The 84,934-nt window shown below is 71.7% G+C and carries 77 protein-coding genes, 2 pseudogenes and 1 riboswitch; of the genes and pseudogenes, 46 read left to right on the top strand and 33 right to left on the bottom strand.

Features of this window, described 5'->3' with window-relative positions:
- The first annotated feature begins 321 nt into the window (after positions 1-321).
- From QSK30_RS25615 to QSK30_RS25580, 8 genes and pseudogenes are all read left to right on the top strand, one after another.
- Positions 322-963: a hypothetical protein gene (locus QSK30_RS25615; RefSeq protein ID WP_285506496.1), complete on the top strand. Its 642-nt coding sequence runs from the start codon at positions 322-324 to the stop codon at positions 961-963.
- Between the two features lie 67 nt (positions 964-1,030).
- Positions 1,031-1,759, top strand: coding sequence for an Abi-alpha family protein (locus QSK30_RS25610; protein WP_285506493.1), 729 nt, complete (start codon positions 1,031-1,033; stop codon positions 1,757-1,759).
- The gene (locus tag QSK30_RS25605; RefSeq protein WP_285506492.1) at positions 1,756-3,000 is read left to right on the top strand and encodes a DUF445 domain-containing protein; all 1,245 of its coding nucleotides are present in this window, start codon (positions 1,756-1,758) and stop codon (positions 2,998-3,000) included. The genes QSK30_RS25610 and QSK30_RS25605 overlap by 4 nt, the downstream gene beginning before the upstream one ends.
- 22 nt (positions 3,001-3,022) lie before the next feature.
- Positions 3,023-4,051 carry an L-glyceraldehyde 3-phosphate reductase gene (gene mgrA, locus QSK30_RS25600; RefSeq protein ID WP_285506491.1) on the top strand — a complete coding sequence of 343 codons (1,029 nt, stop codon included), beginning with the start codon at positions 3,023-3,025 and terminating at the stop codon, positions 4,049-4,051.
- A 132-nt stretch (positions 4,052-4,183) separates the two neighbouring features.
- Positions 4,184-4,696, top strand: a complete 513-nt coding sequence (gene ectA / locus QSK30_RS25595; RefSeq protein WP_285506490.1) for a diaminobutyrate acetyltransferase — start codon at positions 4,184-4,186, stop codon at positions 4,694-4,696.
- A gap of 26 nt (positions 4,697-4,722) precedes the next feature.
- Positions 4,723-5,974 (top strand): annotated as a pseudogene (ectB, locus tag QSK30_RS25590) (diaminobutyrate--2-oxoglutarate transaminase).
- Positions 5,975-6,084: 110 nt separating this feature from the next.
- Positions 6,085-6,471, top strand: coding sequence for an ectoine synthase (locus QSK30_RS25585; protein WP_285506489.1), 387 nt, complete (start codon positions 6,085-6,087; stop codon positions 6,469-6,471).
- A gap of 171 nt (positions 6,472-6,642) precedes the next feature.
- A complete protein-coding gene (locus QSK30_RS25580) occupies positions 6,643-7,455 on the top strand; it encodes a phytanoyl-CoA dioxygenase family protein (RefSeq protein ID WP_352231618.1) in 813 nt (270 codons plus the stop codon).
- Between the two features lie 185 nt (positions 7,456-7,640).
- On the opposite strand, the gene QSK30_RS25575 is transcribed toward QSK30_RS25580, so the two are convergent.
- Together QSK30_RS25575 and QSK30_RS25570 are read right to left on the bottom strand one after the other, a co-directional pair.
- On the bottom strand, positions 7,641-8,030 hold the full coding sequence (locus QSK30_RS25575) for an Imm1 family immunity protein (protein WP_285506488.1): 390 nt from the start codon (positions 8,028-8,030) through the stop codon (positions 7,641-7,643).
- A 41-nt stretch (positions 8,031-8,071) separates the two neighbouring features.
- Entirely contained in the window at positions 8,072-8,521 is a 450-nt protein-coding gene (locus QSK30_RS25570; RefSeq protein ID WP_285506487.1) for a DddA-like double-stranded DNA deaminase toxin, read from the bottom strand.
- 745 nt (positions 8,522-9,266) lie between these two features.
- Between QSK30_RS25570 and QSK30_RS25565 the strand changes: the two genes are divergently transcribed.
- The gene (locus QSK30_RS25565; RefSeq protein ID WP_285506486.1) at positions 9,267-12,062 is read left to right on the top strand and encodes an AfsR/SARP family transcriptional regulator; all 2,796 of its coding nucleotides are present in this window, start codon (positions 9,267-9,269) and stop codon (positions 12,060-12,062) included.
- Between the two features lie 152 nt (positions 12,063-12,214).
- Here the strand turns inward: QSK30_RS25565 and QSK30_RS25560 are convergent, their stop codons facing one another.
- A complete protein-coding gene (locus QSK30_RS25560) occupies positions 12,215-13,033 on the bottom strand; it encodes an SGNH/GDSL hydrolase family protein (RefSeq protein WP_285506485.1) in 819 nt (272 codons plus the stop codon).
- A 187-nt stretch (positions 13,034-13,220) separates the two neighbouring features.
- Here QSK30_RS25560 and QSK30_RS25555 point away from each other — a divergent pair, with 187 nt between their 5' ends.
- Entirely contained in the window at positions 13,221-13,862 is a 642-nt protein-coding gene (locus QSK30_RS25555) for a DUF3159 domain-containing protein (protein ID WP_285506484.1), read from the top strand.
- A gap of 111 nt (positions 13,863-13,973) precedes the next feature.
- Here QSK30_RS25555 and QSK30_RS25550 read toward each other — a convergent pair whose 3' ends face one another.
- From QSK30_RS25550 to QSK30_RS25540, 3 genes are all read right to left on the bottom strand, one after another.
- Positions 13,974-14,879 (bottom strand): N-acetylglucosamine kinase, encoded by a 906-nt coding sequence (locus tag QSK30_RS25550; protein ID WP_285506483.1) that lies wholly within the window; start codon positions 14,877-14,879, stop codon positions 13,974-13,976.
- Positions 14,876-15,409 carry a winged helix-turn-helix transcriptional regulator gene (locus QSK30_RS25545; protein ID WP_285506482.1) on the bottom strand — a complete coding sequence of 178 codons (534 nt, stop codon included), beginning with the start codon at positions 15,407-15,409 and terminating at the stop codon, positions 14,876-14,878. The genes QSK30_RS25550 and QSK30_RS25545 overlap by 4 nt, the downstream gene beginning before the upstream one ends.
- 64 nt (positions 15,410-15,473) lie before the next feature.
- A complete protein-coding gene (locus tag QSK30_RS25540; RefSeq protein WP_285506480.1) occupies positions 15,474-16,514 on the bottom strand; it encodes an SIS domain-containing protein in 1,041 nt (346 codons plus the stop codon).
- A 166-nt stretch (positions 16,515-16,680) separates the two neighbouring features.
- Between QSK30_RS25540 and QSK30_RS25535 the strand changes: the two genes are divergently transcribed.
- Both QSK30_RS25535 and QSK30_RS25530 read left to right on the top strand, forming a co-directional pair.
- On the top strand, positions 16,681-17,436 hold the full coding sequence (locus tag QSK30_RS25535; protein ID WP_285506479.1) for a GntR family transcriptional regulator: 756 nt from the start codon (positions 16,681-16,683) through the stop codon (positions 17,434-17,436).
- Between the two features lie 9 nt (positions 17,437-17,445).
- Positions 17,446-18,981 carry an MFS transporter gene (locus QSK30_RS25530; RefSeq protein ID WP_285506477.1) on the top strand — a complete coding sequence of 512 codons (1,536 nt, stop codon included), beginning with the start codon at positions 17,446-17,448 and terminating at the stop codon, positions 18,979-18,981.
- Positions 18,982-19,573: 592 nt separating this feature from the next.
- Here QSK30_RS25530 and QSK30_RS25525 read toward each other — a convergent pair.
- Positions 19,574-20,530, bottom strand: coding sequence for a threonine ammonia-lyase (locus QSK30_RS25525; RefSeq protein ID WP_285506501.1), 957 nt, complete (start codon positions 20,528-20,530; stop codon positions 19,574-19,576).
- Positions 20,531-20,662: 132 nt separating this feature from the next.
- Here QSK30_RS25525 and QSK30_RS25520 point away from each other — a divergent pair, with 132 nt between their 5' ends.
- Positions 20,663-21,370, top strand: coding sequence for a hypothetical protein (locus QSK30_RS25520; RefSeq protein ID WP_285506475.1), 708 nt, complete (start codon positions 20,663-20,665; stop codon positions 21,368-21,370).
- Positions 21,371-21,384: 14 nt separating this feature from the next.
- Here QSK30_RS25520 and thiE read toward each other — a convergent pair whose 3' ends face one another.
- A complete protein-coding gene (thiE, locus tag QSK30_RS25515; RefSeq protein WP_285506473.1) occupies positions 21,385-22,053 on the bottom strand; it encodes a thiamine phosphate synthase in 669 nt (222 codons plus the stop codon).
- Positions 22,054-22,086: 33 nt separating this feature from the next.
- Positions 22,087-22,194, top strand: a riboswitch (TPP riboswitch).
- Between thiE and thiO the strand changes: the two genes are divergently transcribed.
- From thiO to QSK30_RS25495, 4 genes are all read left to right on the top strand, one after another.
- Positions 22,188-23,339, top strand: coding sequence for a glycine oxidase ThiO (gene thiO / locus QSK30_RS25510; protein ID WP_285506471.1), 1,152 nt, complete (start codon positions 22,188-22,190; stop codon positions 23,337-23,339). Its footprint overlaps the riboswitch before it by 7 nt.
- Positions 23,336-23,536 (top strand): sulfur carrier protein ThiS, encoded by a 201-nt coding sequence (thiS, locus tag QSK30_RS25505; RefSeq protein ID WP_285506470.1) that lies wholly within the window; start codon positions 23,336-23,338, stop codon positions 23,534-23,536. The genes thiO and thiS overlap by 4 nt, the downstream gene beginning before the upstream one ends.
- A 2-nt stretch (positions 23,537-23,538) precedes the next feature.
- Positions 23,539-24,294, top strand: a complete 756-nt coding sequence (locus tag QSK30_RS25500) for a thiazole synthase (RefSeq protein WP_285506468.1) — start codon at positions 23,539-23,541, stop codon at positions 24,292-24,294.
- Positions 24,295-24,338: 44 nt separating this feature from the next.
- On the top strand, positions 24,339-24,776 hold the full coding sequence (locus tag QSK30_RS25495; RefSeq protein ID WP_285506466.1) for a MarR family winged helix-turn-helix transcriptional regulator: 438 nt from the start codon (positions 24,339-24,341) through the stop codon (positions 24,774-24,776).
- Positions 24,777-24,810: 34 nt separating this feature from the next.
- Here the strand turns inward: QSK30_RS25495 and thiD are convergent, their stop codons facing one another.
- Positions 24,811-25,650, bottom strand: a complete 840-nt coding sequence (gene thiD, locus QSK30_RS25490) for a bifunctional hydroxymethylpyrimidine kinase/phosphomethylpyrimidine kinase (protein ID WP_285506464.1) — start codon at positions 25,648-25,650, stop codon at positions 24,811-24,813.
- Between the two features lie 18 nt (positions 25,651-25,668).
- Positions 25,669-27,321, bottom strand: a complete 1,653-nt coding sequence (gene thiC, locus QSK30_RS25485) for a phosphomethylpyrimidine synthase ThiC (RefSeq protein ID WP_285506462.1) — start codon at positions 27,319-27,321, stop codon at positions 25,669-25,671.
- Between the two features lie 193 nt (positions 27,322-27,514).
- Between thiC and QSK30_RS25480 the strand changes: the two genes are divergently transcribed.
- On the top strand, positions 27,515-28,123 hold the full coding sequence (locus tag QSK30_RS25480; protein WP_285506460.1) for a hypothetical protein: 609 nt from the start codon (positions 27,515-27,517) through the stop codon (positions 28,121-28,123).
- Positions 28,124-28,226: 103 nt separating this feature from the next.
- Here the strand turns inward: QSK30_RS25480 and QSK30_RS25475 are convergent, their stop codons facing one another.
- Positions 28,227-28,829: a LysE family translocator gene (locus tag QSK30_RS25475; RefSeq protein ID WP_285506459.1), complete on the bottom strand. Its 603-nt coding sequence runs from the start codon at positions 28,827-28,829 to the stop codon at positions 28,227-28,229.
- Positions 28,830-28,894: 65 nt separating this feature from the next.
- Positions 28,895-29,464, bottom strand: coding sequence for a peptide deformylase (locus QSK30_RS25470; RefSeq protein ID WP_285506457.1), 570 nt, complete (start codon positions 29,462-29,464; stop codon positions 28,895-28,897).
- Between the two features lie 150 nt (positions 29,465-29,614).
- Between QSK30_RS25470 and QSK30_RS25465 the strand changes: the two genes are divergently transcribed.
- From QSK30_RS25465 to QSK30_RS25455, 3 genes are all read left to right on the top strand, one after another.
- Entirely contained in the window at positions 29,615-29,941 is a 327-nt protein-coding gene (locus QSK30_RS25465; RefSeq protein ID WP_285506455.1) for a DUF3263 domain-containing protein, read from the top strand.
- Entirely contained in the window at positions 29,938-30,612 is a 675-nt protein-coding gene (locus tag QSK30_RS25460; protein WP_285506453.1) for a LytR C-terminal domain-containing protein, read from the top strand. The genes QSK30_RS25465 and QSK30_RS25460 overlap by 4 nt, the downstream gene beginning before the upstream one ends.
- Positions 30,613-30,789: 177 nt before the next feature.
- A complete protein-coding gene (locus tag QSK30_RS25455; protein ID WP_285506451.1) occupies positions 30,790-31,938 on the top strand; it encodes a type I restriction endonuclease in 1,149 nt (382 codons plus the stop codon).
- Between the two features lie 97 nt (positions 31,939-32,035).
- Here QSK30_RS25455 and QSK30_RS25450 read toward each other — a convergent pair whose 3' ends face one another.
- From QSK30_RS25450 to moeA, 5 genes are all read right to left on the bottom strand, one after another.
- A complete protein-coding gene (locus QSK30_RS25450; protein ID WP_285506449.1) occupies positions 32,036-34,294 on the bottom strand; it encodes an AAA family ATPase in 2,259 nt (752 codons plus the stop codon).
- Positions 34,295-34,348: 54 nt separating this feature from the next.
- A complete protein-coding gene (pssA, locus tag QSK30_RS25445; protein ID WP_285506447.1) occupies positions 34,349-35,341 on the bottom strand; it encodes a CDP-diacylglycerol--serine O-phosphatidyltransferase in 993 nt (330 codons plus the stop codon).
- Between the two features lie 3 nt (positions 35,342-35,344).
- On the bottom strand, positions 35,345-36,067 hold the full coding sequence (locus QSK30_RS25440) for a phosphatidylserine decarboxylase (RefSeq protein WP_285506446.1): 723 nt from the start codon (positions 36,065-36,067) through the stop codon (positions 35,345-35,347).
- 220 nt (positions 36,068-36,287) lie between these two features.
- Positions 36,288-36,569: a GlsB/YeaQ/YmgE family stress response membrane protein gene (locus QSK30_RS25435; RefSeq protein ID WP_285506444.1), complete on the bottom strand. Its 282-nt coding sequence runs from the start codon at positions 36,567-36,569 to the stop codon at positions 36,288-36,290.
- A gap of 16 nt (positions 36,570-36,585) precedes the next feature.
- Positions 36,586-37,797 (bottom strand): molybdopterin molybdotransferase MoeA, encoded by a 1,212-nt coding sequence (gene moeA / locus QSK30_RS25430; protein ID WP_502871886.1) that lies wholly within the window; start codon positions 37,795-37,797, stop codon positions 36,586-36,588.
- A 75-nt stretch (positions 37,798-37,872) separates the two neighbouring features.
- Here moeA and QSK30_RS25425 point away from each other — a divergent pair, with 75 nt between their 5' ends.
- The 3 genes from QSK30_RS25425 to QSK30_RS25415 all read left to right on the top strand — a co-directional run bounded on the left by QSK30_RS25425 (position 37,873) and on the right by QSK30_RS25415 (position 43,375).
- The gene (locus tag QSK30_RS25425; protein WP_285506442.1) at positions 37,873-39,123 is read left to right on the top strand and encodes a serine/threonine-protein kinase; all 1,251 of its coding nucleotides are present in this window, start codon (positions 37,873-37,875) and stop codon (positions 39,121-39,123) included.
- Positions 39,124-39,294: 171 nt separating this feature from the next.
- A complete protein-coding gene (groL, locus tag QSK30_RS25420; RefSeq protein WP_285506440.1) occupies positions 39,295-40,920 on the top strand; it encodes a chaperonin GroEL in 1,626 nt (541 codons plus the stop codon).
- 178 nt (positions 40,921-41,098) lie between these two features.
- Entirely contained in the window at positions 41,099-43,375 is a 2,277-nt protein-coding gene (locus QSK30_RS25415) for a HelD family protein (protein WP_285506438.1), read from the top strand.
- Here QSK30_RS25415 and QSK30_RS25410 read toward each other — a convergent pair.
- From QSK30_RS25410 to QSK30_RS25385, 6 genes are all read right to left on the bottom strand, one after another.
- Complete coding sequence (locus QSK30_RS25410; RefSeq protein ID WP_285506497.1) at positions 43,353-43,829, bottom strand: carboxypeptidase regulatory-like domain-containing protein; 477 nt, start codon at positions 43,827-43,829, stop codon at positions 43,353-43,355. The two genes, QSK30_RS25415 and QSK30_RS25410, sit on opposite strands and share 23 nt — an antisense overlap.
- 5 nt (positions 43,830-43,834) lie before the next feature.
- Positions 43,835-44,440 carry an RNA polymerase sigma factor gene (locus QSK30_RS25405; RefSeq protein WP_285506437.1) on the bottom strand — a complete coding sequence of 202 codons (606 nt, stop codon included), beginning with the start codon at positions 44,438-44,440 and terminating at the stop codon, positions 43,835-43,837.
- A 134-nt stretch (positions 44,441-44,574) separates the two neighbouring features.
- A complete protein-coding gene (locus tag QSK30_RS25400; RefSeq protein WP_285506436.1) occupies positions 44,575-44,898 on the bottom strand; it encodes a protease inhibitor I42 family protein in 324 nt (107 codons plus the stop codon).
- 90 nt (positions 44,899-44,988) lie between these two features.
- Positions 44,989-45,216, bottom strand: coding sequence for a hypothetical protein (locus QSK30_RS25395; RefSeq protein ID WP_285506435.1), 228 nt, complete (start codon positions 45,214-45,216; stop codon positions 44,989-44,991).
- Positions 45,217-45,313: 97 nt separating this feature from the next.
- On the bottom strand, positions 45,314-45,613 hold the full coding sequence (locus QSK30_RS25390) for a hypothetical protein (protein ID WP_285506434.1): 300 nt from the start codon (positions 45,611-45,613) through the stop codon (positions 45,314-45,316).
- A 59-nt stretch (positions 45,614-45,672) separates the two neighbouring features.
- The gene (locus QSK30_RS25385; protein ID WP_285506433.1) at positions 45,673-45,894 is read right to left on the bottom strand and encodes a PspC domain-containing protein; all 222 of its coding nucleotides are present in this window, start codon (positions 45,892-45,894) and stop codon (positions 45,673-45,675) included.
- A gap of 129 nt (positions 45,895-46,023) precedes the next feature.
- Here QSK30_RS25385 and QSK30_RS25380 point away from each other — a divergent pair, with 129 nt between their 5' ends.
- Positions 46,024-46,899, top strand: coding sequence for an AAA family ATPase (locus tag QSK30_RS25380; RefSeq protein ID WP_285506432.1), 876 nt, complete (start codon positions 46,024-46,026; stop codon positions 46,897-46,899).
- A 564-nt stretch (positions 46,900-47,463) separates the two neighbouring features.
- The gene (locus tag QSK30_RS25375) at positions 47,464-47,841 is read left to right on the top strand and encodes a hypothetical protein (RefSeq protein ID WP_285506430.1); all 378 of its coding nucleotides are present in this window, start codon (positions 47,464-47,466) and stop codon (positions 47,839-47,841) included.
- A 47-nt stretch (positions 47,842-47,888) separates the two neighbouring features.
- On the opposite strand, the gene QSK30_RS25370 is transcribed toward QSK30_RS25375, so the two are convergent.
- Entirely contained in the window at positions 47,889-49,223 is a 1,335-nt protein-coding gene (locus QSK30_RS25370) for a M1 family metallopeptidase (RefSeq protein WP_285506429.1), read from the bottom strand.
- 50 nt (positions 49,224-49,273) lie between these two features.
- The gene (locus tag QSK30_RS25365; RefSeq protein ID WP_285506428.1) at positions 49,274-53,182 is read right to left on the bottom strand and encodes a Pls/PosA family non-ribosomal peptide synthetase; all 3,909 of its coding nucleotides are present in this window, start codon (positions 53,180-53,182) and stop codon (positions 49,274-49,276) included.
- A 280-nt stretch (positions 53,183-53,462) separates the two neighbouring features.
- Here QSK30_RS25365 and QSK30_RS25360 point away from each other — a divergent pair, with 280 nt between their 5' ends.
- Positions 53,463-53,762, top strand: a complete 300-nt coding sequence (locus QSK30_RS25360) for a PadR family transcriptional regulator (protein WP_285506427.1) — start codon at positions 53,463-53,465, stop codon at positions 53,760-53,762.
- 83 nt (positions 53,763-53,845) lie between these two features.
- Here QSK30_RS25360 and QSK30_RS25355 read toward each other — a convergent pair whose 3' ends face one another.
- Positions 53,846-54,508: a Crp/Fnr family transcriptional regulator gene (locus QSK30_RS25355; protein WP_285506426.1), complete on the bottom strand. Its 663-nt coding sequence runs from the start codon at positions 54,506-54,508 to the stop codon at positions 53,846-53,848.
- 297 nt (positions 54,509-54,805) lie between these two features.
- Between QSK30_RS25355 and QSK30_RS25350 the strand changes: the two genes are divergently transcribed.
- The 8 genes from QSK30_RS25350 (at position 54,806) to QSK30_RS25315 (ending at position 64,307) form a co-directional block, all read left to right on the top strand.
- Positions 54,806-55,912, top strand: coding sequence for a vWA domain-containing protein (locus tag QSK30_RS25350; protein ID WP_285506424.1), 1,107 nt, complete (start codon positions 54,806-54,808; stop codon positions 55,910-55,912).
- Positions 55,905-57,017 carry an XdhC family protein gene (locus QSK30_RS25345; RefSeq protein ID WP_285506423.1) on the top strand — a complete coding sequence of 371 codons (1,113 nt, stop codon included), beginning with the start codon at positions 55,905-55,907 and terminating at the stop codon, positions 57,015-57,017. The genes QSK30_RS25350 and QSK30_RS25345 overlap by 8 nt, the downstream gene beginning before the upstream one ends.
- 190 nt (positions 57,018-57,207) lie before the next feature.
- Positions 57,208-57,732: a (2Fe-2S)-binding protein gene (locus QSK30_RS25340; protein ID WP_285506420.1), complete on the top strand. Its 525-nt coding sequence runs from the start codon at positions 57,208-57,210 to the stop codon at positions 57,730-57,732.
- Positions 57,732-60,167, top strand: a complete 2,436-nt coding sequence (locus QSK30_RS25335; protein ID WP_285506418.1) for a xanthine dehydrogenase family protein molybdopterin-binding subunit — start codon at positions 57,732-57,734, stop codon at positions 60,165-60,167. Before QSK30_RS25340 ends, QSK30_RS25335 begins: the two co-directional genes overlap by 1 nt.
- Entirely contained in the window at positions 60,164-61,018 is an 855-nt protein-coding gene (locus QSK30_RS25330; RefSeq protein ID WP_285506417.1) for an FAD binding domain-containing protein, read from the top strand. The genes QSK30_RS25335 and QSK30_RS25330 overlap by 4 nt, the downstream gene beginning before the upstream one ends.
- An 11-nt stretch (positions 61,019-61,029) precedes the next feature.
- The gene (locus QSK30_RS25325; RefSeq protein ID WP_285506415.1) at positions 61,030-61,704 is read left to right on the top strand and encodes an SRPBCC family protein; all 675 of its coding nucleotides are present in this window, start codon (positions 61,030-61,032) and stop codon (positions 61,702-61,704) included.
- A 516-nt stretch (positions 61,705-62,220) separates the two neighbouring features.
- On the top strand, positions 62,221-63,159 hold the full coding sequence (locus QSK30_RS25320; protein ID WP_285506413.1) for a ribose-phosphate diphosphokinase: 939 nt from the start codon (positions 62,221-62,223) through the stop codon (positions 63,157-63,159).
- On the top strand, positions 63,156-64,307 hold the full coding sequence (locus tag QSK30_RS25315) for a CapA family protein (RefSeq protein WP_285506412.1): 1,152 nt from the start codon (positions 63,156-63,158) through the stop codon (positions 64,305-64,307). Before QSK30_RS25320 ends, QSK30_RS25315 begins: the two co-directional genes overlap by 4 nt.
- Positions 64,308-64,700: 393 nt before the next feature.
- Here the strand turns inward: QSK30_RS25315 and QSK30_RS25310 are convergent, their stop codons facing one another.
- On the bottom strand, positions 64,701-65,648 hold the full coding sequence (locus QSK30_RS25310) for an o-succinylbenzoate synthase (protein WP_285506410.1): 948 nt from the start codon (positions 65,646-65,648) through the stop codon (positions 64,701-64,703).
- A 37-nt stretch (positions 65,649-65,685) separates the two neighbouring features.
- Between QSK30_RS25310 and ybiA the strand changes: the two genes are divergently transcribed.
- Together ybiA and QSK30_RS25300 are read left to right on the top strand one after the other, a co-directional pair.
- A complete protein-coding gene (gene ybiA / locus QSK30_RS25305) occupies positions 65,686-66,228 on the top strand; it encodes a riboflavin biosynthesis intermediates N-glycosidase (RefSeq protein WP_285506409.1) in 543 nt (180 codons plus the stop codon).
- A gap of 29 nt (positions 66,229-66,257) precedes the next feature.
- On the top strand, positions 66,258-67,067 hold the full coding sequence (locus QSK30_RS25300; protein ID WP_285506408.1) for a serine hydrolase domain-containing protein: 810 nt from the start codon (positions 66,258-66,260) through the stop codon (positions 67,065-67,067).
- Positions 67,068-67,099: 32 nt separating this feature from the next.
- Here the strand turns inward: QSK30_RS25300 and QSK30_RS25295 are convergent, their stop codons facing one another.
- Positions 67,100-67,252, bottom strand: coding sequence for a hypothetical protein (locus QSK30_RS25295; protein ID WP_285506406.1), 153 nt, complete (start codon positions 67,250-67,252; stop codon positions 67,100-67,102).
- Positions 67,253-67,288: 36 nt separating this feature from the next.
- Positions 67,289-68,944, bottom strand: a complete 1,656-nt coding sequence (locus QSK30_RS25290) for a DNA repair helicase XPB (RefSeq protein WP_285506404.1) — start codon at positions 68,942-68,944, stop codon at positions 67,289-67,291.
- Between the two features lie 167 nt (positions 68,945-69,111).
- Here QSK30_RS25290 and QSK30_RS25285 point away from each other — a divergent pair, with 167 nt between their 5' ends.
- Both QSK30_RS25285 and QSK30_RS25280 read left to right on the top strand, forming a co-directional pair.
- Positions 69,112-69,813: an LppU/SCO3897 family protein gene (locus QSK30_RS25285; RefSeq protein WP_285506402.1), complete on the top strand. Its 702-nt coding sequence runs from the start codon at positions 69,112-69,114 to the stop codon at positions 69,811-69,813.
- 162 nt (positions 69,814-69,975) lie between these two features.
- A complete protein-coding gene (locus QSK30_RS25280; protein WP_285506401.1) occupies positions 69,976-70,737 on the top strand; it encodes an LppU/SCO3897 family protein in 762 nt (253 codons plus the stop codon).
- A gap of 63 nt (positions 70,738-70,800) precedes the next feature.
- Here QSK30_RS25280 and QSK30_RS25275 read toward each other — a convergent pair whose 3' ends face one another.
- The 4 genes from QSK30_RS25275 to QSK30_RS25260 are packed head-to-tail and all read right to left on the bottom strand — an operon-like array spanning position 70,801 to position 74,240.
- Positions 70,801-71,589, bottom strand: a complete 789-nt coding sequence (locus QSK30_RS25275) for an ABC transporter ATP-binding protein (RefSeq protein WP_285506399.1) — start codon at positions 71,587-71,589, stop codon at positions 70,801-70,803.
- 21 nt (positions 71,590-71,610) lie between these two features.
- Positions 71,611-72,393: an ABC transporter permease gene (locus tag QSK30_RS25270; protein WP_285506397.1), complete on the bottom strand. Its 783-nt coding sequence runs from the start codon at positions 72,391-72,393 to the stop codon at positions 71,611-71,613.
- Positions 72,390-73,169, bottom strand: a complete 780-nt coding sequence (locus tag QSK30_RS25265; RefSeq protein ID WP_285506396.1) for an ABC transporter permease — start codon at positions 73,167-73,169, stop codon at positions 72,390-72,392. Before QSK30_RS25265 ends, QSK30_RS25270 begins: the two co-directional genes overlap by 4 nt.
- Positions 73,170-73,211: 42 nt before the next feature.
- A complete protein-coding gene (locus QSK30_RS25260) occupies positions 73,212-74,240 on the bottom strand; it encodes an ABC transporter substrate-binding protein (RefSeq protein WP_285506394.1) in 1,029 nt (342 codons plus the stop codon).
- Positions 74,241-74,882: 642 nt separating this feature from the next.
- Here QSK30_RS25260 and QSK30_RS25255 point away from each other — a divergent pair.
- From QSK30_RS25255 to QSK30_RS25225, 7 genes and pseudogenes are all read left to right on the top strand, one after another.
- A complete protein-coding gene (locus QSK30_RS25255; RefSeq protein WP_285506392.1) occupies positions 74,883-77,861 on the top strand; it encodes a sensor histidine kinase in 2,979 nt (992 codons plus the stop codon).
- On the top strand, positions 77,858-78,286 hold the full coding sequence (locus QSK30_RS25250; protein WP_285506390.1) for a roadblock/LC7 domain-containing protein: 429 nt from the start codon (positions 77,858-77,860) through the stop codon (positions 78,284-78,286). The genes QSK30_RS25255 and QSK30_RS25250 overlap by 4 nt, the downstream gene beginning before the upstream one ends.
- Positions 78,287-78,316: 30 nt before the next feature.
- On the top strand, positions 78,317-79,027 hold the full coding sequence (locus QSK30_RS25245) for a DUF742 domain-containing protein (protein ID WP_285506387.1): 711 nt from the start codon (positions 78,317-78,319) through the stop codon (positions 79,025-79,027).
- A complete protein-coding gene (locus tag QSK30_RS25240) occupies positions 79,008-79,613 on the top strand; it encodes a GTP-binding protein (RefSeq protein ID WP_285506385.1) in 606 nt (201 codons plus the stop codon). The genes QSK30_RS25245 and QSK30_RS25240 overlap by 20 nt, the downstream gene beginning before the upstream one ends.
- Positions 79,614-79,852: 239 nt before the next feature.
- The gene (locus QSK30_RS25235) at positions 79,853-81,715 is read left to right on the top strand and encodes a hypothetical protein (protein WP_285506384.1); all 1,863 of its coding nucleotides are present in this window, start codon (positions 79,853-79,855) and stop codon (positions 81,713-81,715) included.
- 6 nt (positions 81,716-81,721) lie between these two features.
- Positions 81,722-84,502 (top strand): ATP-binding protein, encoded by a 2,781-nt coding sequence (locus QSK30_RS25230; protein ID WP_285506383.1) that lies wholly within the window; start codon positions 81,722-81,724, stop codon positions 84,500-84,502.
- A gap of 103 nt (positions 84,503-84,605) precedes the next feature.
- A pseudogene (locus QSK30_RS25225) lies at positions 84,606-84,934 on the top strand (hypothetical protein); the annotation flags it as partial.

Below are 84,934 nucleotides of genomic sequence, written 5' to 3'. Positions count from 1 at the left end.
GGGGCCCCTAGAGCACCGCGGTGGTGAAAAAAGGGCGGGTGAAGGGCATCCCCACCACACGGCAAGTTTAGCGGTACTCTCCCCCCACACGAAGCGAGTCCACTGAATCGAGCACATCCGTAACGGGCGTTGCGTTCCGTAGGGCTTGAGATTTAAGGATTGTGTCGGCTTGCGCTGGTTTGGGCTTGAGTTCAGAGATTGTGTCGGCTTGCGCAGGTGGGGCTTGGGTTCTAGGGCTCGGGCCGTGAGGTCCAGAGCCAAGGCACTCCAATGGGTGACAATCGAAGCAGAATCCGTTCTCCCGCACTAAGTTCCAACAGCATGTCCGCCTTCGACGACCTGCTCCGCCGAGCCCAAGCCGATCTAGCGGGCCACCTTCTCGTCACCCTGCGCGCGCACCTGCAGGCGCAGTCCAGGGACTGGCTCATCGACCAGTTGCTGGCTGAGGCCGCTGCCAAGCTCGGCACCGTGCCCACGCAGCGGCAGCCCGGCTATCACCCCAAGCCGTTGCCGCTGGATGAGCGGACCCTGGCCGAGCACACCGCTCACCTCGGGGCCTGGGACACCAGTGCCTGCCTGGTCAGTCCTCCGCAACCCGGTGGTCCCATGATCACTGCTCGGCAGCGGACCGCTCAGGGTGAGGATCTGCTCTCGCTGGCCAAGGACATGCTCTACGCGATCCTGTTCGGTGGTCCCGAGCAGGGGGTCACCCTCAACCGGGCCCACCGCGAGGTCCTCACCCTCACCCTGCCCGCCCACAAGGCGTCCGTTTTCGCCTTCGTCCGGCACACCCCGGACGCCGGGATGGGGGACGTGCACCTGCGGATCGAGTTCGGTGAGGTGTCCAGTGAGATCGTCGGGGACGCCGTCGTGGCGGCGCTGCGGGTGATCAACCGGCTGGAGATCAACGAAGAGGTGCTCTACGCCCGGATGGCCGACCTGGAGCAGAGCACGCTCATCTGAGGCCGCGTGACCTGCGCATACGCCGCTCGTTGTGATACACCAGAGATCCCGGCGATGGAGGGCAGGCATGGACGACCAGCGGCGCGCCCTGCCCCCGGCGCAGGGTGACGACCTGGTCGACCGCGCGGGCCGGACGCTGGGCAGGCTCTATCGCGGGAGCTGGCAGTTCGTCCGCAGGCTGCCCGGTGGTGAGGTGGCCCACCGGGTCGAGCAAGCGTTTGCGACCGAGGTGGCCAAGCCTGAGACGCCGCTGACCGCCGACGACAGCCCGGTCCGTGAGCCGCTTCGCGCGGCGATGGCGGCGCTGCTGGACCGGTCGGTCACCGACAGCCGGGACGCCGCTCGTGACCACTACTTCGCCGCCGTCCTGCGCCAGCTGCTCCCGGATGAGGCCCGGATCGTCTCCGCGCTCTCCGACGGCAGTCCGTACCCGCTGATCCACCTCGCCGCCCGGACCGCGCTCGGTGGGGTCCAGCGGCTCGTGCTGGAGAACGCCTCCACGGTCGGTCGGGACGCCGGGGTCGCCCAGCCCGGTCTGGTGCCGCTCTACGTCACCCGGCTGCTGCACTTCGGGCTGGTCGAGGTCGGTGACGAGGAGCCGGGGCTGAGCGTGCGCTACGAGCTGCTGATGACCGACGACCGGGTCCGGGCCGCCGAGGCCGGGGTGCGCGGTCAGGGCAGGCTCGGGCCCCGGGTGGTCCGGCTCAGCCTGCGGATCTCCGAGCTGGGGGCCCAGTTCTGGGCCGCCTGCGACCCGAGCGCGCGCACGGCGCTGCCGCCGGGGGCGGCTGGATGACCGGGTTCGGTGAGATCGTCGCCGACTTCGGCGTCAACTGGCCGGTCTACCTGTCCATGCCGCTCATCGCCGCGCTGATCGGCTGGGTGACCAAGCTGGTGGCCATCCGGATGATGTTCCGGCCGCTGGAGTTCGTCGGGCGCAGGCCGTTCTTCGGCTGGCAGGGGATCGTGCCCCGGCGGGCCGCGCGGATGGCCGCGATCGCCTGCGACACGATGACCGACCGGCTGATCAGCGCGGGCGAGGTGCTCGGGCGGCTCGATCCCCAGCGGGTGGTCAAGGAGATCGAGCAACCGCTGCTCGAGGGTGCCGAGGAGATCGCCGCCGAGATCGCCCGGGAGTACCAGCCGGGGCTGTGGGAGACGCTGCCCGAGCCGGTCCGCCGGGCGGTCGTCAGCCGGGTGCGCGCCGCCGCGCCGGGGGTGGTGGCCTCGCTGCTGGAGCAGGTGCGCGACGACGTCGACGCGATGTTCGACCTCAAGGGCATGGTCGTGGCGAACCTGGTCCGGGACAAGGCGCTGCTCAACCGGATCTTCCAGGAGGCCGGGCGCAAGGAGTTCGAATTCATCGTCCGGTCCGGGATCGTCTTCGGCTTCCTCATCGGCCTGGTCCAGATGGTGGCCTGGGCGGCGCTGAAGAACCCCTGGGTGATGCCCGTCTTCGGCGGCCTGACCGGCTGGTTCACCGACTGGCTGGCGCTGAAGATGATCTTCAACCCGAAGCAGCCGACCCGCTACCTCGGGCTGTTCACCTGGCAGGGCCTGTTCCTGCGCAGGCGCCGCGAGGTCGCCGCCGACTACGGCGCGCTGATCGCCCGGGAGATCATCACCCCGCACAACGTGATCGAGGCGGTGCTGCACGGGCCGCTGTCCGACCGGCTGTTCGCGATGGTCGCGCAGCAGGTGCAGGACGAGGTCGACAAGTACGCCGGCGCCGCCCGGCCGCTCGTGGTGCTCGCCGTGGGCAGCGCCAAGTACCGCCGGGTCAAGCACGCGGTGGCCGAGAAGGTCGTCGAGCGGCTGCCCGAGGCGCTGTCCTACATCGAGGACTACGCCGAGGACGCGATGGACATCCGCAACACCCTGGTGCGCAAGATGCAGGAGCTCACCGAGGAGGAGTTCGAGGCGCTGATCCGGCCCGCCTTCGAGCAGGACGAGTGGATCCTGATCACCGTCGGCGCCGTGCTCGGCTTCGCGGTCGGCGAGCTGCAGGTGCTGCTGGTGGAGAATCTGGCCAGGTGAACCGACCACAAGGGATGGGTGCATGACCTACCTCGCCGCCGAGACCCGCTACGACGACACGGCCTACCGCAGGTGCGGGCGCAGTGGCCTGAAGCTGCCGCCGGTCTCCCTCGGGCTCTGGCACAACTTCGGCGACGACCGGCCGTACGAGACCGGTCGGGCCATCCTGCGCCGCGCGTTCGACCTGGGCGTGACGCACTTCGACCTGGCCAACAACTACGGCCCGCCCTACGGCACCGCCGAGCGCAACTTCGGCCGCGCGCTGGCCACCGACCTCAAGCCCTACCGCGACGAGCTGGTCATCTCCACCAAGGCGGGCTGGGACATGTGGCCGGGCCCGTACGGCGACCACGGCTCCCGCAAGTACCTGCTGTCCTCTTTGGACCAGTCACTCGGCCGCATGGGTCTGGACTACGTGGACATCTTCTACTCGCACCGCTTCGACCCGGACACGCCGCTGGAGGAGACCATCGGCGCGCTGATCACCGCGGTGCAGCAGGGGAAGGCGCTCTACGTCGGCGTCTCGTCCTACTCGCCCGTCGCCACCCGCCAGGCCGCCGAGATCCTGCGCGGCGCCGGTGTCCCGCTGCTGATCCACCAGCCGTCCTACTCGCTGTTCAACCGCTGGATCGAGGGCGGCCTGCTCGACGCCCTGGGCGAGCTGGGCGCCGGGTGCATCGCGTTCTCCCCGCTCGGGCAGGGACTCCTCACCGACCGCTACCTAGACGGTGTCCCGGACGGCTCCCGGGCCAGCCGCGACTCGTCGCTGTCGCGGGACACGCTGACCGAGGCCAACCTCGCGCGGGTGCGCGGTCTCAACGAGATCGCCCGCGAGCGCGGGCAGTCGTTGGCGCAGCTGGCGATCGCCTGGGTGCTGCGCGACGAGCGGGTCACCTCGGCGCTGATCGGCGCCAGCTCGGTCGCGCAGCTGGAGGCGAACCTGGCCGCCCTCGACGCGCCGCCGTTCACCGACGACGAGCTCGCCGCCATCGACCAGCACGCGGTGGACGTCGGGATCGACCTCTGGGAGTCCTCCCGCACCGCCGGATAACACGCCGCCGGTGCGGAGGACAACCGCGCTGTTGTCCTCCTCGCCGGTGATCCGGTGAAACCCCAGGTGATCCGCTTGTCGGGAATCCGCTCATCCCGAGCGGTCCGGAGCTGCCTGTTACGTTTCCCGAGTATGTCCGGGGAAACGCAAGACCTCACCATCACCGAACCGTCCACAGCGGACGGTTCCGAGCTGTGGCGGATCGCCCGCGACTCGCGGGCGCTCGACCTCAACTCCTCTTACGCATACCTGCTCTGGTGCCGCGACTTCGCGGCCACCTCGTTGGTGGCCAAGGAGAACGGCCGCGTGGTCGGCTTCGTGATCGGCTTCATCCGGCCGAGCGAACCGGACACCGCCGTGGTCTGGCAGATCGCCGTCGACGCCGCCCAGCGCGGCCGCGGCGTCGCGGCCCGCCTGCTCGACGAGCTGCTCACCCGGCTCGGCGCGCGCGGGATCGGCAACCTCGAGACCACCATCACCCCGGACAACACCGCTTCCGTCGCGCTGTTCAGCGCACTGGCCCGGCGCTGGGGCGCCGAACTGCGGCGGGACCGGCTGTTCGCCACGACGCACTTCCCGGACGAGCACGCCGCCGAGGACCTGTTCCGGATCGGCCCGTTCGCCGGTGTCGCCGTTCCAGCCTGACTTTCCCCTGGGGAGGGTATTTCCCGATGAGTGTCTTCGAGACCGTCGAGTCCGAGGTCCGCAGCTACTGCCGCGGCTGGCCGGTCACCTTCGACCGCGCCGTGGGCAGCCACGTCTACGACGAGACCGGTAAGTCCTATGTGGACTTCTTCGCCGGCGCGGGCGCGTTGAACTACGGGCACAACAACCCGGTGCTCAAGCGGGCCGTGCTCGACTACATCGAGCGCGACGGCATCACCCACGCGCTGGACATGGGCACGGTGGCCAAACGCGACTTCCTGCAAGCGTTCCAGGACATCGTGCTCGCGCCGCGCGCGCTGGACTACAAGGTGATGTTCCCCGGCCCGGCGGGCGCCAACGCCGTGGAGGCAGCGCTCAAACTCGCCCGCAAGGTGACCGGCCGCGAGTCGGTCGTCAACTTCACCAACGCCTTCCACGGCATGACCCTGGGCGCCCTGTCGGTCACCGGCAACTCGATGAAACGCGGCGGCGCGGGCATCCCGCTGGTGCACGCCACCCCGATGCCCTACGACAACTACCTCGACGGCCAGACCCCGGACTTCCTCTGGTTCGAGCGCCTGCTGGCCGACAGCGGCAGCGGCCTCAACGAGCCCGCCGCGGTGATCGTGGAGACGGTGCAGGGCGAGGGCGGCATCAACGCCGCCCGGGCGGAGTGGCTGCGCGCGCTCGCCGAGCTGTGCACCCGGCACGGGATCCTGCTGATCGTCGACGACGTGCAGATGGGCTGCGGCCGCACCGGCCCGTTCTTCAGCTTCGAGGTCGCGGGCATCACCCCGGACATCGTCTGCCTGTCCAAGTCCATCGGCGCGTTCGGCCTGCCGATGGCGCTCACCCTGCTGCGGCCCGAGCTCGACGTGTGGGAGCCGGGGGAGCACAACGGGACGTTCCGCGGCATCAGCCCGGCGTTCGTCGCCGCCACCGCGGCCCTGCGCGCCTACTGGACCGACGACGACCTGGAGAAGAACACCCTCGTCAAGGGCGAGCAGGTGGAGCGGGTCCTGGTGGGGCTCGCCGAGCGGCACCCGGCGGTGGACCTGCGGCCCAAGGGCCGGGGCCTGGCCCGCGGCCTGCGCTTCCCCGACGGCGACACCGCAGGCGCGGTCTGCCAGGCCGCCTTTGAGCGCGGACTGCTGATGGACCTCGGGCCCCGACGGCGAGGTCGCCAAGGTGATGCCCCCGCTGACCATCACCCCGGACGAGCTCGACCACGGCCTCGCCATCCTCACTGACGCCGTGGCCACCACCCTGCCCCGCTGAGCCGTTTGTTCACACGTCCCTTTGTTCACCCATCCTCTTGTTCACACGTAGAATTGTTCAACAATCCTACGTGTGAACTATGGAACAGTTCACCAACGGGAGGATCGACCATGATTGTCCGAACCCTGGCCGAGATCACCGACACCGACCGCGACGTGCGGGCCGAGAACTGGCGCAGCAAGCGCATCGTCCTCGCCAACGACGGTGTGGGGTTCTCGGTGCACGAGACCACGCTGTACCCGGGCGCGGTCAACGACTTCTGGTACGCCAATCACATCGAGGCCGTCTTCGTCGTCGAGGGCGAGGGCGAACTGCTCGACAAGGAAACCGGCCAGACCCACCAACTCGGCCCCGGCTCGCTCTACCTGCTCGACGGCCACGAGCACCACCAGCTCCGCCCGCGCACCGAGATGCGCACGGTCTGCGTGTTCAACCCGCCGGTCACCGGCCGCGAGACCCACGACGAGAACGGCGTCTACCCCCTGCTGACCGACTGACGCCCGCCCGGTACCCGCCCCCGCTCACCACCCGACTCAGCCGACTCGACCGACTCGACCGACTCGACCGACGAGGAGTCCCATGAGCAGCACCGATACCCGGATCGAGGACCGCTACCGCACCCGAACCGCCGAACCGCTCGACCCGGTCGGACGCCCCCACCCCACCGTCTGGGGCGCGACGCGGGGTCCGATCGACCCGGCCACCCTGGCCGCCCACGACGCCCGCGGCTACTCCGCCTACGACGCCCTGCTGAGCCCCGCCGAGGTGGCCGCATTCCGCGTCGAGCTCGACCGGCTCGCCCACGACGACGACGTCCGACGCGACGAGCGCACCGTCGTCGAGAAGGACTCGGCCAAGGTCCGCTCGATCTTCGAGGTGCACCGCACCAGCGCGCTGTTCGCCGAGCTGGTCCGCGACCCCCGGGTGCTCGACCGCGGGCCCGGCAGGTGCTCGGCTCCGAGGTCTACGTCCACCAGAGCCGGGTCAACTACCTGCCCGGCTTCCGAGGAAGGGGTTTCTACTGGCACTCCGACTTCGAGACCTGGCACGCCGAGGACGGGATGCCCACCCCGCGCGCGGTGAGCATGTCGATCGCGCTCACCGCCAACCACCCGTTCAACGGCGGCCTGATGGTCATACCCGGTTCGCACCGGACCTTCGTGCCCTGCGTCGGCGAGACGCCGGTGGACCACTACCGGGCATCGCTCAGGGAGCAGGAGATCGGCGTCCCCGGCCAGGCCCACCTGACCCGGCTCGCCGTCGAGCACGGCATCGACCAGTTCACCGGCACCGCGGGCTCGGCCCTGCTCTTCGACGCCAACCTCATGCACGGCTCCGGCAACAACATCACCCCTTTCCCGCGCTCGAACATCTTCGTCGTGTTCAACAGCGTCGAGAACACCCTGGTGGAGCCCTACGCGGCACCCGCGCCACGACCGGACTTCATCGCCGCCCGGTGGTTCGCGCGGCTAAGCAGGTGATCCGGGAGTGATCATGTGTGACCGTTCTGTTATCGTCTGGTGGCGCTCGGCGAGGTGTTGATCGGCTGCAGGTCGGGGGTTTCCCGGGGTTGGGACCCGATGTGCTGTGGATCAACTGCCGCTGAGTCGGGCCCCGCGCCCACCGAGTCGGGATCGGTCGGGACGCGGGGCCACCTCGACCTTCGTCACAAGGACTGGGACATCGGCGACGCCGCTTCCCTCCACTCCACGCGAGTCGGCTTCATCCGGGTGTCGAGGAATTCTGTCAGTGTGGAGTAGACGATTTCCACTGGCACTTCCGCGTACGGCGGGACGCCGCTCTCGTGGAACCCGGCGAGGTAGTACGACAGCCATTCGGTGTTCTTGCCGAGCGCGGGGACGTAGCGGCCGCTGTGGTCGTTCCAACGCAGTATTCCCACGGAGTTGTTGATGCCGAAGGTCAGGATCTCCTGCGTCTTGGATCGACCGTCGAACGCCTCTTCGGTGAGGTGCCACATCCACGGTATCTCGACACCGGCGCTGTTCAGGGCACGCACCTCGGCCACCAGGTCGCTGTCCGGCCGCAGGGTGTTCATCGCGATGTGTGCTCGATGAAGAATGGGTGGGTCTGGCTCGCTCACCGAACTGCCTTTCCTTCATAGGTGCGCCGGAAGGGATTTCCTCGAGCGTCTGTTCCGAGCACTGTCATGCTTCGGCCGATGGGTATGAAGTCAGGGAGGTAGTCGTCGCACCCGGCCGGATCGTACTTCTCCGATCCGCACGGAGCGTGATTCAAGATCACTTGTGCGTGGGTGCCGCGGCCCTCGACCAGGATGACGGCCGCCTTCATCTCCACGTGGTTGCTGACATCGTCAGCCTGCCACAGTTCCAGGTCGAAACTGCGCCGTGCCGCCCGTTGTGCCCACACATCCCCGCGTGCCGGGGTGATCGAGCCGATCGGCTTGCCGTCGATCTGGATGAATGCCTCAAGCCGAGCGTTTCCCCGGCCCCGCCGCACTCGGGGCGGTAGATCGTCCGCGTCCGGGAATGCCTCCGGCGGATAGCGGTCACCGTGTGGGTTGGCCACCCAACTGGGATCGGTGGCTGTGTCGACCGAGTCGGGCTCGCCGAGCCGGGTGCGTCATCGAGCGCATTCCCGCGGACCGGGGCGGCCTGTCCCTGTCGTCCGCCGTGGTGGTCGGCCGCAGCTCTGATCGTTCGCTCGACCTCGCTGATGGCGTTGTCCAGTTCCGCCAGCCGGTTGATCGCCCCTTCGACCGCTCGGGCCGCGGCGTGGTGGGACATCGTGCCGTGGAGCAGTGCCTCCACGGTGATGCGCGCCTGGTCGAGCCACTGCGACCACGGGGTGAGCAGGTCCCGCGCGGCTGCGACGCTGTCCGCGACCGCTCGGAGTTCGGTCGCCGTCTCGGCGATGGACACAAGGCGACCCTAGGGGCCGCGTCGCCGTGGACCGTGGATCCGCGCCGGGTGGTTCGCGCCGCTAAGCAGGTGATCCGGGAGTGATCATGTGTGACCGTTCTGTTATCGTCTGGTGGCGCTCGGCGAGGTGTTGATCGGCTGCAGGTCGGGGGTTTCCCGGGGTTGGGACCCGATGTGCTGTGGATCAACTGCCGCTGAGTCGGGCCCCGCGCCCACCGAGTCGGGATCGGTTGGGACGCGGGGCCCATTCGTGTCCGGGGTGCCCGTACGGGTTACGCCATCCGGTTGACGAGCGGACTATCCGTGTCCCTGTCCGTCGTTTCGCCCTAGGTTGGTCGGCGGGAGCGATGGCGCGGGTTCGGGGGAACCCGCCGATCGGGGGGTGGTACGCAGTGGCGCACGTCGCGCTCGCGCGGCCGGAGCAGGGCGGACCGCGGTTCTGCGTCCTGGGTCCGGTGTGCGCGCTGGTCGGGGAGAACGTGCTGGTGCCCGGCGGTCCCGGCCTGCGCGGGATGCTGGCGATGCTGTTGCTCGAGCCCAACCAGGTGGTGGCCGTCGAGCAGGTGATGGACGTGCTCTGGGACCACGAGCCGCCCGCCACCGCGCGGACCATCGTGCAGGGGTACGTCTCCCGGCTGCGCCGTTGGCTGTCCACAGTGGACCCCACGCGGGAGACCAGGATCCAGACCTCCGGCCCGGGCTACCGGTTGGTCGTCGACGAGGCCCGGATCGACGTGGCGCTGGCCCGCGAGCTGCTGGCCGAGTCGCGGGGCAGGCCCGCCGCCGAGCGGGCCGACCTGCTCAACCAGGCCCAGTCGCTCTGGCGCGGTCCGGAGCTGGCGGGCATCGGCGGCCGGGTCCGCGCCCCCGAGCTCGGCGAGCTCCGGCTGACCGTGCTGGAGGCGCGCATCGACGCCGACCTCGAGCTCGGTCGGCACGACGAGGTCATCGGCGAGCTGGCCGCGCTGGTCGACACGCACCCGTTCCGCGAGCACCTGGTCGGTCAGCTGGTGCTCGCCCTCTACCGCTCCGGCAGGCGCGCCGCCGCGCTGGAGATCTACCAGCGCTTCGCCCACCGCGCCGCCCGCGAGCTCGGGCTCGACCCGGGGCCGGGGCTGCGCGAGCTGCACAGCCGCATCCTGCGCGACGACACCGCGCTGCTCGAACCCCGTGCCACACCGGTGATCGCGCCGCGGGTCGGTGTGCTCACCCCGGCCCAGCTCCCCGCCGCGCCCTCGGGGTTCGCCGGGCGGGAGGCCGAGCTGGAGTGGCTCGACCGGGTGCGGGCGAACGCCGACGGCACCGCGCCCGCGATCGGTGTGCTGGTCGGCCCGGCCGGGGTCGGCAAGAGCGCGTTGGCGGTCGTGTGGGGCACCCGGGCCGCCACGCGGTTCCCCGACGGCAGGCTCTACGCCGCCCTGCGCGGTTTCGACCCCCGGCACGACCCGGTCGAGCCCGCTGAGGTGCTGGCCCGGTTCTTGCTGGCCCTCGGTGTCGCCGCCGAGCACATCCCCGCCGACCTCAGCGAGCGCGCCGCGTTCTACCGGTCCCTGCTGGCCGACCGGAAGCTGCTCGTCGTGCTCGACGACGCCCGCGACTCCGACCAGGTCCGCCCGCTGCTGCCCGGCGCCCCCGGCTCCACCGTGGTGGTCACCAGCAGGCGCCGCCTCGACGGCCTGGTGACCCACGGCGCGAGCCTGCGCGTCGTGGGCACGCTCCCGCCCGAGGAGGCCGAGGCGGTGATCGCGCACGCCGCCGGGCCGCCGCCGCCCAGCGAGCGCGCGCTGCGCACCCGGTTGGCCCGGCTCTGCGGCTACCTCCCGCTGGCCCTGCGGATCGCGGGCGCCCGACTGGTCGTCAGTCCACAGTGGTCACTGCGGGCGCTGGTGGCCGAGCTGGCCGACGAGCGGACCAGGCTGGGCGCGCTGCGCGTGCAGGACGTCGACACCGGTGTGCGCGCCGCGCTCGACCTCACCCACCGCAGCCTCGCCCCCGCGCAGGCCGAGACGCTGCGGATGCTCGGCGCCGTCCCCGGCCCGTCGGTCGGCCCGCACCTGGTCGCCGCGCTGGCGGGCAGCACCGTGGCCGAGGCGCGCGAGCGGTTGCGCGCGCTGGCGGCGCTGTTCCTGGTCACCGAGACCGCGCAGGACGTCTACGGCATGCACGACCTGGTCCGGCTCTACGCCCGCGAGCTCGGCGCCGACGACCGGCTGCCGGTGGTGCTGCGCTACTACCTGGTCGCCGCCGACCAGAGCCGCAGGCACCTGCGCGACGCGGGCGACGACCTCGACCACGCCACCGCCTCGGACGTGCCGCGCCCGGACGTCGCCGGCCGTGAGGACGCGCTCGCCTGGTTCGAGCGCGAGTGGCCGAACCTGGTGGCCGCGGCCGAGGCGGGCGCCAAGGCCGGGCTGCACGCCGAGGTCTGGCAGCTGGCCAGGATGGCCAGCGAGTTCCGCCGGGTGCGCTCCCGCCGCGACGACTGGGAGTACGTGCTGCAGCTGGGGTTGGACGCCGCGCGCGCGGCGGGCGACCAGCGCGGCGAGGTGCTCATGCGGTTGAGCCGGTGCGTGCTGCTGACCCGGTTCGACCAGGAGAACGAGACCGTCGCCGACGCCGAGCGGGCGGTGGCCATCGCCACCGAGCTGCGCGACCCCAAGCTGATGGCGATGGGCTTCAACACCGTCGCCAGCGCGCTCTACGGCCAGCGGCGCTACGAGGAGGCCCTCGCCGGGTACCGCAAGGCGCTCGAGCTCTCCGGCCGCGCGGGCTACCGGCTCGGCGAGGCGAACCTGCTCAACAACATCGCCCAGGTGCACCGCAACCTCGGCGCCCCGGCCGAGGCGGTGGCCCCGCAGGCGCAGGCGGTCGCGATCTACCGCGAGGTGGGCGATCTCGGCTTCGTCGGGCTGGCGCTGGCGAACCTGGCCGAGCTCGAGCACGAGCTCCGGCTGCCCGAGGCGGCCGAGTCGCACGCCCGCGAGGCGGTCGCCCTGGCCGAGGCCAACCGGCTGGACCTGACCGAGGCGTTCGGCCGCGAGGTGCTCGCCCGGGTGCTGCGCGACCGCGGTGACGTCGCCGCGGCCAAGGTGGAGCTGACCCTGGCGCTGGAGCTCTACCGGCTGGTGCAGTCACCCGCCGCAGACGCCGTCCAAGCCGGACTCGCGGCACTGTCCACCGACGTTTAGCGAACGCTTAGCCGACCCCGCCGGTCGGCCGGCAGGCTGCCCGCAGGGCCGGTCTTGGGGGTGGTCGGCCCGACGCACCGGCCGGCGCTCACCAGGGGGAGAGAGCCGGCCGGTCGCCTGCCCGGGTCCGGATCGGACGCGGGCGGGAACCATTACCTACCAGCACCTTGCCGGGTGTCCGCCCGGTCGGGCAGCGGTGCCGCCGCGGGCTCGCGGTAGGGCTGCAGCTGCGGGCGCTTGGGCTGTAGACCGTCGCCGAGGGACTCCCCGGTGAGCTGCCTGCGCACCCACGGGAGCAGGTGCGTGGTGGTCCAGGCCAGGTCGTCCTGGCGCATCTCCAGCCAGGCCCGGCGCCGCTCCCGGGGCAGCGGCTCGCGCCAGTCCTCGGTGACCGGGACGCCGAGCACCTCGGCGGTGCGCAGCGCGATCCGGGTGTGGCCCACGGTGGAGAAGTGCAGCCGGTCGTCGCACCAGGACCGGCGGTCCTGCAGCACGTCCATCGACCACAGGTCGACCACCCGCGCGCCGTGCCGCTCGGCGATGGCGTGCAGGTGTCCGTTGTAGATGGCCACCTTGCCGCGGACCCGGCGCAGCAGCGGCTGCACCTTCGGGTCGGGCCCGGTGAACAGCAGCACCTCGCAGCCCGCCTGGCGCAGCGCCACCACGCCGCGCTCGAACATGGCGGCCACGTCGTCGACGTCGGTCCCCGGGGTGATGATGTCGTTGCCGCCGCCGCACAGCGTGACCAGGTCGGGCCGCGTGGCGATGGCGATCGGTATCTGCTCGTCCAGGATCTCCTGGAGCATGCGGCCCCGCAGGGCCAGGTTCGCGTACTGGAAGCCGGGGCGCTGCGCGGCCATCAGGTCGGCCAGCCGGTCGGCCCAGCCGACGTACCCGCCGTCCGGGCTCTCATCGCTCATCCCCTCGGTGAAGCTGTCCCCGATCGCGATCCAGCTGTCCCACCCGTGCACAGCCGACCTCCCCTTCGATCCGTTGCCTAGTACAACCAAACGTTCAGAATGCCCCCGCATTCCCTCGTGCGGCCTACCGTTGGTTGTGGCAGCGTAGGACCACCTGGGTGGTGCAGACCAGCCGATTCGGTAAAACCGGCGTGAGTAAGGCCTACCTAACCAAGGTCTGGTCAGGCAGGCTGTGGGCGTGAGCGACTCCCTGTCCGACCTGCTCGGCGGCACCCGCGGCGCGCTGGACGCCACCGTCCCGCCGCTGGCCTTCGCCGCAGGCTGGCTGGTCTCCGGCCACGCCATCGGCTGGGGCGCGGCGACCGCCCTGCTGGCCGCCGCGGTGGTCGCGGCGATCCGGGTGAGCCGGGGCGAGAAGGTCGCGGCCGTGGTGGGAAGTCTCACAGCCGTGGCCGCCGGGGCGCTCGTGGCCCTCTACACCGGCCACGCGGAGGACTTCTTCCTCATCCAGCTGGTATCCAACGCGGCCAGCGCACTGGCCTGGGCGGTGAGCATCCTCATCCGCTGGCCGCTGCTCGGCGTGGTCGTGGGCGTCCTGCTCGGCCAGAAGACCCGCTGGCGGCGCGACCCGGACCTGGTGCGCGCCTACGGCCGGGCCAGCTGGGTGTGGGTGCTGGGGCAGTACACGGTCCGCACGGCGGTGTTCGGGCTGCTCTGGTGGTCGGGGAACCTGGTGGCCCTCACGGCGGCCCGGGTGGTGCTGTCTTGGCCGCTGGTAGCGGTGGTACTCGCGGCCAGCGCGGTGGTGCTGCGCAAGTCCCTGCCCGCCGACCACCCCGGCCTGCGGCAGCCGCGCGTCCCGGAACCCGCCAACTCCTAGCCCACCGGTTAACGCCCTGTCCGCCGTGCGCGGCCAATACCGCGCGCACAGCCGCAGGCGGGCCTTGTGCGGCCACAGGCAGCGGTGATCGGTAGGCCGAGTGCCGACGCGTTAGTCCTCGCGCACCGGGACCGCGTTCGCGCCGAACACGTCCACCGCCGCCAGCCAGGCAGCGCCGATCGCACCGTCGCGGGTGTCCAGCACCTCGTGCCCCACCAGCAGCTCCCGGACGCGAGTGCCCACCGACGTCCCCAGGATCGCTCCGGCCAGCACCACCGGCCCGCCCTCGTGCACCGCCAGCGCCTCCCCGGCCAGCGTCTGCGCCGCCCGTTCCCGGATCCCGGCCGCCACCGGGTCCACGGCGTTGGACACCAGCTGGGCGAACCGGGCGAGCCGGATGGGCGCATCCACGTTCACCCGTCTGATCAGCCGCGAGTACAGCTCTGCCTGCTCCACCCCGGCTGGGTCCACCTCCAGCGCCAACCGCAGCACCGACGTGGCCAGCGCGCCCAGCGCCTGCTCCGCCTGCAGCTCCCGCAGCGTCGCCCGGACGGCCTCCCGGCCGATCCAGAACGCCGAGCCCTCGTCGCCCAGCAGCCACCCGAAGCCCGCCCCGACCCGGGCCCGGCGGTGCCCGGCGATCCGCATCGCGATCGAGCCGGTGCCCGAGATCAGCACCGTGCCGTCCGGGGCCGTCGTGCCCGCGGCGAAGGCGACCTCGGCGTCGGTGACCACCCGGACCCGCAGGAACTCGAAGGCCCCGGCGAACAGCCTGGCCACGGCGGGGTCGGTCAGTGATGACGCCCCCGCCAGCCCGAGCACGCACGCGTCCGGCCTGCGCGGTCCCAGGGCTTCCCGGGCCGCCGCGAGGACCCGCTCAGCGGCCAGCGCGGGTGGGTTCGACTGCGGGTTCGCCCCGCCCGCGGTGCCGCGGCCGAGGACCACGCCGGACTCGCCGACGGCGACCGCCCGGGTGTTCGACCCGCCCGCGTCGATCCCCAGGACGACCCCGCTCACGAGGCCGCTACTCCGTTCGGCGTAACATGGTCGGGCCCGCTCCGCTCTACCCCCTCGGCGGAGCGGGCACCCCCAACCTCGAACGCCCCCGGCCCGGGTTCGGCCACCACCTCGCGCACCCTCAGCGGCTCGCCGCAGTGCGCGCAGCCCACCACCGCGTGCGTCTCGTGCCCGCAGGTCTTGTGCCGGAAGACCAGCGGCGGCCCCGCCGGGCCCGCCAGCCACCGGTCGCCCCAGTGCATGATCGCCGCCAGCGCGGGCCAGAACTCGCGGCCCATCTCGGTCAGCGCGTACTCGTAGCGGGTCGGCTTCTGCTGGTAGCGCACGCGCTCGAGCAGGCCCGCGCCGGTGAGCCGGTCGAGCCGCTCGGTGAGCGTGTTGCGCGCGATGCCCAGCTCGGTCTGGAACCGCTCGAACCGCCGGACGCCGAAGTAGGCCTCCCGCAGCACGAGCAGCGTCCACTGGTCGCCGAGCAGGTCCATCGTGCGGGCGACCGAGCACGGCCAGGTGGCGAACGAGGTCCTTCGCATGGACCCAGTGTAGGAAGTCCGGCCGGTTGCCCGCGGGGTCAAGCCGTCAGTCTGCCAAAGAGACTCAGCGGGTGCGGGTCACCTTGTTCAGCCCGCGCGGCTGGTCCGGGTCGCCGCCACGGGCCAGCGACAGGCCCAGCGCGAGCCGCTGCAGCGGCAGCACCTCCAGGATCGGGGCCACCTCCTCGGCGGTCGGCGGGACGTCGATGCGCAGCGTCGCGGGCACCGACCCGGCCGCCGAGCCCACCGCGACGATGTCGGCACCGCTGCGCGCGACGACCTCCAGGACCTCCCGCATGGCCTCGCCACCCGCGCCCTGGCTGGTCACCGCGAGGACCCCGGTGTCGGCGCTGACCGCGGCCACCGGGCCGTGCAGCAGGTCGGCGCCGCTGTAGGCGCGCGCGGACAGGTAGCTGGTTTCCGCCAACTTCAGCGCCGCCTCGGCCGCGGTGGCCGAGGAGTAGCCGCGCCCGGTGGTCACCATCCGGTCGACGAACCGCAGCCGGGCCACCGCCTCGTCCACGGAGTCGGCCGCCAGCGCCTTCTCGGCGAGCGTGCCCAGGTCGGCCACGGCCGCGCCGTCGCCACCGCGCACCGCGTCGACCAGCAGGTAGAGGGCGAGCAGGGTGGCGCTGTAGGTCTTGGTCGCCGCGACCGCCTTCTCCGGGCCCGCGCCGATGTCGATCGCCAGCTCGGCGGCCTCGACCAGCGGGGAGTCCGGGGTGTTGGTGACCGCGATGGTCAGCGCCCCGCGCTCGCGGGCCGCGCGGGTCGCCTCGATCAGGTCGGGCGAGCCGCCGCTCTGGCTGACTGTCACGTAGAGCACGTCGGTCAGGTCGGGCTGGGCGCCGTAGAGCGTGGTGGTCGAGGGCGACACCAGGCCCGCGGGCAGGTTGAGCAGCACCTCGGTCAGGTACTTGGCGTAGAGCGCGGCGTGGTCGCTCGACCCGCGGGCGGCGAACAGGGCGAACCGGGGCCGCAGGTCGGCGACCCTGGCGGCCACCCCGGCGGTCTCCGCGCGCCGCTCGACGGCGGCGGCGAGCACGGCGGGCTGCTCGGCGATCTCGGCTCGCATCAGTTCACCGGATCGCTGCGAGTTCGTCATCTGCGGCTCCTCAAGCGGTAAGGTCTAGACCAATCATACCGTGCGGACGGCCTCCCGCGTCCAGTACGCCGGTCACGGTCGGGCCAAACCGGCGGGGTGTGATCGCGTCAAGTACCCCCGACAAGGCATTCTGTATGGGTCGGGCGCAATACTCAGGAGGGACGCCATGCTGGAGATGTCCACGGCCGACGGGTCGGACACCGTGGCGCGTGTGCAACGGGAGCCCAAGTACTGGGGGCTGAAGCGCCACTTGCTCGACCTGCTCGGGTCGCTGCCTCCCGGCTCGCCCATCCCCACAGAACGATCACTCGCCACCGAGTTCGACGTCTCCCGCACCACGGTCCGCCAGGCGCTGGCCGAGCTGACCGTCGAGGGCAGGCTGCTGCGCGTGCAGGGCAAGGGCACCTTCGCCGCGGAGCCGAAGGTGGCCCAGCGGTTGCAGCTCTCGTCCTACACCGAGGACATGCGCGCGCAGGGCCGCGAGCCGTCGTCGAAGCTGCTGGAGGTCTCGGAGATCCCGGCCGAGGCCGACCTGGCCCGGTTGCTGGGCATCCGGGCCGGGGCCAAGGTGCTGCGGCTGCACCGGCTGCGGCTGGCCGACGGCGAGCCGATGGCGATGGAGACCACGCACCTGCCGCTGGGCCGCTTCCGCGGCCTGCGCCGCTACGTCAGCGGTGGCGGTTCGCTCTACCAGGTGCTGCGCGAGCGGTTCGACGTGGAGATGGGGCACGCCGAGGAGACGATCGAGACCGCGCTGGCCGGTCCGCACGAGGCCGAGCTGCTCGGTGCCGACGTGGGCATGCCGATGCTGCTGCTCTCGCGGCACTCGTTCGACACCGAGGAGCGGCCGGTGGAGTGGGTGCGGTCGGTCTACCGCGGTGACCGGTACAAGTTCGTGGCCACGCTGAACCGGCCGACGTAGGCTCGCCGGATGGCGACCCGCGAGATCGACACCGCCGACATCCGTTGGGGCAGTGGTCGCGCTCGCGGGGTCTTGGCGACCACGATCCTGGGCTCGGGCATGGCCATGCTCGACGGCAGCGTGGTCAACGTCGCGCTACCGCGGATCGGCACCGAGCTGGGTGCCTCGGTCGCGGGTCTGCAGTGGATCCTCGACGGCTACCTGCTGGCCCTGGCCTCGCTGATCCTGGTCGCGGGCTCGCTGGGCGACCGCTACGGCAGGCGCCGGGTCTTCCTGGTGGGTGTCGTGTGGTTCGGCGCGGCCTCGGTGCTGTGCGGGGCCGCGCAGGACACCGGCATGCTGGTCGCCGCGCGGGTCCTGCAGGGGATCGGCGGCGCGCTGCTGACGCCGGGCTCGCTGGCCATCCTGCAGTCGGTCTTCCACCGGGAGGACCGCGCCCGCGCCATCGGCGCCTGGTCCGGCCTGGGCGGCCTCGCGGCGGCGGCGGGCCCGCTGGTCGGCGGCCTGCTGGTCCAGGTGTGGTCCTGGCGGCTGGCCTTCCTGATCAACGTCCCGGTCGCGGTGGTGTGCGTGCTGATGGCCCTGCGCTACGTCCCGGAGACCCGCGACGAGCAGGTCACCGGCCACCCGAACATCCTCGACTCGGTGCTCGGCGCGGTCGGCCTCGCGGGCCTGACGGCGGCCCTGGTCGAGGCCCCGGGCCGGGGCGCGGACTGGCTGGTGCTGACAGCCGGGATCGGCGGGGCGCTGGCGTTGACGGCGTTCGTGCTGCTGCAACGCAGGCAACGGGCGCCGCTGGTGCCGCCCGCGCTGTTCGGCAGTCACACGTTCGTGGTGTCCAACGCGCTGACCTTCGTGGTCTACGCGGCCCTGGGCGGCGTGCTGATGCTGATGGTCTTGCAACTGCAGACGTCCCTGGGCTACTCCCCGACGGCGGCTGGGGTGGCGGGCCTGCCGATCACGGTGATCATGCTCCTGCTCTCGGCCCGCTCGGGACGACTCGCCTCCCGCTGGGGCCCGCGATGGTTCCTGGTGATCGGCCCGATGGTGCTCGCGGGCGGGATGCTCTTGCTGCTGCGGGTGGAGCCAGGGGCCTCGTACCTGGGTGCGGTGCTACCTGCGGTGGTCGTCTTCGGCCTGGGGCTGGCGATTGTGGTGGCCCCGGTAACCGCGACGGTCTTGGCGGCGGCGCCGGACCGGTATGCGGGCGTGGCGTCCGGGGTGAACAACGCGGTCGCCCGAACGGGGAATCTCCTTGCGGTGGCGGTGTTGCCTGCGGTGGCGGGGCTCACGGGTGCGGCCTATCGGGATCCGGTGGCACTCACCGCGAGTTGGCGGACTGCTTTGTTGGTGTGCGCTGGTCTTGCGGTGGCTGGCGGGCTGATGGCGCTGAGCATTCGGGACAACGTGCTCGCATCGACTCCCACGCAATCTCCGGAGGCTCCAGAGGCTCAGGAATCTCCGGAATCCCCGCAGCCCGGGGACTGCCTGCACTGCGGCATCGAAGGCCCGCCGACGCATGTGGTCCCTTCCAGGGCGGCTTAACCTCAAACTAGTTGGTTCCCGACCACCTCGCCAAGTGCTGGATTGGGTGAAACTGCTTTGTTTGGGGAGAGAAGAGGCGCTAGCCTGGTTCCGGCGTGGGTGATCCCTTTCCCGCCCGCTTCACCCCGGCGCCTCTTCTCTTAGGGGCCCCAAACAAAGCAGTTTCACCCGATCCAGCCCTCGCCTGCGCGCCCAACCAGTTCGCCAGCTGGCTTGCGTGGTGGAGAGAAACCGGGGCTTGGCTGCCCACCTCAGCGCTGGATTGGGTGAACTCGCTTTGTTTGGGGCCCCTAAGAAAAGAGGCGCCGTGGGTAGAGCGGGTGGGAAAGGGATACCCACCGCCTGGGTCAGGCTAGCGCCTCTTTTCTCCCCAAACAAAGCGAGTTCACCCAATCCAGCCGTGCCAGCGTGGTTGGCTTTAGGGAGTTCGGCCGAACCAGGGTGGTGGGTTGAGAGGGGTTCGGCCTAACCGGTGTGATGGGGCTGGGGATTCGGCCGACTGGGTGGTGGGTTGGGAAATTGGCCGACCAGGGTGGTGGGGTTGGGGGATTGGTCGACTGGGGTTGTGAGGCTGGGGGATTGGCCGAGGGGGTTATGGCTTGAGCAGGTCGTGGAGGGTTTCTGGGTCTAGGTTTCCGCCGCTGAGGATGGCTACTGTGTTGCCCTTGGGGAGTTCTGTGGCGTGGTGCAGGTATCCCGCCACTGAAGTTGCGCCGCTCGGCTCGGCCACCAAGCGCGTGCGGTTCGCCAGGAATCGGACGGCGTCGCGGATCTCGTCCTCGGAGACCGTGATGATGCCGTCGACCAGTGCCTGCTCGTGGGCGAAGGTCAGGTCTGACGGCTGGCTCTGCAGTCCGTCCGCGATCGTGCGGTTTCGGTCCTCTATCGGCCAGGACACGCGCTTGCCCGCCTTGAGGCTTGCCGCCGTGTCGCCCGCCAGTTCGGGCTCCACCGCCCAGACCTGCGCGTCCGGCTTCAGGGCCTTCACCGCCGCTGCTACACCCGAGATGAGGCCGCCGCCGCTGACCGGGGCCAGGACCACGTCCACGGTGGGCAGGTCGGCGATGATCTCCAAGCCGATGGTGCCCTGACCGGCGATCACGTCCGGGTGGTCGAACGGGGGGATCAGTGCCGCGCCCTCGCGCTCGGCGATCTCGTGGGCCCGGGACTCGCGCTCGCCGACCGGCACCAGGACGACCTCGGCCCCGTGCGATCGCGTAGCCTCGACCTTGACCCGGGGAGTGTGCTCGGGGACCACGATCCACGCCGGGACGCCGAACGCCCGGGCGGCGTAGGCCACGGCCTGGGCGTGGTTGCCGCTGGAGTAGGCGACGACGCCGCGGGCGCGCTGCTCGTCGGACAGGCGGGCCACGGCGTTGTAGGCGCCCCGGATCTTGAAGGCGCCCACCGGTTGCAGGCTCTCCGGTTTGATCCACAGTGGCCGGTCGGACGCGGTGGTCCACGGGCAGGGCAGCAGGGGCGTGCGCACGGCGGTGCCCGCGATGCGGGCCGCGGCGGCGGTGATGTCGTCGATGGTGACCAGGTTCACCGCTCCAGTGTGCACCCCACCAGTGTGTCCACAGTGGACTGCACGGTGTTGCGGTCCTCACCATGGGCCAACCGGGGGACACCGCCGCACGTCGGCCGGGACAAGGGAAGACAACCGCGACAGAACGGGATCATGAGTTCGGAACAGGGAATTCGCATCAGTCAGGTGGCGGCGGGCGCGCTGGCGGCAGCCACTGCCGCCGTGTTGGGCTCGACGCTGGGTGTGGCGGGGACGGTCAGCGGCGCTGCCGTGGCCAGCGTCATCACCACCGTCGGGGGCACGGTGTACCTCCGTTCGCTGGAACGCACGCGGGAGGGGGTGCGCACCGTGCGCGAGCGTGTGGTGTCGAAGAAGGGCACGGTCATCTCGGTCGAGAACGAGCCCGCAGCCGAGAACGAGCCTGCGGCCGAGGACACCGCCGCCGGACCCGACCCGGTCGAGCAGCTGCCCCGGAAGTCGGCGTGGCGCGGGCCGTGGGCGCTGGTGGCGGGGGCCGTGCTGGCCTTCGTGCTGGGCATGGCGGTGGTCACTGGCCTGGAGTTCGCCCGGGGCGAGTCGCTCGCCGGTGGCCAGGCGTCCACCACGATCGGTGGTCTGGTCAAGCGCCCCGCGACCACCACTCCGACCGTGCCCGAGAAATCCGGCGTGACAACCACCACACCGGAGCCCACGGCCACCGCCACCTCGGTGCCCGACCGGTCGACCACGACGACGCAGGCTCCCCAATCCACCACGACCACCACCGCGCCGACGACCACGACGACGTCCGCACCGCCCGTGACGACCACGTCGCCTGCGCCCGCTTCCGTCGCGCCCACGGACGCCCAGCCGCAGGGCTGAGGGTTCGTGCGAGGTCAGGGGCGCAGGGCCGAGGACAGCGCCTCGGCGGCGGCCTTCGGGTCGTTCGCCTCGGTGATCGCCCGCACCACGACCACCCGGGTGGCCCCGGCGGTCAGCACCTCCGGTAGCCGGGCCGAGTCGATGCCGCCGATGGCGAACCACGGCCGGGACGGCTCGCTCGCCGCGCACGCCCGCACCAGGTCAAGCCCGGGTGCGTGCCTGCCCGGCTTGGTGGGTGTCGGCCAGCACGGGCCGGTGCAGAAGTAGTCCACCCCGGGCTCGCCCTCGGCTGACACGGCCTGGGCGAAGTCGTGCGTGGAGCGCCCGATGACGACCTCCTCGCCCAGGATCCGCCGGGCTACCGAGACCGGCAGGTCGTCTTGACCCAGGTGCAGCACGTCAGCGCCGGCCGCCAGTGCCACGTCCGCGCGGTCGTTGACCGACAGCAGTGCCCCGTGCGCCGCGCACACCTCGGCCAGCACGGACAGCGCGCGCAGCTCGGGTCCGGCCTCCAGCGGCGCGCCGCCGGTCTTGTCCCGCAGCTGCACGATGTCGACCCCGCCCGCGAGCGCGGCGTCGACGAAGTCGGCGAGGTCGCCGCGCTCGGTGCGGGCGTCGGTGCACAGGTACAGCCGCGCGTCGGCGAGCCTGCGCCTGATCTGGTCTCCGTCGAGTCCTGGCATGGAGCTGACGCTATCGCCTGCGCTACGGTGGAGCCCTGGTCGCACGGGAGTCCGGTGAACGGGCTGAGAGGGAGCTGGGTCGCTCCGACCGTCGAACCTGATCCGGGTCATGCCGGCGCAGGGAGCGTGATGACATGAACGTGGACGTGACCGCCGGGGCTGTCGCCGTCGTCGGTGGCGGCGTGATCGGGCTGTCGGTCGCCTGGCGGCTGGCCGAGTCGGGGTACCGGGTCGTGCTGGTGGACCCGGCGCCGAGGTCGGGCGGGTCCTGGGTGGCGGGCGGCATGCTGGCGCCGGTCACCGAGTCCTGGCCGGGGGAGGAGGAGGTCCTCGCCCTGGGCAGCGCCTCGCTGGCCCGGTGGCCGGACTTCGCCGAGCGGCTGCGCGCCGCGGGTGGCGATCCCGGCCTGCGCACCGAGGGCACCCTCGCGGTGGCGCTGGACTCCGCCGACGCCGAGACCCTGGCCGTGCTGGCCGATCACCTGCGCGAGCTGGGGCGTGAGGTGGAGCGGCTCAGTGGTCGCCAACTGCGCGCGCTGGAGCCGGGTCTCGGTTCAAGAGTCCGAAGTGGACTCCACGTGCCGGGTGATTTGGCCGTCGACACCAGGGAAACCCTGCGCGCGCTGCACGCCGCCGCGGCGGGCGCGGGTGTGGAGTTCGTCACGGTGGCGGCGCGCTCGGTTGGGCCGAACGTGGTCGAGCTGGCAGACGAGTCCACTGTGGAATGTGCGGTGGTGGTGATCACCGCGGGCGCGTGGAGCGGTGGTCTGCACCCGGGCCTGGCCGGGCTGGTCCGCCCGGTCAAGGGCGAGATCCTGCGCCTGCGGGCCCGTCCCGGCGCGCTGCCGGTGCCCACCCGCACGATCCGCGCGCACGTCGAGTCGCGCCCGGTCTACCTGGTGCCCCGGGAGAGTGGCGAACTGGTGCTGGGCGCCACCCAGCACGAGGTCGGCTTCGACACCGAGGTCACCGCGGCGAGCGTGCTCGACCTGCTGCGCGACGCCCAGCAGGTGCTGCCCGGCATCGGCGAGTACGCGCTGACCGAGACCGCCGCGGGCCTGCGCGCGGGCAGCCCGGACAACCTGCCGATCATCGGCGTGCTGGAGCCCGGGGTGCTCGTCGCCACTGGTCACCACCGCAACGGTCTGCTGCTCGCCCCGGTCACCGCCGAGGCCGTCCTGTCCATCCTGCGCGCCGAGGAACTGCCCGCCGCCGTGCGCGCGGCCGACCCGTCCCGGTTGCGCGGGGTACCCGCCCTGCCGAGCCCCGCTGGAGGGCCACGATGAAGATCGACGTCAACGGCGCCCCGCGGGAGGTCGCCGACGGCGCCACCGTCGCCGAGGTGCTCGCCGCCCTGCGGCTGCCCGCCGCAGGCATCGCCGTCGCCCTCGACGGGGAGGTCGTGCCGCGCGCCGAGCACGCCGCCACGCCGGTCGCCGAGGGTGCCGTGCTCGAAGTGCTCACCGCCGTACAGGGAGGCTGACGTTGGACGACCCGCTGGTCATCGCCGACCGGGAGTACTCGTCCCGGCTCATCACCGGCACCGGGGGCGCGGCCAACCTGTCCGTGCTCGAGCGCGCCCTGGTCGCCTCGGGCACCGAGCTCACCACGGTCTCGCTGCGCCGGGTCGACACCGCGGGCGGCACCGGTGTGCTGGAGGTGCTGCGCAGGCTCGGCATCGACCCGCTGCCCAACACCGCGGGCTGCCACACCGCCGCCGAGGCCGTGCTCACCGCCCGGCTCGCCCGCGAGGCGCTGGGCACCAACTGGGTCAAGCTGGAGGTCATCGCCGACGACCGCACCCTGCTGCCCGACCCGGTGGAGCTGCTCGACGCCGCCGCCACCCTGGTCGAGGACGGCTTCGTCGTGCTGCCCTACACCAACGACGACCCGGTGCTGGCCCTGCGCCTGGAGGAGGCGGGCTGCGCCGCGGTGATGCCGCTGGGCTCGCCGATCGGCACCGGCCTGGGCATCCGCAACCCGCACAACATCGAGCTCATCGTCGCCCGCGCGGGCGTGCCGGTGGTGCTCGACGCGGGCATCGGCACCGCGTCGGACGCCGCGCTGGCCATGGAACTGGGCTGTGCGGCGGTGTTGCTGGCCACCGCGGTCACCCGCGCCGCCGACCCGGAGAAGATGGCCACCGCCATGCGCGCCGCGGTCGTCGCGGGCAGGCTGGCCCGGTCGGCAGGTCGCATCCCACAACGGTTCTGGGCGCAGGCGTCCAGCCCGCCCCGGTGAACCCCTGCCCGTGGACTTCGCGGCGCTTCCCGGCACAATGAGGTATGACGACATCGGCCGCTGAGCCCGCCGTCGGCGACATCCCCGCCCGGCTCTACCTCGCGATCGGGCGCCTCTCCCGGGCGCTGCGCCGCTCCGGGGCCCCCGGGCTCGGGCACGGCTCCATCTCCGCGCTGTCCACATTGGTCCACTGCGGCGAGCTGCGCCTCGGTGACCTCGCGGGCAAGGAGGGCGTCGCCGCGCCGACGATGTCACGGATCGTGGCCAGCCTGGTCGAGGCGGGTTACGTCGGCCGGGAACCCGACCCGGCCGACCGGCGGGCCTGGCTGGTCAACGCCACCGAGGACGGTGCCCGGATCGTCTCCGGGGTGCGCTCCACCCGGGTGCAGGAGCTCGGCCGCAGGCTGGACCGGCTCAGCGCCGAGGACCGGGACAGCCTGCTCGCGGCCATCCCGGTCCTCGAAGCCCTGCTGGTCGACTAGGACTGCTGGTCGACCTTCAGTCGACCAACGACCCTCAGTCGACCAAGAAGGTGTCGGCGTCGGGCAGCCGCCAGCGCGCCGACACCGGTCCGACACCGCCACCGAGCGGGTACGCGGTGCGCACCGACTCGATGATGAACGCCTTCCCCCTGGCCACCGCGTCGACCATGTCCGCGCCCTTGGCCAGCGCGGCGGTGATCGTCGAGGCGAGCGTGTCGCCGCTGCCGTGGGTGTGCTCCTGGTCGAACCGGGGGCCGAGGAACTCGGTGAACCCGCTGCCGTCGTAGAGCAGGTCGAGGCACTCCGGGTCGTCCCACAGGTGCCCGCCCTTGACCAGCACCCAGCGCGAGCCGTACTCGGCCAGCGCCTTGGCGGCGTCGCGCTGCTCGGCGCGCGAGCGCACGTCGATGCCGGTGAGCAGCCGCACCTCGTCGAGGTTCGGCGTGATCAGGGTGGCGCGCGGGAAGAGCTCGTCGCGCAGGGCGTCGAGCGCGTCCTCGTGCAGCAGCGGGTCGCCGTGCATCGAGGCCGAGACCGGGTCGACCACCAGCGGCGTGCCGTCGCCGCCGATGCGCACCCGGTCGCAGGCGCCCGCCACCGCGGAGATGATCTCCGCGGTGGCCAGCATGCCGGTCTTCGCCGCCTGCACGCCGATGTCGGTGGCGACCGCCTCGATCTGCGCGGCCACCACCTCCGGCGGGATGGTGTGCACCCCGGTGACGCCCAGGGAGTTCTGCACCGTCACGGCCGTGATCGCGGTCATCCCGTGCACCCCGCAGGCGAAGAACGTCCGCAGGTCGGCCTGGAGTCCCGCGCCACCACCGGAGTCGGACCCGGCGATGGTCAGCGTGCGCGGTGGCGTGTTGTTGCCCATGGCGCTACCTAACCACCATCACTGCGGCACCACCGGCAGGTACACCTGCTTGCCGTGCTCGGCGAACTCGCCGGACATCTCCGCCATCCCGGCCTCGATCGCCTCCACAGAGGACAGTCCGCGCTCCTCGGCGTAGCGGCGCACGTCCTGGGTGATCTTCATCGAGCAGAACTTCGGGCCGCACATCGAGCAGAAGTGCGCCGTCTTGGCCGGTTCCGCGGGCAGCGTCTCGTCGTGGAACGAGCGCGCGGTGTCCGGGTCGAGCGCCAGGTTGAACTGGTCGGTCCAGCGGAACTCGAAGCGCGCCTTGGACAGCGCGTCGTCGCGCTCCTGGGCGCGCGGGTGGCCCTTGGCCAGGTCGGCCGCGTGCGCGGCGATCTTGTAGGTGATCACGCCGACCTTGACGTCGTCGCGGTCGGGCAGGCCCAGGTGCTCCTTGGGCGTGACGTAGCAGAGCATCGCGGTGCCCAGCCAGCCGATCTGCGCGGCCCCGATGGCCGAGGTGATGTGGTCGTAGCCCGGCGCGATATCCGTCGCGAGTGGACCGAGGGTGTAGAACGGCGCCTCACCGCACAGTTCCTCCTCCAGCCGCACGTTCTCGGCGATCTTGTGCATCGGCACGTGGCCGGGGCCCTCGATCATCACCTGCACGTCCTTGGCGCGGGCGATGTGGGTCAGCTCGCCCAGCGTGCGCAGCTCGGCGAACTGCGCGGCGTCGTTGGCGTCGGCGATCGAGCCGGGCCGCAGGCCGTCACCGAGGGAGAAGGTGACGTCGTAGGTGCGCAGGATGTCGCACAGTTCCTCGAAGTGCGTGTAGAGGAAGCTCTCCTTGTGGTGCGCCAGGCACCAGGCGGCCATGATCGACCCGCCGCGCGAGACGATGCCCGTGACCCGCTTGGCGGTGAGCGGCACGTAGCGCAGCAGCACGCCCGCGTGCACGGTCATGTAGTCCACGCCCTGCTCGCACTGCTCGATCACGGTGTCGCGGTAGATCTCCCAGGACAGCTTCGTCGGGTCGCTGTCGACCTTCTCCAGCGCCTGGTAGATCGGCACGGTGCCGAGCGGGACCGGCGAGTTGCGGATGATCCACTCGCGGGTCTCGTGGATCCGCTTGCCGGTGGACAGGTCCATCACGGTGTCCGCGCCCCAGCGGGTGGCCCAGACCAGCTTGTCCACCTCGTCCTCGATCGAGGAGGACACGGCCGAGTTGCCGATGTTGGCGTTGATCTTGACGTGGAACTTCTTGCCGATGATGGCGGGCTCGGACTCCGGGTGCAGCCGGTTCACCGGGATCACCGCGCGGCCGATGGCCACCTCGTCGCGCACGAACTCGGGGGTCACCCCCTCGCGCTCGGCGCAGAACCGCATCTCCTCGGTGATGATCCCGGCCTTGGCGTAGGCCAACTGGGTCACCGCGCCGCCGACCGGCCGGCGCCGCGCCACCCAGTCCGCGCGCAGCGCCGGGAGTCCACTGTGGACGTCGATGGTGGCGCTGTCGTCGGTGTACGGACCGGAGGTGTCGTACAGGTCGAGGTGCTCGCCGTTGGTCAGCTCGACCCGGCGGACGGGGACGCGCAGACCGTCGCCCACCTCGCGGTAGGCCTTGTGGGAGCCCGAGATCGGGCCGGTGGTCACGGTGGGCCGTACCGAACGGTCGTCAAGAGCGGTCACGAAGAGATCCTCCCTACGCCGGCATTACCCGGTCAGGTTCATCGGTCGGCGGCACCGGGTCCAGGAAGTGGACACCAGCCGCCCTCTCAGCCCGCCATGGCGCGAGCTCCCGCGGTTGTGGTTTTCAGTTGTCCCGGCCCGACCCTAGCCGGCGGCGCCGGGGCTGCCAAGTGAGCGCCGCTATGGTTCCCCCATGGCGCAGCCGTACCCGCCCGGAGCCCGGCTTCTGACCAGACCCGACACGGCCGCGCCCTGCCCGTCGTGCGGTGGGCTGGTCGGTCGCGGCTACCCGACCTGCCTGACCTGCGCCGACCGGGTGGACGCCTACTGGCTGGCGGACTGGGCGGCCCAGCTGGCGATCACCGGCGCGGCCGAGGACGAGCTGCCCGCGCTGGTCCTGGCCGCCCCCACCGGCGAGTACCCGTGGACCTGCACCGACTGGGCCATGCGCCAGGCACCCTGCGTCGTGTGCCGCGGCGAACTGGGCACCGGCCCCGGCTGCGCGGCCTGCGCGAAGGCCGACCAGGCCCGCTGGGCGTGGGACTTCGCCCCGGAAGCCGACATGACGCCCAACGAGCACGCCCTGCGCCTGGCGGTCGCCGCGCTGCGCGGCCCAGCCCGGGACAACGTCGCCACCTACTGGCGGTTATCGCTGCCCTACCTGCTCACCGGCGAACTGCCGACACCGGCGCAGGCGGGGCGCATCCGCATCCACCTGCTCGCGGGCCGGGCCGACGACCTGGCCGAGGCCGACGGCTTCGCGGGCATGGCCGCCCTCACCGACCTCCCCTGGCGCGCGTAGGCGCTGCCCGCGGCCCGTGGCCGCACGGACGACAAGCCCGGGCAAGAGCGGCTTCCCGGTCGCGCACCCGGAACCGACCCGCACCAGACCCGCGGGAGCGCGGCTAGGCCTGCACGGCCAGCCGGATCCCGAGGCCGATCAGCACGATCCCGGACACCCGCTCCAACCGCGCGCGCACGGTGGTCTTGCGCAGCCAGCCCAGGATCCGGCCCAGCAGGGCGATGACCACCAGGTACCAGAGCGTGTCCACCAGCACCCACATCCCGGCGAGCGCGACCAGCACCCATCGCGGGGCGCCGGGCTCGACGAACTGGGGCAGGAACGAGATCGCGAACACCGCCAGCTTGGGGTTGGCGAGGTTGACCACGAGACCGGCCCGGTACCCGGACCCCGCCGTCGGCGCGGCGACCTCGGTGAAGTCGTGCTTGCCGAAAAGCGCCTTGACCCCGAACCAGACCAGCACGGCCACGCCGGCGATCTTGAGGCCCTGGTAGGCCACCGCGGAGGCCACCAGCAGCACGGAGAGCCCGAGGGCCGCGGCCACCGCCCAGACGGCCACCCCGGTCTCCATCCCGGCCACGGTGACCAGCGCGCCGCGCCGCCCGCCGCGGATCGACTGCCGCACCAGCATCGCGGTGCCGACGCCGGGCACCATGGCCAGGACGAGGGAGGCGAGCAGGAAGGCGAGGAAGCCGGACCAGGTCATGCCGGAGATGGTGCGCCCGCGGCCCTGATCACCTCCACCGAGTTTCCCCTGCGGCGCCCGCTCGGTCAGGCGAACGGGTCCTCGGAGACCGACGGGTCCCAGGAGTTGCCCGGCTGGCCCCACTTGTTGGCCTTGAGCATCCGCTTGGACTCCTTGAGGTTGCGGCCCACCAGCCGGTGCAGGTACAGGTAGCCGTCGAGGTGGTCGGTCTCGTGCTGCAGGCAGCGGGCGAAGAACCCGGTGCCCTCGACCTCGATCGGCGCGCCCTCGAGGTCCTGGCCCGCGACCTTGGCCCAGCTCGCCCGACCGGTGGGGAAGGTCTCGCCGGGGACCGACAGGCAGCCCTCGAAGTCGTCGTCCGGGTCGGGCATGCCCTCGGGCAGCGCCGAGGTGGTCAACACCGGGTTCACCACCACGCCGCGGTGCCGCACGCCCTCGTCGTCGGGGCAGTCGTAGACGAACACGCGCAGGCCGACCCCGATCTGGTTCGCCGCCAGGCCCACCCCGTTCGCCGCCGCCATGGTGTCGAACATGTCCTCGACCAGGGACTTGAGCTCGTCGTCGAAGGTCTCCACCGGTTTGGTGGGGGTGTGCAACACCGGCTCGCCGACGATCAGGATGCGGTGAACTGTCATGCGTGCAGGGTAGAGAAGACAGTGCGCCGGACGCGCCGTGGACGTGACGATCACTTCCCCCGGTGACGTGGTGTAATGGCCGGGGCGAATCACACGCGTGGGATTTCGTCCGCAGGAAGCACGGATCCGACCCGTGGGGCGAGGAGCCAGATGGACGCCGCTGAGTCACCCGCTCGGCCTGAGCAGCCGAACGCCCGCAAGCCCGCGCACGCGCGGGCCGGGAGCGGTCTCAGCGAGCGCGAGCACGCGGTGCTCGCCTTCGAACGCCAGTGGTGGAAGTACGCGGGCGCCAAGGACCAGGCGATCCGCGAGCTGTTCGAGATGTCGAGCACGCGGTACTACCAGGTCCTCAACAACCTGATCGAGAAGACCGAGGCCCTGGAGGCCGACCCGATGCTGGTCAAACGCCTGCGCCGGATGCGCTCGACCCGGCAGCGCGCCCGCTCCGCCCAACGGCCGGGGATGGAACAGCGATGACCACCGACACCGGCGGCTCAGCCCGCCCCGGCCGGGTCATCGGCCTGAGCCTCCTGGCGGTAGCCGCCGCCGCCACCGTCCTCGGCGTGGTCACCCTGCTCGACGGCGACGGCGACGGCGATAGCCAGGCAGGCCAACCACCGTCCGCCACCGCACCCCCCACGGCCCCCCCGAGCGGCGACCTCACCAGCTCACCGGCCCCGGCCATCACCACCGTGCCCACGTCGTCCTCGGCCGTCCAGCCCCCGGCAGCGACCACGACACCCCCCGCGCCGACCTCGGCCGCCCCGCCGGTCTCACCCCCCGCGTCCTCGGCCCCCACCCCGGGCCCCGGCACCGGCCCTGGTGCTGGTCCTGGTCCGACCACGCCGACGCAGTCGTTGCGGGTGTACAACAACAGCACCATCACCGGCCTGGCCAACCGCGCGAAGGACGACCTGCAGAAGGCGGGTTGGAACATCGCCGAGGTCGGCAACTACAGCGGCGGAAAGATCCCCACGACCACGGTCTACTTCCAACCGGGCACCGACCAGGAACCCGCCGCCCGAGAACTGGCCCAGGAACTGGGAATCCGCTCCGAAGCCCGCTTCGACGGCATCCGCGAGGCCAGCCCGGGCCTCATCCTGATCGTGACGAACGACTACAAGAGCGGCAACACCAACAACAAGTAGCCCACCGTCGACAGTGGACCTCTGCTGGTCGGGGCCACGTACCTGGTTCTAGTGCGCCCCTCGCACCAGCCAGAATGCGACACTGGGTCATCGGCCGTGTCGCGTCGGTAACACACCGCCGAGTTTGCTCGATCTACTCCGCACAGCGAATTCGGTTAGGCGCGGAAGGGCATCGGCATGGAGATCGCGGAGCGGGCACAGACGTTGGCCCTGAAGATTCGCAAGCACAAGGCCGCGATCGAGACCGAAGAGGCGACCAAGAACGCCTTCGTCATGCCCTTCATCAGCCTCGTCCTCGGCTACGACGTCTTCAACCCCGCCGAGGTCATCCCCGAGTTCACCGCCGATGTCGGCACCAAGAAGGGCGAGAAGATCGATTACGCGATCGCCCACAACGGCCAGGTCCAGGTATTGGTCGAGGCGAAGAAGGTCAACGATCCGTTGCGGGTGGAGCATGCTTCGCAGCTCTTCCGGTATTTCGCGGTGACCAACGCGCGAATCGCGATCCTCACCAATGGCGAGGTCTACCAGTTCTACACCGATCTCGACGCGCCGAACCGCATGGACGCGAAGCCGTTCCTGGTCTTGGACTTCTCGGACATCGACGAGACGCTGTTGCCGGAACTGGCCAAGCTGACCAAGGAGTCGTTCGACCTGGACTCGGTGATCAGCGCGGCAGGCGAGCTCAAGTACATCGGCCAGATCAAGCGCGTGCTGGCCGCGCAGTTCAAGGAGCCCGAGGACGACTGGGTCCGGTTCCTCACGACTCGGGTCTACGAGGGCTCGTTCACCCAACGCGTCCGCGACCAATTCTTTCCGCTGGTGGACAAAGCCGCCCGCCAGTTCCTCAACGAGCAGGTCAACGACCGGCTGAAGAACGCACTCGGCGGACCGGACGCCTTCGTCAGCGTCTCCAGCGGCGTTGCCGCACCCGTCGAGCCCGCAGCTGGCGACGCACAGGCTGACGCGAGCGAGGTGCCCAGCGACATCGTCACCACCGACGAGGAGCTGGAGGGTTTCCGGATCGTGCGCGCCATCGTCTGCAGCGAGGTCCCGGCAGCCCGAGTGGTCGCGCGGGACGCGAAGACGTACTTCGGCGTGCTGCTCGACGACAACAACCGCAAGCCGATCGCCCGGTTGTGGTTCAACCGGTCCAAGAAGTACCTGGGTGTGTTCGGCGAGGACAAGACCGAGACCCGTATCCAGATCGAGGACACCGCCGACATCTACCAGCACGCCGACCACCTCCGCCGGACCGTGGCGAAGTACCTAGCGACCACGACCAAGGCATCGGGCGAGCGCGACTCACCGGTACCCGCGATGTGATCATCGCCCGCCAGCAACGCGGAACCTTGGAACGGGAGGAGTAGCCAGCGGCGCCTGCCGATGCGCTACTCACCCGTCAGTGCCTTGCCACCTCAGATCAGGAGTTGCGGGCGGTGGCGTAGGCCTCCAGGGCTGCCAGTTGTGCGGGGTCCAAGGACGGCCGCACGTTCGACCGGGCGGCGTCCAGGTGGGCCGCGGTGACCACTGTGGCGTCGAGGGACTCGCGCATCGCGGTGAGGGCGGCTTCGCGGATCAAGGCTGCGCAGTCGGCTGCTGAATAGCCGTCCAGGGTTTCGGCGTAGGTGTCGAGGTCTACGTCTGGGGCCAGGGGGGTGTTGCGGCTGGTGGCGCGGAGGATGGCGGCTCGGGCCTCGGCGTCCGGTGGTGGGACGTAGATGAGGCGTTCGAGGCGGCCGGGGCGGAGGAGGGCTGGGTCGACGAGTTCTGGGCGGTTGGTGGCGCCGATGACGACGACGTCGCGTAGGGGTTCTACGCCGTCCAGTTCGGTGAGGAGGGCGGCTACGACGCGGTCGGCTACGCCGGAGTCGGAGGACTGGCCGCGGCGGGGGGCGAGGGCGTCGATCTCGTCGAGGAAGATCAGGGCGGGGGAGGCTTCGCCTGCTCGGCGGAAGAGTTCGCGGACGGCGCGTTCTGATTCGCCGACCCACTTGTCCATCAGTTCGGCGCCCTTGACCGACAGCACGTTCAGCTGGCCGGTGCCCGCGAGTGCCCGCACCAGGTATGTCTTGCCGCCGCCCGGTGGGCCGTAGAGCAGGACGCCGCGTGGTGGGGCGACGCCGAGGCGGGCGAACGAGTCGGGGTAGCGCAGCGGCCACAGGACGGCCTCGGTGAGGGCCTGCTTGGTCTCGGCCATGTCGCCGACGTCCTCGAGCTGCACGTCGCCGGCGCGGACCGCGTCCGAAGTGGAGACGGAGGTGGGGCGCACGGTGTCCAGCGCGCCGAACACGTCTTCCGCGCAGATCCGTGGTTCCGACTCGGCCGAGTGGCGCAGGGCGGCCCGGATGGCGGACTCGCGGCGCAGTGCGATCAGGTCGGCCGCGACGAAGCCCGGGGTTCGCTCGGCTACCGCCGCGAAGTCCACTCCGGACTCGATGGGCAGGTCGCGGAAGAGGACGCGCAGGAGTTCGGTGCGGGTCTTGCCGTCGGGCAGGGGCAGTCGCAGCTCGCGGTCGACCAGTTCGACGCCGCGCAGCCGCGGGTCGATCGCCTCCGGGTGGGCGGTGGTGACGACCAGGGCCACCCGCGGTGTCTTGATCGCCGCGCGCAGCGTGTCGAGGACGACGGTGGCCAGGGGCGGCGGGGACGTGGCGGGCAGCAGGGCGTCCACGTCGTTGATCATCAGGACCGCGGCGCGGCCGTCCTCGGCGTGGGCCTTGAGCACCTCGACCGCGGCGGTGAGCCGGGCGGCGGCCGCGTTGGCCTCCAGCACCGCCACCGTGGGTCCGGCCAGCTCGACGAGTGCGGCGTCCGCCTCGTGCGCCACCGAGCGCACCACGCTCGCCTTGCCGACGCCCTCCGGGCCGGTGATCAGCACCCCCAGCCGGGGTGCCGCGCCGAGCCGCTCCAACAGCTCCGGCCGGGTGAACGCCAGCTCGAACCACTCGCCCAGGGTGCGGGCCGCGTCTTGCGCACCCACCAGGTCCGGGATCGGCACCGGCGGCGGGGCGTCGTCGACGAGCGCGGCCACCTCGGCCAACGGCGCGGGCTCGGCCCGGGTCGCCGCGGCGGGACCGGGGCCGCCCACCGCGACGGCCGCGCGCTCGCCGGTGCGCACGCCGTCGCGCCAACCGACCACAGTGGACGGGTGCACGGTGACCACCCCGGTGGGCTCCACCGCGGTGATCGTCAGCAGCTCGTTGGTCCAGGTCATGCCGATCGCACGGGAGAGCTTGCCGCGCACCGCGGGGACGTCCGCGCCCGGCGGCGGCGCGAGGTCCTGCGGCAGCAGCGACACCGCGTCGCCCACCGTCAGCACCTTGCCCACCAGCGCCAGCCGCACCGTCTCCGGGGTCAGCGAGGTGCTGGCCAGCCGCGACCCGGCCACCGTGACCGAGCGGGCGGCGGCGACGTCAACCGGGGACACCACGACCTCGGAGCCCTCGGTGACGCCGATGTTGGACATGGTGACGTCGTCGAGCAGCACGACGCCCGCCGCGCCTGCCGGGTCGCCCTCGGCGGCCAGCGCGGCGCTCACCCGGGCGCCGACGAGCTGGACCGCGTCCCACTGGCGCAGCCCCAGCGCCCCGAACACCTCGGGGTGCAGCCGGACGACCCCCCGCCGGGTGTCGAGGGCGGACGGCGACAACCGGGCGGTGAGCGTGATCTGTGGTGCCACGCCGTCGAGACTAGAGGGTCGGTGAAGATCGGCGCCGAAGTTGTCCACAGGCCCTCAGCGGGGCTTGCCCTCGCCGGGGCGCTGCTGGTCGCGGCGGAGCCCGGTGCGCCGCCAGTTGCGGCCGCGCAGGCCGGACGGGCGCGGGACCGGCGGCAGCGACATCGGCGGCGGCTCCTCGGTGCGCAGCGGCCTGCCGACGGCCCGGCGGGCCGCCCCGGCGACCCGGCGCAGCGGCGGCCGCAGCCCCAGCCTGCCCCGGGACCCGTGCGCCCGGCGGATCGCCCGGCGCTCGCGCGGGGGCACGTCCCACGCCTCGGGGTGGTTGGCCAGCCAGTGCTTGCGCCGGATCGCGTAGGGGATGTGCAGCAGGTAGATGACCAGCGCCACCGCCAGCGCGACCATCGGGTACAGGTAGAGCGCCGAGGCCACCAGCGCGACGCCCACCAGCAGCAGCGCCACCGCGCGCGGGGGGACCCGGATGGTCTTGATGGACAGCGTCGGGAGACGGCTGATCGACAGCGCGGCGATCAGGATGGTCCACACCACCACCGCGGTCTGGGACTGCCACCAGTACCCGCGCTCGCCGTACTCGTTGCTCAGGATCAGCGGCAGCAGGACCAGCAGGCCCCCCGCGGGCGCGGGGACCCCGACGAAGAACTCCTTGGCGTAGGGCGGTTGCTCGGTGGCGTCGATGAGGGTGTTGAACCGGGCCAGCCGCAGGATCATGCACACCGCGAAGATCAGCGCGACCACCCAGCCGACCCGGTCGCCGTCGAACTTCCACACGTAGAGCACCAGCGCGGGCGCCACGCCGAAGGAGATCGCGTCGGCCAGCGAGTCCAGCTCGGCGCCCATCTTGCTGGTCGCGTCGAGCATCCGGGCGATGCGGCCGTCGAGGCTGTCGAGCACCGCGGCGATCGCGATGGCGGCGATCACGGCCTGCGGCTGCCCCTTGAGCATGAACTGCACCGCGGACAGGCCCGCGCACATGGCCAGGACGGTCAGCGCGTTCGGCAGCAGCCGGACGGTCGGGGCCATCGGGGCCATCGGTCAGCCCCCCTGCGCGGACCCGGGGAGCTCGGCCAGGACCGTCTCCCCGCCGATGGTGCGTTGCCCCGGTTCGACGAGCACCCGCGCGCCCGCGGGCACGTAGAGGTCGACCCGGGAGCCGAAGCGGATGAGGCCGTAGGTGGAGCCCGCCGCGACCTTGTCGCCGTCGGACACCTGGCAGATGATCCGCCGCGCCACCAGGCCGGCGATCTGCACGACGGCGAGGTCGTACCCGTCGTCGGTGCGCAGGTGCAGGCTGTTGCGCTCGTTGACCTCGATGGCCTCGTCGAGGTCGGCGGAGAGGAACTTGCCCGCCTTGTGCACCGCGCGCACCACGTGGCCGCTGGCCGGGACGCGCTGGACGTGCACGTCGAACACGGACAGGAAGACGCTGACCCGCAGCATCGGCTCCGCGCCCAGGCCGAGCTCGGCGGGCGGGACGGCTTCGATGACGTGCGAGACGGTGCCGTCCGCCGGGGCGACGGCGATCCCGGGCCTGCGCGGGGTGACCCGCTTGGGCTCGCGGAAGAACCAGGCCAGCCACGCGGTGAACACCGCGCTGCCCACCCCCGCGCGCGGGGAGAGCCTGCGCACGGCCAGGGTCGCGCCGATCGCGCCGAGGATGAACGGGCGGCCGCCCGGGTGGACCGGCGGGATGATGCTCTTGGTCAACTCGACGGCGTGCCGGAGCGCGCCGGCCTTCGGGGGCTGCTGAGCGGTCATCTGGTCGGGGGTTCCTCGCGTGTCGGCCGGATTTCCGCACACGCTACGCCAATCGGCCTCGACGCCGAGAAGGTAGCCACCACCTGGGAGAACATGGGGCACCCGATGCCGCCTGTGCGCCCCCCGACGGCGCACAGGCACATCGGATGCCCCACTGTGGAGCGACTCGATCGTACCCGTCCGGGCAGTTGTGGATCAATGATCAACAGTGGGGAATTGACTACCTGCGCCCACGGTCGGTTGGCTTCCCCTGGAGCAGGCGCAGCAGCGCGAGCAGCACGACCGCGCCGAGCGCGGCCACGCCCAGGCTGGGGAAGTCGAACTCGAAGGTCATCTCCTTGCCGGTGAGCAGCCGGTACAGCAGACCGCCCAGGGCCGCACCGACGACGCCGACGAGCACGCTGACCAGGCAACCCTGTGGTCTGCGAGTACGCCCGCCGATGACCAGGTTGGCCGCCCACCCCGCGATCGCCCCGAACACGATCCACGCGAAGAAACCCATGCCGCCACCCTACGGCTCAGTCGAGCAGGATGAGGTCGACCTCGTCCCCCGCGCGTACCTCGCTCACCCCGTCGGGGATCTCGATCAGGCAGTTCGACGCGGCGAACGCGGCCAGCAGGTGCGAACCGGGGCCGCCCACCGGCACTACCTCCACGGTCCCCGCGTCGTGCCTCCCACGTCGGTACTGCACGCGGTTGGGCGGTGAGGTCATCGCCGCGGTTGCCGTGGCTCGTACGCGGGGGCGGTCGACGACGGTGTGCCCGAGCGCCGAGAGGAGTGCCGGGCGCAAGAACAGCTCGAACGACAGCGCCGCGCTGACCGGGTTGCCCGGAAAGGTCACAACCGGCAGACCGTCGAACACGCCACGCCCCTGCGGGCCGCCCGGCTGGATCGCTACGCGTACGAATTCGACGCCGTGGCCGGTAAGAGCGTCCTTGACCACCTCGTACGCCCCCGCGCTCACGCCGCCCGAGGTGACCAAGAGGTCGGCAGACGCCGCGTGCTCGGTGATGGCCGCGCGGAACTCGGACACGTCGTCCGGCACAAACCGCAAGACGGTGGCCTCGCCGCCGATCTCTTCGACGGCCGCCGCCAAGAGCACGCTGTTCGACTCGTAGATGTGCCCTGGCGGTAGTGGTTCACCCGCTGCGACCAACTCCGACCCGGTAGACAGGATCAGCACGCGGGGCGGTCGGCGCACTGGTAGCGCGGCAATCCCCACGGCGGCGGCAAGACCGAGTTGCGGTGGGTGCAAGACAGTCCCCGCGCGAAGCACCACCGTGCCCGCCGTGACGTCTTCGCCGACGAACCGCACGTGCGTGCGCGCCGCCACCGCTGCCTCGATCAGCACCGTGTCCGTGCCGCCGTCGGTCAGTTCTACCTGCACGACCGCGTCCGCGCCCGCGGGCATCGGCGCGCCGGTCATGATCCGCTGCACCGTCCCGGGCGCCAGCGGGCGCACGTCGACGCGCCCCGCGGGGATGTCGTCGGCGACCGGTAGCGCAAGCGGCGCACCGGCCACATCGGACGAACGCACCGCGTACCCGTCCATGGCGGAGTTGTCGAACGGCGGTAGCGAGACCCCGGCGACCACATCCTCGGCGAGCACCAGACCCCGGCAGCGCGCCAGTGGCAGGGACTCGACGGGAAGAGCGGGCAGCAGTGCCGCGACCTCTTGCCGGTACTCCCACGGGGTCACCCCGCGCTTGGGCACGTCCACGGACACCATCCTGCCTGGCCTCTCTTGTCGCCGTCTGGTCGAACCGGGCGCAGCGGCTACCGGACGGACGTTAGGCTGCCCTGCGTGTCGGAGGACCTCACTGGGCGTCGCCTAGGGCATTACCGCATCGACGGCGTGCTCGGCCGCGGCGGCATGAGCGTCATGTACAAGGCCACCGACATCCGCCTGGGCCGGAAGGTGGCCCTCAAGGTCATCGCCGAGCACCTCACCGAGGACCCCGAGTTCCGCGAGCGGTTCGTCGACGAGGCCCGCAACACCTCGGCCATCGACCACGCCAACGTCGTCCCGCTCTACGACTTCGGCGAGGTCGACGGCCTGCTCTACATCGCGATGCGGCTGGTCGACGGTTCCGACATGTCCAGCCTGATCAAGGACGGGCCGATGGCGCCGCAGCGGGCGATCGCCCTGCTCAGCCAGGTCGCCGAGGCGCTGGACAACCTGCACGAGCGCGGCCTGGTCCACCTCGACGTCAAGCCCGCGAACGTGCTGGTCACCACCCGCGAGTCCGCGGGGGAGCACATCTACGTCGCCGACTTCGGTCTTACCCGCCGCGGTGCCACCGGCCACCGCACGCGCGGGGGCGACTTCTTAGGCTCGCCGACCTACGCCGCCCCGGAGCACCTTCGCGGGGAGCCGGTCGACGGTCGCACCGACGCGTACTCCCTCGCCTGCGTCCTCTTCGCGTGCCTCGCGGGCAGGCCCCCCTTCCAGGGGCAGGTGTCCGAAGTCATCCAGGGGCACCTGAACCGCGAACCGCCCTCGCTCACCGAGCACGTCGTGCTCCCGATCGCGATCGACGAGGTCATCCGCCGCGGTATGGCCAAGAACCCCGGGCAGCGCTACGCGAGTTGCCGGGAACTGATAGCCACCGCGCGCCAAGCGCTCTCCGGCGCTCCCCGCAACCTCCCCCCGCGCAACCCCAACAGCACGCTGGTCGCCCCGATCGACCAGCCGATGCGCGGCCCGCAGTACCCGCAGCAGCAACCCCAGCAGCAGCGGCCGGTGCAGCCCATCCAGGCCGAGCCGGTCCGGCTGCGCCCCCCGGCCCCGGTCGGCTCGACCGCCTTCGGCGCGGAGAAGAGCGGCAACCGCTGGGTCGCCCCGGTGCTGGTCGGCCTGGTCGCCATCGGCCTGATCATCACCGCGATCCTGCTGTTCACCGGCGACAACGACACCGACGCCCCCGGGACCAGCACCACCCCGTCGGCGCCGTCGATCCAGGTCGGTCCGGGCAGCACCGCGCCGCCGAGCAGCCCGCCGCGCTCGACCTCGCGCAAGGCACTGCCGTCGATCACGATCGTGCCACCTCCCTGAGCTGCATTTCTTGCACTCCGGTGCCCCGAGTGCTAAACACGAACTGGCACTCGGGGTCTCCGAGTGCCAGAAGGTCGGGACGGTGAGGCAGGCGCCCACAGCGCCGGTCGTCCGTCGCGGGCACCGCCTGGCCGCGATACGTGTATCCATCCGACGGAGGACCACACCGCAATGGCCAAGTTGATCGCGTTTGACGAGGAAGCGCGTCGCGGTCTCGAGCGCGGATTGAACATCCTCGCCGACGCCGTCAAGGTGACGCTCGGCCCGAGGGGCCGCAACGTCGTGCTCGAGAAGAAGTGGGGCGCGCCGACCATCACCAACGACGGCGTCTCCATCGCGAAGGAGATCGAGCTCGAGGACCCGTGGGAGAAGATCGGGGCCGAGCTCGTCAAGGAGGTCGCGAAGAAGACCGACGACGTCGCGGGTGACGGCACCACCACCGCCACCGTGCTCGCCCAGGCGCTCGTGCGCGAGGGCCTGCGCAACGTCGCCGCAGGCGCCGACCCGCTGTCGCTCAAGCGCGGCATCGAGCAGGCCGTCGAGGCCGTCATCGAGCAGCTGCACAAGAACGCCAAGGAGGTCGAGACCAAGGAGCAGATCGCCGCCACGGCGTCCATCTCCGCGGGCGACACCACCATCGGCGAGCTGATCGCCGAGGCGCTGGACAAGGTCGGCAAGGAAGGCGTCATCACCGTCGAGGAGAGCAACGCCCTCGGCATGGAGCTCGAGCTCACCGAGGGCATGCGCTTCGACAAGGGCTACATCTCCGGTTACTTCGTGACCGACCCCGAGCGCCAGGAGTCGGTCCTCGAGGACCCCTACATCCTGCTCTACGGCTCGAAGGTCTCCTCGGTCAAGGACCTGCTCCCGCTGCTGGAGAAGGTCATGCAGTCCGGCAAGCCGCTGCTGATCATCGCCGAGGACGTCGAGGGCGAGGCGCTGGCGACCCTGGTGGTCAACAAGATCCGCGGCACCTTCAAGTCCGTCGCGGTCAAGGCCCCCGGCTTCGGCGACCGCCGCAAGGCGATCCTGCAGGACATCGCCATCCTCACCGGTGGCCAGGTCATCAGCGAGGACGTCGGCCTCAAGCTCGACAACGCCGACATCGCGCTGCTGGGCAAGGCCCGCAAGGTCGTCGTCACCAAGGACGAGACCACCGTGGTCGAGGGCGCCGGTGACGCCGAGCAGATCCAGGGCCGGGTCAACCAGATCCGCGCCGAGATCGAGAAGTCGGACTCCGACTACGACCGCGAGAAGCTCCAGGAGCGCCTGGCCAAGCTCGCGGGCGGCGTGGCCGTGATCAAGGCCGGTGCCGCCACCGAGGTCGAGCTCAAGGAGCGCAAGCACCGCATCGAGGACGCGGTGCGCAACGCCAAGGCCGCCGTGGAGGAGGGCATCGTCCCCGGTGGCGGTGTGGCCCTGCTGCAGGCCGCCGAGGCCGCGTTCGCCGGGCTCAAGCTCGAGGGCGACGAGGCCACCGGTGCCAACATCGTCCGGGTCGCCGTCGAGGCGCCGCTCAAGCAGATCGCGATCAACGCCGGTCTCGAGGGTGGCGTCGTGGTGGAGAAGGTCAAGGGCCTGCCGCAGGGCCACGGCCTCAACGCCGCGACCGGTGTCTACGAGGACCTGCTCGCCGCGGGCGTGCCGGACCCGACCAAGGTGACCCGCTCGGCGCTGCAGAACGCCGCGTCGATCGCCGCGCTGTTCCTCACCACCGAGGCCGTCGTGGCCGACAAGCCGGAGAAGGCCGGGGCCGCCCCGGCCGGTGGCGACCCCACCGGTGGCATGGACTTCTGATCCACGCCGCCGGCGGTCAGTCCCGCCGGTACCAGCACCAGACGAAGGCCCGGTCCACTTGGACCGGGCCTTCGCCCTTTGTCCGGGGTGGCCGCGAACGCGCCGCGCGGCAATGATGCGCTAGATTGGGAAGTCGACATAAAAAATGCGCCCCGACAACAGGGCGCGTTCGGATTATATGGCAGCTGGAGGGGAATTGTCAACCGAGATCGACGTGGAGCAGGAATACCTCACGATGCTCTACGGCCGGCTCGACGACCTGCGGGCGGACACCGACACCCGGCTGGCCAGGACGCTGCGGGAGCCCAGCAGCAACCCGCAGGCGATGACCCAGCGGGACGCCGCGACCGCCCTTTACAGCGAGCAGCTGGCGCAATACGGCAGCGTCGAGAACGGATTGTGCTTCGGCAGGCTGGACTTCACCGACGAGACCCGCAGCTATATCGGTCGAATTGGCCTGTTCGACACCGAGGACGATTACGAACCGCTGCTGCTGGACTGGCGCGCGCCCGCCAGCCGGGCGTTCTACCTGGCCACCGCGGCCTCCCCGGACGGCGTGCGCAGGCGGCGGCACATCCGCACCTCGCAGCGCAAGGTGACCGCCCTGGACGACGAGGTGCTCGACCTCGGCGCGGGCGGGCACACCGGCCACGAGGGACTCACCGGCGAGGCCGCGCTGCTCTCCGCGCTCAACGCCTCGCGCACCGGCCAGATGGCCGACATCGTCGAGACGATCCAGGCCGAGCAGGACGACATCATCCGCTCGGGCCTCAACGGTGTGCTGGTGGTCCAGGGTGGACCGGGCACCGGCAAGACCGCGGTCGCGCTGCACCGCGCCGCCTACCTGCTCTACACCTACCGCGAGCAGCTGGCCCGGCGCGGCGTGCTGATCGTCGGTCCGAACGCGACGTTCCTCAAGTACATCGGCCAGGTCCTGCCGTCCTTGGGGGAGACCGGCGTCCTGTTGCAGACCGTCGGCGACCTGTACCCCGGTGAGCGCGGGGTGCGGCCCGAGCCCGCCGAGACCGCCGAGATCAAGGGCCGGATCACGATGGCCGACGCCCTGCGCCGGGCTGTGCGCGACCGCCAAGAGATCCCCGAGGAGCCGATGGTGCTCATCGTGGAGCGCGAGGAGCTGGTGCTCGACGCGGAGATCGTGAAGGCGGCCCGCGCAAGAGCCCGCCGTACGCGCAAACTGCACAACGAGGCGCGGCCGATCTTCGCCGAAGAGATCGTCGCGGCGTTGGCGCGCCAAGAGGCAGATCGGCTGGGTGCGGAGTTCCTCGACGCGGCCGACCTGGCCGACATCCGCCGCGAGATGGCCGCCGAGGACGCTGTGCAAGACGCCATCGAGGCGCTCTGGCCGCAGTTGACCCCGCAGCAGTTCCTGCAAGACCTCTTCGCCTCACCGGACCGACTGGCCACCGCGCTACCGGACCTGACCGAAGACGAGCGGGCACTCCTCTTGCGCTCGCCGCGCCTCGGTTGGACCGCCGCCGACGCACCGCTGCTGGACGAGGCCGCCGAACTGCTCGGTGTCGACGACCGCGCCGAGCGGGCCGAGGAGGCCAGGCGGCAGCGCGACGAGCAGGACTACGCCCAGGGCGTGCTCGACATCCTGCAGATGGAGGACGACGCCGACCCGGACATCCTCACCGCCTACGACCTGATCGACGCGGGCAGGCTCGCCGAGCGGCACGACGACGAGGACCACCGCACCGCCGCCGAGCGGGCCGCCGCCGACCGCAGCTGGACCTTCGGCCACGTGATCGTCGACGAGGCCCAGGAGCTCTCCGCGATGGCCTGGCGGGTGCTGATGCGCCGCTGCCCGTCGCGCTCGATGACGCTGGTCGGCGATGTCGCCCAGACGGGTGATCTCGCGGGCACCGACAGCTGGGCCGCGGCGCTGGCGCCCTACGTCGACGACCGCTGGCGGCTCGCCGAGCTGACCGTCAACTACCGCACGCCCGCCGAGGTCATGGCCGTCGCCGCCGACGTGCTCGCCGAGCTGGACACCGGCCAGGCCGCGCCCAGCTCGGTGCGCGAGACCGGGGTGCCGCCCTGGCGGCTGCGGGTCCCCGCGGCCGGGCTGGCCACCACCCTGGCCGAGCTGGCCGCCGAGGAGGACGGACCGGGGACGCTCGCGGTGCTGGTGCCCGAGGGGCTGGCCGACGAGGTGGGCGCCGCGGTCGCCGCCCGGGTCCCGGACGCCGCGCTGGGCGAGCAGCCCGAGCTGGAGAGCCGGGTCGTGGTGCTCACCGTGCGCCAGTCCAAGGGGCTGGAGTTCGACGCGGTGCTGCTGGCCGAGCCCGCCGCCGTGGTGGCGGAGTCCGCGCGCGGCACCAACGACCTCTACGTGGCGCTGACCAGGGCCACCCAGCGGGTCGGCGTGGTGCACGCGGCGGACCTGCCGCCCGCGCTGCACCGACTGGTCACAGCTCCACCGTCGGGGTGACCACGGTGCGCGGCTTGCCGCCGTTCATCCGGACCAGGATCTGGGTGGTGCCGCGCGGGACCTCGGTGAGCACGAACCGGCCGCCCTCGTCGGCGGTGGTGGCGGTGGAGCCGTGGTCGGCCACCCGGACCTCCACCCCGTGCTCGCCCGCTGGGACCAGCCAGCCGTCGATCCGCTGACGTTCACCGGTTCGGGTGACATTGACCATCACGGTCAGGTCGCCGACGAAGAACGTGATCGTCCCCGGGGCCCCGCCGCGCACGCCGACCAGCGGCCGCTGGTCGGCCCAGCGGGCCGCCTCCAGCTCGACCTCGGCGTCGATGTCCTCGATGGCGATGGCGAACTGGCTGCGCTCCACGAGCCCGGGTGGCACCGGGTCGAGCTCGTCGACCAGCCTGGCCACCTGGGCCAGCCAGAACTCCTGCTCGGCGGGGTCCATCTCGTAGTCGTCCATGGTCCTCATCTGCCACCGTCCCCATCGTCGTACAGCGCGCGCAACGAGTTCAGGCACCGGCCGCGGGTGGGGCCGATGCTGCCGTGCGGCATCCGCATCGCCTCGGCCACGGCGCGGTACTCGGCGCGCCCGGCCAGCACCGTGAGCCGGAGCAGTTCCTGGCAGCGCTGGTCGAGCCGGTGGAAGGCCGACCAGAGCCGGTGGTCGCGCTCAGTGCGCAGCGCCTCGGCCTCGGGCTGCGGCTCCGTGCTGGGCACGTGCTCGGCCACCTCCGGGGACAGCTCGACCTGCGCCGAACCCCGCTGCCTGGTCCGGTTGGCCTCGCGGCGGGTGGTCGTGATCAGCCAGCCCGCCACGGCCTTGGGCTCGGTGACCTTGTCGACGTGGCGCACCAGCGCCAGCCACACGGTCTGCACGACGTCCTCGGCCGCGGCGCGCTCCAGTCCGGTTCCCCTGGCGATGTGCCACACCAGCGGGGTCAGCTCGGCCACGAGGACGTCGAGGGCCTCCTTGTGCCCCTCGCGCGCCGCGATCACGCACGCGGCGTGCCGCTCGGAGCCCTCCAGTCCCTCCCATGGCGGGTTGGTCCTTGCCGTGTGGAGCTCGGTCACCGCTCCCACCCCATTCTTCGTCTTCCGGGGTTGTGCATTCTGGTGGCACTGGCTACATCGTCCGACGTCAGGCCCGTGCGTCTGGGCACAGCCTGCCTCACCCGAACAGGTGCAGTGCTGCGCCATCAGTGTCCCTACAGCGCGTGCAGCACGAAGGTCAGTGCCTCCCGCGCCTCCCCTTCCCACGGTCGTGCCAGCTCGGCCCGGAGCTCGTGCAGCCCGGACGCGGTCACGTCGAAGGCCATCCGCCGCTCGCCCGCGCTCCCGGTCGCGGGCGCCCCCGCGCCGACCGTCGCCTGGACGTGCTCGTCGGCGATCATGCGCAGGGCCTCCGGCAGCCGCCACCGCCAGCGGTAGCCCGCGGTCGCCGACTCCGGGAGTCGCAACTCGACGGTATCGCCCCGGTGCAACTCGGTTGGCCCGCCCGCGTCCTCGGCGGACAGGTGCACCAACGCCATGACTGGCTCCTTCTCCCCTGCCGACACCATGCGGTGCGCGGCGGTCGGACAGGTCCCCTGCACCCGTCCGGCCGCCGCGGGCCCCCGCGCTCACACCAGCGTCCGGTCGACGCGCCCGGCCGCGCCCTCGAGGTGGTCCACCGGCAGGTCGTCGTGGGTGACCAGGGCCGCGAGCCGCCGCGGGCGGGGCTCGGTGGCCCGGGCAGCCGGGCCGAGCGGGGTCGCGGCGGTCGGACCCACCGCGCGCCCGGTGGCGGCACGGGTGGACCAGGCGGTGGTCCGCCGGTCGACGGCCTGCCCCGGCCGGTCGTCGCTCATGGTGTCTCCGAGGGCGCGTAGTTCTACTCAGACACCTGGAAGAGGCGGGAGCGGGCCGCTGGATACGTCCTTGATCTGACCAGTTCGCGAACGCCGGTCAGCCGGTGAGCAACAGCAGCAGCGCGCCGACCGCGAGCAGCGTCCCCACCAGCAGCGTTCCGCAGCCGAGCAGCACCGTGCGCTTGGTGGAGGTGGCGCGGATGGCCAACATCACAGCGGCGGCGGTCGTGGCCAGGCTCACCGCGGTGTAGGCGATCGCGGCGCCGACCGGGGAGCCCCGGTCGAGCGCCGGGCCGAAGAGCAGGACCAGGAAGCAGACCACCCCGCCCGCGGCGAACAGCGCCGCCGCGGCGATCAGCACGGTGACCTTGGCGGTACCGGTTCGCTGGTCAGCCACCCGGTGACCCTACTGCCGAGCCTCCTCGGGACTGCCAGACTGTCTTGCCCTCGGGACCGTCAGGCCTCCTCGGGCATCAGGATCCAGCAGGCCAGGTAGATCAGCGCGCCGGTGCCGAAGCCGAGCAGGGTCGCGGCGACCAGGATGACCCGGACCAGCGGGGCGTCCACGCCGAGCGAGCGGGCCAGGCCACCGCAGACCCCGGCGACCATCCGGTCGGTGCGGCTGCGGCGGAACTTGCGGACGGTCTCGCGGGTCTGGTCGAAGATGTCGTTGCTCATGTCCCCAGAGTCGCTGGTCAGCGGGTCGGCGGCATCGGGGATGGACCCGGAATTCGGACTCGGGTCGACCTCCGGGATGTCCCTGGTGACGCCGGGCACAGCGGTGCCCGCGCGGTTAGGGTTGCCCGCATGCAGGTCTCTTCGCCCGATGAGGTGGCCGCGGCCCTCGACCGGGTGGGCTACCTGGCCGACGAGGGGCTGGCGACGGCGGCGTTCCTGGCCGTGCGGATGGGGCGCCCGCTGTTCTGCGAGGGCGAGCCGGGGACCGGCAAGACGGCGCTGGCGGTGGCCTTGGCGGCCGCGCTGGGCGTCGAGCTGATCAGGTTGCAGTGCCACGAGGGCATCGACGCCACCCAGGCGCTCTACGACTGGGACTTCCCGCGCCAGCTTCTGCACCTGCGCGCGCTGGAGGCCGCGGGCGGCGACCTGGACCCCGAGCAGGCCGAGAAGTCGTTGTACACCAGGCGTTTCCTGCTCGCCCGGCCGTTGCTGCGGGCCTTGGAGCAGGCGCCGTGCGTGCTGCTGGTCGACGAGGTCGACCGCGCCGACGACGAGTTCGAGGCGTTCCTGCTCGAGGTGCTCAGCGAGAACGCGGTGACGGTGCCGGAGCTGGGCGAGGTGCGGGCGGCGGTGCCGCCGCTGGTGGTGCTCACCTCCAACCGCACGCGCGAGGTGCACGACGCGCTGAAGCGCCGTTGCCTCTACCACTGGCTCGACCACCCTGGCCTCGACCGCGAGCTGGCCATCCTGCGCCGCAGCCTGCCCGCCCTCGGCACCCGACTGGCCGAGCAGGTCGCCACCGCCGTGCGCAGGCTGCGCGCGGCAGAGCTGCTCAAGCCGCCGGGGGTCGCCGAGACCATCGACTGGGCCGCGGCGCTGCTCGCGCTGGGCCGCACCGAGCTCGACGCGCAGAGCGCCGCGCTGACCCTGGGCGCGGTGCTCAAGTACCGCGAGGACGCCGACCGGGTGGTCGCCGCGGGCCTGGACGCGCTGCTCGCCGGATAAATCGGTCGCGATCTCCCGTTCGGTTGGCGCACCATGGTCAGCGGGAAAACCAAGCCGGAGGCCACCGCACCGCGGTGCCCGCCCGGCCGGTCGGGCCACAGGCCGGTGGCGGTGCCTGCCGACCGCTCGGGCGGTAGCCCCCTGGGCTACTCCGGTTTCCCCGCAACGTGATCCGCGCCTCCCGCGCCCGGTCCCGACTCACTACCGGGGCCGTGTCGGCGGCGGGCGGCACGTCCGGCGCCCGCCTGCTCGAAGGGAGGCGGGCGCCGGGCGTTCACCTCCCGGCGAATGGACCAGACCACCACCGATCCGTTGCTGTGGCGCAGAACACAACTGGCAGCGCAGAGTGATCATCCGCGCTCGGCTCTTCGCCGCACGCGCGCTGACCCGATCGCGCTTCCCGCACGCAGGGCCACTCCCCAGTCCTGAGCCGTGTCCGCTCAACGTCGCGGTGGGTGAACGACGGGCACCGGCAAACGTTCCATTTGGGTCTATGGCCGCTGGTTAACGTTGGAATCGCTGTACTGCCGAATCAGCGAAACCCACCTGAGGACTGGAGAACCCATGTCAGTAGGTACTCGGATCGCCGCGACCGCGGTGGCGGGCATCGCCACCCTCGCCCTGGCCGTCCCGGCCCAGGCGACCACGAGCGTGTTCATCTACACCTATCCCACCTCGGTGAAGTGCCACACCGTGGGCACGGCCGGTGTCTCGGCGAGCGTCTTCGCCAACTACACCTGCCTGTTCGGTTTCGCGGGCTACAGCCTGAACGTCGAGCCGACCGGCGCCACGTTCAGCGAGGTCTACCTCGACACCTACGACACCTCGACGAACGCCAACTTCGCCGGTGCCAACGGTGCGACCAGTTCGCCCAAGACCTGGGGCAGCTACCGGCTCCGCCCCGGTATCGCGGGCTGGGACCTGCTGGTCTCCTCCGTCTGACCCCCGGGTCGGCCCGCGGGTGGCGGACCCTGTGCCACCCGCGGACCTCAGCGGGGGAAGGCGGGCAGAACCGGTTCGTAGAGCCAGTTCGAGAACAGCTCGGTCAGCGGCCAGGTGGTGTGCCGCTGGGCCAGGGTGGTGAACTCCGCTGTGGACACCGTGCCGTGCCGGTTGGCCGAGGTCCACACCCGCACCAGGGCGAAGAACGCGGAATCGCCCAGCCGCAACCGGAGCGCGTGCAGGGCCACCGCGCCGCGCAGGTACACCCGGTCGTCGAACATGCGCCGCACACCCGGGTCGGCCAGCCGCAGGTCCTGCGGCCGGGCGGCCAGCTCGCGCCAGGCGCGTCGGGCGTGCGCGTCGGCCGACTCGCCGCCGGAGACCGCCGACCACAGCCACTCCGCGTAGGTCGCGAAGCCCTCGTTGAGCCAGATGTGCCGCCACTGCGACACGGTGAGGCTGTTGCCGAACCACTGGTGCGCCAGCTCGTGGGCCACCAGGTGCTCGCTGCCGCGCCTGCCGTCGACGTGGTTGCTGCCGAAGATCGACAGCGACTGCGCCTCGATCGGCGCGTCCAGCTCGGCGTCGACGACCACCACCCCGTACTGCTCGAACGGGTACGGCCCGAACATCCGGGCGAACTCCACCAGCATCCTGGGCTGGCGGCCGAAGTCGTGCGCGAACCGGGACACCAGGTGCGCGGGCACCGCGGAGTGCATCGGCACGCCGGCGAACGAGGACTCCACGTACCGTCCGATTTGGACACTCACCAGGTAGGTGGGGGTCGGCTGGGACAGCCGGTACTCCCAGGTTGTGGTGCTCGCCGAGGACCGGCGCGAGTCGAGCACGCCGGTGACCACCACCTGGTACGGCGCGGCCACGGTCACCGCGATCCGGTAGGTCGCCTTGTCGCTGGGGTGGTCGTTGCACGGGAACCAGGACGGCGCGCCGATCGGCTGGCTGGCCACGATCACGCCGTCGTCGAGGTAGTCCCAGCCGATGTCGCCCCAGTGGCTCGAGATCGGCTTGGGCGTGCCGACGTAGCGGACCTCCACGGTGAACTCGGCACCCGCGGGCACCGGCCGGGCCGGGGTGATGTGCAGCTTGCGGCCGCGCTGGGCGTGCCGGACCGCCTTGCCGCCGACGGTGACCTTGTTGGCGCGCAGGTCGCCGAAGTCCAGGCTGAACCGGGACAGGGCGTGCTCGGCGACCGCGGTGATCCGGGCGCGACCGTCCAGCCTGCCCGGACCCACCCGGTAGTTCAGGTCGAGGTCGTAGTGGACCACCCGGTACCCGCCGTTGCCGTGCGCGGGCAGGTACGGGTCCGACGACGTGGTCGCGCCGGGCTGGCCGGCGCGAGCCGGCTCAGCCTTGGCGCTCATACCGCTATTCAACAGGACTGGCGGCGGTGGCGGGAACGACCCGGAGCGGCTCAGCGCCGACCCGGCCAGGCCGAGATCGGGTTGCCCAGCCAGCGCGATCCCGCCGGGACCGACTCGCCGCGCATGACCAGCGACGCCGGGCCCACCGTGGCGCGCTCGCCGATCGCCGCGCCGGGCAGCACGATCCCGTGCGGACCGAGCGTGCCGCCCGCGCCGACGGTGACGGTGTCCATGCTCATGACCCGGTCGTGGAACAGGTGCGTCTGCAGCACGCAGCCGCGGTTGACCGTCGCGCCCGCACCGACCCGGACCAGGTCGGCCTCGGGCAGCCAGTAGGTCTCCACCCAGGCGCCCCGGCCGATCTTCGCGCCGAGCCCGCGCAGCCACACCGACAGCAGCGGCGTGCCCTGCGCCCAGGTCGCGAACCACGGCACCGCCAGCATCTCCACGAAGGTGTCGGCCAGCTCGTTGCGCCAGACGAACGAGCTCCACAGTGGACGGTCCAGCACGCCGAACCGACCGACCAGCAGCCACTTCGCCAGCACCGCCACCGCGCACGCCGCCACACCCGCGCCGGCCAGCAGCACGCCGCCCAGCGCCAGGCCCGGCCAGAAGCCGAGCGCGAGGAACGCCGAGGCGACCAGCACGGCCAGCGCCGCGGAGGCCATCACCGGCAGCACCCGGCACAGCTCGACCAGCGCCCGGGCGACCACCAGCCGCGCGGGCGGGTCGAACGTGGTGCTCTCGTCGGCCGCCTCGACCGTGCGCGGCAGCTTCATCGGGGGCATGCCCAGGTAGGACGAGCCCGCCTTGGCCTTCTTCGGCGTCGAGGACAGCACGCCGACCAGCCCGCGCTTGGGCACCGCGCGGCCGGGCGCGGTCATCCCGGAGTTGCCCAGGAACGCCCGCTTGCCCACGCTCGCCGCGCCGATGCGCAGCCAGCCGCCGCCCAGCTCGTAGGAGCCGATCATGGTGTCGTCGGCCAGGAACGCGCCGTCGCCGACGGTGGTCATGCTCGGCAGCGCCAGCACGGTGGAGGCCTCCACCCGCTTACCGACCTTCATGCCCAGCGCGCGCAGCCAGACCGGGGTGAGCAGGCTGGCGTAGATCGGGAACAGCCCGGAGCGGGCCAGCCCCATCAGCCGCTCGGTGGCCCAGGCCTGCCAGGCGACGCGGCTGTGCACCGCGTGCTGACCGGCGCGCAGGCCGATCGCCAGGGCCCGCACCGACACCAGCACGATCAGCGCGTACGCGGCCATCCAGGCCAGCGTCATCAGTGGCACCGCCACCAACGCCTGCGCGGTCGCCGCGCCAAGAGTGCTCGTGCCGTCCAAGAAGGCCGCGAGGATGAACAGGGCCGGTACCGCTGCCGCGATCGGCAGCAGGCTCAGCGCGAACGAGGTGGCCGCGTAGATCGCCACCCACCGCCTGCGGCGGGCCGGGCGGTCGGGACGCTGGTGGGCCTTGCCCGCGCGGCTCGCGGGGGAGCCGGACCAGCGCTGACCAGTGGGAACCACACCCAGCACGCCCGAGCCGGGGGCGACCTCGGCGCGCTTGCCGACGTGCGCGCCCGGGAACAGGGTGCTGCGCGCGCCGACGGTGGCGTGCGCGTCGACGCGAACCCGGCCGATGTGCAGGGTGTCGCCGTCGAGCCAGTGGCCGGACAGGTCGACTTCGGGCTCCACCGCCGCGCCCCGTCCCAGCCGGAGCATGCCGGTGACCGGCGGCAGCGAGTGCAGGTCGACGTCGTCGCCGATGCGCGCGCCCAGGGCCCGCGCGTAGTGCGTCATCCAGGGAGCGCCTTGCAGGCCCGCGGCACCGGTCAGCTCGACCATCCGCTCGGCGGCCCACAGCCGCAGGTGCACGCTGCCCCCGCGCGGGTACGAGCCGGGCTCGACCTTGCGCAGCAGCAGGCGCGCGGTGCCCGCGGCGAGCGCCATGCGGCCCCACGGGCTGACGAACAGCAGGTAGCCCGCCAGCACCAGCCACCAGGACACCTTCGGCGCCCACGCGTACGGCGCGAGGTTGGCCAGCGCGGCCAGGCCGACCGCCCAGCGGGCGCCGACCACGGTGAGCATCGGCAGCGTCAGCAGGGACTGGACCACCTGGGCGCGGCGCGGCGTGGCGAGTACGACCCGGTTGGTCTGGGTGCTCGCCGCCGCGGCGTCGATCCGCGCGGCCAGCCTGCCCAGCGTCGGGTGCTGGTAGAGGTCGGCCACGGCGATGCTCGGGTAGGTCTGGCGGATCTTGGAGACCAGCTGCGCGGCGGACAGGCTGCCGCCGCCGTTGGCGAAGAAGTCGGCCTTCGGGCTGCTCACGCCGACGCCGAGCAGGTCACGCCACAGACCGGCCAGCCAGCGCTGGGTGTCGGTGAGCGCGGCGGTGTCGACGTCGCTGGTGTCGAGCTCCAGCGGCCACGGCAGGGCGTTGCGGTCGACCTTGCCGGAGGTCCGGGTGGGCAGCGAGTCGACCACCGCGAGCAGCGGGACCAGCGCGGCGGGCAGCTCCGCGCGCAGCCGCTCGACGGCGCGGTCAGCGTCGAAGTCCTCGCCCGCGACGACGTAGCCGACCAGCAGCTGGTTGCCCGCCGCGGTGGTGCGGACGGCGGCGGCGGCGCCTGCGACCTCGGGCAGCGCCTGCAGCGCCGCGTCGACCTCGCCCAGCTCGATCCGCCTGCCGCCGAGCTTGATCTGCTCGTCGGCGCGGCCGAGGAACAGTAGGCCCTCGGGCTCGGCCTTGACCATGTCGCCGCTGCGGTAGGCGCGGTCCCAGGACAGCGCGGGCAGCGGGGCGAACTTCTCGGCGTCCTTGGCCGGGTCGAGGTAGCGGGCCAGGCCCGCGCCGCCGATCACCAGCTGGCCGGTCTGGCCCATCGGGACCAGCGCGCCCGCCTCGTCCACCACGGCCAGCTCCCAGCCGTCGAGCGGCAGGCCGATGCGGACCGGTCCGCCGCCGCCCATCCGGGCGCCGCAGGCCACCACGGTGGCCTCGGTCGGGCCGTAGGTGTTCCACACCTCGCGGCCGGGCACGGCCAGCCGCTCCACCAGCTCGGGCGGGCAGGCCTCGCCGCCGAAGATCAGCAGCCGGACCGCGTCGAGCGCCTCGGCGGGCCAGAGCGCGGCCAGCGTCGGCACGGTGGAGACCACGGTGACGGCCTTGTCGACCAGCCAGGGGCCCAGGTCGACTCCGGTGCGGACCAGCGCGCGCGGGGCGGTGACCAGGCAGGCGCCGTTGCGCCAGGCCAGCCACATCTCCTCGCAGGAGGCGTCGAAGGCGACCGAGAGGCCAGCCAGCACGCGGTCGGCGGCGTGGATCGGCTCGTCGGGCAGGAACAGGTCGGCCTCGGCGTCGACGAACGCCGCGGCGCTGCGGTGGCTGACCGCGACGCCCTTGGGCTTGCCGGTGCTGCCGGAGGTGAAGATGATCCACGCGTCGTCGTCCGGCGTGGGGGTGCCCGGGGTGTTTCCGGGGGTGCCCAGGTGGGTGATGGCGCGCTCGGCGCCGATGACGGCGCAAGCGCTTGCCTCGCCGAAGACCAGCTCGGCGCGCTCGTCCGGGTCGTCGAAGTCGACCGGCACGTACGCCGCGCCCGCGGCCAGCACGGCCAGGATGCTCACGTAGAGGTCGGCGGTGCCCGAGGGCACCCGGATGCCGACCCGGTCGCCGCGGCCGACGCCCGCGTCGTTGAGGGTCTTCGCGAGCGCGCCCACCTCGGCGAGCAGCGCCCGGTAGGTCAGGACGGCGGTGCCGTCGTCGACCGCGTCGGCGTCGGGGTGCCGGGCGGCGGTCGCGGTGAGGACGTCGATGAGGGTGCGCGGTGCGCTCTCCGGGCCCGCGCGGAACACGGCGAGACCGTGCGCGGCGGCGTCGGCGAGCGGATCGATGGGGTCGAGCAGCGCCGTGGTGCTACCGGCGGCCCGCGTGTGGTCGGCAGTGCCCGTGTGATCCACAACAGTCATCTGGGCGAACGCATTTCTCACCTTTTCGGCGTGTCCTTCGGCTGAGGCTCGCGTCTCGGTGGGACGCGGTGACCAGTGCACGTTACCGGCGGGGATATCGGCTTGTCGCGCAGATCCATTACCGGCGTGTCGGGATTCACACGTTCGTGTGCCCTGTGCCGCAACGTTTTTGCTATCGGATGTAGATATCTGTTTCCGATATCAGGGCCCTGGACCTCGATTTTGCTGGGCATTCGGATTGATGTGGCGAACCGATATCGGTGTGCGATATCTTGGACCGATGGATGTGGTCCGGGAGTTCAGGAACGGCGCCCTGCGGCTGCGCGTGCTGCGGCACGCCGCCGAGGCCGAGGTCCACGGGTCGTGGCTCACCGAGGAGCTGGCCGCTCGGGGGCACCGCGTGTCGCCGGGGACGCTCTACCCGCTGCTGCACCGGCTGCAGGAGGCCGGGCTGCTCAAGTCGCGCACCGAGGTGGTCGACGGCAGGCGGGTGCGGCGCTACCGCACCACCAAACGGGGGAAGCGGGTGCTCGCCGACTGCAAGCAGGTGCTGGCGGACCTGGCCGACGAGCTGGAGTGAGTCGCCCGTTCAGGTTGGTATTTCGCCGGTGTGGGTGACCGGCCCGGGAGGCCTGTCGCCCGACCGGGTGCCTCGCGGCGCGATCAGGTGGCCGCGCGGCGCAGGGCGGCGATGTCGTGGACGACCAGCCGTTGCCTGCCGGTGCTCACCACGCCCTCCTCGCGCAGGGTGCGCAGCGCGCGGGTGACCGCTTCGCGCGAGGCCGAGATCAGGCCCGCCAGCTCGCTCTGGCTCATCCGCAGCGTCAGGGTCTCGCCGTCGGTGTCGCAGTAGCGCGTGTACAGGTCGACCAAGAGGCTGGCGAGGCGTTGCGCGGTGCCCGCGTCACCGTGCTCCAGCCTGCGCTCGTTCGCGTACCGCAGCCGGCCGGTGACGATGCGCAAGAACACCGCGTTGATGCTCTGGTGCTCGGTCAACAGGCGGGTGAGCCGGTCCGGCGGGATCACCAGGCCGGTGACCGGTTCGATCGCGGTGACGGTGGCCGAGCGCGGCCGGTCGTCGAGGGCGGCCATCTCGCCCAGCATGTCCCCGGGCCCGCGCACCGACAGCACCGCCTGGTGCCCGCCCGGGCCCGCGGCCACGACCTTGACCCGGCCGCGGGTGAGCACCAGCACCCAACCGCCGCGGTCGCCCTCGCGGATGATCACGGTGCCCTTGCCGAACCGCCGCACCGTGCCCGCGGCCGTCACGGCCGCCCGCTGGGCGTCGTCCAACAGCTCCCAGAAGGTCACCGAGGCCCGGTCCACGGCCTTGATCGTAGGGCCAACCGACCACCGGCCACAGAGTTTCGCCTTGTGGGTAATCGGACGCAGAGCGGCGGCCGGATCGGTGTGACGCTCCCGGTGTGGCCACGGGGGCCACACCGGGGCCGGATCCCCGGGTTCCGCCACACAGGAAGGAAGAAGCGATGGAGTCCCACGCAATCTTGATCCTGCTCGGCTGGTTGGCATAAGAGGGTTGGATGGCATAAGACGCGCGTGCGGGCGGGGTAACCGCGGAACTCCGCCCCGGCGCGTTTGGCCTAAGAGGGTAAGAATGCGTGGATGAGCCCGGTAGACCCGTTGCCCGGCCTCGTCGGTTTCGCTGTGGCGTTGCGCGAGGCGGGGGTGGCTTGTGGTCCTTCGCGCGTGCGCGCGTTCCTGGCTGCGATCCACCTGCTCGATCCCGGTGTGCCCGGTCAGCTGTACTGGGCAGGACGGCTGACGCTCTGCGCCGAACCGGATGACCTGCCTCGGTACGACACCGCCTTCCACGCCTGGTTCACCGGCGACACCCCGCGCGTATCCAGGGTCGTCAAGGACCACCGGCCCAAGCGGAGCCACATCGCCGCGCTTGCCGTCAGTCCGGACAGCGGAATCGGCGAAGAGGACGGCGTTCCGCACATCGATCGCACGGCCAGCCCCATCGAGGTCTTGCGTGACCGCGACATCTCCGGGCTGACCGCCGCGGAGCGCGCCCACCTGCGCGAGATGATCGACCTCTTGCGGCCTGAGCCGCCCCAGCGCGCGGCGCTGCGATGGCGGCCGGACCGGCGCGGGCGAATCGATGCCCGCCGCACCGTCCGGATCATGCGGGCCGCGGGCGGCGAACCCATCCGGCTCGCCCGCAAGCGCAGGGGCACCAGGTCGCGGCGCGTCGTGCTGCTCATCGACGTGTCCGGCTCGATGAGCCCCTACGCCGACGCCCTGCTGCGCTTCGGCCACGCCGTGACCCGCCGGATGCCCGCCGAGGTGTTCACCCTCGGCACCCGCCTGACCCGGTTGACGAGGCAGCTCCGCCAGCGTGACCCCGAGTTGGCGCTGGCCGCGGCCGCGCGTGCCGTCCCCGACTTCGCGGGTGGGACACGGCTTGGCGAGACCTTGCGCGCGTTCCTGGACCGGTGGGGCCAACGCGGGGTCGCGCGGCAGGCTGTGGTCGTGGTGTTCTCTGACGGTTGGGAACGCGGGGATGTCTCGTTGCTGGGGGAGCAGATGGCCCGGCTCGGAAGGCTTGCCCACCGCGTCTTGTGGGTGAACCCCCATGCGGGGTCTCCGACCTACGAGCCCGTGCAGTCCGGTATCGCGGTAGCGCTACCGCACATTGATCGGTTGCTCGCCGGCCACAGCGTCGCCACACTCGACCGTCTGCTCCAGGAGGTGCGCCGTGCGTGATGTGCTCGACGAACTGATGCGCCACTACGCGGCCGGGGAGCCGGTGGCGCTGGGCACCGTGGTCGCGACATTTTCGTCCGCCCCGCGCGCGCCCGGGGCGGCAATGGTGGTCGCCGCCGACGGCACCGTCGCGGGAAGTGTGTCCGGTGGATGCGTGGAGGGCGCGGTCTACGAGCTCGGTCGGGAAGTGCTCGCCGACAGCCGCCCGGTCTTGCAGCGCTACGGGGTCACCGATGACGACGCCTTCGCGGTAGGGCTCACCTGCGGCGGCATCATCGACATCTTCGTGGAGCGGATCGACCGGGCGACCTTCCCCGCGTTGGACGATCTCGCGGAGTCCGTGCGGGCGGAGGTGCCGGTGGCGCTCGCGACCGTCGTGGCCCACCCCGACCCCGAACGGCTGGGCAAGCGGATCGTCGTCTGGCCGGACCGGGTCGCGGGGAGCACCGGGTCGGACCGGATCGACGCGGCGATCGTCGACGACGCTCGGGGCCTCTTGGCGTCCGGCCGCAGTGCGACGGTCGGCTACGGCCCGCACGGGGAGCGTCGTGGTGAGGGCATGTCGGTGTTCGTCAGCTCGTTCGAGCCGCCGCCGCGGTTGCTCGTCTTCGGCGCGATCGACTTCGCCGCGGCCATGGCGCGGATGGGCGCCTACCTCGGCTACCGCGTGACCGTGTGCGACGCTCGCCCGGTCTTCGCCACCACCAGCCGTTTCCCGGGCGCGCACGAGGTCGTGGTCGACTGGCCGCACCGCTACCTGAGCGCGGAGCTGGCCGCGGGCCGGGTCGACGAGCGCACCGTGGTGACGGTGCTGACCCACGACCCCAAGTTCGACGTCCCGGTCCTGCGGGTCGCGTTGCGCAGCAAGCTCGGCTACATCGGCGCGATGGGCTCCCGGCGCACGCATGAGGACCGGGTGGCCCGGCTCCGCGAGGCCGGGCTGACCGAGGGCGAACTGGCCGGGCTGTCCTCGCCGATCGGTCTCGACCTCGGCGCGCGCACCCCGGAGGAGACCGCGGTGTCGATCGCCGCGGAGATCATCGCGGTGCGCTGGGGCGGCGGCGGCAACCGGCTGTCCGTCCTTTCCGGACGGATTCACAGCTAGTGCTCCTGAGCACTTCGGTCGCGCAGAAGCGGACGGTTTCGGCTGCTCCATCCTCAATTGCGGAAGTTGTCCACAGGTAGGCCGACCGGGGTTGTCGGATGGGCTGAACGGGGGCAACCTGTGGCTGTGAGCCCGATCACCCGCGCCCCCGGGCTTGCGCGTCCGCACGCCGGTTCTGCTTGGAGGCACGATGCGCATCACCGTCACCGTTGACGGAACGACCTACACCGACGAGGTCGAGCCACGGCAGCTGCTCGTCCACTACCTGCGCGAGACCATCGGCAAGGTCGGCACCGTCATCGGCTGCGACACGAGCAACTGCGGGGCGTGCACGGTCCACCTCGACGGGCAGAGCGTCAAGTCCTGTTCGGTGCTGGCGGTGCAGGTCGACGGCAGCGAGATCACCACGGTCGAGGGGCTGGCCAGGGACGGGCGGCTGCACCCGGTGCAGCAGGCCTTCCACGACAACCACGCGCTGCAGTGCGGGTTCTGCACACCGGGGATGATCATGCAGTCGATCGACCTGCTGGCCGAGAACCCCGACCCGGACGAGAACGCGGTGCGGCACGGGCTGGAGGGCAACCTCTGCCGGTGCACCGGGTACCAGAACATCGTCCGCGCGGTGCGCGACGCGGCGCACAAGATGCGCCCCGGCGCCGGTCCCGACGCCGAGCGCGTCGAGCACTCGCCCAGCCACGCGGTCGGTGGTGAGTGATGACCGCGACCATCGAGCCCGAGGTCGGCAAGGCCCGGCTGCGCAAGGAGGACGAGCGGCTGATCACCGGCCGCACCAGGTGGACGGACAACCTCACCGTGCCCGGCCTGCTGCACCTGGCGTTCCTGCGCAGCCCGTCGGCGCACGCCAAGATCCTCGCCATCGACGTGGCCGCGGCCGTGCGGCTGCCCGGGGTCATCGCGGTGATCACCGGCCGGGACATCGCCCAGGCGCAGGGCAGCCTGCCGTGCGCGTGGCCGATCACGCCGGACATGAAGGCCCCGCCCGCGCCGTCGCTGGCCGTCGACCAGGTGAACTTCGCCGGTGAGGCGGTCGCGGTCGTCGTCGCGCGCAGCGCAGTGGAGGCGCACGACGCGCTGGAGGCCATCGACGTCGACTACGAGGACCTCCCGGTCGTGCTCGACATGGAGGCCGCGGTCGCCGATGGCGCCGATCTGGTGCACCCGGACCTGGGCACCAACAAGTCCGCGCTGTGGGTGTTCGACTCGGCCGAGGCGGGCACCGGCGGCGACGTCGAGACCGCGATCGCCGAGGCCGAGGTGCGCATCGAGCGCACCTACCGCCAGCAGCGGCTGATCCCGGCGTTCATGGAGCCGCGCTCGGTGCTGGTCGACCCGACCGGTCCGCAGATCACCATGTGGTCCTCCACCCAGGTGCCGCACATCCTGCGGCTGATGCTGGCGCTCACCACCGGCACCCCCGAGCACAAGATCCGGGTGATCGCCCCGGACGTCGGCGGCGGTTTCGGCGGCAAGCTGCAGGTCACGCCCGAGGAAGTGGTCGCCATGGTGGTGGCCCAGCGGCTCGGCAAGCCGGTCAAGTGGACCGAGTCGCGCTCGGAGTCGCTGGTCTCCGCCCACCACGGCCGCGACCAGATCCAGAAGCTCACCCTGACGGCCAAGCGCGACGGCACGGTCACCGGGCTCAAGGTCGAGCTGCTCGCCGACATGGGCGCCTACCTGCGGCTGGTCACCCCGGGCGTGCCGATCCTGGGCGCCTTCATGTTCAACTCGATCTACAAGTTCCCCGCCTACCGGTTCGCCTGCACCAACGTGTTCACCACCAAGACCCCCACCGACGCCTACCGCGGCGCGGGCAGGCCGGAGGCCACCTTCGCGATCGAGCGGCTGATGGACGAGCTGGCCGCCGAGCTCGGCCGCGACCCGATCGAGGTCCGCGAGCAGAACTGGATCCGCAACGACGAGTTCCCGTTCACCACCGTCTGCGGGCTCGAGTACGACACCGGCAACTACGAGGCGGCCACCGCCCGGGCCAAGGAGCTCTTCGACTACGACGGCCTGCGCGCCGAGCAGCGCGAGCGGCGCGAGCGCGGCGACAGCGTGCAGCTGGGCATCGGGGTGTCCACCTTCACCGAGATGTGCGGCCTGGCGCCGTCGCGGGTGCTCGGCTCGCTGTCCTACGGGGCGGGCGGCTGGGAGCACGCGGCGGTCCGGATGCTGCCCAGCGGGAAGGTGGAGGTCGTCACCGGGTCCTCCGCGCACGGGCAGGGGCACGAGACGGCGTGGAGCCAGATCGTGGCCGACCAGCTCGGCGTGCCGTTCGAGGACGTCGAGGTGCTGCACGGCGACACCCAGGTCTCGCAGAAGGGCCTGGACACCTACGGCTCGCGCTCGCTCACCGTGGGCGCGATGGCGGTGCTCAAGGCGGGCGAGAAGGTGATCGCCAAGGCCCGGGTGATCGCCGCGCACCTGCTGGAGTGCGCCGAGGACGACCTGGAGTTCGCGGGCGGCAAGTTCACCGTCAAGGGCACCGAGAAGGCCACCGGCCTCACCGACATCGCGCTCGCGGTGTTCGCCGCGCACGACCTGCCCGACGGGGTCGAGCCCTCGCTGGACTCCGAGGCCACCTACGACCCGGAGAACTTCTCCTTCCCGCACGGCACCCACCTGTGCGCGGTGGACGTCGACACCGAGACCGGGTTCGTCAAGATCCGCAAGTACGTGTGCGTCGACGACATCGGCACCGTGGTCAACCCGATCATCGTCGAGGGCCAGGTGCACGGCGGCCTCGCCCAGGGGCTGGCGCAGGCGCTCTACGAGGAGGCCGTGCACGACGAGAGCGGCACCCTCACCACCGGCACGCTCGCCGACTACCTGGTGCCCTCCGCGGTCGACCTGCCGCACTTCGACACCGACCGCACCGAGACCCCGTCGACGACCAACCAGCTCGGCGTCAAGGGCGTCGGCGAGGCGGGCACCATCGCCTCCACCCCGGCCGTGGTCAACGCCGTGGTCGACGCGGTGCGCCACTTCGGCGTGCGCGACATCCAGATGCCGTGCACCCCCCAGCGGGTGTGGACGGCGATCAACGGCGGGCCGACCGACGCGGGCGGCCTGGGCAACGAGGCGGGCGGCGGCCTGGGCTCGATCGACGCTTCCGGAGGTGCGCTGTGATCCCCTCGGCATTCGACTACACCGCTCCGTCCACTGTGGACGAGGCAGTGCGCGCGCTGGCCGACGCGGGCGAAGACGCCAAGGTCATCGCGGGCGGCCAGAGCCTCATCCCGGTCCTGCGGATGCGGCTGGCCGCGCCCACGAAGCTGATCGACCTCGGCCGGATCGGTGAGCTGCGCGGCATCCGCGAGGACGGCGACACCCTGGTGATCGGCGCCATGACCACCCACCACGACGTCCAGCGCGACCCGCAGGTCGCCGAGCACGCGCTGCTGCTCAAGGTCGCCACCGACACGGTGGCCGACCCGCAGGTCCGCCACCGCGGCACCCTCGGCGGGGCCGTCGCGCACGCGGACCCGGCGGGCGACCTGCTCGCCCCCGTGCTCGCGCTGGACGCGGAACTGGTGCTGCACGGCCTGGACGGGCGGCGCACGGTGGCCGCCCGTGACTTCTTCGTCGACTACTTCACCACCGCGCTGCGCCCCGACGAGCTCCTCGTCGAGGTGCGCGTGCCCCGGCACACCGGGTGGAGCGCGCACTACGAGAAGTTCAGCCGAGTCGCCCAGGCGTGGTCGATCGTGGCGGTCGCCGCGACCGTGCGCGCCGAGGGCGGCACCATCGCCGAGGCGCGGGTGGCACTGACGAACATGTCGTCGGTGCCGGTCCGCGCGCACGCCGTCGAGCAGGCGCTCGTCGGCCAACCCGCCACCGCCGAGGCGATCAAGGCAGCCGCCCAGCACGCCGCCGAAGGCACCAGCCCGTCGACTGACAGCAACGCCGACACCGCCTACCGCCAACACCTGGCCCGCGTCCTCACCTCGCGCGCCCTGACCGCCGCCGTCGGCGCGTAGGGGGTCGGGACGTGCAGTTGGAGCACCAGTTCTCCGTCCCTGCGGGGATCGACACCGTGTGGGCGGCCGTGCTCGACCCGCAACGGGTGGCGCCGTGCATGCCCGGCGCCACCCTGACCGAGGTCGACGGCCAGTCGTTCACCGGCACCGTCAAGGTGAAACTCGGCCCGATCTCCCTGGTGTACAAGGGAACCGGCGAGTTCCTCGACCGAGACGACACCGCCCACCGAGTCGTGATCAAGGCGGCGGGCAAGGACTCCCGCGGCAACGGCACCGCCGCCGCCACAGTGACCCTGACCCTCACCCCGGACGGCCCGGGGTCCACCGCCGGCCAGGTCAGCACCGACCTGGCCATCACCGGCAAACCCGCCCAGTTCGGCCGCGGCCTGATCTCCGAGGTCGGCGGCAAGATCCTCACGGTCTTCGCCACCTGCCTCGCCGACCGCCTGGGCACGGCCGAGGAACCCGAGCCGCAGGCGGACAGTCCACAAGAGACGGAGGTGGCGGGAGATTCGCGCTCGGATGACCAGGGTGCGGAACGGCCGCTGCGAGCTGTTCCGAGTGGCGAGTCGATTGATCTGATGGAGTTCGCGGGCGGATCCCTAGCGAAGCGCCTGCTGCCGCTGGGCATTTGCGCGGCTTTGGTCGCACTTGTGGTGGTGTGGCGCAGCCGCAGGCGTGGGTGAGTGACGCTTGTGCGCATCGGATGCTCGCCACCACACCGCAGCGGAGAGGCCGACCCCGCTGGTGCACGACAAGATCCCGACCCCGCTGGTTCCGCAGTGGAGATCCCGATCAAGCTGGTTCCGCAGCGGATAGGCCGCCCCCCACCAGACCGCAGCGGCAGGCCGCCTCCGCTGGTACCGGCGGCCCCGCTACGGATGCTCGATCTAGTGGACTCGCTTCGTGTGGGGGGAGAGCACCGCTAAACTTGACCTGTGGTGGGGATGCCCTTCACCCCACGCTTTTTCCCCACCGCGGTGCTCTAGGGGCCCCACACGAAGCGAGTTCACTAGATCGAGCCCAGGCTTCTAACCCGGGCAACGAAGACGGCAACGCCGAGCGCGAGCTCAAGCGAGCTCACAAGACAGGTGAGCGCGGCCCGCCGCAGGTGCTGGTGAGGGCCTGCGGACCGCCCCCCACCGGCCCCCACTAGGGTTGGGTCGCAGCGAGCGCTGCGTCCGTGGTCCATGGGGAGTGACGTGCGGGATATCGCTTTGTTCAGCGGCAGTGCCTATCCGGAGCTCGCCGCCGAGATCGCCGCCCACCTTGGTGTGCCGTTGCACCCGGTGCGGGTGCAGCGGTTCGCCAACGACTGTCTCGAAGTGCAGTTGCAGGCCAACTGCCGGGAGCGGGACGTCTTCATCATCCAGCCGCTCGTGCGGCCGGTGCAGGAGAACCTCGTCGAGCTGCTGCTCATGCTCGATGCCGCCCGCGGGGCCTCGGCCGCGCGGATCACCGTCGTGTTGCCGCACTACGCCTACGCGCGGTCCGACAAGAAGGATGCCCCGCGCATCTCGATCGGTGGACGGTTGGTGGCCGACCTGATGGTCGCCGCCGGTGCCGACCGGGTGTTGACCATGACCCTGCACTCGCCGCAGGTGCACGGGTTCTTCAGCGTTCCGGTGGACCACCTGCACGCCCTGCGTGAGCTCGCGGGTCACTTCAGCGCGCTCGACCTGTCCAACACCACCGTCGTCTCGCCCGACCTGGGCAACGCCAAGGAGGCCGCGCGGTTCGCCCGGCTGCTCGGCGTCCCGGTGGCCGCGGGCGCCAAGCAGCGCTTCGCCGACGACCGGGTCACCATCACCTCGGTGATCGGCGACATCGACGGCCGCGACATCATCGTGCTCGACGACGAGATCGCCAAGGGCAGCACCGTCCTGGAGCTGCTCGACCGGCTCCGCGAGCACGACGTCCGCTCGGTCCGGGTCGCCTGCACGCACGGCCTGTTCGCCGCGGGCGCCCTCAAGCGGATCGGCGACCAGCCGGAGGTGGTGGAGATCGTGTGCACGAACACCGTCCCCATCCACGAGGAGTCCGAGAAGCTCACCGTCCTGTCCATCGCGCCCGCACTGGCCGAGGCCATGCGCCGCATCCACGACGGGGAGTCGGTCAGCGCCCTGTTCGACGCCCCGTGACCGGCCCGGCCCGCCGGGTGGCCGCGGCCCTCGGCGCCGCCGTGCTGGCAGCGGGTTGCACGGGCGACCCGACCGTCGAGTCCCGACCCGTGACCACCGCCCCGGCGACCACCACCCCGCCCGCCAGCACCGCCGCGGCCCCCGCCCCGAGTGAGGGCTTCACCTTGATCGCCGGTGGTGACGTCCTCATCCACCCCGCCCTCACCACCCAGGCCGAAGCCGACGGCGGCGGCACCCGCGACTACGCCCCCCTGCTCGCAGGCATCAAACCCGCCATCGAGTCGGCCGACGTCGCACTGTGCCACCTGGAGACCCCACTGGCGGACAAGGCGGGTCCGTTCCGGGGCTACCCCAGGTTCAGCGGTCCACCAGAGATCGCCACCGCCCTGGCCACCACCGGCTTCGACACCTGCTCCACCGCCTCCAACCACACCCTCGACCAGGGCCCCACCGGCGTCACCAACACTTTGAAAGCCCTGGACGCCGCCAAGATCACCCACACCGGCTCAGCCCGATCAGCCGCCGAGGCCGCTAAACCCCTGATCAGAGACGTCAAGGGCACCAAGGTCGGCTTCGTCTCCTACACCTTCGGCCTCAACACCGGCACCTCCCGCCCACCCGGCGCCCCCTGGACGGCCAACCTCCTGGCCACCACCGAGGTCATCGCTGAGGCGAAGGCCGCCCGAGCCGCAGGCGCCGAGGTCGTGGTGGCCAGCATCCACTGGGGCATCGAGGGCAAGCACGAGGCCACCACCGACCAACAGCGCACCGCCAAGGCACTGCTGACCAACCCCGCCATCGACCTGATCATTGGCCACCACGCCCACGTCGTGCAGCCGATAGAGAAGATCGGCGAAAAATGGGTCACCTACGGCCTGGGCAACATGATCGCCCGACACGAAGAACCCAAAGGCGACACCGAAGAAGGCGTCCTAGCCAGATTCCACTTCACCAAATCCCCAACCGGCTGGACAACCGACCGAGCGGAATACCTGCCGATCCTGACCGACCTCGGCCCACCACTCCGCTTACGCGACCTGACAACGGACACGACGGTCAACCAGGCCCGCAAGACACAAGCACTGACCCGCACAGATCAAACAATACAAAGCCGTGGCGCCACCAGTGCAGGGCTAACCCGCCCCTAACCCCACGCCAGACCAGATCAACAACCCACCACCAAACCGCAGCGTGAGGCCGACAACGCTGGTTCCAGTGGTCCGGTCCGCTCATTTGAACGACCCACCACCCGCCCCAACCACCACCAAACCGCAGTGAGAGGCCGACCACGCTGGAACGCAACGCCCGGTACGGATGCTCGATCTAGTGGACTCGCTTCGTGTGGGGGAGGAGTACCGCTAAACTTGCCGGTGGTGGGGAATGCCCTTCACCCGCCCTTTTTTCGCCACCGCGGTGCTCTAGGGGCCCCGCGCGAAGTGAGTTCACTAGATCGAGCCCCCGCTCTTACTCGGGCAACGAAGACGGCAATACAAACACGAACTTCCTAGATCGAGCCCACGCTTGCAACTCAAGCAAGGCCCTCACCCGCCCAAAGCAGCCACCCTCCCCAACCGCCCAAGCCACCGATCCCGCACCGAGTCATCAGCCTCAGTCAGCGCATCCGGAGCAGGCGCCGTCCGCGGCACCGCCAGCCACCCGTCCTTCGGCCGTAGCGGCCGCGAGACCGCGTCCGCCGTCAACAGCGCCAACGTCCCCAGCCCACACGCGTAGTCCAGCGAAGGCAGCGCCCCCGCCAAAGCCAGCCCAGCCGCCAGCCCAACGCTCGTTTCCAGCGCCGACGACACCACGCACGGCAGTCCGCACGCCTCAGCCACCGCCAGCGCTCGCCGCACCCCGCCCAACGGGGCCACCTTCAGGACCGCGATGTCGGCCGCGCCCGCGACCGCCACCCGCAGCGGGTCGTCTGCGCGCCGGATGGACTCGTCCGCGGCGATCGGCACGTCGACCCGCCTGCGGACCGCGGCGAGTTCCTCGATCGTGCGACACGGCTGTTCGACGTACTCCAGCCCGCCCGCCGCCCGATCCAGCGCCCGGATCGCGGCGACCGCGCCGTCGACGTCCCAGGCCCCGTTGGCGTCCACCCGGACGCGCCCGCCAGGGCCCAGCGCGTCCCGGACGGCGGCCACGCGTTCGACGTCGGCGGACAGCGAGGTCCCCGGGTCGGCCACCTTCACCTTGGCCGTCGTGCAGCCCGAGGCCACCACCAGCTCGGCCGCGCGCTCCGGCGAGACCACCGGCACGGTGGCGTTCACCGGGACGCGGTCGCGCACCGGTTCGGGCCAGCCGTGGTCGGCGGCCTCGCGGGCAGCGGCCAGCCAGGGCACCGCCTCGGCGTCGGAGTAGTCGTGGAAGGGGCAGAACTCGCCCCAGCCGGCGTCGCCGCGCAGCAAGAGGCCCTCGCGCACGGCGATGCCGCGGAACCGGGTGCGCATCGGGATCGCGTACACGCGCGTGTGCTCAGGAAACACAGGTGAATCGTCGCAGACCAGCGCCTACCTTGTGCGCATGCCGCACCTGGACACCCTGTTGGACCGCGAACGCGCGGGCGAGGCCATCGACTTCCTGTTCTTCTGGGGCCACCGCCCCGCGGCCGACGGTCGGGTCGGCGCGTCCTGCCTGAGCCAGTGGTGGCGGTCCGGGTTCGACGTCGACGGCGAGCACTACCGCACGGCCGAGCACTACATGATGGCCGCGAAGGCCCGCCTCTTCGGCGACGAGGACATCGCCCGCGCGGTCTTGGCGGCCGACGGCCCGGACCAGGCCAAGTCTCTCGGCCGCAAGGTCCGCGGCTTCGACGACGCCCGCTGGCGGGAGCACCGCTACGACGTCGTCGTGCGGGCCAACGAGGCCAAGTTCGGCCAGCACCCGGCGTTGGCGGCGTACCTGCGCGGCACCGGCGACGCCGTCTTGGTCGAGGCCAGCCCGGTCGACTCGATCTGGGGCATCGGCCTGACCGCCACCAGCCCGGACGCGCGCAGGCCATCGAGCTGGCCCGGGCTCAACCTGCTCGGCTTCGCGCTGGTGGACGTCCGCGCCCGGCTGCGCTGAGCCCGGGCGGCTCTCATAGGGTCGGGGCCATGCGGAGCCTGGAAGCGGTGCGGGAGTGGCCGGTCGACGAGGCCGCGGCGGCGGTCATCGCCGCCGACGGCGCGGTCCTGGGGACGGTCGGCAACCAGGAGCGGCGGTTCCGGCTCGCCTCGGTCACCAAGCCGCTCACCGCCTACGCCGTGCTCGTGGCGGTCGAGGAGGGCGCGGTCGAGTGGGACCAGCCCGCGGGCCCGGCGACCGTGCGGCACCTGATCGCGCACACCTCCGGGCTGGCGTTCGACTCCGACACCGTGCAGGCCGAGCCGGGCACCCGGCGGATCTACTCCAACACCGGGTTCGACCTGCTGGCCCGCACTGTGCACGAGGCCACCGGCATCCCGTTCGGCCAGTACCTCGCCGAGGCGGTGTTCGCACCGCTTGGGATGACATCGTCCACATTGGACGGATCGGCGGCCGCCGACGCGGTGTCCACCTGCGCCGACCTCGCGCGCTTCGCCGCCGAGTTGCAGTCGCCGACGCTGGTCTCCGCGCAGACCGCGGCCGAGGCGACCACGGTCGCATTCCCCGGGCTGAGCGGCGTCTTGCCCGGCTACGGCAGCCAGCGCCCCAACGACTGGGGCTTGGGCTTCGAGGTCCGGGACGGCAAGAGTCCACATTGGACCGGAAAGACCAGCTCGCCGCGCACCTACGGCCACTTCGGGCAGTCGGGCACGTTCCTGTGGGTGGACCCGGACGCGCGGGCCGCCTGCGTCGCGCTGGCCGACCGCGCGTTCGGCCCGTGGGCCATCGAGGCGTGGACCCCGTTCACCGACGCGGTCCTCGCCGAACTGCGGGGCTGACCCGGCCGCGAGTCACGCTCGCGGCCGGGGACTCACTCTGGCCCCTCGGGCGGCTCGCTCGTCGGCAGCACGTCCTCCAGCGAGGACTGCTCCGCCTTCGCCGCCGCCACCTTCGCCTCGTCGATCAGCTCCCGCGAGTGCCGCACGCGCTCGCCCTCGTCCCACTGCTCAGGTTGCTCGGTCACGACGAGCGGGTAACCCGCGCCGCAGAGCCGGAAACCTCAGCCCGGGATCTGCGGCCCGAGCAGGTCGTCGGCGTCGCAGATCCGGTAGGCGTAGCCCTGCTCCGCCAGGAAGCGCTGGCGGTGCGCGGCGTACTCGGTGTCCAGCGTGTCCCGGGAGACCACCGAGTAGAAGTGCGCCTGCCGCCCGTCGCCCTTGGGGCGCAGCAGCCTGCCCAGCCGTTGCGCCTCCTCCTGGCGCGAGCCGAACGTGCCGGACACCTGCACGGCCACCGACGCCTCGGGCAGGTCGATGGAGAAGTTCGCGACCTTGGACACCACCAGCGTGCGCAGCTCGCCGCGGCGGAAGGCGTCGAAGAGCTGCTCCCGCTCCCGGTTCTTCGTCGACCCCTGGATGACCGGCGCGTCCAGCTCCACGCCCAGCTCCTCCAGCTGGTCGAGGTACGCCCCGATCACCAGCGTGGGCTCGTCGGGGTGCCGGTCCAGGATGGTGCGCACCACCGCGATCTTGGTGTGCGCGGTGGAGCACAGCTTGTACCGCTCCTCCGGCTCGGCCGTGGCGTACTGCAGCCGCTCGTTGTCGGTGAGCGTGACGCGGACCTCGGTGCACTCCGCGGGCGCGATCCAGCCTTGCTGCTCGATGTCGCGCCAGGGCACGTCGTAGCGCTTGGGGCCGATCAGGGAGAACACGTCGCCCTCGCGGCCGTCCTCGCGCACCAGGGTGGCGGTGAGCCCGAGCCTGCGCCGGGACTGCAGGTCGGCGGTCATCCGGAACACCGGCGCGGGCAGCAGGTGCACCTCGTCGTAGACCACCAGGCCCCAGTCCCGGGAGTCGAAGAGCTCCAGGTGGCGGTACTCGCCGCCGGTCTTGCGGGTGATCACCTGGTAGGTGGCGATGGTGACCGGGCGGATCTCCTTGCGCTCGCCGGAGTACTCGCCGATCTCCTCCTCGGTGAGCGAGGTGCGCGCGATCAGCTCGCGCTTCCACTGCCTGCCCGCGACCGTGTTGGTGACCAGGATCAGCGTGGTGGCCTGCGCCTGGGCCATCGCGGCCGCGCCCACCAGCGTCTTCCCCGCGCCGCAGGGCAGCACGACCACGCCGGAGCCGCCCGCCCAGAACGACTCGACGGCCATCCGCTGGTAGTCGCGCAGCACCCAGCCGTCCTCGACCAGGCTGATCGGGTGCGCCTCGCCGTCGACGTAGCCCGCCAGGTCCTCCGCGGGCCAGCCGACCTTGAGCAGCACCTGCTTGAGCCTGCCGCGCTCGCTCGGGTGCACCACGACGGTGTCCTGGTCGATGCGCTCGCCCAGCATCGGCGCGATCTTCTTGTTGCGCAGCACCTCTTCGAGCACCGCGCGGTCGATCGATGCCATCACCAGGCCGTGCACCGGGCTGTTCTGCAGCGTCAGCCGCCCGAACCGGCCCATGGTGTCCACGATGTCGATCAGCAGCGGCTGCGGCACCGGGTAGCGGGAGTAGGTGGACAGCGCGTCGACGACCTGCTCGGCGTCGTGGCCCGCCGCCCGGGCGTTCCACAGCGCGAGCGGGGTGACCCGGTAGGTGTGCACGTGCTCGGGCGCCCGTTCGAGCTCGGCGAACGGTGCGATGGCGATCCGGGCGTCGTTCGAGCTCGGGTGGTCGATCTCCAACAAGAGGGTCTTGTCGGACTGCACGATCAGCGGGCCGTCGGTCACTGGTCCCTCGCTCCCTGCGCTCGGCTGGTGTCCAGTGTCGCAAACAGCGAACGGGGGTTCGTTAGTCCCACCGCCGCAGGCCACAGTTCGGTAACCGGGCTGCCAGGTCCGCGGGCCGGACCGCTAGGTTCCACGCGCCACCCCCACCGCGACGCCAGAGGCCGCTCATGAGCAACCCAGAAGAGCCCGTCGACCAGCGGGATGACGCCGAGCGGCCGCAGGCGACCGACAGCCCGCGGCAGGCCGACGGGGTGGCCGCCGACGAGCACGTCCCCACTGACGAGCACACCCCCGCCGACGAGCCCGAGCCCGCCGAGGAGCACGCGGCAGACGAGCACGTCCCCGCGGACGAGCACGCCGCCGATGAGCACGTGCCCACGGTGCGCCCGCGCAAGCCCTTACCCGCGTGGGCGATCGCGCTCATCGCGGTGCTCATCACCGCCGTGGGCTTCGTGGTCTTCCGCTACGTCCTCGACGACGACGCCCCGACCGCCGAGTGCGCCGCGGTCACCGGCGCCGACGACCAGGCACGGGTCGAGACCGTCGACTGCGACGACGACGCGGCCACCTTCCGGGTGGCGTCCAGACTGGACCTGTCCGACAACGGCTGCGCCGAGGGCGCCTACCGCGAGCTGCGCACCGACAAGCAGCTGCTCTGCCTGATGCCCAACTTCCAGGCGGGCCGCTGCTACGTCGCCGACGAGCCGAACCAGTCGTTCCGGGTGAGCGGCTGCGAGTCGCCGGAGTCCATCCGGATCTCCCAGGTGCTCGACGGGACCGCCGACCCCAGCCCGTGCCCGGAGGGCAACGGCATCGGCTACCCGGAACCGCCCACCGTCTTCTGCGTCGAGACGCCCAAGACACCCTGAAAGTCGCGCTTGGACGGTCACGGTGGGTGATTCACCGCCGGTTTTGCCGGTTAGCGGCACGTCTGGGCGGCGGGCGCGTTAGATTGCACCGCCGCACCGGTCGAGTCCCATGGGGACGGTGCCGCAAATGTCGTTTTTCGCCAGAACTCCACGAGGTGCACGATGTCCAACCCGCAGCAGCCGGGTCAGTTCGGTCCCCCGCAGGGCGGTCCGCAGCAGCCCTACAACCAGGGGCCGTCGACGCCTCCCGGAGGTCAGCAGCAGCCCCCGCCCGCCGGCCAGCCGTACGGCCCGCCGCCCGGTCAGCAGCCGCCGCCCTTCGGCCAGCAGCCCGTCCAGCCGGGTCAGCCGGGCCAGCCCGGCCAGCCGGGTGGCTTCCCCGCCGCGCCCCCGCAGGTCGCGCCGCCGCAGAAGAGCGGCAAGGGCAAGGTCATCCGACTGGTCGTCCTGCTGATCGTGGTGCTCGCGGTCGCCGGTGGCGCGATCTACTACTTCACCAAGTCCGCGGCCACCGCCGAGGCGGGCGACTGCATCAAGGTCAACGACGCCTCGGCCACCGACGCCGACGTCGAGAAGATCGACTGCAACAGCCAGGAAGCCGTCTACAAGATCGGCAAGAAGCTGGACAGCAGCTCGGCCAAGTGCCCGGGTGAGTTCTACGAGTCCTACACCCAGTCGAGCAACCGCGGTGGCGGGTTCACGCTCTGCCTGATGATCAATGCCAAGGACGGCGAGTGCTTCGACAACGTCATCTCCGGCGGCGCGGGCAAGGCGGCCCGCGCGGACTGCGCGTCGGCTGAGCTCAAGGTGGTCAAGGTCGTCACCGGCAAGGCCGACGAGTCCGCGTGCGACGGTGACGTCGACGGCGGGCTGACCTACCCGGAGCCGCCCACCACGCTCTGCGTGAAGCGGATCAAGCAGTAACCCAGTACGCACGACGAGGGGCCCGGCGGAATCCCGCCGGGCCCCTCGTCACGTCTCACCGGGTCACTTGTGCACCGGCTGCCGGGTGGCCTGCTTGCCCTGCAGCAGCCCGGCGACCCGGGCCCGCAGCTCCACGAACTCCTCGCTCGCCCGGGTGGTGATCTGGTCGCGCGCACCGCCCAGGTGCACGTCCAGGTCGGCCACCACGGTCGCGGGCGACTTCGAGAGCACCAGCACCCGGTCGCCCAGGTAGACGCTCTCGTCGATGTCGTGGGTGACCAGCAGCACCGTGGTGTCCTGCTCGCGGCGCACCCGCAGCAGCAGGTCCTCCAGCTCGAACCGGGTCTGCGCGTCGACCGAGGCGAACGGCTCGTCCATCAGCAGCAGCGCGGGCCGGTAGGCCAGCGCCCGGGCGATGGCCACCCGCTGCTGCATGCCGCCGGAGAGCTGCCACGGGTACTTGCGCCCGGCCTGGTCCAGGCCCACCGCGGCCAGCGCGTCGCGCGCCCGGGCCACCCGCTCCGCCTTGGCCAGCCCGCGCAGCGGGAACTCGACGTTGCGCGCCACGGTCAGCCAGGGGAACAGCGAGCGGCTGTAGTCCTGGAACACCACGGCCAGGTCGGCGGGCACGCCGTCGACCCGGTTGCCGTGCAGGCTCACCGTGCCCCGGCTGGGCCGCACCAGGCCGGCGATCGTGCGCAGCAGCGTCGACTTGCCGCAGCCGGACGGGCCCACGACGCAGACCAGCTCACCGGCGCGCACGGTGAACGAGAGCCCGTCGATCGCCGTGTGCGCGCCGTCCTTGCCCTGGTAGGTGTGTCCGAGACCGTCTACCTCGAGCATCGTCGTCACAGCGCCATCCTCGTCACAGGGTCATCCTCCGGTGGCCAGCGTCTTCGCCTCGAGCGAGTGCCGCGGCTGCCAGGCCAGCGCGCGCCGCTCGAGCAGCAGCAGGAGCGTGTTGAACAGGTAGCCGAGCACGCCGAGCAGCACGATCCACGCCCACATGTCGGGCAGCTCGTAGTCGGACTTGGCGCGCACCAGCCGGTTGCCGATGCCGTTCTCCGAGCCGACCAGCTCCGAGACGACCATCAGGATCAGCGCGATCGACAGGCTCAGCCGCAGCCCGGCGAACACCTTGGGCAGCGCCGAGGGCAGCACCACCCCGAAGGTCCACTGTGTCCTGGACAGCCGGAACACCTGGGCGGTCTCGACCTTCGTCGCGTCGACGCCGCGCACGCCGTCGACGGTGTTGAGCAGCACCGGCCAGATCGAGCCGAAGACGATCGTCGGCAGCTGCAGGTCGAGCACGCCCACCGTGGCGACGAAGAACGGCACCAGCAGCGGCGGTGGGATGGAGCGCATGAAGGTGAAGACCGGGCCCAGGTAGGCCATCGCCGCGCGCGAGCGGCCCAGCGCGACGCCCAGCGCCACGCCGATCACCGCCGCGACCGCCCAGCCGACGAGCATCCGCCCGACGCCGGGGACGATGTGGTCGGCGAACGCGTCGGAGAACCACAGCCTGCCCGCGGCCCGGGCGATCGTGGTCGGCGGTGGGAAGTTCTGGTCGTGCGCCGCGCGGGTGACCAGCTCCCACAGCACGACGGCCACGGCGAGCACGGCCCAGCGCCGCAGTTCCCGCACCAGGGCGCTCACCGCGCACCACCTCGCGGGGTGGACCAGGCGAAAGCCTTGCGCTGCAGCAGTTCCAGGCCGGCGTTGGCGCCGTAGCCGATCAGCCCGGCGAGCACGGTGCCCGCCAGCACGGTGTCCATGTCGAACCCACCGCTCCCCGCCTCCAGGACGACCTGGCCGATGCCGACGGACCCGCCCGCGAGCAGCTCCACGCTCACCGCGACACCCATGGCGATCGCGAAGGAGAGCCGGATGCCGGTGAGCACGAACGGTGCCGCGTGCGGCAGCGCGACCCGGGTGAGCACGCCCAGCCTGCCGGTGCCGAACGCGCGCGCGGTCTCCACGTGCAGCGGATCGATCTCGTCGAGGGCGTACATGGTGTTGAACAGGATCGGCCACAGCGCGCCGTAGACGGCGAGGGTGACCTTGGTGTCCGGGCCGGTGCCGAAGGTCAGCAGGGCCAACGGGATCAGGGCGACCGAGGGGATCGGCCGGAGGAACTCGACCAGGGTCATCACCCCGTGCCGCACCGCCGGGACGCTGCCCAGCAGCAGGCCCGCGGGGACCGCGACCAGGACCGCGATGACCAGTGCCAGCACGGTGGCCGAGAGGGTGGCGACGAGGGCCCGCTGGAAGTTCGCGTCGGCGAAGACGAGCTCGAGCAGGCGGGGGAAAACGACACTGGGTGGACGCAGGTAGTACGCCGGAACCAGGTCGGTCCGGCTGGCCACTTCCCAGATCGCGAAGAGGCCAACCAGACCGACCAGGCTCGCGGGAACTCGGGGAGCTCCGCTCACGGTGTTCGGCTCCGCCTCAGCGGGAGCCCACCCCCAGCCGGCTCACTTGTTCGTGCCGGAGTTCGGGATCATCGAGGCGACGTCGAGGTGCCCCTTGATCACGCCGAACTCCTCCATCAGGTTGGCCACCCGCTGGATGCGGTTGGCCTCCAGCGAGGTGGAGTAGGTCGAGATGGTCACCAGCTGCGCGGTCTGCTGGTCGATCTTGGCGTACTTGACGAACATCGGCTCGACCTTGGACCGGTCGGTCGCCTCGGCCTGCGCCTTGGCCAGCGCGCGCTGGAAGGCCGCGACGGTCTTCGGGCTGGAGGTGGCCAGCTTGCCCTGGCCGCCGATCGCGACGTAGCCCGACATCGGCATCTCCAGGGTGGGGCCGGAGGCGCCGTCGAAGACCGGCACCGCGCCCAGCTTCTTCATCGCGGTGGTCACCCACGGCTCGACCAGCACGGCGCCGTCGACGGAGTTCTTCTCCAGCGCGGTGATCATCTCCGGGAAGGCCATCTCGACGAACTGCACCTGGGTGTAGTCCACGCCCTGGGTCTTGAGCACCGACATCGGGGCCAGGTCGGTCATCGTGTTGCGGCCCGAGATAGCGATCTTCTTGCCGGGGGCGTCACCGGGCTTCTTGAACGTCGAGTCCTTGTTCGCCACGACCACGATGTGCCCCGGCTTGGCGGTCAGCCCGTCCGCGACGATCTTGAAGTCGGCGATCTTCTTGCTCTGCGCGAGCAGCGGGGCCGGGTAGGAGGCGAAGGCGATGTCGACGTCGCCGCCGATCAGGCCGTCGATGGAGGCCTTGCCGCTGGCCATCACGACCGGCTCGACCTGGAGGCCCTCGGCCGCGAAGTAGCCCTGCTCGATAGCCCGGTAGAACGGGGCCACGTCGACGACCGGCAGCACGCCCACGCGGATCTTGGCCTTCTCCACCCCGCCGGTGCCCTGCCCGGCGGAACCCCCGTCGTCGCCACCGAGCAGCCCGCACCCGCTCAGCGTCGCGAACATGGTGAGGGCGAGGACGGCGATCGGCAGCCGGGCGCGGGTGACCCGTCTGGTGGCAAAGCTTCGAAGCATTGGAGCCTCTCCTCATAGGAGGTTGGTTTTTGTCGAGGTGCGTGTCCCCCTGGGCACCGAGTGGCACTCTAGAGACAGTGCCGGGCGTGTCACAATGAGTACGCACTAGATGCCTTGCGGTGAACTCTCTCACTGATTCGAGCGAGACTGTTGACCCAACTGGGCGAACTGTGCAACCCCTCTGACCTGGGGTTTACGTTCTGTAGTCAACTTGGCTGAGGTATGCCGATTACTCATCCATATGGGCGACGGTGAACGTAGGGAAAACCACCACTACATCACCCAGATGAAATGTTGTCGCCACTAAGCATCGGGTACTGCGTGTGATGATGCCCTGGAAGGGTTACATCGTGACGTAGACTTCGCTACCTTCTGTGTCCACAGTGCGGCGCTCATCAGAGCGGCCAGGGAGAGCAGGCGTCATGCTCGCGGGTAACGTTGGGCCGCCCCGGTCCGACATCTTGCGGCGGTCGCCACGCACCCCGCCCGTCCGCGACGTTGCGCGTGCCGCACTGGGGTAGTTGTCCGTTAGAGCTGGCCTCCGAGTGACGGGCTACTGGCTCAGATGCAGGGAGAGTGCTGGCAGTGCCCGACCACACCACTGGGGTGGACTCAGGCCCAGGGAAAGACGGTGGTGCCGCCGTGTCCGAACTAGACGCAGGCGCGGTCGCGAACGCGCGTCCCCCCGGTCGCAAGACCGTCGAGGGCGGGTCGCGCTGGCGGCTGCGCAACTGGCGGCTGCGCACCAAGCTGGTCGCCGTCCTGATGGTCCCGGTCATCACCGCGGTCGCCCTCGGCGTGCTCCGCGCGACCAGTGAGCTCGACCGGGCGGCCACCTTCGACGAGGCCGCCGTCAGCGTCACCGCGACCCTCGACGTCGTGGCCCTCGTGCACGAGATGCAGAACGAGCGCAACCTCGTCGTGGCCTACGTGGCGGGCGGTCGCACCGGCGACGCGGGCCCGATGCAGGGCCAGATCCAACGGACCAACGCCAGCCTGTCGCGGCTGAGCCAGGCCGTCTCCAGCGTCTCCACCGGCAACGGCGACCTGCTCTCCTCCCTGGCCAGCAGGCTCAGCGCGGTCGAGTCGGTGCGCCAGGCCGCCACCGCCAGCGCCTACCCCGACGTCGGCGTCTACGGCGCCTACACCGCGCTCTTGGAGAACGTGCTCGCCGCGGGCTCGGAGTTCACCTCCTCGCTGGCCCAGCCCGAGATCGCCCGGCTGGCCACCGCCGCGCTGAGCATCGTGGAGGCCAAGGAGTACCTGGGCAGGCAGAACTCGATCCTGATGATCGCGGGCGCGCGCAACAACTTCCCGGCGAGCATGCTCGACCAGGCCCGGGCCGCCGAGGCCAGCTTCAACGCCTCGATCGCCAACTTCCGCGCCAACGCCGACATCGCCGAGGCGCAGTTCTACTCCGACACCTTCTCCGGTGCCGAGGTCGACGACCGCGAGCGGATCAAGCAGACCGCGTTCGTGCACGCCGACAAGGGCCTGCCGGACCTGGGCATCAAGATGGAGACGCTGGCCGCGGACTCCCGGGCCACCTCGGAGTCGCTGCGCAAGGTCGAGGTCACGCTGCTGGAGAAGCTGCGCACCAAGGCCACCCAGGCCGCCGACGCCGCCAAGTCCAACGCCTGGCGCGACGCGGTGATCGTGCTGATCGCGATCCTGGCCGCCCTGGTGGTCACCTTCGTCGTCGCCCGCTCGCTGCTGGTGCCGCTGCGCGTGCTGCGCCGCGACGCCCTGGACGTGGCGAACCGGCGGCTGCCGGAGACGGTGCAGCGGATCCTCGCCGACCCCGACCCGGTCGAGGCCTCGAAGAACGCGGTCGAGCCGGTGCCGGTGTTCACCCGGGAGGAGACCGGCCAGCTGGCCCGCTCCTTCGACGCCGTGCACGACCAGGCGGTCCGGATGGCGACCGAGCAGGCGCTGCTCCGCGACAACATCAACTCCATCTTCGTCAACCTGTCCCGCCGGTCGCAGACCCTGGTCGAGCGCCAGCTGTCCCTGATCGACCGGCTCGAGCAGGACGAGCAGGACCCCGACCAGCTCGCCAGCCTCTTCGAGCTCGACCACCTCGCCACCCGCATGCGGCGCAACTCCGAGTCGCTGCTGGTGCTCTCCGGCTCCGGCCTGAGCCGCCAGCTGTCCCGGCCGGTGCCCGCCGCCGAGGTCGTCGGCGCGGCGGTCTCCGAGGTCGAGCAGTACGCCCGGATCGAGGTGCTCTCCGCCCCCGAGGTGTCGGTGCAGGGCCGCGCGGTCTCCGACCTGGTCCACCTGATCGCCGAGCTGCTGGACAACGCGACCTCGTTCTCCGAGCCGGAGAAGAAGGTCTACGTCCGGATGGCGGTGACCAGGAAGAAGGAACTGGCCGTCCAGATCACCGACTCCGGCGTCGGCATGAGCGACGACGAGATCGAGTCCGCCAACTCCCGGCTCGCCGACCCGCCCGACCTCGACGTCGCGGTGACCAGGCGGATGGGCCTCTACGTGGTCGCCCGGCTGGCCAAGCGGCACGACATCAAGGTGCGGCTGCGCGACAACGAGGACATCGAGGGCGGCCTGATCGCCCGGATCACCGTGCCCGCCACGCTGGTCCAGACCTCCAGCGCCGCTCAGCCGACCAGCATCGTCGCCCAGACGCCCAGCCTCGGCGACACCGCGGCCAAGGCCAGCGGCATCGCGGGCGCGTTCACCGGCAGCATGCCGCGGCTGCGCTCGGAGAACGGCAGCCTGCTCAACGAGTCCCCGGTGGACCGCCCGGCCGAGGAGGTCGCGGGCTACCCGGCCTTCGACCCCGGCTTCGGCCAGCACGGCAGCCCGGACGACACCGGCGGCTGGGGCCCGCCCGCCACGCCCGAGGAGATCAACGCCCGGCTCAACGGCCACCTGGTCGACGACGCGGTCACCGGCTCGCTGTTCGGCCTGCCGCTGCCCGAGCCGAGCCGTGACGACACCCCCCGCGGTGACGCTCCTCGCAACGGCAACTCCGTCTACACCCCGGTCACCCCGCGCGGCGGCGACCAGCCGCAGCCCGAGCGGGTCGTCGACGCGCCCACCGAGCGCCTGCCGATCTACGAGGCAGTGCTCTCGCAGTGGTTCGAGGCGGGCGACACCGGCTCCACCCCGGTCACCAACGGGCACACCCGCCCGCCGGAGACCGAGGAAGAGCCGGTCGCCGAGGAGCACGACGCCCTGCCCGAGCCGCACGAGCAGGCCGAGCCGGTCGACCAGGCGCCCCCGGCGCCCGAGGTCGACGAGCCCGCGCCGGAGCCCGAGCCCGAGCAGGCGAAGGTCGACGCCTGGGCCTCGCCCGGCGACGACGGGTGGCAGCGGGCGCGAGCCCTGCTGGACACCACCGCGGACACCACGACGACGGCGGGCCTGCCCAAGCGCGTTCCCAAGGCGCACCTGGTGCCCGGTTCCGCCGCCCCACGGGAGGAGACCGCGGAGCAACCCGCGGTGCCTCCGCTTCCTCCACGCACGGCGGACGCCGTTCGCGGCCGCATGTCCAGCTTCCAGCAGGGGGTCCGGCGTGGCCGGCATGCCCTCATCGACGCCTACGCTGGTGACCAGACCGGTTCAGACGAGAGCCGCCTAGACGAGGAGCAGGAGTGACAACCGCGTCCGCACAGGGGCAGCCCGGTAGCTTCGGGTGGCTCATCACCGACTTTGTCCGCCAGGTGCCAGGCGCGGCGCACGCCGTGGTGGTGTCCGCCGACGGACTGCTGCTGGCGGGCTCGCAGGGCCTGCCCCGCGACCGCGCCGAACAGCTCTCCGCCGTGGCCTCCGGTCTGGTCAGCCTCACCGCCGGTGCCGCGAGGTGCTTCGAGGCGGGCGGGGTGAACCAGACCGTGGTCGAGATGGACCGCGGCTACCTATTCCTGATGTCGATCTCGGACGGCTCCTGCCTGGCCGTCCTGGCGGCCCCCAACTGCGACATCGGGTTGGTCGCCTACGAGATGACCCTGCTCGTCGAGCGGGTCGGCCAGCAGATGACGCCGGAGCTGCGCGCGCAGCTCCAGGGCGCGCAACGCAGGTAAGACCGGGCTGGATGGCGGGGTGAGGACGCGATGAGCACGGGCCGCAGACCCACGGGCAGGCGCACCGAGGACGACTTCTCCTACCGGGACCTGTTCGACTCGGACGCGGCGTTCGGTGGCCCGGACACCGAACTACCCCGGGAACAACAGGTTGATGAACCTGAGCGGAGGCTGGCGGACATGTCGGAGCGAGGTTGGGACGACCTGTCCGAACCCGGACTCGGCGAGCCGCCGAACCGGTTCGACATCGACGGGTTCCGAGCCAGGCTGTTCGGCGGCCCCAGCGCGACCCTCTATGGTGACCCCGGGATTCCCGCGCAGTCCGATTGGGACAGCAAGGAGATCCCGGCGGTTGCCGAGCTGGAGCCGGAGCCCGAGCCGGCCGAGCTCGCCCCGCACGAGACCGGCTCGATGGTGCGCCCGTACACCAAGACCGGTGGGCGCACCCGGTCCGACTACGATCTGGCGATCGAGGCGCTGGTGTCCACCAGCGACCGGGGACGGGTCCCCGACGCCGCGGTCCGTCCCGAGCACCGGTCGATCTGCGGCCTGTGCCTGGACACCCGGTCCGTCGCCGAGGTCGCCGCGCACCTGCGGCTGCCGCTCGGTGTGGCCCGGGTCCTCATCGGCGACATGGCGGGCATGGGCCTGGTCTCGATCCACCAGAGCGGCATGGTCGTGGGTGACCGGCCATCGATCGAATTCATGGAAAGGGTGCTCAGTGGGCTCCGCAGGCTCTAGTCCTCTCAGCGCGCGCGGCGCTTCCTCGCAGCCGACCACGTCGGCCAAGATCGTCGTGGCGGGCGGCTTCGGGGTGGGCAAGACGACCCTGGTCGGCTCCGTCTCGGAGATCGTCCCGCTGACCACCGAGGCCGTCATGACCGAGGCCAGCGTCGACGTCGACGACCTGTCCTCGACCCCGAACAAGGTGACCACCACGGTCGCGATGGACTTCGGCCGCGTGTCGCTGGACTCGGACCTGATCCTCTACCTGTTCGGCACCCCTGGCCAGCACCGCTTCTGGTTCATGTGGGACGACCTGGTCCGCGGCGCGATCGGCGCCATCGTGCTGGTCGACACCCGCAGGCTCGCCGACGCCTTCGCCTCGATCGACTTCTTCGAGGACCGCGGCCTGCCCTACGTCATCGCCCTCAACTGCTTCGACCGGGTGCTGCACCACCGCATCGACGACGTGCGCGAGGCGCTCACCGTCGAGCCGTCGGTGCCGATCGTCACCACCGACGCCCGTGACCGCGACTCCACCAAGGAGACGCTGATCACCCTGGTCGAGCACGCGATGAACCAGCGCATGTCCCGCGCCGTCTGACCACACTCGCGCGCAAGAGGCTCCCGGCTCCCCAGCCGGGAGCCTTTTTCGTGTTTGACCAGGTCAGTGGCTCTCCGTACTCCATACGACTACGTTCTGCTGATGTACGGTTACGATGTGATCGCGATCTCACGATCGGGTGACCACGCGCCCGCCCACTGTGGAAGGACTAGCGGTGATCGTCCACACGCCCGGCGTGACTGGGCCGGGCGCCGCGGTACTGGGTGAGGGGTTGCCTGATGAGCGAGGCCACAAGCCTGCAACTGGCCGAGCGGCTGTTCGTGCCGCAGGAGCGGTGGGGGTGGGAGTACGTGGCCCCGGCGCCCGCGACGCGCAGCCCGGACGCCGACCGGATGCCGGTCTGGCACGAGCCACCGCTGCCCGACGTGAGCGCGCTCGAGCACAAGGTCGCCGTCGGCAAGTCGCAACTGCTGCGCCGGGCGGGCGCCTCCGCGGTGCTCTGGATCATCGTCTCGGTCGCCTCGCCCGGCGCGGGCATCGCCGTGCTCGTCGCCGGGATCGCCTTCTCCTACGTGCTCCCGGTCCTGCTGCCCAGCCGCAAGATCAAGGAGGTGCTGGCCGGGGCGCAGGCCGAGCGCGAGGCCGGGCACCGGCAGTTCCTGCTGGCCCAGCGGCAGTGGCAGGCCGGGATCGGCGAGCACGACCGGGCCGAGGCGGCGCGCCGGGCCGCCGCGCTGCTCTGGCACCCGCTGGACCTGTGGTCGGGCCCGAGCCGGGTCGACGTCTTCGGCGGCACCGGTGACGGCTGGGCCGGTCTGCTCGCCACCCTGGGCACCTCGCTCACCGGGATGGGCGCGCCGATCACCGTCGTCGACTTCAGCGAGCAGCGGGTCGCGGGCGGCCTCGCCGCGTTCGTGGCGAGCCGCGGCCTGCCGGTCCGGCACACGGCGCTGCCCGAGGACGCGGCCAGGGTCAGCCTGCTGGCCGGGATCGACCCCGACGAGGTGGCCGACCTGCTGGCCCAGGCGGTGCACACCATGCGCCAGAGCGACCAGGTCGACCTGCGGGCGCTGGACACCGACCTGATCGAGGCCGTGGCCAAGCGGCTGGTCCGCCCGCCGACGTTCCAGCGGCTGGTCGCGGGCCTGGAGGTGCTGCGCCGCACCTACGACCTCGCCGAGGACGGCCCGCTCGACGTCGCCGAGGTCACCAAGATCACCGCCTACGTCGACACCCTCGGGCAGACCGAGCGGGTGCAGCAGGAGCTGCAGTTCCTGATCAGCACGCTGTCCCTGCTGGCCAAGGACGAGCCGGTGGCCGAGGACCCGGACACCACCGGGCTCTGGCACGCCGACGGGCTCTCGGTCATCACCACCGCGCACAGCCAGCACCGCCGCAAGGACTTCCTCGACCGGGTCGTGTTCCACCGGCTGCTGCACGACGTGCGCGGCAGGCGGGCGGGCGCCGACGACGGCGTCCTGGTGGTCGCCGGCGCGGACCAGATCGGCTTGGAGGGCCTGGAGTCGTTCGCCCGGCAGTGCAAGCGGGTGGGGATCCGGCTGGTGCTGCTGCTCGAGCGGCTGCGCGGCGACCTCAAGGAGCTGCTCGGCAGCGCCGACAGCGCCGCCATCCTGATGCGGCTGGGCAACGCCCAGGACGCGAGCGCGGCGGCGGAGTTCATCGGCCGCGGCCACAAGTTCGAGCTCAGCCAGGTGACCGCGCAGTTCGGCAAGTCCGTGGCCAAGGGCACCGGCCGCACGGTCGGGGAGACCGAGGGCACCAGCGAGACGCACGGGACCAGCAGCACCAAGGGCCGCAGCTGGAACCAGGGGGCGGGCAGCTTCCTGGCCGACTCCTTCGGCGGCTCGAACAGCTTCACCCGCAACGACTCGGTCACCGAGTCCCGCAGCCAGACCTGGCAGGAGACGGTGAACGAGACGGCGTCGGAGTCGGTCACCGACGGCACGACGCACGTCCGGGTCTACGAGTTCGCCGTCGAGCCGACGACGATCCAGTCGTTGCCCACCACCGCGTTCGTCCTGGTGGAGAACCCGCCCTCGGGCAGGCGGGTGGTGCTGGGGGACTGCAACCCCGGGATCACGTTGCTGGAGCGCGTCGCCGCGGACCCGCGGCGCGGGTAGGCGCGCGTGCTCACGGGTTTCACCTTCCAGCGCGTGCTCTCGGCGCCGCGGCGGCCGGACGACCCGGCCCGCCCCGACCCGGTGCCCGCGCAGCTGTTCGCCGCGCTCTCGGCCGCGCACGCCGAACTGGGCGCGCGGGCCGAGCCCGCCGCCGCGATCGCCGTGTCCTGGCACCGACCCCCGGGCGCGGACCGGCTCCAGGTCCTGGTCGGTGGCAACCCGTCTTTCCCGCCCAGTGCGGGGGGTTCCGGGCAGATCCTCTACCCGCCCGGCACCCGTGGCGTGCCCGTCGACGCCGCCGAGGTGGTCGCCGGGTTCGCCGCGCTGCCCGCGTGGCTGGCCTGCCCCGGTCGAATTGATCCACTGTGGACAGCCGAGCGCGGCACCGCCCGCCGCGGCGGGTTCGACGACTACGTCGCCCACCTCGCCGGACCGTTCGCCTGGCTGGTCGTGGCCGCGCCGCTGTCAGCCGAGGCGGTCGACCGCGAGCTGCTGGTGTTGGGCACGGCGATCCCGCGGCTGCGGCAGCGGGAGAACTCCGAGCTCGACCGGATCGCGCTGGAGCGGGCGCAGGCGCGCTACCGGGAACTCAGCCAGGCGCGCGTCGGCGGGATGTGGAGCGTTCGGGTGCTGGTGGGCGGCGCCGACGAGGTGGGCGCGCGGCGGGCGGCGGCCCTGCTCTGCGGGTCGAGCGACCTCGACGAGCTGCCCTACGTGCTGCACCCCGGTCCGGCGCCGGTGCCGTTCGACGCCGTGGGCGCGCCGGTGGCGGGGGAAGCGGACGCGCCGCGGTCGCCGTTCGCCGCCAGTGGCGAGTTCCTCGCCGCCGTGGCCAGGACACCGCGGCAGGAGCTGCCCGGGATCCGGTTGACCGAACCGGTCGCCTTCGACGTCACCCCGGAGCGGGACGGCCCGGTGCACCTCGGTGTGGTGCTGGACAACGGCGACCGGCCCGCGGGTCCGTTCGGCGTGGACACCGGGACGCTCAACCGGCACACCTTCGTCGCGGGCGCGACCGGCGGCGGCAAGTCGCAGACCGTGCGGCACCTGCTAGAGCAACTGCACCACCACGGTGTGCCGTGGCTGGTGATCGAGCCCGCCAAGGCCGAGTACGCGGCCATGGCGGGCCGGATCGGCGCGGCGAACGTGACGGTGGTCCGGCCCGGTGACCCGGCCGCCCAACCGGTCGGGCTCAACCCGCTCGAACCCGAGCCCGGGTTCCCGATCCAGACCCACATCGACCTGGTCCGCGCGCTGTTCCTGGCCGCCTTCGACGCCGACGAGCCGTTCCCGCAGGTGCTCGGCCACGCGCTCACCCGCTGCTACACCGACCTGGGCTGGGACCCGGCGCTCAGCGAGTCCCGGCGGCCCGGGGTGCGCCCGAGGTACCCGACCCTGGCCGACCTGCAGCGCGCGGCGGTCGAGGTGGTCAAGGGGATCGGGTACGGCAAGGAGATCACCGACAACGTCCTGGGCTTCATCGACGTGCGGCTCAGCTCGCTGCGGCTGGGCACACCGGGGCGCTTCTTCGAGGGCGGGCACCCGCTCGACGTCGCGGAACTGTTGCGGCGCAACGTGGTCCTGGAGATCGAGGACGTCGGCAACGACCAGGACAAGGCCTTCTTCATCGGCGCCGTGCTGATCCGGCTGCACCAGCACCTGCGCACCCGGCGGGCGCCCGGCGAGGTGGGCCTGCGGCACGTGACCGTGCTCGAGGAGGCCCACCGGCTGCTCAAGCGCACCGAGCCGGGCAGCCCGGCGGCGCACGCGGTGGAGCTGTTCACCGCCCTGCTGGCGGAGATCCGCGCCTACGGCGAGGGCATCGTCATCGCCGAGCAGATCCCAGCCAAGATCGTCCCCGACGTCGTGAAGAACACCGCGCTGAAGATCATCCACCGGCTCCCCGCCGCCGACGACCGCGAGGTGGTCGGCGCCACGATGAACCTCGACGAGTCGCAGTCGCGGCAGATCGTCTCGCTGCCCCCGGGCCAGGCCGCCGTCTTCACCGACGGCATGGACCACCCGATCCGCCTCTGCGTGCCGCTGGGTGCGCACCGCGAGGCCACCGCCCCCGGCCCCGCCCCGGCGATCCGCGCGGTGCGCAGTGTCGCTTGTGGACAGATGTGCCGATCCAGGGCGTGCACCCTGCGCGAGATCAACCTGGCCGGCCGCCTGGCCGACGACCCGCGCGTGGTGCTGTGGATCGAACTGCTGGTGGTGTCCCACCTGGTCGGCAGGCCCGCCCCGCGCCCGGACAAGACCTGGCTCGCCGACCTCGCCGCGGGGGCGGACCGGCGCACCCTCGAATGCGCTGTGGCGCACCGGGCGCAGACAGCGATCGACACCCGCTACGCCGGTCTGGCGGCGCACTACCAACCAGAGTCACTGACGGCCCACGTCGGCGCGGTAGCAGTGTCCCAAGTGGACGGTAATGCGGGCTGTGACGGCACCGAGACGCAGTGGCAGGCGGGCCGCTACCGCTGGATCGACGTCCTGCGCGCCCTCCGAGCCGCGGACCCCGGTCCACACCCCGACACCGCGGCTTGGGCCGCCCGCGGCCTGCGGCTGCCGGACACCGACCAGTTGGCGGCCCTGCGCGACCACCCCGACACCTGGCTCCCCAGCCGCACGGTGGTCACCGGCCCGGAACCGGTCTGCGAGACAGCCGCGGCCCAGCTCAGCAACGCCCCCACCCCCAACGCCCGCTTCCACGCCGCGACCAGGTTCCTCAACCTGGAGACCACCTGGCCCACCCTCGCCCTCGGCATGGCCCCCGATGAGCGTTGACACGGTCGACACCACCCCGCCGCCGGAGCCGCCACCGCCACCCGAACCGCCGCCGGAGACCAGCGGGACGGACACCCCGGCGCAGCCAGAGCCAGGGCCGGAGGTGAGCGACGCGGACCAGTTGGTGGACAAGGAACAACCCCTCTCCGAGACCCCCGAATCCCCAACTTCCGCCGTGGAACCCCAAGACCACACCGCCACCCAGCCCACCTCCGACGCCGACCACCTCATCGACGCCGAGCAACCGGTGCCGCATTCCGGGAGCACCACCGACGCACCTCCGGAAAGCCCGGCAGCCCCAGATAAGCCGACGGAGCCGACGGAGCCGACGGAGCCGACGGAGCCGACGGAGCCGACGGAGCCGACGGAGCCGACGGAGCCGACGGAGCCGACGGAGCCGACGGAGCCGACGGAGCCGACGGAGCCGACGGA

Origin of the sequence: Actinokineospora sp. NBRC 105648, assembly GCF_030269645.1 — a bacterium.
Classification (GTDB): Bacteria; Actinomycetota; Actinomycetes; order Mycobacteriales; family Pseudonocardiaceae; genus Actinokineospora.
Note: the sequence above shows the minus strand (reverse complement) of the source record. Positions and strands in the feature narration are given on the sequence as shown.

Coding starts and splice junctions, on each gene's coding strand:
- thiO (WP_285506471.1), top strand. CDS start 22,188: ATGAACGTGGACGTGACCGCCGGGGCTGTCGCCGTCGTCGGTGGCGGC.
- QSK30_RS25415 (WP_285506438.1), top strand. CDS start 41,099: ATGGCAGCTGGAGGGGAATTGTCAACCGAGATCGACGTGGAGCAGGAA.
- QSK30_RS25380 (WP_285506432.1), top strand. CDS start 46,024: ATGCAGGTCTCTTCGCCCGATGAGGTGGCCGCGGCCCTCGACCGGGTG.
- QSK30_RS25335 (WP_285506418.1), top strand. CDS start 57,732: ATGACCGCGACCATCGAGCCCGAGGTCGGCAAGGCCCGGCTGCGCAAG.
- moeA (WP_502871886.1), bottom strand. CDS start 37,797: ATGGTGTCCGTGGACGTGCCCAAGCGCGGGGTGACCCCGTGGGAGTAC.
- QSK30_RS25280 (WP_285506401.1), top strand. CDS start 69,976: ATGTCCAACCCGCAGCAGCCGGGTCAGTTCGGTCCCCCGCAGGGCGGT.
- QSK30_RS25575 (WP_285506488.1), bottom strand. CDS start 8,030: ATGAACACCCTGCGGCCGGACAGCGACCTGGTGGCCGAGGTGCGTGCC.
- QSK30_RS25480 (WP_285506460.1), top strand. CDS start 27,515: ATGGCGCAGCCGTACCCGCCCGGAGCCCGGCTTCTGACCAGACCCGAC.
- QSK30_RS25245 (WP_285506387.1), top strand. CDS start 78,317: ATGAGCACGGGCCGCAGACCCACGGGCAGGCGCACCGAGGACGACTTC.
- QSK30_RS25465 (WP_285506455.1), top strand. CDS start 29,615: ATGGACGCCGCTGAGTCACCCGCTCGGCCTGAGCAGCCGAACGCCCGC.
- QSK30_RS25375 (WP_285506430.1), top strand. CDS start 47,464: ATGTCAGTAGGTACTCGGATCGCCGCGACCGCGGTGGCGGGCATCGCC.
- QSK30_RS25610 (WP_285506493.1), top strand. CDS start 1,031: ATGGACGACCAGCGGCGCGCCCTGCCCCCGGCGCAGGGTGACGACCTG.
- QSK30_RS25495 (WP_285506466.1), top strand. CDS start 24,339: ATGACGACATCGGCCGCTGAGCCCGCCGTCGGCGACATCCCCGCCCGG.
- QSK30_RS25585 (WP_285506489.1), top strand. CDS start 6,085: ATGATTGTCCGAACCCTGGCCGAGATCACCGACACCGACCGCGACGTG.
- QSK30_RS25615 (WP_285506496.1), top strand. CDS start 322: ATGTCCGCCTTCGACGACCTGCTCCGCCGAGCCCAAGCCGATCTAGCG.
- QSK30_RS25470 (WP_285506457.1), bottom strand. CDS start 29,464: ATGACAGTTCACCGCATCCTGATCGTCGGCGAGCCGGTGTTGCACACC.
- QSK30_RS25360 (WP_285506427.1), top strand. CDS start 53,463: ATGGATGTGGTCCGGGAGTTCAGGAACGGCGCCCTGCGGCTGCGCGTG.
- QSK30_RS25475 (WP_285506459.1), bottom strand. CDS start 28,829: ATGACCTGGTCCGGCTTCCTCGCCTTCCTGCTCGCCTCCCTCGTCCTG.
- QSK30_RS25535 (WP_285506479.1), top strand. CDS start 16,681: ATGCTGGAGATGTCCACGGCCGACGGGTCGGACACCGTGGCGCGTGTG.
- QSK30_RS25520 (WP_285506475.1), top strand. CDS start 20,663: ATGAGTTCGGAACAGGGAATTCGCATCAGTCAGGTGGCGGCGGGCGCG.
- QSK30_RS25235 (WP_285506384.1), top strand. CDS start 79,853: ATGAGCGAGGCCACAAGCCTGCAACTGGCCGAGCGGCTGTTCGTGCCG.
- QSK30_RS25350 (WP_285506424.1), top strand. CDS start 54,806: ATGAGCCCGGTAGACCCGTTGCCCGGCCTCGTCGGTTTCGCTGTGGCG.
- QSK30_RS25400 (WP_285506436.1), bottom strand. CDS start 44,898: ATGGCGTTGGTGCACCTGTCCGCCGAGGACGCGGGCGGGCCAACCGAG.
- thiD (WP_285506464.1), bottom strand. CDS start 25,650: ATGGGCAACAACACGCCACCGCGCACGCTGACCATCGCCGGGTCCGAC.
- pssA (WP_285506447.1), bottom strand. CDS start 35,341: ATGGCCCCGATGGCCCCGACCGTCCGGCTGCTGCCGAACGCGCTGACC.
- QSK30_RS25395 (WP_285506435.1), bottom strand. CDS start 45,216: ATGAGCGACGACCGGCCGGGGCAGGCCGTCGACCGGCGGACCACCGCC.
- QSK30_RS25440 (WP_285506446.1), bottom strand. CDS start 36,067: ATGACCGCTCAGCAGCCCCCGAAGGCCGGCGCGCTCCGGCACGCCGTC.
- QSK30_RS25410 (WP_285506497.1), bottom strand. CDS start 43,829: ATGGACGACTACGAGATGGACCCCGCCGAGCAGGAGTTCTGGCTGGCC.
- QSK30_RS25285 (WP_285506402.1), top strand. CDS start 69,112: ATGAGCAACCCAGAAGAGCCCGTCGACCAGCGGGATGACGCCGAGCGG.
- mgrA (WP_285506491.1), top strand. CDS start 3,023: ATGACCTACCTCGCCGCCGAGACCCGCTACGACGACACGGCCTACCGC.
- thiE (WP_285506473.1), bottom strand. CDS start 22,053: ATGCCAGGACTCGACGGAGACCAGATCAGGCGCAGGCTCGCCGACGCG.
- thiS (WP_285506470.1), top strand. CDS start 23,336: ATGAAGATCGACGTCAACGGCGCCCCGCGGGAGGTCGCCGACGGCGCC.
- ectA (WP_285506490.1), top strand. CDS start 4,184: ATGTCCGGGGAAACGCAAGACCTCACCATCACCGAACCGTCCACAGCG.
- QSK30_RS25260 (WP_285506394.1), bottom strand. CDS start 74,240: ATGCTTCGAAGCTTTGCCACCAGACGGGTCACCCGCGCCCGGCTGCCG.
- ybiA (WP_285506409.1), top strand. CDS start 65,686: ATGCCGCACCTGGACACCCTGTTGGACCGCGAACGCGCGGGCGAGGCC.
- QSK30_RS25385 (WP_285506433.1), bottom strand. CDS start 45,894: ATGAGCAACGACATCTTCGACCAGACCCGCGAGACCGTCCGCAAGTTC.
- QSK30_RS25370 (WP_285506429.1), bottom strand. CDS start 49,223: ATGAGCGCCAAGGCTGAGCCGGCTCGCGCCGGCCAGCCCGGCGCGACC.
- QSK30_RS25455 (WP_285506451.1), top strand. CDS start 30,790: ATGGAGATCGCGGAGCGGGCACAGACGTTGGCCCTGAAGATTCGCAAG.
- QSK30_RS25605 (WP_285506492.1), top strand. CDS start 1,756: ATGACCGGGTTCGGTGAGATCGTCGCCGACTTCGGCGTCAACTGGCCG.
- QSK30_RS25340 (WP_285506420.1), top strand. CDS start 57,208: ATGCGCATCACCGTCACCGTTGACGGAACGACCTACACCGACGAGGTC.
- QSK30_RS25460 (WP_285506453.1), top strand. CDS start 29,938: ATGACCACCGACACCGGCGGCTCAGCCCGCCCCGGCCGGGTCATCGGC.
- QSK30_RS25435 (WP_285506444.1), bottom strand. CDS start 36,569: ATGGGTTTCTTCGCGTGGATCGTGTTCGGGGCGATCGCGGGGTGGGCG.
- groL (WP_285506440.1), top strand. CDS start 39,295: ATGGCCAAGTTGATCGCGTTTGACGAGGAAGCGCGTCGCGGTCTCGAG.
- QSK30_RS25545 (WP_285506482.1), bottom strand. CDS start 15,409: ATGCGAAGGACCTCGTTCGCCACCTGGCCGTGCTCGGTCGCCCGCACG.
- QSK30_RS25365 (WP_285506428.1), bottom strand. CDS start 53,182: ATGACTGTTGTGGATCACACGGGCACTGCCGACCACACGCGGGCCGCC.
- QSK30_RS25300 (WP_285506408.1), top strand. CDS start 66,258: ATGCGGAGCCTGGAAGCGGTGCGGGAGTGGCCGGTCGACGAGGCCGCG.
- QSK30_RS25540 (WP_285506480.1), bottom strand. CDS start 16,514: ATGACGAACTCGCAGCGATCCGGTGAACTGATGCGAGCCGAGATCGCC.
- QSK30_RS25530 (WP_285506477.1), top strand. CDS start 17,446: ATGGCGACCCGCGAGATCGACACCGCCGACATCCGTTGGGGCAGTGGT.